Genomic DNA, 111,264 nt, shown 5'->3' on the forward strand with positions numbered 1-111,264 from the left:
GATTAACTTCACCGTTAGTCTAGTCCAGTTGTGGCAGATTCACCGCGAACTCAGCAACGAATTACAGCGCCGAGGAGAGCCTGTGACTGCCTTTTCTGCAGTTGCAATTATCAAGCTCCTGGTAATGCTACCCCTATCCCAAATTCTCTGTAACCTGGTGTTGATGTCAGCTTTGTTGGTACGTCGGATCGAATGGCGCGGCATTACCTATGAAATTAACGCGGCACAGCAAATTCAGTTAGTACAGTACAATCCGTACCGTCTGTTGGAACATCCTGTCAATTCCACCGTTTCCCTCTAAACCGTTCTGAAACAGCTTGTCTATTGTTTTGTTGCACTCGCTCTTAACTCGAATGAACAGACATTCCTTCTAAATTCCGCCGTATTTTTGATTATTATGCACATCACGATTCTAACGATTGGTTCTAGAGGAGATGTTCAACCCTATGTAGCGCTAGGGATGGGACTAAAAGCGGCTGGGCATGAGGTTTGTGTGGCCACCGAGGCTGACTATGAACCCTTTGTTACTGACTGTGGTTTACAATTTGCTCGGCTACCCGGCAACACGCGCGAGCGTCATGAAACCGAAGCCTGGAAGCACTACCTGACTAAGGAAGCGAATAACATCGTCAGCGCCATCTGGATTCGCCCATTTATGCCGAAGGAATCGAAACCTTGTTGCGGCTGTTGGCCCCCTTTGCGCCTCACTTGGCTGAAGAACTGTGGCATAGCCTAGGACATAGCGATTCCGTGCATCAGCAAGCTTGGCCGCAGGCTGATCCGTCTGCCTTGGTGGTGGATGAAATTGCGCTGGTGATTCAAATTATGGGGAAAACCCGCGGCACGATTCAGGTGCCCGCTCAGGCCGACAAGCAGATGCTGGAGCAGTATGCCCGCGAATCGGAATTAGCGCAGAAATACATTGCTGGTAAAGATATTAAAAAGGTGATTGTCGTGCCTGGTAAGTTGGTGAATTTTGTGGTGGAATGATGCCGGGAGGGTTGTCATGAAGCCACGTCAGGCCATCTATTTGCTGCTAGGGATCGGGTTGAGTATCAGCGGCTGCACTTCGTTGGGTTCGGCGAAGCAGTCCGCGACTTCAGACACTTCGCTGGCTGCCCCTGTGGAATCGCCAGTAGAATTGCTTGCGGAAAGTGCTGGTCCTAATTCTGTAACCGAAAAACTTCGCCCTGATACGCGCATCATGCCGATGACGATTGAAGGGGAAGTCGTTGAAATGGAACTGCGCCTGTTCGATCAGTCCGCGCTGCCGTTCACGACCTATGTACCGAAAAAGGATTTTCAGGACAAGGTCGATAGTTCCGATCAGGGTACGGTAGCTCAGTTTATTTTCAGTCCCGGCGGCAAAAAAGACGAGACTGCCTATGTGCAAATCTTCATGCCGTCTCGTCGCACCACTGTGGAAGAAATGCGCGAACTGCTGCTGAGCGAGAATGGCTTGTTGGCAACTAATAACTGGGAATTGGTCGATCGCACCGATATTGTCAGCTATGCTTGGGCCCGAGAAAAGCTAATCTATCAGCAGCGGGCTGACAAAACAGATTATTTTGGCTCAATTTACATCGGCGATTACCGAGGGCGTTCCTTCTATGCCTTGACCCACTATCCAGTCGAGTATGGAGATGGGTTTGAGCCGCGCTCGACGATTATGCTAGAGAACCTGCAATTTCGCGACGAACGCTCTTGATAATGCTCGCCTGAAGTGGTTGACATCTAGTAGACCATTCTCAATCCTTCTGAGTTGCAGCCGCTAGCTCAGCCACTTCCGATTCAGTCAACGACCAGCCGAGCGCTCCGGCGTTTTGCTCAACTTGGTTTGGGTTTTTTGCTCCCGGAATTGGGATCACGTTGCCTTGGGCAATCAACCAGTTCAAGGCCACCTGAGCGGGGGTGCGGCCATGCCGTTCCCCAATCGACTTCAGCAAGTTAATCACCGGCGCTAATTTTTCTAAACCATTGCGGCTGAAGCGCGGATCGAGCTTACGGGCACCGGTTGGCGGAGTGTAGGTTTCAGGCGTGTATTTGCCGGTCAGCAATCCTTGGGCCAGTGGGCTGTAGGCCAAAATCGTCACACCTAGCTCACGGGCGGTAGACAGAACCCCGTTTCGCTCAATTTGACGTGCTAGCAGGGAATACTGCACCTGATTTACCGCCAGAGGCACACCCCGATCGGCCAGCAACCGATGCGCCTGCCGCATTTGTTCGGCTGAATAGTTGCTCACCCCAACTGCTTGAATCCGACCCTGCTTCACTTCATCGGCTAGAGCGTTCATCAATGTGGTCTGTCCCATCAAGAAATCAAACGGCCAATGCACCTGGTAAAGCGTAACCGTAGGTAACTGTAATCGTTTCAGGCTAGCGGTGAGGGCATCGGCTACCGCATCGCCATTAAATCGCCAGGGCAGGGGAAAATACTTGGTGGCAATCGTAACTGGGCGATCGGTTTGCTGCATAAACTCGCCCAAGAGCCGCTCTGATTCGCCAAATCCATAAATTTCAGCCGTGTCAAAAAAAAGAATGCCCGAATTGAGAGCGGTTTTGAAGGCTGCTTGCAAATCGGTAGCATCGTATTCCTTACCGTAATTCCAGAACAGCTTGTCGCCCCATGCCCAGGTACCAATACCGAGGGGCGATACTGCAGGACCATTCAAACCAAGGGTTACTTCCATGCGCTTCTAATGACTTAATACAGCTTAATATTTAACATGTCTTAATATTTACCTTAGCGAATTCGAGAAAGTCATGCATCCGATTCGAGTGGGATTAGTGGGCACCGGCTATGCCGCCAAGGTGAGAGCCGAAAGTCTACAGGCCGATGCGCGCGCTCAGCTTGTAGCTGTGGCCGGTCATACAATCGACAAGGCTCGTTCGTTTAGCGAAGCCTATGCAGCCCAACCGGCAGCCTCCTGGATGGAACTAGTAAACCGAGCTGAGCTGGATCTGCTCGTAATTGCCACCATTAATCGCGATCACGGCCCGATTGCACGGGCAGCCTTACAGGCAGGCAAGCATGTGGTCGTCGAATATCCCCTCCTCGTCCTGGTCTTCCGCTGTTGCTGCCTGTTCCTTCGGTATTCACCGGCCCTCGATAATCTGGAGGCGGTGCATTCGCAGCATCAATATTTCGCGAACCGATGGCAGTAAACCTATCAGGATTACGCGGCGGGATCTTCGACGCCTCGTTACTTACCCTGTCAGGAACCCGTGGAGGAGGTTCGTCCATTGTGGCAATTGCCTTTTGACGAACATCCACATTCGGATCTTTCTGAGATTTTTCCTCTGGCGGTTTCTCCGGTTCAGGTTCCGGAGCCTCTTCTATCACCGGCGGAGCGACGAGCGTGTCCAAGCTCAAATCGCCATCGGCCATGTCGAAGTTCTTTCCATAGAGGCTGTATAGATAAGCTCCGACCATAATGGAGACCATTATCGCTAAAGTGGTCAGAAGATATCCGCCCCTCTTGGAGTCGATATCGGCATTACTTTTTGACTCGACCAGTTGATCTAACATTTCTAAATTCCTCCCTATTCCGGTGCCAAACTTGGGGCCAAGGGCTACGAAACCTTACTGATCTATTTGATGAACTCTGCAATTTCCCCGTTGTAACCGAACGGCCGTAACGGTTACGGTGAAGGATCACAGTTTTTCAGTCAACGAATTTTGAACCGTCGTTCATCAAGTGCGGGTTTGAACGGAATCCTGCCGGCAATCCAAACAAAAATCTCGTTCCCCTTTTTGAATTATGAACAAAAACGGAACTGCAAATTCTCTCTATTTAATTGACCAGCAACGTTAGAAAGTCTATTTATTCGTTCCCTAAAAGTCAAGAATAACTTTAAGACTTTGAGAGAATTTGCAAATTTTTACACTACCTCTTGTCCATTATCCTCGGAGGCAGTCAACGAGTAACCGGCCTTCGTGTGACTGAACGTCTGGACGCAGACGCAAGCTTGGTCGAGGTAACTTCTTTTGCTCCTATGTCTTTCATTTCTGCACGCCCGAGCTTACTTTGCCACCAGATAGCAATAGGGCTGGCAATTGCGATCGTCGAATATGTTCCGACGATTATTCCAACGAAAAGTGCAAGTGAAAAACTTCTTAATACCTCACCGCCGAAAAGCACAAGTGCCAAGACCGAAAGGAACGTGAGCCCATTGGTCACGACCGTACGGGACATTGTCTGATTGATCGAACGATTCGTAACGGTATAGAGGTCTTCATCGCGGTTGAGGACAGAATTTTCCCGTATTCGATCAAAAATAACGATGGTGTCGTTGACCGAAAACCCAACAAGCGTCAACATCGCCGCCAATACAGTAAGCCCGATCTCCCACTGAAAGATCGAAAAGAAGGCAAGCGTTACCAGGACATCGTGAAAGACGGCAACAACGGCACCGGCCGCATAGGTCCAGTCATAGCGATAAGCGATGAAAAGCAACATTCCGACAAGCCCAAGTAACGTAGCGATAACTGCCGCATCACGAAGTTGCTCGCCCGCGACCGGGCCGACCGAGTCAGTACCGACGATCTTATATGCTGCTTCAGCGTCCTGTTCGAGGGAAAGTGTCGGTTCAGCTTCCTTACCGAACGTATCTAGGGCAGACTTGACAGCTTGCCTCCCCTTATCAACCTGTGTCGCAGCGACTGCCGTCGGCTCCTCTTGACCTTCGACCGCTTGCGCCGGTCGCTCTTCGCCTTCAATGATAGGAATCTTTATCAGAACTTCGTCCGTCTTATCCGTTGAATCCTGAATGACTGATTCCGTGATCCCGCTGGAATTTAACGCAGACCGTATCGCATCTGCCGTTGGCTTCTCACGAAACTTTACGGTAAGCACCGAACCGCCCTTGAAATCAACGCCGAGATTGAACGGCTCCTGTCCGCTCATCTGTCGCCAACCAGCCGATACAAGCCCGGCAACGAGCATCGCCACTGAAACGAATATGAGGGGCCGTCGCCAGCCCATCCAATCAACCTTAAGGTCAGTAAAAAACTCAAACATTTATATTCACTACATCACCGGACGCCGCGCATTCGATGAACTCATTTCCTATATGCTGATCTTCTTCAATCCGGGGTTCCGCTCTAATATCCAAAGAAATATGGTTCGAGAAACAAATACCGCCGTGAAGAGATTAATAAGCAAAGCCAAAGTGAGCGTAATTGCAAACCCACGTATAGGCCCGGACCCAAACAAATAAAGAATAAGAGCCGAAATTATCGTCGTTACGTTGGTATCGACGATAGTAATGAACGCTCGGTCAAATCCTGTCAATACCGCCTTAGCAACATCCTGGCCGGCACGTAGCTCCTCGCGCATACGCTCAAAGATGAGAACATTCGCATCGACCGCCATTCCCACGCCAAGGATGAAACCAGCAATTCCTGGCAAGGTTAGCGTTGAATTCATCAGGATCAAGCCGGCAAGAGTTAATATTGGGGGGGGGGGGGGGGGGGGGGGGGGGGGGGGGGGGGGGGGGGGGGGGGGGGGGGGGGGGGGGGACGAGGTGGATTACTCAATTACCCAAACTGCGATCCAACTGAGTCAGCAGGGGATGGACATCAAGAAGACGTTCACCCAAGAAATTATTGCAATGCTGCGGGAGCAAGCCCGCCCAGAAGCGTTGGATCGCTTGAAGCGGACGCTGGTGTTAGGCGAAATTGCTAAAAAAGAATCGCTAGCTGTTGAGCCGGATGCGGTGCAGGCCAAGGTTGAGGAGCAGTTAGCCGAGTACCGTGAGCGGGGTATGGACGACGATATTGACCTTGAACGGCTGCGCGAAGCAGTTGAGGACGATCTGCTGCGGGAGAAGATATTTGCTTGGTTAGAGGAAAACAATACGATTGAGCTAGTTCCGGAAGGTTCACTGCAGCCAGCAGAACCGGAGGCAGAGGGCGCTGACGCGGCGGCGGTTGAAACCCCTACTGAGTCGTCTGCTCCTGAAACTAGTGAAGCTGCGGCCTCTGAGACAACTGTCGATGTGGAAGCTATTGATGTGGAAGCTGTGCCTGCTGAGTCAGCCCCTGAACCTACGACTCCATCTGAAGCTGTTGCAGCTCCTGCCGAAACTGCTGAAGCGCCAGAAACCGTTGAGCCATCCGAAGCTCCGGCTGAAAAGCCTGCTAAAGCTAAAACAGCAGCTAAAAAATCTAGCAAATCCACGGAATCGGCTAAGAAGTCTAGGACAAGTAAGCAGTCGTCTTGATCGGCTTTTCTGCGGTAAATGACGGCAGAGCAAGGGTATTACAGTCAAGGGAAGCAGATAAATTCCGCAGATTTTGTTGCATTCCCACCCGTACTAGTTTAGTTAGGGCATAATGACGGATAGGTGCCTTTGAAATGATTGCCGTAGATTGTTCGCCATCTTTGCTCTGGCTTTCAGCATCCACCTCAACTGCATCGGCAAATCTGAAGCTTTAATTTATGACAACTCCTCCATCCACTAATTCCCATTTCCCCGCAATCGGCTCGCCTACCTCGACTAGCCCCGCTGCTATCGGCGATGCAGTGGTTCCGATGGTGGTAGAGCAGTCTGGTCGGGGAGAGCGGGCCTTTGATATCTACTCTCGGCTGTTGCGGGAGCGGATTGTCTTTCTAGGAACTCCCATCGACGATGCCATCGCAGATTTAATCGTGGCTCAGCTGCTGTTTTTGGATGCAGAAGATCCGGAACGCGACATTCAACTCTACATTCAATCCCCAGGGTTGGCTTCTCGCACTTTTCAGACTGCCGGAATGGCAATTTACGACACAATGCAGCAGGTACGTCCTGATGTTGTAACAATTTGTTATGGTGCGGCGGCCGGGATGGCAGCTTTTATTTTGGCAGCAGGAGCGAAAGGAAAGCGTCTATCCCTACCTAGCTCAAGGATTATCCTGGATCAGCCCTTGGGTGGTGCTCAAGGTCAAGCCGTTGACATCGAGATTCAGGCGCGAGAAATTCTATACCATAAGCGCACGATTAATGAATTGTTGGCTTATCATACAGGACAGCCGATCGAAAAGATTGAAGCAGATACAGAACGCGACTTCGTCATGTCGGCAGAAGAGGCGAAAGCCTATGGGTTGATTGATCAGGTGGTTTCTCGCCAATATTTGCCCATGCCCGGTGAAACGATTACCGCAGTCAAGTAAGGGGAAACTATGTCTAAATATGACTCCCATCTCAAATGTTCATTCTGTGGTAAATCCCAGGAACAAGTCCGAAAGTTGATTGCTGGACCAGGAGTCTACATTTGTGATGAATGTGTTGACCTGTGCAATGAAATCTTAGATGAGGAGCTATTTGACTCTGGTGCATCAGTTCCCCAGCCTTCTGCTCGGCGAGAGCACGCCTCCGAGAAGCGGCCTGTACGTTCGTCTGGGTTTTCGATTAACCAGATTCCTAAACCGCGTGAGATTAAAAAGCATCTCGACGAGCATGTAATTGGGCAGGATGAGGCGAAGAAAATTCTCTCGGTAGCGGTCTACAACCACTACAAGCGTCTGAGCTACGCCCAAGCTAAAGGCACTGGTAAGCTAGAGGATACGGTCGAGCTACAAAAATCCAACATTCTGCTGATTGGACCAACCGGCTGCGGCAAAACTCTGCTGGCCCAAACGTTGGCTGAGATGCTGGATGTTCCCTTTGCAGTCGCTGATGCTACTACCCTCACCGAGGCGGGCTATGTCGGTGAAGATGTAGAAAATATCCTGCTGCGGTTGCTGCAAGTTGCTGATTTGGATGTAGAGGCAGCCCAGCGCGGCATTATCTACATTGACGAAATCGACAAAATTGCCCGCAAGAGTGAGAATCCTTCGATTACGCGAGATGTTTCCGGCGAGGGAGTACAGCAAGCTCTGCAGTTCGCTCCGCCCGAATTGTGAGCTCGAAAGATTAACGCTCAACTTAAACTCCCGGCTATTACTGCTTACAGCAATGATCGGTGCGATCTCTTCGGTGGCTTTTCTCAAGATGCAGTCGCCGAGGGCATCGATCCATCCTATTTCCTCGGCAAGCGGGATAAAGCGTTCGGGCGAAATGGAGCCAAGCTGTGGATGCTCCCAGCGGGCAAGCGATTCGATGCCGACAACCTGCATATCCGCAAGGCGATAGATCGGCTGATAAAGTACTTTCAGTTCGCCGCGGTGGATCGCGGAACGGAGGTCGGTCTCCAGCCGCAGGCTTTCCTTTGCCGCGGTATGCATCTTTGGATTGAAGATCTCGTGTCTGGCTTTGCCGGCCCTTTTTGCCTGATACATTGCTGTATCTGCATCCCGCATCACGTCTTCCGGAGTGTGATGTCCTTCATTCGCATTAAGGATACCGATGCTGGCGGAGCTGTAGATCTGATGTCCGTTCAGTTCGAACGGGATCTTGAATTTCGACTGTATCCGTTCAGCTATTCCGACTACTTCGGATTGGTCAAAGAAGCCCTCAACAAGGACCGTGAATTCATCACCACCAAGACGAGCGACTGTATCCGTCGGACGCATACAATCGCGAAGCCGTTCGGAGATCGCTACCAGCATCCGGTCTCCGAATAAATGCCCCAGACTGTCGTTCACATACTTGAATCGGTCAAGGTCGATGAAAAGAACACTTACTTTGTAATTAGGATCGGCAGCCGATCGGCTGATAGCCGCGGCAAGCTTCTCCATAAAGAACGAACGGTTCGGCAGCTCGGTCAATGGGTCGTGTGTGGCATCGTGATGCAGCTTCTCCTGTGCCAGCTTCTTCTCCGTGATGTTCTGAAGTTGGAATATCAAATTCGAATGTTCGGAGTTCGTCTCACCGACAAGCGAAACGCTCCACGAGACCCATACCATCCGTCCGGATTTATGCAGATAACGCTGTTCAAGCTGTTCATTGCGCGTGTGTCCGGTCAACAGAGCATTCACTTTCATCAGCGCCTGCGGAAGATCATCCGGATAGATCACTGACTGGAAATCGCTTTTTAGCATCTCCATCTCGCTATATCCGAGGATGTGGCAAAGCGCATGATTTACCTTTACCCATTGCCCCGTCGGAGAAACCAGACCTATACCTATTGGGGCATAGTTGAACGCGCTTCTGAAACGCTCTTCTGATTCCCTAAGTGCGGCTGACCTTTCCTCTATCTGACGTGCGTAATCTTCGGCCTTCTCTGCTTGAAGCACCGACATTTCAACGTTGGTCAGATACATCCGATAGGTCATATAGATAAGAATAAGGATCGGAAAGGCGAGAAGAGCAACACCAAAACCGATATAATCCACCAGCTGCACCAGCATCCCGGCCCCTATCGCCCCAATTATGTAAGTCAGAAACGACCAGAGATATTTTTTCTTCCAATTCTCCCTGAAACTGACTCCTTCGTTAAGTACGTCGTAATATCCGGCTAAGGCAGTATTGACCGAAAACTGGGTGAGGGCCATTAGACAAAGCACAAGCAGAAAATCCTGAAAATACGGTGGATAACCGTGAAGCTGCGGCTCTGAATAAAGCCCTAACGCAAATAAGACCAAATAAACGGCCGATGTCGAAATAACCAGCGCTGCCGTATTAAACAGGATAGTTCTGTATTTGTTGCAGAAACGCCAGGCCGAAGCAAATGTATCGGCGGCCGCAAGTATTATGGCCGCTTCACCACCGAACATAAGCAGCGTGAGATAAATAAAAATATCTGAAATAGCGATGTGAGCCTTGAAAGAAGGGATCCTAAGAAGAACGCGGGATGCGATCCCGACCGTGAAGATCGCCAATACGCCCGCTCTCCAGTCAAGCTGATGAATTGGTAATGTCGCAACCGCGTAGATCAGCAATAACGCTCCGGTAACCATTACAGCAGTAACGTATCTTTGGAGGCTCTGCTCGCTTCGTTCAGCTTGTACGTTTTTTGTTGCCATCTTGTGTGCGGGAAGATGGGAAAAGGCGGGTTAAGTTTAATGAAAAAGATGAGGATACTGAAAAAGGGAAAGGCTTTCCCAAAAAGGGATTATACAGCCTTTCCCCTGAAAATGGAACAAATATTATAGGAAGAGCGTTGTGCAGCTTCCCGTATTCCTAAGCCCCGCTTTCTCAAAGCTTCGGTGTGCGTGTTTGAATTCCTGATTGCTCAGCAGGCAGATGTGGCTTGCTCTTCCGAGCAGCCTTCTCGAAACCTCTGCCAGACACGCCGAACCTATGCCCTTTCCGCGATATTCGGGGGCAACATAGATGCCTTCAAGATATATCACATCGTTCGCTTCCGCGATGATATCGGCCTTGAAGACCAATTTCGATCCTTCAAGAGGGTTTAGCAGAAAAATTGGCGGAGAAAGAGGCGCTGCTGAAGGAGGTGCACCACCGGGTCAAAAACAATCTGCACATTATTGCTAATTTGCTGGATTTACAGTCAGACCGAATTCAAGAGCCACAGTTGCTGAGCTTATTTACAAATGCACAGACTCGAATTCACGCCATAGCTTTGATTCACGAGCAGCTTTATCAATCTGATTCCCTAGGACAAATCAATTTTGCTGACTACCTGCGCCGCCTGTTAGATAATATTAGGCTGGCTGCTGGTGATCCTACCCACCCAATTCAATCGAGCCTCACTGCCGAACCTGTGCTGCTCAACCTAGAAACAGCTGTGCCCTGCGGTCTCTTGATCAACGAACTGGTGACTAATGCGCTCAAACATGCCTTTCCAGAACAGCCCGGAGAAATTGCGATTATGCTATTTCAAGTGCAGGATACTATTCACATCGTGGTTCAGGATGACGGAGTTGGGTTACCAGCTAATTTGGATTGGCGTAATTCTGAGTCGTTGGGTCTCAAACTCGTGCAGATTCTAGCGCGGCAATTGCGGGCTAACCTCACAATCGATGGCAGTCACGGTGTCCGCGTTGAACTAGCGTTCAGTCCCTTGAGCTATAAACCTCGGTTCTAAGCTCGTTTCAACGAGTCTAACATTTAGCGAAAATCACATTCGCGGCTCATCACCAAGCGACCATCAGGCAATCGATACACCCCCTGTGGTTCCACAATCGGATCACCTGATTGCCAATTAGCCCCCTCACCCTCAACCGGTATTCCTCGCACTTCTCCAGTGGGATAGACCGAGGCCGCATCGTTGCCGGGTGCTGCTGGTAAGCCGCCGGTGCCAGTGATCAAAAACGTGCCACCCTGTTCCGTGCGGGCAATACAGCTATTGGCTAGGAGTTGGTCGGTGTTAATCGCTCTGGCAGGCAAGTCCGCTAAACTGTTCTGGATGAAGCTGACATCTGGGGCCGTTACCACTCCGGACCGTTCCCCACTGGCATTCACATCTACCCGATTGTTTCCATTGGTTTCTCCAGAGTTCAGCTCTGCCTGATAGCCTGCCCCAAAGAACACGTCAGTATTGAGGGTAATGTCGCCTCCTTGTCCAGTGGGGGCAGAGGCATCAATATCACTGTCATCAAAGGCGAGAATCGTATCAGCAGTGAGGATAATGTTGCCACCACTATTGCCACCACTATTGCCACCACTATTCCCGCCACTCTCAGCAACCTGAGTTCTGATGTCGCTGTCATTTTCTAAGCGAATATCGCTGGCACGAAGACGAATTGCTCCACCAAAGGCTTGAGCCGCATCGGTGAGGAGGATACTGTCGTTGGCAAGGAAGCTGTCCTCCACTGCGATCTCGATGTTCCCTGCATTGCCCCTGCCACTACTTCTGGCAGAAATCTCCGATTGATTCTGTAAGCGCAGATCCGTGGCGGTGAGGCGAATGAAACCAGCAGGATTATCTCCCGATACCTGGGCAGAAATCGTAGCCCGATCGTCTAGTTGTAGTTGATCTGCATTAACCCGAATGTTGCCGCTTGCACCTGTAGTGGCAATGGCCAGAATATCGCTGTTGCTGAGGCTAAATAATCCATCTGCCTCAATGTCAATATTTCCAGCATCGTTACTTCCTCGACTTTGGGCAGAGATCGTTCCTCGATTGCTGAGCCTGAGATCGGTGGTGTCTATTGCAATCGCTCCTCCTCTACCGCTAGAGTTGCGGGAAGTACTAGCAAAGATGCCACTGTTGCTGCCCGCTTGTTGGCCATCAATCAGTAAACGATCGCTAACAGTAAGGCTAATATCTCCGGCATCACTGTTGCTGGAGGTGCTGGTGAGCAGTTGGGAGCCTTGAGCTAGGGAAAGGATTGTAGCAAATACGTCCAGGGTGCCTGCCTCCCCTCGACCACGGGTACGGGCACTAATGCGAGAGCGATCGTCGAGATTCAGAGTTTGGGTGCGGATGCTAATGTTGCCCCCTCGTCCGTTTCCGGTGCGTCTGATATCGGTTGAGATGGCACTGCCATTAGTGAGGGAAACGCGATCGGCGATTCTGGTCTCGTCGCCGCGAATCGTAATAGCTCCGGCTCTGCCTGTTCCTGCACTACTAGCAGTGATCTGAGCATTGTTGAGTTGCAGTTGGTCGGCGGCAATGCGAATGTTGCTGGGGCTTGTGGCGATTGCTCCAGTATTGATTTCAGTGGAAATAGTACTGCGATTTAGGCGAATGCGATCGGCCTTTTGAATCAGAATGGAACCAGCATTGCCCTGACCGGAACTCGCAGCAGTAATAAAGGAGTTATCGCTTAGAAATAAATCTGAGACATCCAGAGTGATTTGTTGAGAATTTCCAATCGCATTCTGACTTACACTGCTAGTAAACCCTTTCCTAGTACCCCCTTGCAAGCTTTTGTCCTGTACTGAGGTTTGAGTGAAGGACAATTCCTGTTCAATCAACTCCAGGATGGCTTGGAAACCAGTAACAAAGCTTGCATCCGGCTTCAACCTGTTCGCTGTATGGGAGCGTGCGATCGCGCCTGTGTGGTGGCGTTTACTGCTCCCTACAAACTCACCTTTATTCTGAGTCAACTCTCCCCCTCCAATTCAGTCCCAGATCTGCTGGAATTTAGCCGTCAATATATCACTGCTTCAGATGGCAAAGCTCCCTACAAAGACCGCCCTGCGACCGTCAAACAGAACATTCATGCAGTTCTGCCGCCCTTGCCGAACCAACCTTAAAATCACCTAGGAGTCAATCATGCACAAAATTCCTGTCACCGTCGTCACAGGCTTTTTAGGAGCCGGAAAAACGACGCTGGTGCGTCATTTATTGCAGAACAATCAGGGTCGCCGCATTGCCGTGCTGGTGAATGAATTTGGTGAAGTTGGGATTGATGGCGAATTGTTGAAATCATGTCGGGTTTGTGACGATGATGAAGACCCCAATACGAATATCCTGGAACTGGCAAACGGCTGTTTGTGCTGCACGGTACAGGAAGAGTTTTTGCCAACCATGCAGGAGTTGTTAAAAAGACGCGATCGCCTCGACTGTATTCTGATTGAAACCTCTGGTTTAGCCCTGCCCAAGCCGTTAGTACAAGCCTTTCGTTGGCCTGAAATTCGCACTGGGGCAACCGTTGACGGCGTTGTGACTGTTGTGGATTGCGAAGCCCTTGCCAATGGTCGATTTGTGGGCAATCTAGATGCGCTGGAAGCTCAACGGCAAGCTGATGATAGCCTGGAGCATGAAACTCCGATTGAAGAACTGTTTGAAGATCAACTGGCGTGTGCCGATATGGTGTTGTTAACGAAGGTTGATCGGGTTGACTTAATAACTCAACATCGTATTCAGCAGTGGTTACAAAAAGAATTGCCAAATGGTGTCAAGATTGTGCCCTGCAAGCAGGGAGAAATTAGTCCCGATCTTTTGCTAGGGTTTAACGCAGCCGTTGAAGACAATCTCGACTCCCGTCCCAGCCATCATGATACGGAAGAGGAGCATGAACACGATGAAGACATTACTTCAATTCATGTCATTTTAGACGAAACATTTGACCCAGCGGAGTTGGTTAGTCGCTTGCAATCTTTGGTTCAGCAGTATGAGATTTATCGGATTAAGGGCTTTGTAGCGGTGCCCAATAAAGCCATGCGGTTGGTCATTCAAGGCGTTGGCAATCGATTTGATACCTTTTACGATCGCCCCTGGCAACCCAATGAACCGCATCAAACTCGATTGGTCTTTATTGGGCGATCGCTGAATTCAGAACAAGTTTTCTCTGCACTCTAAGAGAGTACTAATGCTCAGCCAGTTTAGCGCTATATGGAAAATCTCTTTTTGTGATTAGCTTTAACGAACTTTCTGGCGATGGACTATCACGGTTGAAAAAGGTAGTAAATCAAATAAATCTGATCCAGGTCGAAGCTTAAACTGCGGGAATTTTAACTGCCAATCTTTCCAGATTTGCAAATAACGCAATAGTTCATGACCCGCCTTTCGCGGTGGCAGTAACACTCCCGTCAAAATAGTGCGATCCAGACTAGCTTCAGCAAACCCAGCCACCTCAGACAAATTTGCTTTCGTCAAATTGGCTTGACTCAAATTTGCCTCAGTTAAACAACTCTGGTGCAAATTTGCCAGAATCAGAAATGCCTTTGTCAAGTTGGCTTGTGTTAAGTTAACAAAACTGAGATTGGCGTGAATTAAGAATGATCCGCTTAGATCAGCGCGATGCAAGTTCGCACCACTGAAATCAACGCTCATCAGGGAGGCACCACGCAAATCTGCACAGCTTAAATCAACGTCCTGCAAGTGGACATCTCTGAGATAAACACCGCGTAAATTGACTCCTCGAAAATCACGTTCTCCCCGTCGATAATGATCTAGAAGTTCGTCTGCTCTCATGTGGAATGGTTTGACCGGATTGCTTGTAGTTTTGCACTTCGGCATAATTTAACAGACCGCATCCGGCTTGACTATCCCGGCAAGGGGCATTTGAGGATTACAAAATGATTAAGGGTATCAATACTTTGAGTTGGGTCGCAATACTGTGTGGGATTTTGGGATTTGATGGAAGTCAGATTGCTACTGCTGCAAATGGTATGCTGCGCGATTCCGCCCAGGACAAATTTGCTTTACTCAATGACCATCAACAACTTGCGCTTCAGCCAACTCGTCCGACCGAAACACCCGATCAATGGGTAGAACTGGGACGGCGAGTACACGGTGGTTTTGGCTCCTACATCGCTCTTGGCATTCGTATCGGTTTGGATGCCATGCAACGTGCGTTGATTATAGTCCTCCCTCAAGCAAGAAACTTTCGTAAACCTGTATCAAGAACGACTTGCCAAAAGCCGCACACTACGATAGGCTCAGTAACCACAACTGAAAATTCCTCAACTGGAAGCGTTCCAAGAGAGTGCGGGAACACCCTCAAGGAACTAACCCCCAAACTGTAGAAGGCAGTCTGGTGGGCTAGAAGGCAGTTTAACACTCCACTGGCCACCTTAGCTTTGCTATGCAGACAAAAAGCGGGGTGGCTTCGGTTTTGGGACTTTCAATATCCCTAACCTCAGTGGAGTTTTAGACTGCCATGATCAATTCCTCATTGCTCAATCTTGATAGTTTCGACAATAGCGATCCGCGTATCTTCACCGTCCTTTTGATTGGCACCGAAGGGCAGATCACAACCTACATTCACCGCCAACATACCCTGGGTGTAACAGAAGCCGGAGCGTGGAGTAGACTGCTGCCAGTGCCCAACTGCCCCGGTAAATTTATGAGTATTCTGAATAGAACCATGCAGTGAACTGCGCAGATAATTTAGGGCAATCATCTCAATTGATCAGATATCAATCAGATATCAAATCGAAGGAGACGATTGCCCTCTATTTCAGCTCAATAGAAGCGATCTAGATTCTCTCTACCGAGGTCTGATTTTCTAGCGATAATCTGGCGTTTGAATATTCCGCAGTCGTGCTTCCGGACGCTTGAATCGATCCAACTGGGCTTCAAAAAACTTGCGGTTTGCCATCAAATGTTCGGGATTGGGATCATCGAGCGGATAGAGCAACGCCGTTCGCAGGGCTTGGATGACCGCAGAGGTAACGCAATACATTGAGCGCTGGAAACTGATTGCAAGCTGAATCAGCATGTCGTCTTCACCCCGGCAGTGCTGCTTATAGTATTCCACCAGATAGGGTGGCAAGAAGTGCAGCATGTCTTGGGCCAGCAGTGTAGGCGGAATTCCGGCTGTGCCAACCGGGAACTTATCGGCGTAAAGCACGCCATAGTGGAAGTCCTTCTGCTCGGCGGGAACCTGACCGGCTTGAGCATTGTAGGATTTGGTACCCCGGAACGGTGAAGTGCGGTAGAACACGGCTTCAACATAGGGCAGAGCGGCTTCGTAGAGCCACATAAAGCCCTTTGATTTGGGAATGATCTCGTAGCACTCGCCGTTGATGTAAACGTGATGGTAGATCGGACGACCCGCGATCGCGAAAATACCGTTAACCAAGAAATTCATGGCATCAGGAACGCTGGCGATCTTGCCTTCGTCATACAAGTCAGACATCTCGAAGAATACGGGGGCCATCACTTCCCAGAACAGTCCTAGATTGGCATAGTAGGACATCTGCCGCACTTGCTCCAGGAACATATCGGGAAATGCCTTGTATAAGCCCAGCATCAGCGGATTTCCCTTGAAGTAGGCTTTGATGGCGCGGTCAGCATTTTGCTTATATTCTTCGCTATCCAGATAGGCATCGAACTTGCCCATACCCATATCCCGACCATGCCACAGCATCGCCCGCATACATTCTTCGGCAAATTCCATGTTGATGCGGTCGTGGTACCAGTGGTGCAGCAGCTTGGGTAGCTTTTGCTTCAGCTCGCCTTTTTCCATGAACTCCAGCAGTTCTGGATGGGCGCTGCCGGTACCGCGCCAGATGCGGAGGTCAGCATTGTCGCCTGCATAGTGATTTTGCCGCTGCAAGTATTCGTCGGAAATGAAGTACTTGAAAAACGGCAGCGGATTCAGAAATACCTGCTCGGCAATGTAAAGCAGATCGCGCCAGTAGAAGTCCATTGGCACCGCATACGCCTTATACAGCCCAATGATCTGCATCAGGTTTTCGGGCGTGTCGGGTAACATGGCCCCACCTGCTTCCAAACGATGAATGATCTCGGCAAACTCGTGCGTTGAAGGCGGTAACTTAGTTGTGGAAGGAGGAATCAGAGTTGCAGTCATAGGTTTAGGTCTGGAGGTAAGAGTGAATTAGTTTAAAGTTGGCAATGCGGGCGTTGGCAATTCGGGATTTGCAGTTGCCTGTACGGCTACTTGCTCAACCTGTTCAATCGCCGGAGCCGCGGCCACCATCGCCGTAGAGCTTGCTTCACTCCAGCGCACCAACCAGTTTGGCTGCACGCCCAGGAAAATAATCAGGCCGGCTAAAATCAATGCCGGCAAGCGGTCTTCAAACAGCACTCTGGGATAGTAGGCCGTCGCGTTATCCAAGCGACCAAAGCAGGTGCGGTTGAGCAAAATCACAAAATAAACTGCTGTTAAACCTGTACCGACCACACCTACCAGCGTTTGAATCGGGAAGGTGCTGTAGCTGCCCTGGAAAATCAAGAATTCTGCCACGAATCCAGCCAGGCCAGGGATACCAGCGCTCGCCATTAACTTGACGGCGTTGGAGAGCAGATTCCACACCACTTGCTGTAGGCGGCCTGCATCGCCCATCACCTGCAGCAGTCGAGATGGGGAGGGGGTTGTGTCTCCCCCGGTGCTGACGGTAAAGTGCAGCTCAATTCGCTTGGCTTCTGCAGCCAGTCGCACAGTGTCCATAGCGGCTGCAATGGTGGAGCTGAGATCGACTGGGGATACATCAAGGCTGAGTTTGCCGCGCAAGATGCGGGAGACATCGAGCAAATCTTCGATGAGTTCAGCTTGTAGTTTGGCGTTGCGTTCAATGCTGGCTAGCGCTTCGGTCGTCTTTTCTGCATTCAGCTTGCGATTTCGTAGCAGTTTGACCCAGCCGAGAATTGGATTGAGGGGCGAGCGCAGTTCATGGGAGAGTACAGCAAGAAATTCATCTTTAATTCGATTGGCAGCTTGGGCCTCTTCGCGAGATGCTTCGGCAGCGGATCGGGTCTGCCGTTCCGCTGCATACAGTCGGGCATTTTCAACAGCGACCGAAGCCATTTGCGCTAGCTGCACTAGAATCACTTCATCGGTTTCGCTAAACTCTCCCTCATACTTATCGGAAAGCTGAATTAGGCCAATGTTTTGGCCCTCTCGTCCAACTAGGGGAGCTGCCAGCCAGCCGCGCATGGGAGGGTGATTGGCTACCGCTTGGCCGAACCCTTGCCAACGGGGATGGGCCTCTAGTTCAGCTTGGGTTAGCCGCATGGGTTGATTCAGATGACACACACAGGCGTAGATGCCGGAGCCGTCTGGTTTCTCGTCATAGCCTCGCCACTGGGCGTATTTGTCAGATAGGTAAATCGCAGTAATGGCCTGCGCCCAGTTCTGGTTCAAGGTCATGCTGGTGACCGATTGATGCGCTCCAATAATGGCAGCGGCCTGATCGGTAATCAGTTGCAGCACCTGCTCCACCGAAAGGGCAGAGTTAATCGTTAGGGCGGCGGTGGTTAGTCCCTGCAATTGGTTGATGTAGTGACGCTCACGAGTCAGCAGTTGTTCGCGTTCAAGTTCGGCTTGTTTGCGGTCGCTGATATCAATCAGCAAGCCATCCCACACCTTGCCATGCTCGGTTTCTTCCACACGAGATTTGCCCTGAATCCACTTGAGTTGGCCAGACGGGGTGATGATGCGGCCTTCCCACTGCCAGTCAGTTGAGTTGACTATAGCAGTGTTTACAGAGAATTGTAGCGACGGTAAATCCTCAGGATGAATCAGGGACCAGAGGGCATCCGCATCTTGCAGAATGGTTTCCGGTGCTAATTCGAACAGCTGACGAGAACCAGAACTGACATAGGTAAAGCTATCCTTACCCTTCAGGTTAGGAACATAGCGGTAGATCATCCCTGGCATATTTTTCACCAAGGTTTGATACTTGAATTCACTCTGGCGCAGCGCTTCTTCTGCTCGTTTGCGGTCGGTTGTATCTAGGGCAATTCCGGTCATGCGGATGGGACGGTGGTTAGCGTCATAGAAAGTTTGACCTATCGCCGTAATCCAGCGCTCTCCCTGGGTAGGGTGAAGAATCCGAAACTCGACGTTGAGATTGGTCTGGTGCTCTAAGGACTCACGGGCAGCGCGATCGGCATGAGCGCGATCTGGCTCTAGAATTGCTGCCAGCCAGTTTTCGTAGGAGGGTTGAGTAGTGGCCGAATCCAGACCATAGAGCTGGTAATATTCCTCGGACCAGGTCACTTGATTTGTGAGGACATCCCAGTCCCAAACGCCAGCTTTAGCAGCCTGTTGGGCAATCCGCAAGCGCTCCTCACCTTGGCGGAGGGCAGCCTCAGCTTGCTTGCGTTCGCTAATGTCGCTTACCAACGCCACAAATCCTTCTACCGTAGCTTGGCTGTCAAAGCGGGGAACATAGGTGGCTTGTACATAGCGCCTGCCGCCATCTTGATAGGGAACCTCACTCTCAAATGTCACTAGCTCACCGCTCAAAACCTGCTCCACATAGGGACGAAGCGTGCGATACGCCGATTCACCCAGCACCTCCCAGAGCGTCTTACCATAAACCGCGGCGGCAGATCGACCAAACCATTCTTCATAGGTGCGGTTATTGAAGCGGTAGCGCTGCTCCCGATCCACAAAGGAAATCAGAACCGGGACGGTATTGGTGACGACCCGGAGTTCTGCTTCGCGTTGCTGTAGGGACTGACGGATCTGGTCATTATGCAGGGCGGTAGCGGTAAAATCCGCCAGACTGATCATCACCTGCACATCTTCAGCATCAAATTGCCGCTGGGCATCGTGGGAGACAATCCAAATCACGCCTAGGGGTTCACCAACTGCCATTAATGGAATCGTCAGCCCCTCTACAATCTGGGGGTCGATAAATTGCAGCTCAGTAAAATGTCGTGCCGGATAGGCATGCAGCCAGAGAGCGGTAATTGAAGCGAAGCAGGACGATATTGATTACGGCTTTACCCAACTTGTGGCAGAGTTGATTGTTCTGGATCAGTGGGAGCAGTCGCCTTCGATTGAGCAACAGCCGGTGCTGATCGATGCGGTCACGATTAGGGATTTATGGCGTTTTGGCCGCTTAGAGCGTCAAGCCAAATCGATTACTGAGGATATTAACAGTTACCGAGTTCCAGAAGATTTGGAGATGGTGCTGCGAATTTTGATTGCTGTGTTTCGAGTCACGGAAACGAACATTGTCTTATTGGTTTAGCAGAGGTGCTAGTAAGGTATTTGCCCACGCCTGCTCTGCTTCAGATAAGGGCGGTTGGGGTGGCTGACTGTAATCAATCCGCAAGTCAAATCCAGCCCGGTCGTAAACGCCATCTAGCAGCAATTTCAGATCGATCTGTGGCTCAGCATCTCCCGGACGTAGCGGTAACGGAAACACCGGAATCGGCTGCTGAAGATTAAAGGCATAGAGTTGGGCGACTGGGCGTTCAGTACTACGGCTGACCAGAATTCGGTAATCTGTCTTGGTATCTAGGTCAACAAGCGGCATAGGTGTCCCGGCTCGCAACAAATCAATTTCAACCAGATGGGTGTAGCTTGCCAATACCTGATACCGCTTGCGCAGATAAGCCTCTCTTCCTTCTCCAGCACGTTTATTTTTGGGTGATAAAACCTCGATTGTTGTAATTACAGCTCCCGTTTTAAGTTCCCGAATTTCTAAATAACTTTCTCGTACTTCTTCCATCATCGGAACTTTTACTTGCAATGGCTTTTGGAATGGTAGTGTGGCAGTTGCCTCTAGCTTAGAAACCTGTGGTGAACTAGTAATTTTGGACAGTATGGAAACATCTGGAATACCAACCAAAATGCTTTCTTCGGGCGTACTGAAATAGGTTCGCTTTTCAATTGCCACATAGTAGCAAGGACGCAGCGGCACCGCCAAACTATCGGCAAGGGCAACCACAAGTCGGTTATGCACTTCCGACCACAAATCGGGATGCTCTAAATAGGGATTCATTCCTGGAAACGGTGATGGCATAGGAGTCTCCCAATTAGATCCTGAATGCATTGTAATACAATGTATTGCGACAATACCGCAAGTTCTTGTCTGCCGAATTACTCGGTTAGAATAGGCTCAAGCTTTCTGCCCTCGTGCCATGTCTGCTGCCTCTAATCTGGATTTTTCGAAATATTTACACTCGATCAAGACTCGCTACGAAATGAGAAGTCCAGTGTGTCGATTCCTCCAGAAAGTATCCAGCTCATTCTTGAAACTCTCTGTGAATTTTTACTAAATGCTGAAGATGCACAAATCCGAGCGAAAGCAGCAGAATCATTAGGGCGGTTAGGGCTGGAAGATGCAATCCCTATTCTTCGAGAAGCTATTGTGCGGTCAGCCCTGATGTCTGAATTTGATGCTCAATTAACGCTTGTACAATTGCGACAGAGAGTTGGATTAACTCAGCAAGATTTAGCCGATGCGATTGGAGTGACCCAGAAGACAATTTCAATATGGGAAAAGGGAAGTGTTGAACCTAAGCTGAGTCTACGTCAAACCAAAATCTTGATGGATGTGCTCAACTGCACCTTTGACGAACTGGTAGAGGCGACCCAACCCTGATCGTAGCAAAATCGGCTATCTATCCAAGAACCATCTGATACAACAGCAGCAGAATCATCCAACGCACTCTATCTCCAGTGTCCTGTGCAATCCAACCTCACCTATCCGCACATGACCAAACCCAACTCAGAACCGACCCACTTGCAGCGTCTCCCCCGCATTCGCGTGACAACTCACTGAAAGCGGAAGGTTGGCAACTAGAGACAGGTTACCGTGGGCATCTCGAATCCAGCCTTTGGCTTCTACGATAGGAGTGGATGCATTTGTCTGAGAATCGGGCGAATCGGGCAGCCGCAGGTCTTCTAAAATGTCGCTGTTGCTGACGGGTTCGTAGGGTGTAACTGAGAGGCCACTGCGTCCAGTGTTGAAAAAGCGTGCAACAGATTCACTCGTTTCGTTTCTGATGGATTCGCAGCCTTGAGCTACGGACCGAGCCGCCAGTGCGTCTGACGGGAGCTGGATTTCTGGCACTTCAATCGCTGGAAACTCGGTGATGACCACACCTGCAGCAGCATCAATTTCGTTGAGACCATTTCCAGCAATCGCTCGTCCCTGCACAAAGCCAATGATGTCTTCCGCCTCATTGCCCACCAAAATATTAATTTTACCGCCCTGTTCTAGTGGGCGTCGGGCAATGATATCGCTGTCGGCTCCAATCGGGGCTTCGATGCGTCGGACGTTAATCAGAATATTGCCGCCCCGCACCAGCGATTGGGTCTGAATCCGACTGCGGTTAGCGAATCAAACTCAATTGCTGCTGCATCTGAGACCATTGCTGCAGAAGACAGCAACCGATCACCTGAGCTAAAGCGCTCTTGGGCTACCCCAATCCGACGAGATCGCTCTGGAGCGATCAGCAACTGATCCGATACACCTTGTAGCCGACTGACTAGAGACTGGAAGCGAGTAAACCGACTGCGCAACTCCCGTAAAACTCGCTGCAACTGATCGTTTTGCAGCGCCAGACTGCTGCGGTTAATTCCCAACTCGCCCACCAGATTATTCATGCGCTCTAACCGTTCTGAATCAACCCGTACTGTGAGAGCGGAAGCGGATCGGGCCGATTGGATCGGGGTTAAGCGCCAGTTGGTGTTGGGTTGGGTTGCCTGATATGCCGAACGAGTGATAGATAACGTTGCCTCTTGCTGCTCAGTCAAGGTTGGCTGCGTCCAGTCAGGTGGACTGAATTCTAGATCAAACAAATTAGTATTGTATGCTGTATCAGCGATTTCGGATGCTAATAGTCTTTCCTCTTCCAGTGCTGCTTCGATGAGAGTATCTGCCTCGATCAAAGTATCTTCTAGACTCTCTTCGGCTGAGATCGGGATCTGAGCCTCTTCAGCTTCTTCTATAATTGACTCTAAAGCGGTTGGTAAATCGTCTTCTCCAATGTTTGTATCAGCCTCTACTGCCTCGTCAGTAACATCTAAACCTACTTGAGAGCCTTCTTGTTCCTCAAAGTCAAACAGCGATACTCCAAAAATATTTTCTAGTAACGGCAATGCTGTTTTGATAGTTTCTTCTATTATTTCTTCTTCTGTGTCGTCGTCTATTTCTTGATAAACCTCTTGATAAATCTCTTGGTCTACTTTTTGATCAGCCTCTTGCCCATAGACTGCTGGATCGAGTAATTCCGTTTCCTGTAGAGATGGGCTTAGAGAGGGTCGGAATGAGGGAGGAGTCGCAAACGGAGGATTGGCGTCAGGGTTAGCTGTAAATTCGGTTAAGGCAGCAGAAGGACCCATTCCCCCCATCCGATCGCCTGCGAGTACTGCCTGTCGGCTAGCTTCCAATTCATTCAGGGCAATCCGGGCGATTTCGAGGGCATGGTCAGGATAGTGGGCGAGGGCTTGCTGAATGGCTTGGACAACTGCGCCAAAATTGGGCAAATTCAATAGTTCAGCAAATCCAGCAAACACTTCTACCTGGACCTGAAGTTCACTGGCCAGATCATACGCCTCAGGATGGTTAACGATTTGAGCTAGCTGTTCCAATCCTTGGGCTACATCTACCTCAAAAATGGAAAATACCAGATCCACACCCATCTCGCTAGAACTGGGAATATAGCTGTCAGCTTGGGTGAGTGCATCGCCACAGTAGGACTCAATTTGACTGAAGACTGGTTCTGCGGCAGCTAGTGCTTGCCCGTGATCAAAAGAGCCAGTTGTGATCTGAGCAATCAACGGCAACCGTAAGCAGTCATACGCCTGGAGCAGCCAGTTTTCCAACTCCTGGTTGGCAGCTAATGTTTCGTTATAGAGTGCCTTAAAAATGTTTTCTAAACGATGGGCTAAGGTAGCAATTGTGTCTAATCCAACGCTGGCGGCACCTCCCTTCAGGGAATGGGCGGCTCGCATCAGGCTGTGAATTTTGGTGGTGCTATGGTCCTGGTGTAGGGTCAGTAACCCTGACTCAATCGCCTGTAATAGTTCAGGGGCCTCTTCAATAAAAAACTGATAGGCTTGATCACGAATGTCAGGGTTAATTGCCATAGCAGGTGATGAAGAACAATATACGACTTAGGCGAATACAGCACGTTTATCTAACGATGCAACGGAAATTCTGGCGTAGGCAGATATCCACTTAAATAATTCGGCTGCTTCGGGAGAAACCTTCGCTTTAGTAAATAGGATAATTGCAAACAGATTCCCTGTTGGTAACATGCCGCCAAATCCCAGTACGGATTTGATTTGATAGGGTAAGACAAACTCTGTTTGGGCCGGGATATGGTTACTTCCAGCCGCTTCCGGCACATAGAAGACATTGAACGTGGTTTTTTCTAGATCCATCAAGATTTCTGGATCGGGTTCTAGCAGCATGTTCACGTCCAGGCCAAACTGGTGAATCAACTGGGAAATCATCGGGGCACGGCTGATAAAGTCTCGGTCGATCAGAGGGATGGCCTTATGCCCCCTAGAGGTTTGGCGAGAGTTCCATTGCGGTTCATCACCAGCCGTTGCCATCAGTGTCAAACATTTAGTTGTAGACATGACGCTGCGACCACCAACAATGTCCCGTGCGGCTGCTCTCAGTTCCTCATTCAGCTCCATAAAGGGGCAGGTCATGAAAAAACGCACTAAGGCACAAGCTCGCTGTCCGGTTTGCCGATCTACTAGATTGTCATACAGATATTTGCAAGGGCTGTCCCAGATTCAAGCCTCTCCAAACGATTGGGTGCTGCTGTTGGCTTGCGATTTGCCCAACTTAAGTCCAGAGATTTTGCAGCAGTGGCTGAGCGAACTACCCTCTACTGCAACCACCACTATTGCCTGCTTGCCTCGGAATCCGGCGGGCTGGTGGGAGCCGCTATGTGGCTTTTACCGAGTGGGGTGTAGGGCCTCGCTAGCGGCCTATGTGCAAAATGGCGGACTTTCGTTCCAGCAATGGTTAGCCAATCAAGCGGTTGAAGCCTTACCCTTGACTGACTTTGAGATGCTGTTCAATTGCAATACACCAGAGGAGTTGCGGCAGGTGCGAGGCAATCTTGAGTGAGGGGCAAAAATGGGAGAGAGGCGAAAGCCAGGAGTGAGGAGCAATTTGATCAAATAACAGTCGATGGTGTAGCTTTTGATAGTAAGGTTTGTCTGTAATGCCTATGGGTAATGCCTATGAGTAGCCAATCAACTGTCAAAACTGTTTTTCTACTCGCCTTGATGGGGGGCTGGTTGATTGTAGGCGCATCGCTGATGTACCTGTTTCCGCTATTGGCGGATCTTTTGGTTTCCTCGGAACGTACTCACGTGTGGATGCAAACCCTTAGCCGCAGCGGTTATAACCCCATGCTAGCTTTTGTTGGAGGCGGCATCACCTTGGTCATTACCATTTTGGGTAACATCGTCTGGCACCAGCGATTTGAAGGCAAGCTTTAGGGCATGGCTCTACCTTTGCATGTGATGGGTCATGATTAGCAGGAATGTCAGCAATAGCCAATTTGCCTTCTACTAAGTACCTCGGCATAATTAAAAACCAGATTCAAAACCCTGCGCCGCCCGCGCAGGGTTTTGGGTTTTATGTTTAATTATGCTCACCTACTTAGAGTGGGGTAGCCAAAGCTACCTCACTTTCGTGTTGATTGTTAGCTTAAAATCTTGAGGATTAAACGTCGGCGCAGCCCTTGCCATACGTGCTACCAAAATTTTCTCCACATGCTAGAGGCAATCGGACTGTTTTCTGATGCAGTTTACTCTATTTGTTTTTGCACTGCTTTAGAAATGACGATTTTGTAGCTCATGATGATAGCTGCGATCGACTGGCAAGATAATCTTCTAAAGTCTGATATTCACTGGCCTCATACTCTGCACGGACAGCTTGAATTTCTGCAATCGTTTCGGTGAAATTTGTACTTTAACCGTTGCTGCCATTGTGTTCCTCCTCTGGTTTTTGCTTGAGTGCTTTACATTCTTTTGTGCTCATGCGCTCAGGCTCCTTAATTCGGTTGCTAATCCCCACGCTTGCTGACAATACTGCCGTGCTACCTTACCTAGAGCTTGATAGCGTCAGTTTAGCCAGATTAATTAGAAATTAATTAGAGATCGAGCAATTCTGAATCGATTCCTAGCGCCTCTAGTTGGCTTGGATCGAGCGTTCGCAATTTTTCTACCAACTGCTGTCGCTTCTGTTTCTCTGCTTCGGCGCGCTGTCGTTCTTGTTCGGCACGTTCGTCACCCGTGAGCAGCAAATTTCCTTGCCGATCCCACCAGCGCAACCAGGGTAGTTCCATATTTTGGTAGTGGCCCTGCCAGATGCCCAATTCTACTCCCATCGGCGGAATCAGATACCGTCCCTCAGCATTGGGCGTCATGCGTTGATAAGTATTGTCTAACAGGTGGTAAACCTCGACTTGCGCGTTTTCGGCCTCATAGATGGCATAGTAGGGCACGCGGATTGCCTGCTCATAGACCCAAAATTTACCGACTCGATTGGTCCCCTGGGCTGGGGGCGTCCGGTCACGTTCTTCCGAACCATCGCCAGAGACAAATTCAATCACAATCAAGGGAGCCACATACTCTTTCCAAAGCACATAGGAGCGACGAGGCTGTCCCTCTAGTGTGGGCGGTACATTCGGCACATAGAACCAATCTGGAGCTACGGCTCCGCGCTCAGGGGGATCGGTCAACCGCCAGTAGATGCCAGAATCTTGCCCGATGCAGAACTGACCGTCAGGATGGAGAGCCTGTAGCGTAGGATAGATCGAATCAGTCAGTAAGACACTTTCAGGGTGCTCTTGGAAATTCTTCACAAACGTTCCATCCGATTCTGGCAACTGGGTGTGATCGGGCAGAGTCAATCCAGGCGGCGAAACTGGCACGGTCGAAGTCATGATCTCACTCCAATTCGCTTGGCTCTATTCTTGGCTCTATTGTAGGTTGGTAGAAGGTTATTTCCTTCCCTTTCCTGCTTGAGTGACTATGCAAACCGAGTATGCCCAGCGTCGTGAACAGTTGATGGCCAAACTTGGCAAAGGCACCGCTATTTTTCGCAGTGCGCCAATGGCCGTGATGCACAATGATGTCGAGTACAACTTTCGGCGAATAATTTACCTACTCTATCCCCATTCCCCTACCTATCGATCGTTACCTAGCGCAGCCGATTGAAGGTGCGAGAGCCAGAAGGAGTGGTGACTGTGGTGGTACCGTTTTGAGTCGAGGTATTGTAGGTATTGCCGTTGATTATGGTTGTGTTCTCGCCGCTATAACCGGAGGTGGAATTGTAGCTGCCATAGCCGCGAGTCGTGCCTGTGTAACTGCTACCGTTTGGAGTGGTCACCGTTCCGCTACCGCTGTAAACGGCCTGCCCCCGGCCATTGCTCCGAAAGCCAAACTGACTGCTGCCGCTGCCGCCATGGCCGCCGGTAAAGGAACCCTGGGCGGCTCCCGTTTGGCCGCCTCTGGGGTTGGCAACTACCCTCGCATTGCCCGTAGCTGTACCGCCCCGTGGACCCGAAATGGTTCTAGCAGAAGCCGGTAGAGTTGTGGTCAAAAAAGCCAAGCCAACGGCTAGGGATAGGCCAACCTTGAATGAGTGAGTGAATTTCTGCATGATAGGACTCCTTGTTTTTAGATGAAATGAGTTGAGAACAATCCAATTCAGCGAATCCAAACAACCTAGCGAGCCTGCTGTTGCAACGATTGAGCGTTGACCTGTAGCTGTTGTTCTGGAGTTAGCGTTTGGGTGACTTGTGCTCGTGTGAATTGCAGTAGATTGCGTAACTCCAATTGCTTGGTGTAACCAAAATCGGCACACCCAGCATCACAGCGATCCAGCGTCGGTTCATTGCACTTCAGCTCCTGAATTGGTGGATGCTTCCTAATTTAGGAGCAGCACAGCCTTTGTTACTAGAGAACAACGTCCCGACCTAACTGGGACTTTGTCCCGATTGTGAACAGGACATCTGCCTCTAGTCATGAATGCGGTTCAAGCCGTACAGTGAAAGAAGATTTTGCTGGTTCCTCGTCAATTCCTTGTCAATTCCTCGCTGATTAACATGAGATTGCGCCAACTGTCCCGATCCTCTCCATTGCGATTATTACTCTGGTTGGAGTGGGTTTTGTTAGGCATTGTTATGGTGCTTATCCCCGTTTCACGGCTGGCTCATACCCATGGTTCAGTCGGGTTGAATGGGGTGGGGTTGCTGGTTTTTTCAGCGATGGGACTAGTCTTTCCAACTCGCCGCTGGCAAAAGCTGCTGTACACAATCATAGAGTTTGGCTTGCTGCTGCTGCTGGCTCTGGTCGGGCAGATTCCGCTATTCCAACTGTTGTTTTTAGTGCTGGTGATTCGCAATTGTGTGCTGTTTGACGGATACGCTCGCACAATCATTACCGTTCTCACTTTTGTAGCCTGCATCGTTTGTTTGCTCAATCGTCGGGCATTACCGTTTCGGGTTGCTCCGGATCAGTTAGGAGTGTTCTGGCTGGGTTCTCTGCTAATTTTCGGGCTGGTGATTTTGTTTCTACAATTGCTGGTTGATGCAGTGATCACAGAGCGCAAAAGTCGAGATGCTTTGGCCGAGGCGAATATTCGGTTACAGCAGTATGCAATGAAAGTAGAGGAATTGGCGACAATACAAGAGCGCAATCGGATCGCCCGCGATATTCATGATTCGTTGGGGCACTCTCTGACGGCATTTAACTTTCATTTGGAGGCGGCAATCCGGTTGCTCAAGGTGAAACCTAGCAAAGCCGAAGCTCTGTTACTGGAACTGAAACAACTGGGAGCGCAGGCATTGGCTGATGTGAGCCAGTCGGTTGCGGCCCTGCGCGCCGATCCGCTCGGAGGTAAGCCATTGGGTGCGGCGGTCGCCACCTTGGTGGATCATTTTCATCGCTCTACCGGCGTTTTACCTACGGTGCAAGTGAACCTGGATCAGCCCCTGTCCCATGCCTACAACCTCGCGATCTTTCGGGTCATCCAGGAAAGCCTAACAAACTGTTGCAAGTATGCCGATGCAACTGCCGTGAGTGTTATTGTGCAACCAGTTAACCAACAGATTCAGATTATTGTAGAAGATAACGGCAATGGGTTTGAATTGGAGAAGAATACTACCGGGTTTGGGCTGCAAGGCATGCAGGAACGGGTACAAGCCCTGGCTGGTGAGCTTAGAATCAGCACAGCGCCGGCGCGAGGATGCCGAGTTGAAGTATGGCTGCCGCTTGAGTGATGTTTTGAGTGACGTTTGGAGCGACGTTGCTCTATGATTCGGTTGCTGCTGGTCGATGATCAAAGCCTGATTCGGCGTGGGTTAAAAGCCCTGCTGGAAACAGATGCTGAATTTGCCGTGGTTGGAGAAGGTAGCAACGGGCGGGAAGCCGTGGAGTTGGTCGAGCAGTTGCAGCCGGATGTGGTGTTGATGGATGTGCAGATGCCGATTGTAGATGGGGTCGCCGGAACACGGGAAATTTGTCAACGGTTTCCGCAAACAAGTGGGCAGAAGTGCTGAGTGCTGATGCCTTTGCCGCCTTTGAAGAAGCTGGACTCGATGATGAGCAAAAACTGGCTCAGGTGGGGCATCGCTTCCGTGATACGGTACTGGCCCTAGGTGGCAGCCAACATCCAATGAAGGTGTTCACGGCGTTCCGAGGCCGGGAGCCAAATACGACGGCGTTGCTGCGGCATAATGGGCTAGCGGCATGAGCGACGGATCAAATAACTGTTTACTGTGGTAAAAAGCAAAAAGCTAAACAGCAAAAAGCTAAAAGTAGAAAAACAAGGGATGGCTGGCTGATTGTGGATATCCGTTCGACTGCATCGGATCGGTTGTCGTTGTCACCAACTCGAGTGGCAATTTTAGGAGTAGGTCAGTGGGGGGCAGCACTGGCAATGCTGGCTCGGAACCGAGGTCATCAGGTGCAGGTCTGGTCGCGTCGGGGAGAAACCACCTTGGAAGCGGCTTTGGCCTCAGCGGAGATCGTGATCTCGGCGATTTCCATGAAGGGTGTGCCCGAAACCGTCGAGCGGGTAAGAGCCTCGATGCTGCCGGATACGGCAATCTTGGTCAGCGCAACCAAAGGATTGGATCCGGCTACGCAGCTCACGGCCTCACCTATTTGGCAGGCCGCCTTTCCTAACCATCCGATTGTGGTTCTCTCCGGCCCCAACCTATCGGAGGAAATTCAGCAGGGCTTGCCTGCGGCCACGGTGGTTGCCAGCCACGATCAAGTCGCGGCGGAACGGGCTCAGGCAATTCTGTCTTCGGATCGGTTTCGGGTGTACACCAATACAGACCCGCTTGGTACCGAGATGGGCGGTACGCTAAAGAACGTGATTGCAATTGCTGCTGGTGTCTGTGATGGATTGCATCTAGGCACTAATGCCCGCTCTGGCTTGATTACCCGCGCCTTAGCCGAAATTATTCGTGTCGGTACCCATCTAGGAGCCAGGCCAGAAACCTTTTTTGGCTTGGCAGGTCTGGGTGATTTGCTGGCGACTTGTACCAGTCCGCTTAGCCGCAACTACCGGGTTGGCTATGGGTTGGCACAGGGTAAGCCCCTAGAGCAAATTCTCACCGAATTACAAAGTACGGCTGAAGGCGTCAGCACCACCAATGTGTTGATTGAATTGGCGGAGCGCAAAGGCATAGCGGTTCCTATCTCACGGCAGGTCTATTTGCTGCTCAATGGCAAAATTACGCCCAAACAGGCGGTAGAGGCTTTGATGGAGCGAGACCTCAAGGCCGAGATGTATGGATAATCTTCTATTCCAACTACTATGTCAAACTCAAATAAGGCTCCGCCTTAGAGAAAGACGAAGCCTAGCGTTCTGATATACCGCAGTTTGTCACACAAATTGAAAAAAGATTCATTTGTTAGGTCCAGCAATCTTGCTCGGATCTAGCAATCCTCAAGTGCCAAGACGCTAACTTGCAATCGCCTAACTTGCAATCGCCTTAGTAGTAGCAACCGCTCCGGCATGGACGATAGTACACCGGATAAGCGTAGTAGTGGCGCGGATAGTAGCAAGGACGAACAACCACCCGACGGCAGCAGCCACGACCATAGCCGTAGGCCGAAGCAGAGTTGGTTGTAGCATCGAGAGCAGTAACACCAGCGGTAACGCCTGCGGCAATCAAACCGGTAGTCACCACAGCCTTCAAGCTGCCGAGATTCAACTCTTTTGCTTCCGACTGTTCTAGGTTTTCTGCACCGTGGAGATAGGCAAGGGTTTCCATAGCTTTTCCTCAAAACAACTGATTCAACGATTTGATCAATACTCAACTCTCAATCAATTTTTTAGTTGATTCAGAATTGAGTTTGCTTGGTGCCTCATAGCGCCAATACAAGTCAATGCATTATGCAAATTCTCTGTAAAGTCCCTATAAGGACCAAGTGAATCCAGGCTTTAATTCCCGGATGCTTCTTTCGGGAAATAGAAGCTTGAATATGACGTAACCTGAAAGACAGAAGCCAATTGTCCCTGATGGTCAAAACTCTACCTAACAGTAAGCAGAACAACTGAATAACTCAAGACAGAACTTTTTCGCCGCACTTCCAGTGCCTCTATGGTTTTATCACCAAAGGCAGTCAAGTCAATATAGCGACCACACAACCATGAGCAGAATATAAATGCTCAAGTTGACTTATCTAACTGAGTTCAAAGGCTTCGCCCCGCCTATCGAAGACGAAGCCTTAAGAGGATCTGATATACCCGCATTAATTGAGGTTTGATCAGGCGAAAGACTCACTCGCCTGGGTAGAAGAATCTACCGTCGAACTGAACTAAATCGCCGTCCGAGACCTTCAAAGCTTTAAACTAAACTTCTCCAGTTTTCGGGTTGGGGTTTAGTAGTAGTAACCGCGATAGCAGGGACGATAGTAATCGGTTTCGGTGTCTTGCTCTCCGGCGTCGAACATGATTTCGTAGCGGCGGGTGGGGTCGATGCGGCGCAGAATTTGGCGATAGCCTTCTGCATCGGCATATTTGAGAAACCGGGCTACATCGACATGCTGCAAATTGGATGAAAGGCGCACGACGATCCATCGCCTAAGACGGTTGCCATAGGTCATAATTATTTTGTCTCTATTGCAAATTGGGACGTGAGCCAGTGCAAGGAGTTTGGTCGCTGCTACGCACTGGCTTCTCATTGTTCAGATGTTATCACACAGTTTAACCATGTACGTTAAAAGTCAAAGCATATTTGTGTGAAGTTTGACCAAGTATAGTCGCAGCAGTGTGAGATAGCAGGTTTATCGGACTTCTAAAATTGACGATTCGGTGGCGATTGCGGGAAATTATGGCTAGGCAGCGGATGACAAACAAACGCCTAGCAGAATTGATGGGAGTTCACCCTAATGCAATTTCGTCACTCAAGAATCAGGACAACATGCCTCGAATTGGAGGAGATACGCTTAACGCGCTCTGTAATCACTTAAGATGCACCCCCAGCGACTTGATTGAGTACAGCCCTGATCCAGCAGATGATGGAGCGTGAGAAAATCAGCATAGTTGCAGGTAGTAAAGTTATGCCAGCCGCAGTCATCCCACCATTCACTCAGCCGTTGACCGCAGAGCAGGTGATGCAAAAGATGTCCCGCGAAAGAATTGCAGGCTAACCTAGCCAAGTCCCTTCAGGACTCAACTTCAACCCACTAGTCCACTTCAAGTGGACTTTCTATCCTAGGCCGCATTTCAATCGCGGCTAATCGCGTTTCCGGTTCTGAGTCCCGCAAATAGAATTGCGGGCTAGAGCAGGAAGTCCACTCAAGTGGACTGATTCGGTCCATTATGGTTAAGGATTTCGGGTTCTATGGCGCGGAGTATAGTGCCAGAGGCGTGGTGGCTTTTCTGGTTTTGAACATAGGTGATTGCCTGATCAAGCTGCTTGCTGCCTAGCGAAAAGACGCCATATTCCCGTTGCCATGCGAATTGGCAGATCGGATAGCGCTGATTCATAAAGCGAGAACTACTGCCCTTAATTTGTCTGGCAAACTCTGCGACTGCCAATTTGGGCGGAATCGAAACCACTAAATGCACATGATCTGCAATTCCGCCAATCGCATACAGCCGACACTCCATAGACTCGCATTTAGATGTGATCCGACAGTACAATTCCGACTCACTGGCTTCTGAAATTAGCGGCAAACGATTATAGGTAGCCCAAACTAAATGGTAATAGGTTCTCCAAATAGACATGCCTCACCCTGCTACGCTGCCCTTTAGAGTGAACCAATTTTGTCTTTTCTTAACGTTGCTTTCATTTCCCCCATAAATACAATTGCAGGCTAACCTAGCCAAGTCCCTTCAGGACTCAACTTCAACTCACTAGTCCACTTCAAGTGGACTTTCTATCCTAGGCCGCATTTCAATCGCGGCTTCTTCAAGCGGACTTTCTATCCTAGGCCGCATTTCAATCGTTTCAAGTAGACTAGGTCGCATTTCAATCGCGGCGAGCTAATTGAATGATGCGGACAAAGCCGCTCAGACGTAGATATCCCAAATTCGTCAAGCAGTTAACGAACACCGCAATCGTTACTGAAAGACAATCATGCATCAAAGGGATTGATAATGGAAGCACTAGAATACTAGCGCTTGCAGCTCAGTCGTCCGCCAATCGCATATACAGCTCGTGATCGCGCCAAACTCCTTGAATTTGCAGATATTTTGGCGAATAACCAATCTTTTCAAAGCCACATTTTTCCAAAACCCGCCGAGATGCAACATTGTGCGGCATAATGCTGGCCTCTAGCCGATGCAAGCCCTGTTCTACAAAGCTAAAGTGAATCACCTTTTGTAAATTAGCAGTCATCACACCCCGATTCTGAAACTGCTGGTCGATCGAATAGCCCAAACGTCCGTTCTGAAAAAACTCCCGCTCAACGGCAGCTAGGGTAATCGTTCCAATCAACTGCACAGGATCTGCATCACAGAAAATGCCAAAGCGGTATTGCTCGCCCCAGCTATGCCGCCGAAAGTAGTTGCGCAGGCGCTGTTCCTGAAAGGCGGGTGTTGCATAGTCGGGTGGCATCAATGGCGACCAAGGGCGGTGAAATTCGGCATTGCGCTGGTGATAGTCAGCCAGCAGGATAGCATCTGCTAGGGTCAAGAGGCGGAGGGAAACCATGACTCATCCCTGCCTTTACCTTGGTCTACCCAGGGTTGTGATGTACAAAACCGCTTCATCTACTGGAATTCCCAGCACTTCATTCACTTCGTCGTCAAAGAAGCCCCCGATGCCGCTCACCCCTAAGCCCAAATGAATGGCTGCCAACCAGGCGAATTTGTAGCGTCTCTGCCACAAGACGAATTGAAGTTAGCGGAGTTTTCAGCTCGTGGGCTAGGTCCGAAGCCCATTGGTCCCGCTGTCGCATCAAAGCCATCACTTCCTGACGGTTTTCCAGAAAAACACCGACTTGGTTATCGGGTAATGGCAGACCGTAGCCTTGCAGGGTGATGGCAGGTTGCCGCGATAGATCGGATGGATCGGCACTGGTTGGATAAAACGTCCAGTTACTATGGCAAGGTTGGCCTGCATTCCGCGCTTGCTCGATCAAATCATCTAGCTCATAGGAGCGCACCAGCTCCAGAAGTAAACGCGGCTTTGGCCAAGTGGCCTCTGGCGAAATTCCCAAAATATTGCGAGCTTGCACGTTACACCAGAGCAGGCGATTTTCATCATCGACTTGGAGATAGCCGATGGGCGCAACTTGAAGGATTTGCTGCAACATCTCGAGCTGTTGCTGGAGTTGGAGTTGCTCTTTGCGGTGCTGGGAAACCGCGAGGGAAAGCTGAGATGTCAGCGGAAACGGTGAATAGTCAACGCTAGACTGTAGCTTACGCAACACTTTCTTGAGGCGGACATTCGAGCGGATTTGCTGCCACCCCAGCAGCAGTAGTCCGACCAGTAATCCAAGGAGAAAGTCTAGGACTGCCACAATGTCATTTGCGCTCGGATAAGGTTAGCCTAGGTGAGCAAAAGCCCTTGAAGAGAAGCAGTACACTTACCACCTTAGCTGAATCCTAGGATGTCTTAACCGAATCGGTAGCCAAAGCCTCTTACAGTCAGTAAATATTCTGGACGACTCGGGTCGAGTTCCAATTTTTCGCGCAGCCAGCGGATATGTACATCAACCGTTTTGCTGTCGCCCATAAAGTCGGGTCCCCAAATTCGTTCAATTAACTGTTCCCGCGACCAAACCCGACGCGGATGGGACATAAACAACTCTAGAATCCGAAACTCTTTAGGTGATAGGTTGACTTCTTCGCCGCGAATCGTGACACGACATTCCTGCGGATACAGCACAATCTCGTGAAATCGCAACGCCGATTCCTGGACCTGAAGCTGAGAACGTCGATGCCGCCGTAGCAACGCCCGACAACGAGCAATCAATTCCCGCATACCAAAGGGTTTGGTCAAGTAATCGTCTGCCCCCACCTCTAGGCCCACTACCCGATCCGTTTCAGTTCCCTTGGCGCTTAGCATCAGGATGGGAACATTGCTGCCTTCATGGCGGACTAGGCGACACAGATCCAACCCATTGACATAGGGCAGCATCAGGTCTAATATAACTAGATCAAACGTGATAGCTTCTGCCTGGCTTGGCTCACCAATCTTTGAAATGAATTCCAGCCCTTTGCGGCCATCCTCAGCAGTAAACACTTCGTAGCCTTCTTCAGCTAGTGCCAGCGCAATTGTTTCTCGAATTAGCTCTTCATCCTCAACAATTAAAACTCGCCCTAGCTTAACCTCCTGTTGGAATCGAGTTGCTTCTGGCGTGATTGCGAGTGGCATACAGCTCCTGTGCTTCAGTGCTTCTAGCTCATAGTAGCAGAACAGGGAATCCCTGCTGCTTGAAAAGAATATTAAGCCAGTTTTTTTAACTGTTGTTAATGATACGACTAGTCTACACAATTAACCCAACCATTAGTTCAGCTATTAGTTCAGCTATTAGTTCAACTTGGTGGTCCGACTAAACCTGGACTGACTGGTTATGCACTAGTTGACTGGTAGTTACTGACCGCAACTAGTTACTGGCCGCAACAGCGATCTACACCCAGGCTATTGAGCAACAAATCGCTGACGGCATTGGCAACGGCGAATTCGCTAAAAAAGCTTTTAGAAAAATCAAATGCCTGCATTTCAGTGACAATAGCAATCACGAGGGATCCCAGGTCATTTTCTCCCTCCATGCGTTGCCGAACGAAGACTTGGGCAGCTCTAGCAGCAATAGTTTGATTAATCGCTTCTGGAATAAATTCCTGGTCTAGCCACTGATGCAAAGCCGCCTGCAGCCATTCGCCCTCTTGTTGAGGGTTTTGAGCCGCCGGTAAAGTAATTGATTGAATCGGTTCTGCCATAGACGACACTCCGTCGGAAAAATATCAGAATCGAGTTCAAAGGGCTGAAGATGCAGGTCAGCTCAGCCACGAGTGAAATCATAGCAACTTAGCGAGATAGCGTCAGCCGTTGTTGCTATGGTAATCAGCATAAAACAGAGCACAGCCATTCGTGACTAGAAGTTTGTGACTAGAAATCAATACGACATTGAGGAAATCATTCGCGGCTACGCCCAGGGCTACTTCTTAATGGCGAATGAACCAGGAGCGGGTCTAGCCTGGTATTCCAGTCGGGAGCGGGCGCTCATTCCCCTGGACGATCCTTGGATCCCAACCTGCCGACAGTGCTGCTCGGCCATCTTATGACGGATACAGCTCAGTTTGGGGCAGAGCGGTTTTTAGCCGTTGGGAAGGGGTTTACGGTTCCCATGTCGTTATTAGCTCGCCCGTGTTTTGATTACGTGGCGTTGGGGCATGTGCATCGCCATCAAATTTTGGCAGAACAGCCGCTGGTAGTTTATCCGGGTAGTATCGAACGGGTGGATTTTAGCGAAGAGCAGGAAGAAAAAGGCTTTGTCCTGGTTGAGGTAGAACCGGGTCAGGCCACGCTAGAGTTTTGTCCGCTGCCGGTGCGTTCATTCCGAACAATTCGGGTCAATGTATCGGATGTAGAAGATCCTCAGGCAGCCCTGATCGCAGCCATCGAGGCCGAAGAGTTTACAGATGCGGTGGTGCGATTAATTTACCAGGTCCGACCAGACCAGCTCGACCAGATTGAGAGTCATTGTTTACACCAGTATCTCAGTGCTGCCCATACCTATACGATTCAGGCCGATTTAGTCAGCCAACTGGCTCGGCCTCGTTTACCAGAACTAGGAACCGGCCATGCGATTGATCCGGTCGATGCATTGAAAGCCTATCTCGATAACCAACCTCATTTAGCTGATATTGCAGCTGAAATGCTGAATACAGCTGCGGAACTTTTGGCAGGTGAGCCTTCGGAGTGGGCCAGCTCAGGCTCGGCAATCACTCCCCAACTAGCACCACTGAATGCGGCTACTAGTCTTGAGACGAGTACGGATGAGGCAGCTCAACTGCGTCTGTTGTGATACTGACTTTGCAGTTCTTGGAGTAATTAAATACGTACTTAAATACTTTGACTTGGTGTTGCGCCTTATACTCAAAATCCATCAGGTCAAGGTTGGCACGGAAATACTGATGGCGACTAGAGCAACTTCTGCTTTATCTGGCTTGCTTTATTTGGCATTTGGCTTGGCTGATTCGCTTAACCCACCCCAGGTCCAACTCGCTGACCTGGGCCTCGCAAAGCCTCGATGAACGCAACTCAATCAAGCATTTTGGGGTGTCGAATTAATTCCGCCTACGCCTGAATGGCTGCTGAAGGACCGCAATTACTCTCTAATTTAGGCTTACTCTCCAGGCTAGCGAGCCGCACCTAAATATGGGGTTAAATTATTATAAAGTTTTCATAAAGCTGCTTTTTGTAAATATTGCCCAAAAGTCTTATCTAGCAAGACTTTTAACCCTAAGTCTTAATGTGAAGATTATGTAAAGTTACGTCGTTTGTCCGTGATCCCGGATCCAATCTACAAAAACTTCATGCTACGCTGTTGCAGTTCCTTAGCCCGGAGTGAACACGTAACGAGTACGAGTTAAGCATTCTGTAGGAGTTTTGTTGATCCCGCTAATCAGTGGGTTTGATACAACTCCCCGCACTGCCGAGACTCCATAGGTTTTAGTCCGCTGCCAAGTTTGGCTTGTGAGGTTGGGTAGCGTTGCTGCCCGATCCCGGCGAAAGCCTATCTTCAGGTACTATTCACGATGGATGTATGAATCAAAAACTCTTAAGCGGTTTTACCGCAGCTTTGTTGGTTTCCACGCTGGGATTAGCACCTTCGGGATATGCTGACCAGCAGCAATCAACAGACGAACAATCAGGAGTAAGCGTTTCTGAATCAGGGTCTGCTGCTCAGGTCGCTTCCGCTTCGGCTCTTCGGGATTCCAGCTTGGAGAATCCTGAGAATGCGCAAGATCAGGTGCAAGCCGTTCAACCTCTTAGCCAAGCGTCTAATGGAATCAGTTCAGCGACTGCAATTCCTTCCCCTTCTGACGAGAAGGTTGGTGAAAAAGTTTCTACTCCGGCAGTTGCCCCAGCCGCTGCCCCCTCTGCCTCGAACTCAACTGCTGCTGAATCTAGCGATGGCCAATCCGTAGAGGTCGTCAAAGTTGGGGAATATCAATCCCAGGATGCCTCACGAGCTAATGCTACGGTTGCCACCATCCAACCCCATCCGTTACAAGGCCGTAATGCTGCTACGCTTTATGTCCGCAATATCCCTGTTTTAACGTTTCTGGGCGAAGCTGTAGGCCAATCTGCCTCTGGTGCAGAGGTTAATCAGCCGGCAAGCTCCTCTAGTGGTGCAGAGGTCAAGGTTGCCAGCACTCAGACCACCTCTGGTACAGCTGCCGCAATTCAAAACACGACGGTTGATCCCCTGACCAATTCGACTGCACCCATCACTGATGCCATTCCTGGTCATGTCAGCACCAATTCCACTGATTCTCGTGATCCGGTGTGGCGAGCAACCACGACGGCAGCTCGCTTAAACCAACTCTATCGAGACAATGTCAGCGCTGATGAGATTAAAATCTATTGGGATGCAGCTCGTCAGCAGTATGTGATCAAGGGACAAATGCCAGAATAGTTATCGCTGGCGAACTGTTCTGGTAGATCTGGGGTTAAATTCATGTTTGTTTGATTAGGAAGTTGAGTTTAGAGCTGAATCCAAAAACGAATTTCTTAAAGATTAACGTGGTTCTTCAACCGACCAAATTCGACGGAACGTTTGGGGATATTCAATCACGAGTCCATCACGGTCAACCAGGAGATCGACTGAAAAGTTTCGTGTCAGAGCTTCATAACGATAAATACCACCCTGGGAATTGATCTCCAAACAGGTGTAGCGTTGTGGCACAGCTCGGACCTGCATTTCTGGAACGGCAACATAAACCACAGTCAGATCGCAGGAGTCTCCGGGTTGCAAGGCCAACCGTCGAATAGCCAACGTATTGGTAAAGGGCGTTGCTGATAAATCGACATCAAGGCAACCCCCTAGTTTTGGAATCGGCTGATCGCTGTTTTGCCACCACTGTCCTTCTTTGTCTGAGCGAATGGTTAACCTTGTTCCACCTGCATTGAGCAATTCAATCTGCAAGTTGCGCACCTGCCAATCCTGATCGGTATCAATTTGATAGCGTGTTCTAAATGGTTTACCATCCTTTACTCCAACCACTACGCTATCAGCCATGATGCCATTCTGATTATTCTCGATATGTAGTTGTTCCATCCCTAAGTTGTTCCACTGCATCCACATCACGGTTCGATCCATTGCTTCTCTCCCTTGCTTGCATTCGAATCGACTGCTGCCTCTGATTCAATTGATTTGCTGAGGTATGAAACGATGAAGTATTCCGGTCATCTGTATCACGAAAACATGGGGAACATCAAGGGATGACCTCAACCGGAGTGCCGATTTTCACCATCTCGAATAGTTTGATCACATCTCGGTTATACATGCGAACGCAGCCGTGGGACGCGGGTCGCCCGACGGTTTCCTCATTGGGTGTGCCGTGAAAGCCGATGTAGTTAGTGCCATCGGTCCAGAAGCCAATCCAGCGGGCACCCAACGGATTATCGCGGCCCGGAGGCACCCGTTCGCCGGTAAAGGGATGCTCCCAAATCGGATCATGCAGCATTTGGATGACCTGATGCCGCCCCACGGGTGTTTCCCAGCCGTCGCGTCCAATCGCTACCGGAAAGCTGGTAGCAACCTGATTTTTTTGATAAACATACACGCGCCGCTCGTTTAGCCTAATTACCAGGCGGGTATTGACTCGCAGGTCAGGCGCAGGTAAAAACCGATCGGCATAGCCCAGCCCTGGCAGGGGAGGAACGGTAGTTGCTGCCAGCCGATTGGCTGCATCTAGGACATTCTGGGGAACAAAATTGGCCGTAGAAGCTGGAGCACTGCTGACTGGATGAACGGGTAGATGCGGTGAATTTTGAATTGTCGGCGTTGCAGGGAACGAATTGGGATCTGGTGGCGACGCATTAAGTGACTGTACTGGCAAAATTGACAGCACAGATGCGAAGCAGACTACACGGAGTCGGGCTGGGTGGAAGGAACGAAGAAGTTTAAGGCTCATACCGCCGCGTTTTTCAAGCCAAGCTCAAGACGACCTACGTAATAATTTAGCGTCTCTTGCGATTTTGCACCTAGTTGCGGCAGAAGAAGGGTCAGGCTACTGAGCGGCGGCTGGGACTGGCATGGTTGCTGTCGCGGCTGGAACATTGGGATCGCGATTCCAAATCACAACAAAGGTGGCAGTTCGATCAGTAGATTGAATGAGGTTGATAAAGCGAACGGTGCTGCCTTTGGTGACCTGATAGAGAGTTCCACCTCCATATTCACCAGCCTCGGTGAAGCTGAAGCCCTCAAATAGAGTTTGCAATTCCTGGTAAACAGCATCTGGTCGCTTGCGCGATGCCCACAAAATGTCATCAATTCCATCCACCCTGACAGGTTCTGTGTCATTGCTGTCGGCTGCTGCCAGGCTATCCGGTGTAAAAAATAGCTCTGGCTGCTGAAACAGATAATAAGGGATGCCGAGTCCAGCCGTTTCGTCGGCTCCAACACCACCGATGCTGCTTTGAAACTGTCCTAAAAAAGCCTGCAATTCCTGGTCTGCTTCGGGGGAAGGGCTAGCTTCGATGGCAGGCGTCGCGACGGGAGTAGGGGTGGCAGCCACGGTCGGTGTGGGCGTGGGAGACGGCGCTATGGGAGTTGGTGTGGGAACTGGAGGAGGAACTGGTGGACGGGCCACAACGGGTTTCTGCACTGGTGGTTTGGGCTGCGCTTTTGGGGTAGGTGTCGCCACTGGGGTAGGCGTTGGCTTGGGGGCAGGCCGGGTCAGGGACTTTAAGCTAGAAATTTGGACTTCTTCCTGTTCTGGCTCTTCTTCAGGTTCAGGGATGGATTCCGGTGCAGGTGGCAGAGGCATCGCCAGCAGCAATCAGTTTTGATGGGCGGCAATATGTCCTACGGAACATTCATTTCCGGCAACCGTCTCTATATCAACGGAAACACTTCGGTTGTAACCCGTATGGGCGATGGGATATTGACCACCGGCACGGATGGTCTTCGGATAATTTACGGACGTTCTGGCTGGGGCGGCGGTGGTGGCCCCGGATGGGGTGGTGGCAACCCGGGTTGGGGTGGCGGCCAGCAGGTCTCTCCGCCAAGCTGGGCTCGTGGAACATTCTACGGTATTGCACAGGACGGAACTCCGATAACGCTCACCATCGCAAGCAATGGAGCTGTTACGGCAAATATCGGTGGATCAATGTCTTATGGCTCTTTCATACGTGGGAATCAGTTGGCGATCGGTGGGAACGTCTCTAATGTGACACGTTTGTCGAATGGAATTCGAACAACGCTCGTCGGTGGTGGTGTCGTGATCGATTACCGCCGGCGCTGATCGCTCGAATCTACACTTCTACCTTTCAAGATGCGACACTCATTTTGGGTGTCGCATTCTTAATTTCGAGCTAGCTAAAAAGGCAACCTGCGGGCCGGCCAATAGTGTTACAGAATAAGGTGGTGCCGGAGGTCGGACTCGAACCGACATGGGCGTGAAGCCCGCTAGATTTTGAGTCTAGTGCGTATACCAATTTCGCCACTCCGGCCTGGAAAGGCGTGGAATTTACGATGATAAAGTTCGCGGGCGGCTACGTCAAGAAAGCCTAACGCACAAATATCCCGGGAACCGGCCGTTCACCGGCGGATCCAAATTGATGGGCTCTAAACGCCGAATCAGAACTTTGAATGTAATACCACACTTGGTCAGAACCGCGATAAACGGCAATGTCGCTACGCCCGTCGCCATCAAAGTCGGCCTGGAGAGGTTCATCGGTACCGAGCCCAAAGAATCCGTAACGAAGCCCCTCGGTCGATGTCATCAGGTACCAAATCCCTTCGCTTGGACGAAATACTACAAGATCGGTCTTTCCATCCCCGTCAAAGTCGCCGGGAATCGGGCGGTCGCCTGCAAGACCAAATTGTGATATCAGAAAGCCACCGCTCGACCTAGCGATATACCAAACGCCTGTCGAAGGTCGGAATACTGCAATGTCGTCCCTTCCATCGCCGTCGTAATCTCCTGTTACCGGTATGTCATCGGCTAAGCCGAACTGAGCAGCCGCAAACCCAAGCGAGCTTTGCAACAAGTACCAGACGCCCGTCGAAGGTCTGAAAAGTGCAATGTCTGCGCGGTTATCGCCATCATAGTCAGCAGGAAATGGTATATCTCCGGGCAGCCCGAAACTTACGTAATCGATATTGCCGTCGCTACTCCTTGAAATGAACCAGACACCCACCGATGGACGGAATACCGCTATATCCACCTTACCGTCACCGTCGAAATCCGCGACGGCTGGAATGTCGCCGACGCCGCCAAAGACAGCTTCGTAGAGCGTCCCGTCGGCAGATCTTAGCCCGCGGAAATCGGGACGTTGACCATCGTCATTCAAATCGAACACCGAAAGATCAGTTCTGCCATCGTTATCCAGATCGAACGGTGCGCGTGTCGGAACCGAGCTGCACGAGCAGGCGAACCCATCGGTTACTACCAGATCATCGATGTACTGGCCTTCTCTGAATGTTCCGATATCTGTACCAACTCTCCATCTTAGCTGAACCGTGTTGCCTGCAGTCTTTGCCGGCAGTCGTGCTTCAGTTGTAATGAATTCAGATGTTTGGTTCACACCGCTGCGTCCTGACCATCCCTGTCTGCCTGCAAGCGGATTGCTGCAGCACGAATCAATGACACCGTCATATCTGCCCGAGACGAAGCTCCCGCCTGCCGCCAGGATATCTTCCCATTGGCCACTTCCTATCTTGATCTCTAGTACAGAACCGTCATACAAACGGTTCCTTAGGAAAGTGGTCTCGAGTTCATACCAATTGCGAAACTTCACCCTCGCAATACCTGAGCTTATGGAAAAGGGGGGCGAAACCAATTCATTCACGCCCATTTGGATCGGTGCCGGAGAAAAAGCCGCGTTAGGGGCCGATTCACTTCGGTTGGATGAGCCACGCCATAGTTGATGATTGGCCGTTGTAGAGGTCGTCCAACCTGCGGGAAGAGATGGTGCCGCGACCGAGTCAAAGTTCTCTTGGAACGAAATGATCTGAGCGCCTGCCGTCAGTGGTATTTCGATGATGTTGAGCTCATTCCCCAGCTCGCGAATACGAAACCGCAGTTGAATGTTCGAACCGCACGGTGTGTTCGGAGAGACAAGGAAGCTGAGCGGTCGATAGATCGGGGGCTTACCAACCGGCAGGCTTCCATAGTGAGCCAGTTCCCCGGAGCTCACTATCCGGCCACCGCTAACGACCTTCCAAGAATGATGGCCAGCAGACCGAGCAGAAACGGAAAGATCCCACAAAACCAGAAGATCAGTGTCGGGAAAATAAGACACAACCCAAAGATGCCCGACACCATCGAGATGATCCCAAGGGTCGGGCTTGGGCTGGACATTCTTTGAGGATACTGATTCAAACGATTAGCACCTATCGCCAGCTATCTGCCCTGTACTCGAAGGGCTACCGCGTTACTGGATACCCTGCATCACCCCGGCAAATACTCCGGTGAAAAGATAAAGAACAAGGATCACAGTTCCGATGATGAAACTTAGGAACCCGAGAACGATACCGATAGTCGCCATTCCGGCTCCGCCATAATTGGCCGGATCGTTATTAGCCTTGCTTCGAGCCATGAATCCTGTGATGATCGCGGCAAGTCCGACGATATACCAGGTACAGCAAACAAGGCTAAGAATACCTAAGACCAACGAGATTATACTCAACGTACTGCTCGGCCCGGCGGCCGATGCAGCGGGATTCTGACCAAAATTTTGTGGATTTTGCATACTTGATTCCTGTGCTGCCGGCGGCGTCCATTCAGCCTGGGCAAGCGGTTCTTTGGCCTGTGGGGCCGAGTGCTCAAAGGGGTTATAGGCCGCTTCCGGCTTTGCCGGTTCAGAAATTTCTGGCTCTGCCGACGATTGAGAAAACGGCGAAGGAGGTTCTGCCTGCGAAAATGGAGACGGAGGCTCTGCTTCTGCGACCGAAGCAGATATAGGTTCTGGTTCCGAGGGACCAAAATCAGGGGCCTTTACGCCCTGCTGCCCGGCATCGCCAAATGGTGATGGTATTGGCGGCGACGTTTGAATGAACTTATCCTCTGCTAATGGCTCCACCTCTGCCGCGGGAGTATCGGAGATCGGCGGAACATCGATAACCTGTTCGTTGGCCGCATCGGCTTTCGCCATTTCCGCACGAAGCTCTGCTTCTGAGACAACTTGAGTCTTCCCGGAATCAAATGCTTCCGGGATCTCAAGCACCGGCTCTTCGATCTTTTCTGCCGGCTCTTCCTGGGTTGAAAGCGAGGACATTGCTGCGGCAATATCCGACGGGCTTGCAACCATTGTCTTGAATGGGTCCACCTCTTCGGCCGGGGCGGCATCTACTAGCGGAGTGCCATCCAGCTGGCAGAATTTAAGTACGTCGTCGAATGTCTTGTCGCACGTAGGGCAGCGCTTCATTGTGTTTGATCCTTAAAAAGAAACTTTCGGAATGGCAGACAGTCGGAAGCAAGAGAACTGAGCCCTTACTGCCGCCCCCTAACCGCAATTGCTTTCCCTTTATACCCTTAGCCTTAAACTAATTCAAGTTTGCTGAAGAAATATGCGATCTCTATCGCAGCATTCTCGTCCGAATCCGAACCGTGAACGGCATTCTCCCCGATAGACGTGGCAAAATCTTTCCGGATCGTGTTCTCAGCAGCCTCTGCCGGATTTGTTGCCCCCATCAATTCGCGCCAAGCCGGCACAGCATTCTCCTTTTCCAGCACCATCACGACACACGGTCCGGACGACATAAAGTCGCATAGCTCATCAAAGAACCCTTTCGCCGCATGAACAGCATAAAAGCCCTCCGCCTGTTTCCGCGTCTGATGAATAAGCTTCATACCGCGTATCTTGAATCCCGCGCCAAGAATGCGCGAGATTATCTGTCCCTGTTTACCCGCCCGAACCGCATCGGGCTTGATTATTCCAAATGTTAAATTGCTCATTATCTTGATCGAATTATTGATCCTAGATAAAAACGGATCAAACTCACTAACTTATTTGCTTATTTGTTGTATGACTTACAGATCTCGAAGGCAAACTTTCTCAAGCGGCAGCCTTTGATCCAAGAACTTCCCCAACTGCCTGGCCGATGTCCGCCGGCGACTGAACGACCCGGATGCCGGCGGCCTCAAGTGCTTTCATCTTTTCAGCCGCGGTGCCCTTTCCGCCTGAGATGATCGCGCCGGCGTGACCCATTCGGCGTCCCGGAGGCGCCGTTTGGCCTGCGATAAATGCGACGATGGGTTTTGTTACGTTGTCTTTGGCATATGCAGCTGCATCCTCTTCGGCAGTCCCGCCGATCTCTCCGATCATTACGATAGCGTCCGTCTCATCGTCTTGCTGGAACAACCCGAGCGCGTCTGTATGTGTTGTTCCGATGATCGGATCGCCGCCAATGCCGATAGCGGTCGATTGTCCAAGCCCAAGTGCGGTAAGCTGCCCTACCGCCTCGTAAGTTAGCGTGCCGGAACGCGATACAACACCGATGCGCCCTTCTTTGTGAATATGACCGGGCATAATGCCGATCTTGCATTTCCCGGGCGAGATTATTCCCGGGCAATTCGGGCCGATCATTCTTGTGGGTCGCCAAAAAACGGTGGTGCCAGCATTATGCCTTCGGGCCGGATGGCACGATTCAACCTGCGGATTCCGAAGAGTCGATGCAGCAAGGTTGTACGCTAGAGCTATCCGAATTGCAGGTATGGGATCAGGACTGGCATAGCCTTTGTTTTGAAACCTTTGGTCCGCCCGAAACGTTGGAGCAGGTACTGACAACCGCAGTGCAACATGTGTGCCATGAGATCGGGCTGCCGGTTCTGAAGGCGCGTGATTCGTTTGGCTATCCTACTTGGCTGCATCGAGTCTGGCAGAACCAGCCATAATGGGCAGCAGGATTTATCGTCATTTCGAGCCGAGTAGGCAAGCTTATTGTCCAGTATCTTGTCCAGTATCTTGTCCCGCGTTCAGCACTTGGGCCGCTGTTAGCGCCAGCTCAGGAAAATGGGGCGAACAGATGGAATCGCCATCTCGGAAGCTGCCAACTTCGATATAGGTGCTGTTTTGCAGTTCTAGAACCGTGACCGTATGCTGCTGCGGATCAACTAGCCAATATTCGGGAATGCCTCGATCTTGGTACTGTGCTCGTTTGGCGATGTAGTCCCGCTCGTACTGTAATTCACCGGGACTGACGACTTCCACAACTAAAAGCGGCGGAGCCATTGACAGACGAATTGTGTTGCGGCGAGCTAACTGCTGGATATGCTCTTCACGGATAATTGTCAGGTCGGGATAACGGTTTTTGGGTTCTCCCCGCACTTCTAGTTCTAGCCCATGCCCTCGTACTCTCAAATGTCCCAGTAGTAGAGCGAACTGTAGAAATAGAAAGCCAGCAATCCCAACGTTTTCTCCTGATTCGGGTGGCACTTCAATCAACTCTCCATTGAATAACTCATACAGATAATCGGTCCCATCATCGTAGGTGAGGTATTCTTCAAAGCTTTGAAAGCGGGGTTTGGTCTGGAGCATGATCGGCTTCTCCTAGTTAGGTGGAATGAGGGGATTAGCAGTTTGCTGGAGTCAACACCTGCTGAGCCGTCAGCGTCAGGTCAGGAAAATTCGGTGAAGTAATGCGGTCTTGGCCTCGAAAGGTGCCGACTTCACGATAGGTACCGTTCTGGAGTTCTAACAGGGTAATGATTTGCTGCGCTGGATCGATTAGCCAATATTCCAGCACGCCCAAGGCTTGATACTGTTCCCGTTTGCGCTCATAGTCACGCATACGGTTAGCATCACCCGGACTCACGACTTCGGCAATCAGCAGCGGTGGTGGCATCTCACGAGTGATGGTCAGGCGCTTTTGAGTCAGGGGAAGGTGTTCGGGTCGCAGAATCACCAGATCGGGAAACCGAGTTCTGGCGTCACTCGGTTGCAGCACCGGCACTTCTACTTCACAGGTGTGGGGATAAACCAGATTAAACGGAATGCCAGCATTGACTAACAGCAGAAATAAATAATTGGCGATCGCAATGTTTGGTCTTGATTCTGGCGGCAATTCGCGTAGCTCCCCATCCACATATTCAAACTGACCGGCGGGCAGATCAGCACTGGCATCGAGGCTGAGGTACTCCTCAAAGGTCATTTTTAAAGCGTTGTTGGGCGCTTGAGTCATCGTTTTACCTCTCAGCGTTGCCTTTCTAACTGCCGCTAATCTTCCAGGTTGTAGTGCTGGATTAGTTCTCTTGTATCATCATCTTCTAAAAATCGATCGATTGCAGTTCCTACAACTTTGTTCATTGACGTTTCCTTGACGCCTGCAATCCGCTTCAACAGACTGTAGACCTCCTGAGACACGGTAACTCTAATTTCCTTTTGATCTGCTTTTCGAGGACTCATGCCGCACTCTAATCAGAATGTGGCTATTTTGCCCTATGATGAAATTTAGGTGAGGCTTATGCCGCACTTTAATATTTGTACTATTAAGGTGACTTCAATGGTTGTTCTTTCCGACGATGAAGTAGCGCTGCTCAAGTCAATTTTGATTGCTTTACGCGGCATCAAAACACGTGATATTGACAGAGCAATTGTGATTTTGAGCAAAAAATCACAATCGTTGGATTAGGCGAAGCAGCATCAGTAATAGTGTTGAATTCTGACTGCTATGGCAACGGATGAAACGGATAGGACACTCATCAGATCGCTGCCCCCCGAACGGATGAGCTTGGGAATCTGAAACTGTCCTAACCGTTCTGACTACGGCTATAAAAGTAAGGTTAGAAAATTTCGCCAAATTGCTATATGAGAACTGCGGTGTGGATCAAGATCTGGTAGGGTTTTAGGACACTGTTGTTCTATACCCATAATCTAGGATGAGCGTAGCGTCATTAAAAGGTCGAGACCTGCTCAGCATGGCGGATCTGAGTGCCGCAGAAATTCATGAGCTGTTGGAACTGGCCGCCGAAACTGTTCGCTATCGAATGTCACTTTTATAAAGCTAACAAGTTTCAAGCGAACCAGTTCCAAACAAATCAGTTTTGATTTTGGTGAACTAACAAAATTCCAAATGCTGGCGGCTGATGGCGATCAAACAGCTTACCATTGAGTGCGGTGCCAGCCAGGTGCTGCTACAGGCTCTGGATTGTTTTCGGGTTGAGACTGAGCTTCTAGCATTACCAAGATGTAGGATTCGATGTCTAGATCGAGCCAGCGGCCACGCAGATGGATAATAGTAGCTGGCGGTAAGAAAACCGTATCTTCAATAATGACACCCTGATCAGGAAATAGCTCTCGGCTTTCTAACACGGCTTCAACAATGCGGTGAATTGGCTGGGGAAATTGGTCTACTGGCGAGGGCAGGTTTGCCTCATCTAAATCGATGGCTAAAAGCTGCTGACAGATCTGCTGCGCATCGCTGTTGGCTAGAATTAGAGCACCTTCTACATTTAAGATCAAAATGCCCATTGGTAAACCTTCCAGCCCGTCCTCATGCATCATGCTCTATACCTCTTTGTGGTGCTAATTGCGATATCTTTTGCCGTATCGCCTTGTTTCGTTGCCGTTTTCTCAATGCGTTCCCACCGTCTAAATAATGGCAACAGACAAAGACGTTTATGTACACCCTGATATTTATTGAAGCTTGACTTAATTTTCCAGTCTGTTTAACTTTAGTTATTCAATTCATGATTTACCCATTCACTGGCATCCCGTTTGGCATGGATGCTTTTAATGTGTTTTTTAACCGTATCTTCGGCAATATGCAGCTCAGCCGCAATTGCTTTATAAGAATAGCCAGCTCGTTTCAGCAACCAGACTTGAGTTTCTCGGTCAGTCAAGCCGTACTTGCGAGCTTCTGCTCTAGCGCGATGCTCAGCCGATTGGTGCTGATCTTCCAACGTCACAAACAGATGGGGCTGATCACCATAACCGAATGCTAACCACCAAGCGCGAATCCGGATCACGCCAGCCTCATCGATTTTGATTTCGTCTTCGATGAGTTTGAGCTGGTCTTCGATTAGCGTTTGGCAACAGCGCCAAATTTGTTGCGGCACTTTAGATAAGGTTTGCGTCAGTTGATGGGTTAACTGATGGCAAATCTGGCTGGCATTGGTGTTGGAAACCACTAGCTCTCCTGTATCGGTGAGAATCATGGCACCATCAATCTGGCTTTCGACTAGGACTTGAAAGAGTTGGCTAGGGGACAATAAGGTTGAAGGTTTCGCAGTCGATCTGCGATCAGGATAGGTTACAGTGTTCATCATTTTGGGGGCTGTAAATGAACTTGACACTGCCTCAGAAGGCGAATCTATTTAAATCAAGCAATCAAGTTGATTTCGTTTTAGCTTTCCTCACACCATGATCCAATTAGTTCGATTTAATCAGTTCACCAACAAAGGCGGTTGCTGCATAAAATTGCATCATCTGCATAAAACAGTCAGGATTGAGTCGTAGATGCCGTGGATACTGATATAAGCCACTACAGTTACAGAGGGGGGAATTTCGGTAGATTTCTACGCCGATTGGCTGAGTTCACCCTCTGTGCGACCCGTTCCAAAACGGTAAAACTAAACTACAGTCGATTTACGCACTAATCCAGGTTTCTTCTGCTGGGGGAGATTACTTTTCAAGTCTTGCAAGAATTGAATGTAATTGTCTGTCTGTTTCCGTAATCATCTTCTCCGCGCTTGAGGTTAGGGAATCAGGACAATTTAATTGAGAAAGAGAGCTTAGGATGGATAGATGGGCAAATGGGAGCCTGGAGAATTTCATCAAAAATCTGATCAAAGAAGTAGGGCTTAGGGTTCGACCCGCACTAATGTTCCTACTTTGATCAGTTCATACATTTTGACAATGTCCTCGTTGCGCATGCGGACGCAGCCATGCGAGGCAGCTCGACCAATCGAGGCAACGTTGGGCGTACCGTGGAAGCCAATCACGCCGTTCGACATTTCGGCAAACCCAATCCAGCGCAACCCTAGGGACCCATCGATGCCAGGTGGTTCAATTTCGCCAGTCCAGGGGCTTTGCCAAGCCGGATTGACGATCATCTCGAATACCTTAAATTCGCCGGTCGGAGTCGGAAATTCTGGCCGTCCAATTGCTACCGGATAGCTGGCAATTACTTTCTGACCTTGATAGACATAGACTTTGCGCTGTCCCAATCTCAGCACCACATATACGGTCTGGGCCTGTGGCTCATAGCGAGAAAAGTCACCCAATCCAGGCAGAGTAGGAATCACCAGGTCAGGAGCCAGACTGCGCGGCTGAGGGGCTGACGGCAATGCAGGTGCAGACGGCGATTCTGATAGCGGGGGTTGACTATAAGCTGGGGGAGATAGGCCGGTTAATGCGGTCAATACAGCCCTAAAAGTTCTCCGATCGCTGGGAGTGAATTTGCCACAAAATCCCAAGCTCTACGATGTCTCCCTTGCTCTCTGGAAAACCCAGCTTGCCCTGGCCGGAAAACCGATTGATACGCTGCTGAATTTACCGCAGATGACGAATCCCAGGAAGCTGGCCGCTATGCGAATCTTGGCGAGTGTGATGTCTGCGGCCTATGTTTGCTCACCCAATTTGTTTGTTTTGATAGCACTGAAAATTCTTAATCTGTCGCTGCAATACGGCAATATTGATCTCTCGGCCTATGCTTACGCTACCTATGGGCAAATTCTCTGTGGTGTAGTTGGTGATATTCCCAAAGGCTATCAGTTTGGTCAGTTGGCGTTAAATCTGATGACCAAGCTAAACGCCAAGAAGCTGAAGGCGCGAGTACTGCTGGTTGTCCATGACTACATCACTCACTGGCAGAGCCATGTCAAAGAAACGCTATCCCCCTTTCTAGAAGCCTATCAGAGCGGTTTGGAAACTGGCGATCTAGAATTTGCCACCCGATCCGCGATGGTCTATTCCTATCATTCCTATTTTTTAGGACGCGAGCTGAGCCAGTTAGAGCAAGAGTTGCGCAACTACACAACCATCATCCGCGAGCTGAAACAGGCCAAATACATTGCGATGAACGAGCGGTACCGCCAGATAGTCTTAAATCTGCTCGGTCGCTCACCAGATCCCTGCCGTTTGGTTGGCGAAGCGTATAACGAAGATATTTTTCTGCCCCTGCATCTGCAAGCTAATGACCGTAACGCTATCTTTAATGTTTATTTTCACAAGGCAATTCTCTGCTATTTATTTCAGTCCTATGCGTTGGCAGCAGAAAACGTAACCCAGGCGAGGCAGCATTTGGATAGTGTCTCTGGACTGTTGATTGTAGTATTATTTCACTTCTATGATTCCTTGATTAGCCTGGCAATATTCCCGCAGGCATTCCAGATCGAACAGAAGCAAATTTTGCATCAGGTGAATGCAAATCAACGCAAACTGAAGCAGTGGGCCAGTTATGCCCCAATGAACCATCTACATAAATTCTATCTGGTGGAAGCAGAACGCTACCGAATTTTGGGTCAAGTTGTGGCCGCCTTGGATGCCTATGATCGAGCCATTGCCCTGGCAGTCGAGCATGGCTATGTTAACGAAGCAGCCCTTGCCAACGAACTGGCGGCTCGGTTTTGTTTGGAGCAAGGCAAAACTCGCTTAGCCCAAACCTATTTGGCCGATGCCTACTATAACTATGCACGCTGGGGTGCCCAAGCCAAAGTTCGGGATTTGGAACAGCGTTATCCTCAGTTGGCGGCCCTCTTCAACCAACCTGCGAGGCAAGCCGGCCATCAGCCAGCGCATCAACCAGCCAACCCACCGGCTGCTAACCTGACTGCTCCTGGCTTCGATGCAGGCACCAGCAGTTGGAGTTCCACGACCACTATCACAGCAACGCGGCTCGATATTTCGGAAGTGCTCGATCTGACCACCGTTCTGCAAGCCTCCCAAGCCCTCTCCAGCGAAATTCGGCTAGAGCGATTGCTGGCCACCTTGATGCAAGTTGCAATTGAAAATGCCGGAGCCGAGAAAGGCGTTTTGCTGTTGCCCGATGGTGACCGCTGGTTGATCCGAGCCAAAGTCACTCAAAACCGCAGTCATCCCCAAACATTACAAATCGATTCCCTGTATCGCTCGCTGCCAACCGAGTCGAGTCAAGATGTGCCGATGTCGCTAGTCCACTATGTAGCGCGGACCCGCCTGACGTTAACCATTGAAGATGCATCGCGAGAAGCTACCGCCGATCCCTACATCCAGCAGCAACAGCCCAAGTCGATGCTTTGTATGCCGATTCTGCGGCAGGGCAACTTGACGGGTATTCTCTACCTGGAAAACAACCTCACTAGCGGAGCCTTCACCCGTGACCGTCTAAATGTGCTGAATCTGTTGATGGCTCAAGCCGCCATTTCATTGGAAAACGCCCGTCTCTACGAACAGTTAGAAGATTACTCCAGCACTCTAGAAGCGCGGATCGAAATGCGAACCCAGGAACTAGAGGCCGCCCGTCGCAATGCCGAAGTGGCCAACCGGGCCAAAAGCGAATTTCTCGCCAATATGAGCCACGAACTGCGTACACCCCTCAACGCCATTTTGGGATTTGCCCAGCTGATGGTGCGGGATACCTCCCTTAGCCCAACCCAGCGAGAAAATCTGGAAATCATCAACCTCAGCGGTGCTCACCTGCTCAACCTGATCAATGACGTGCTGGAATTCTCCAAAATCGAAGCAGGCCGGGTCACGCTTTCAGAAGCCCCCTTTGATCTGCTGAATTCGATCGCGACCAACGTCACGCACATTGCGATCACGGCAAGCAGGACCATTAAGGCTGCAATCACACAGGGCGCCATCGGTCGCTCTCTTTCAGGAATGGACGGCGGTGGGAGAGCCAGGACGCGAGGAAGCGATCGGCTTTTCCTCCGATGGGTTGCGCTTCATGCGTACCACGTTCCATATCCCGCAGCAGATCCAGCCCACAACGACGTAGTACGGACAGTCCCAAGCGCCGAGAGCGGTGCAGAGTGCAAAGGAGAGGATGAAGTCGGTAATGCTCCACAGGAACACACCGACGCCAATCGGACCACACAGCGTGCCCAAGGCGAAGCCGACAAGCGGGGTGCGCTTGACGCCCTTCCACAGCAGCATGGCCAATACTGTCTCACGGTCGAATGTCATGGTGAAACTCCAGCAAAATGCGGCGGGTAGCCGTAAGGTGTTGAGGATTACTCTCGTTCCAACTCAGGGGTGTCACGGTCGCGCTCCGACTCTGGCGTCGTCGCCTGTCGCTCACGCGACTTCGCGAGATACGCATCTAGTGCACTCTGACCCGGTTCGTCCCTGCCTCGCTCTGGCTCCGCGTTTCCACGCAGGCCGTCGGCGACTTGTCCGGGTGTTTTCGTGCCGATCATTCCGTACTCGGGATGCTGGGCCGCCGTTCCGGCTCCGTAAAAGACGGAGCCCAGTTCGTGAAGGCCCTGCCGGAAGTACGCACCGAGCACTTCCATGCTCCGCTTGCGGTCGTCCGGCGAAAAGAAGGGGAGATTCAGTTTCATGGGGTGTCACTCCTTGAAAGATCAACGACCGCCGTTCATCTGACGGAACCGATCCGCCAGGGCTTGCTGTTCGATCATCGCGTCGTTCATTTCCAGGGCTCGGGCGCGTTCCACGGAGTCGATGACGGCGTGCGTCATGCCCAGAGCAAAGGCGGCGACCATCAGGTAGCTGCCGAGGGGCTGACTGAGCGGCATCATCAGGACGCCGACCGCGAACACCAAGAGAGGCTCCAAGCCCGCCTTGATGCGGCTCTCCGGCATTCGCTTGAAGATCCGTGCCAAACGGGGCCAGCCGTTGTACCTCGTATGCACATGCTCACCGCGTGCGAGCATCCGGAATGTTTCGATGCGAGCTCGCAACTGAAAGGCGATGAAGAGGAGCCAAAACACGCAGATACCGGCAGGGCTCTCCTGGGGCCAGAACAACGCCCACATCGGCACCAGAAGCAGGGCGACGACCGAGGGCATCCCGAAGTAGTTGGAGCCGAACTTCGTTCGCAGAAACACTTCCACGGGACTCGCCACCGCGTTGGCGAGGAATACCAGAATGTTCGCCGCCTTCTTGGCGTCCTGAATCGGAGTCCATCCTGCCTGCTGCTCTTGCTGTTGCTGATTCATTGCTGTCTCCTTGATTGCGCAGAGTGACCGCCCGCGTAACGCACGCGTTCGTCCGCACCGCGTTGTTCGCTGTCTCACCTGCGTTGAGGAATCGCTGTCCGACACCACGTGCGGTCGTTAGGGAACCGACGGCCGCCTTGATACACGATCACCTCCGTAAACCAGTGCGGAGGCCCACCTTTTGCCAATCCGTTCAGTTCGCCTGCCTGAAGCTCAAACTCGAACGACTCAGAGAAGCCCGCGGAGCCGCCGCTCGACTCGCCCCAGAGCGGCGCCAGCCAGTCACCGCCCCGCGTGGCGTTGCTATTCATGAAGAGCTGTCGTGACCTGCCCACGAGCTCCTGGACGTAGTTGATGGTCTTGATGTCGGTCTGCTGGTGGAAGATCTGTGTCTGAAGATTTCCGAGCAGAGAGTGCACCCTTGCCTCCGACTGAGATCCGAAGGCTTCGAGGTAGGTCGAGATCGACTGTGTCGCATACACGACCGCGGTGTGAGAACTGCGAGCAGTCGTCTGGAACGCTTGGTCCGCATCCACGATCAGAAGGTGACACTCATCGCACACGATGAATGTCGGTCGGGCGTTGCGGTTGATGTCACGCCGACCGTGGCATCGCTGCGTGCAGTACTTCAGGACCACCTGAATCAACTGACCGATGTCCCGATAGACCAGCACCGGGAAGTCCACGATGACAACCGAACCGTTGTAGAGGGACTCGGGGGAGAAGTTCGGATTCGGAGCCGACACCATGTCACGCACCGCGCCGCGACTGAGTGCATCGGTTGCCGAGGTGAGCGTGCTCTCAACCGTCGATCGCGTCCGAGAGTTGAGTCCAGCCCACTCCTCCATGAAGAACACGATGGCGAGGTCAAAATCAGCTCGCTGCGAATCGTTCATCTTCGCGCTGCCGGCTGAGCGAAGACACTGGAAGAAGAACGAATCCCGTTGCCAAGATTCGCTGAGAGCTTCTTTGGTCTAATTCTGCTAGCAGCTGTTGTTCGCTAGAGCCAGCTATCCGCATCAGGGCCACCAGCAATACGACAAGTACTAGCCCAATCAACCAAGGTGCCCAGACGAAGCCAGCCACCACCAACCCAAACGCTGCCATAACCGCAACTGAAATAATTAGCAGTATGACCAGATCGACCATTGCCCTAAGCTCTCAAAACGAAATGGTTACAACAGGTATCATTACAGCCATGTTTGTGACTTGGACTGTAGTGACTAACAGTGACTAACCTAACAGTGACTAACAGTGACTCAACACGGTGATCCAATAAGTAGTGAAAACATGCGAGGACATGCATAGAATCATACCGAGATTTTACGGAGTCAGCAGGGGGACGCTGGGTTTATGTCTACAAGTCTTAACTTTTGTAGCAGCCTTTTCAGCTACCTATGGATAGAAAAAGGTTGATAAACCGAGCCAAGACGCTAAATGGGTCAATTTTAATCGCCCCAATGGCAGATTGACGCTAACCGATGACAGTGTTACATTGCAAAAGCATGAGGATGCCAGCGTGCAAACCAACCTTCTTACTTCCAGATTTGACTTGTTCATTATGTTGGTTTGCAGTGCTAGTTTGTAGAGTCAGCCTAATCTGGTCACAAGATTGTAGTGGTGCCATCTAATGCAGTGACCAGAGCGGAGGAACCACTTTATAAGGGGCGCATTTTGCAACTGTGAGTCCTTTTTGGCTCACTTTGTTAAAGGGGTACCTCTCAGCCCTAGCCCGTCAGCTAACTCCGTCGGCGGTGAGGGGAGACTGAAGAGACAGAATTTTAATCGCCTGCTCTCGTCAGTATCTCCAATTGGTTGAGTGTAGTGTTTATTGCACTTGTTGTTAACTTTGGGGAGATTTCGTCATGAGATTGTTGGGCCGGTGGCATCGTCGGGAACGCCGCTCAAAATGCTTAAGATATCGTTCATGTCTCGGTTAGATCAGAATTGGATAGCCGAATAAAACTTAAAGAAACGGCTGGATAGCCTTAATTTATGGTTGCTGGGGCAGCAGGTTCAGTTTGGGATTCTGAGCCATACTAGAGATGAACCGCCATTTGCTCATGCCAAATTGTTTCAGCAACACCTGTAAACAGGATCCCCCCTCTAGGATTCCGCTAATGGTCAAGGATGGTCAGTTAGGATGGCGCTGGTAAAGCAGCTAGCTCTAAATAATGCTGGCTTCAGGAATTTGAGTGGTCTTAGCAGAAACATTCAACCCGCTGTTTTACCCATAAATCTTCTTAAACAAGCGACCTCCTCCGGCTTTTCAATTTGCAGTAGCCTATCTTCCAAGCCGTGTTATGCGAGTCTGTGGCTGAACAATTCTGTTCGCGAACCACTGCAATCTACCTTTGCTTGATTCCTCACCTTCGTAAGTGTTATGAACATCAAACCCATGCTGTTGCGTCTGCAAAACGCGCTCGGTCAGGATAATCTGAGTGAGCAAATGCTGCTCTATCCTGGCTTAAACTTGGACAAGTCGTCTGAAATCAACGGCAATTTTGTAATTGGCTACAACGGTTCTCCCAACAGCCAGACGGCGCTGGATTTCATTTTATGGATGGCATACCAGACTCGGCTCGCTACGCAAAAGCAGGTTACTGTCCATGTCGTTTACGTGATTGATTGCTATAACTCGCTAGAGAATACTATTCCAAAGGCACCCCTAGATCGCTTGGATTTACAAGAAGCGGCCAATTGTCACCTTCCTAGTGCTGAACGGTTTGGTTTTCAGTGCGATACAGGCACCCTCTCGCGGCCAAGTGGAACGCAAGTCGTAGAACGGCAGTCCTCCACCGCATCTTTAGCCAATATGCTAGAGCAGGTAGATCGGATTCTTTGGCAGGCCCGCTGCCTGTCGGATGAATGGCGCGGCTCTCTCGAAGCCCATCTCCGATTTGGTGCAGTTGCCACCGAACTGCAACAAGTGGTAGAAGCCCAAGCTGCTGATCTGTTGTTTGTCGGCTGTAGTGATATCACCCATCCCCTGGTGCAACAGCTAGTCCCCTGCTCGTCTTGCCCTATTTTAGGCATCCCAACCGAGCTAGAAGCGGTTTAGGATGGTTCAAAGTTTGGACGATGGCGAAGCTTCTCAACCTAGAGCCATTTTTCTAAAGCTGTCGTCCTAACAAGCGTTGGCGCACGCCTTCCGCAATTTTCTGCCCCAGGTATTCTGGAATCAAATTTTCGTTAGGACCTAGCAGGTAGAGAATCAGTCGGGTCCTGCCGCGCCAAACCAGCAAGTTGGCATTCACGATCAGCAAATCCTCCTGCCAAATCGCATACATGACTTTGTAGAACAGCCCCGGCTGGTTGTCGGCCTCAATAATCTCCTGAATCTCTCTGCGAATTTGAGCAGATGCAAACTTTTGCAGCGCTAAATTCAACAGACCGATTCGCCAGCACCATTTTTCAGCACATTTATGGCAAATAGAATCCAAGATGGCAGCAGATTTACGAGTCGCTTGGCTTTTTCCCTCGCTCAGGTTAGGGAACTACTGGCATCCGGTGCTCAGTGAGTTCACCAAGACCTATCCTCAAACGATTGTATATACCGGAGACTGGCCTGGTTTCTCTCCTGGGTTTGAAGGTGCCTTTACGGTTGAAACTGTCGGTAGAATGCAGTTTATGGATCTAACCCAATCGAAAACAGGATATGGTCAGGGATTCATTAAGGTTTCACCAGCAATTGTGGGTAGACTGCTGCGCTTCAAACCGGACGTGATCTTCACCAGCGGTTTTTGCCTCTGGTCTATTTTGTCGCTTTTGTTTAAGCCTGTGGGAGGCTGGCGGGTCGTAATTGTCTATGATGGCAGCTCACCAGGGGTCGATTATTAGGATTCGCCAATTCGTACCCTTTTGCGGCGACTGATGAGGCGGGTTACCGATGCGTTTGTCACCAACAGTCTTGCCGGCAAAGACTACCTGATGCAAACACTGGGGGTCGCCCCGCAAGCTATTTTCGCTCGCCCCTATCAAGTTCCCGATGTAGCTGCGTTGCTAAAGCAGAGTGAACAGGTCAAATCCGATTCTCAACCGTTTCAATGTCCGATTTTTCTGTTTGCAGGACAGTTAATCCCGCGTAAAGGATTGCATCAACTGCTAGAAGCTTGCAGAGTGTTGCGCGATCGTGGCTACCACAACTACACCTTGCTGGTGGCCGGAGAAGGTCCCCAACGTCAAGCATTACAAGAGTTCTGCAGGGCTGAGAATCTAGACGCTTATGTGTATTGGTTGGGCTGGGTTAGCTACGGGCAACTAGGAGCTTATTTCCAAAGCGCAGATGTCTTTATTCTGCCAACTCTGGAAGATGTCTGGGGTATGGTGGTGCTAGAAGCGATGGCATTTGGCAAGCCCATTCTTTGCTCTCAGCGAGCAGGGGCGTCCGAAATGGTGCTAGACGGGGAGAATGGCCACCTGTTTGAGCCTGACAACCCTGAAGACATAGCAGATGCGATGGCACGTTTGATTGACACACCGGAGCAGATTATGGAGATGGGGCAGCGATCGCAGCAGCTCATTGCCCATCATACTCCAGGCGACGCAGCTCAATTTCTGACTAAAGTCACCCACATGGTTGCGGAGGTCAGACTATGAGTTTGACAGCGTTGAATGACGACATTTCTGCAGTGCAACAGGACAGGTCACTGAAGGTGCTCCTTTCAGCCTACGCTTGTGAGCCAAATCGCGGTTCCGAACCAGGAGTGGGCTGGAATATGGCTCGAGAAATTGCTCAGTATCATCAAGTTTGGGTGTTGGTTTCCCATACACATCGCGATGCCATCGAAGCTGAACTGAATCAACGCCCTATCCCCAACTTGCACATTGTCTACCTTGATCCTTTCGGTTGGGTATATGACTGGTCGCAAGAAGGCAAACGCGCCCAGTGGGATGTACATCTTCACTATTATCTCTGGCAAATTAAGGCCTATTTAGTGGCTAGACGCCTCCATCAAACCATTGGTTTTGATCTGGTGCATCATGTCACCTATGTTAAATATTCCAGCCCCAGTTTTCTGTCGCTACTGCCCATCCCCTTTTTCTGGGGTCCGGTGGGGGGCGGTGAATCTAGCCCCAGGCGTTTTTGGGAGGGACTGAGCCTGCGAGCCAAAGTTTATGAGACGCTGCGGGAGGCATCTCGACGATTGGGCGAGCTGGATCCCTTTGTTCATCTTACGGCCCGTCGCAGTTGCATTGCCTGGGCAACTACAGAAGAGACCGCCAAACGATTGCATCGTATAGGCGCTCAGCAGGTCCAGGTTCTTTCGCAGGTTGGACTCAACGAAGCAGAAATTTCAGTGCTGACTGATTATGCGTCCTCGGAATCACTACCCATTCGGTTTATCAGCATTGGTAGACTCCTACATTGGAAAGGCTTTCACCTGGGGTTACAAGCGTTTGCCCAGGCCAATTTGCCTATTGAGGCAGAGTACTGGATTGTGGGCGAAGGACCAGAAAACCAGCCGCTTCAGGAATTAGCCCAGACGCTGGGAGTGGCCCATCAAGTTAAGTTTTGGAACCGATTACCGCGAGCCGAAACGCTTCAGCATCTGGGAACCTGTTTGGCGCTAGTTCATCCTAGCCTGCACGATTCAGGAGGCTTAGTTTGCCTGGAAGCGATGGCAGCGGGATGTCCAGTCATTTGTCTGGATTTGGGAGGTCCTAGCGTACAGGTAACGGCTGATACCAAGTTTGAGCAGCAAATTGGCTGCAAATCTATGATTGGATGACAATTAGCTCTCGCCTTGCGAGGAGCCAGGTAGCAGTTGCAAAGTAGCAGTTGCAAAGTAGCAGTTGCAAAGTAGCAGTTGCGAACAAAATTCTTGTAATCAAACACCGCCTGAGCAGAGCAACAGGCGGTGATAAACGGTGAAGACAGCGTGTTGAAAAAATTTTTTAGAAGCAAACCTTTCACAGGCTGAGTTTCTAAAACGGCCTCTGCTGCACGAGTTGACGGCGAACCGGAACAACTAGACTGCTTGCCTTTCGTCGTCGAGGTTCAGGACTCATAACAAATCCTGCAATTCCTCCAGCGGCCAAAATGTAAATAGGGTTAATCATGGCGTTCATAATACAGTCCACCATGTAGAGGACTACCATGATTGCCAGAACAGCAACTGGAGCAATTTGGGGATGGGTCCAGAGTCGCGCCGGACAACGAGACCAAAATAATGCTACAACGGGCGCTAGCATGGAGGTAAAGATGCTAACTAGGCCAACCGTACCGTTTTCTCCAAAGGCAAGAATCCACAAGCTATCCTGAATTGCTAGCTGATCAACAGTTCCCGGAATGATGACCCGCGAGCGGTTAAATCCACCCCAGCCAAACAATAGTCTTTCCCGCGCGTGATCGGCCAGTAGTTCTTCGTTATTGAATCTAAATTCCAAGGATTGAACCCGCTCTGGCGGAAAGATTTGTGACAAATAGGAAACTAACTGATCAGTGAAGTAGGTATCGGTTTCCGCATTGATATAGAGATAGGCTGCCATTGCTGCAATTAACAAGAAGACGGGTAAGGCAGTGCGAAATTGTTTGCCAATATAGAGCAACACTATTCCCAGCAGCAGCAGCGTCAAAGCACCGATCGATCGAACTAGTACAAAGGTTAAAAATAATCCAGCTATCCAGCCACCCATTGGAATATTCCAAAGGCGTTTGATGGTATTGGTTTGCCACAGCCATAGGCCAATCAGGGTCGCTGCCATCATAAAAGCTCCGACGGCTAGACCATGCTGCATAAACACAATCGGTCGATAACCACCTAAGCGAATGACTTGGGTAAAATCCTGTACCGTGTAACCGCCGTAAACAATCCGGTGAAGTTGAGGGCTAAGCCGCGATTCGAGGATACACAGCGGCATGTACACTAGCCCACCAATGAAAATTCCAATTGCTAACTGGCGCAATCCCAATAAACTGTTTAGATAAATTCGGCCTAAAAAATAGGGCGCGCCCCAAGTTACCGTGCGATCCAAAGCTTGGGCTAAACCATCATAGACACCCAGATCGTTGGTAACCGACGACATATAGGGGCAAAGGCACCAAATCAGCATGGGTACATCCAGCCAGCCAAACCGGAAGGAACGGAATCGCCCCACGTCAAAAATGAAAGTTGCCAGCAAAATTCCATAGCAGGTAGCGGAGGTTTTGGTGTAGTCAGGGATGCCTGTGAGGGGTAGGGCCGCTTGAGGCAAAAACATCCAGGCGAATAGAAAACTGATGACAACAGCCTGTCGGGCAGGTAGCCGCGAAAATAAGTAAAGAACGACGGGAATCCAGCCCAACATAACCAATGGAACAAGCAGGTTGGGACTGGCCATGGGATTGCCGGGAAAAATGAAACTCATAGCTGCAAAGTTCAATAAACTAAATGGCGGTGGCGGATCTACCCGGATCAACTAGTATGCTGAATGCACCTGCAATGGCTTCAATGCGGCCAGAATGCTCGATTTATCGAATGCTTAGATCGAATGCTTAGACCAAGTCTTGAATCAAATTTTTGTGACGCGAGCGTCTAACTATTTGACACAGTGCCGCCTCAAATAAATGAGTTGCATCATCCCAGGTATAACTTGTTGCGCGCTGATGGGCAACCTGCGACATGATTCGCCACTCCCGGTCGGTCATCCGGCAAATCCGTTCGATTGCTTGTGCCATATGCATTGGGTCTTCTGGCCTAACTAAAATGCCAGCTCCTTGCTGCAACAATTCGGGGGCAGCTCCAGCCGGGGTGCCGATTACCGGTGTCCGACAGGCCATCGCTTCTAAAATGGGCAAACCAAATCCCTCAATAGTGCTGCCAAACAGCCACGCATCACACTGGGCATAGATCTCTCTCAGTTTGGCTTGGGGAGGTCGGATAACATATTTGACTCCTTTAGGTAGCGGCATCTGACGCGAAGGCTGGCTGACGCCAAACGCCACAAGCTGCAGTTCTGGCACGACCTGCGCCGCCAAGGAGAACGCCTGTAAACTCATGGCACTGCCTTTCCAGGTTGCTCTTGAGTACATCAAACCAACCGTAGGCACGGGCTGCTTGCCACTCCAGCGCTTTGGCTTTGATCTGGTTTTGGGTGGCAAATTGTTTCAAGGCATCTTCGGCGGTTTTACGATTGGTAATGTCGTACAGGACGCCGCAGAACACGATTTCATTGTTCTGGGTTTTGGTTGGTAGGGATTCGCCGCGCCACCAGCGGACTTCTCCATCGGGTTTGATCAACCGCCCTTCGTAAACCCAGGGGATAAGCTGTTCGCCAGACTCAGCAATTGCTTGAAGATAGGAGTCGCGGTCGTCTGGGTGCTGGCAGTTGACAAAGGAATTCATGTCCTGCATGATTTCGGCTGCCGTAATGCCGCTGATGTCATAAAACCGCTCGCTCATGTAGTCTACCGCCCACTGGCCGTTGCGGTTGCAGAACTGGAAAATCGCTCCTGGCATGGTAGCGGCAATCGTTCGGAAGCGGGCTTCACTTTCGGCTAGGGCCGTTTCGGCAGCTTTGCGGTCACCAATTTCTCGCCAAACCGTATAAAGAGTCGGGCGTCCTTCTAGCTCAATCACCGTCAGCACCACTTCGACCCAAAAATCTTCGCCATCGGCGCGGCGGTGCATCCACTCAAACCGCTGGCTGCCTTTTGCAAAGGCGGTGGCAATCATCTCGTTGGCTTTTTCGAAGGAGGGACGACCATCGGGCTGAACGTCCGGCGACAGCACCGAAGGGTGGAGCTGCAAGACCTGCTCTTTACTCGTGCAACGCAACATTTCGATCGCGGCTTTGTTGCAGTCGATAAACACTTCGCCATCGAGTAACAAAATCGCATCGGCAGAGCGCTCGAACAATTCTCGAAATCGACTTTCTGAAGCTTGCAAGGCTTCTACAGCGACCTTGCGCTCGGTAATGTCGATCAGCACTCCGTCCCAGAGAATTGAACCGTCGGCTTGGCGAGTTGGGCGAGCAATGGTCTGTAACCATTTCAGCTTGCCAGAGGCGGTGAGGATGCGATATTCCTGCTGAAACGGAGCCAGGGTCATGGCCGACTGGTACATCCGCTCCTGCACAATTGCCTCGTCGTCTGGATGGATAGACTGGAACGGCTGCTGATCTAATTGAGAGGCCAGTAGCTCATAGATGTGACGGTAGCCTTCTGAGATATAGGGAAAGGAAACCACACCGTCGGGACTGAGCTTGCATTGAAAAATCACCCCCGGAATGTTGGAGGCTAGTCGCTGGAATTGGGCTTGGCTTTCCAGTAGTGCTTGAGTCCGGTCTTCAACTCGGGTTTCCAAATCATCATTGAGCTGCTTCAGAATCGCTTCCATCTGCTTGCGCTGGCTAATGTCCATCAACTGACCGCTCCAGAGAATGGCCTGATTCGGCTGGCGGACTGGCCGAGACGCGCCCTGTATCCATCTGATTTTCCCGGATGGCAAGATAAAGCGCCCTTCCCACTGCCACGGTTCTAGAGATTGGGCCGAAAGGGCAACGGAGTGATCAAAGCGGGGCCGATCCTCTGGGTGAATGATCTCGATCAGTCGGTTGGCGTTTTCCTGAATGGCTTCGGGTGTGAGTTCAAACAGGTCGCGGCAACCTGAACTAACGAAGGTAAAACTAAGTGAGCCGTCGGCAGCCATTTGAAACTGGTAGATCATCCCCGGTACGCTATCGGCTAGTTGACGAAACCAGGCTTCGTTGCGCATGGGCAAGTCTAATTCGGGTTTGCGCTGGGCTGGAAGATCGAATTCTTGCATTATCAAGCGGTTCCAAACGGTCAAAGTTTTATGCAGTGAACTTCTCTGTGATAGCAAAGCAGCTTCGAGTAAGTGCCAAAATTCGAGCTGAAGTGATGGAGCTAAGGTCGATGCTGGAAATATGATTCAGCTAATTTATATTCAGCTAATTTATATTCAGCCAGAAATTTGAAGGGTTATCAGCTAAATTTTTCTTGCTGCCTAGTGTGCCCATAGGGCTGCACTACTGATCAAAGCTAACAGGTGTGGAGCGAGCTGTAGGAGATGTCAGGTTGGAATACTGACGTGTTGACTGGCGAAGCACCAGAAAAATTAGACTTTTTAGACTTTAGAGAATTCGGATTAGGCGTAGTAAGCTAGGGGCGTCTACCACGTTTACAGGAACGGCAGGAATTTCAAAGCCATGCAGCCTGATACGGACCAACTCCTCAGTACCATCCAGTCATTGATCACCGCCGAGATGGGTTGGCAGCTCAGCTTTCCTGACCACGAAGATGGAGGCGAACTGGAACCGTTTATCTGGAATGCTGGCGAGCAAGGTGAATTGACGCCGCTGAATTTGGTGCGCTCGGAGGGCTGGTTGCAGGCAATGGCACCAACTGCCGTGCTCGATTCCTGGCTGGCTCTCGAACGCTCAGGCTCGGTGAATGGTGTTTTCTGAGCTGAAAAAAGTTCAGGGTATCAGCTTGGGTGGCGGAGGCTTGCAGATTCTCTCCACGATTCTAGTGACGACGTTAGTATCGCTGGGGGTTGGCTGGGTCACGTCACCGGCACAGGGCATTTTCTTGGGCGCAATTCTGTCCCTTTCTTCCACGGCAGTCGTGCTGAAATGTCTGATGGAGCGCAACGAGACAGGAACCTCCCACGGGCGCGTCATGCTGGGGATTCTAGTAGTGCAGGATCTGGCTCTGGGACTGATGCTGGCGGTTTTACCGGCGCTCGATCGGCCCTCGGAAGAAATTGGTGTCGCGGTTGGGATCGCTTTGTTAAAAACTGGCCTGCTGGCGGTTGGAGCAGTGGTTGCTGGGATCTGGATTATTCCCCGCTTGTTGCAGCTATTAGCCCGAACCGAGAGCCGCGAGCTGTTTTTGTTGGGCGTGGTAGCGCTGTGTTTAGGAATTGCCCTGCTGACGGAATATCTGGGCCTCTCAATTGAGATGGGGGCGTTTATCGCCGGATTGATGATTTCGGAGGTAGAGTACGCCGACCAGACCCTGACCTACGTGGAGCCAATCCGCGATATTTTCGCCAGCCTATTTTTTGCCGCCGTGGGCATGTTGATCGATCCGGTCTTCATCTGGAACAACTTGGAGCTGATTCTGGGTTTGGTGGCCCTGGTATTTGTCGGCAAGTTTTTGATTGTGATGCCCTTGGTGCGGGCATTTCGCTATTCGTTCAAGACCTCGCTGATTGTCGGTTTGGGTCTGGCCCAAATTGGAGAATTTTCCTTTGTGTTAGCCAGTAAGGGACAGGCACTGGGCTTGGTATCGCGCCGCGTTTATTTGCTGATTTTGGGAACGACTGCCGTTACTCTGGTCGTGACTCCGTTTGTGCTGCGAATTGTGCCGAAGCTGACGGATTGGGCCGAAGATGTCCCCTGGCTGAAGCGTCTGCTAGATGGCAGCGAAGACCCGATCGAAGTGGCCGAGGATTTGCCGACTCAAAATCACATCGTCGTCTGTGGCTACGGGCGGGTGGGACGCAACATTGTGCGCCTGCTGCAAGCCTACAAACAACCCGTGATCGTGATTGATCAGTCCGAGCAGAGTATCCAAGAGTTACGCGAGGCCAATATTCCTTACATCTATGGCAATGCGGCTAGTCTGCATGTGCTGGAATCTGCTGGCGTCGATCAAGCCCGTGGTCTAGCGATTGCCCTGCCCGATCCGATGAGTACGCGCCTTTGTCTGAAGCGTGCCCTAGAGCTAGCGCCTGATATTGACGCTGTGGTTAGAGCCACTCAGGATAAGGATCTGGAATTGCTGTATCAGTTGGGAGCACGGGAAGTGGTGCAGCCGGAGTTTGAGGCCAGTATTGAGTTGTCGGCCCATCTACTCACAGGACTGGGAGTGCCGCTACCGGTCATTCAGCGTGAGGTGCAACAGTTGCGCGGGTCTCGCTATCAAGAATTCCGACCCGAACGGTTGCCGGAGCAAGTGTCGCGGGAGTTGAAGGTGGCCGCCCAAGACATGAACAGCAAATGGTACAACTTGCCTGAAGGTTCGCCACTTGTAGGCATGACGCTAGAAGAGACTGATCTGCGTCGCTTGACCGGCGTCAGCTTGATGGCGATTGAACGCCAAACCGGCGAAGAGATTGACTATCCTGATACCCAAACCCAGTTGGAAGAAGGCGATCGGTTGCTGGTGGTGGGCGAACCCGACGAGTTAGCGGCCTTCAGTGAACTGGCTAAAGGGGAAGCCGCCGTTCCGGGTGAAAATGCCTCCTGTCAGTGGCTGCTGGTACCCAATGATAGTCCTGTGGTGGGCAAAACCCTAGCCGAACTCCACATTCGTCGTCAATTTGGCGTACTGGTGCAGGCGATTCGGCGAGAAGGCAAGTTTATTAGCTTCCCTAGGGGGTCGAGCGATCTACAGGCAGGCGATCGACTGTTGCTCTGCGGCAATTTCCATGCCCTCAACCAAGCCAGTCGTTGGATTGCGCCCAGTTCTGAGTTTTCTGAGCAGGCGGCGGTAGCATCAGGTTTACCGATTTCCCTCAGCCCTCCTACCCTGAATGAGCCAATCCCAGAGCAAGCCTTGTAGCAGGCAGCTTTGGAGTCATTGCCATTGCTTTCACTGAGACGTTTACGGCTTGTCACTCCTATTTTTGGTTATGCTGACAAACAAAAATCATTCTGAAGTAAACTTTTGTGGTTGATATAGAGGCCGTAGAATAGCGCCATATTGATTTGGCTAAGGGTGATATGCGGTGGGAATTTGGTAGACGAAGTCAGAATGTAGAAGACCGACGCGGTAGACGAGTAGCGGGTCCGGTCGTGGGAGGCAAAAGCGTTCATGGGTCAAAGGCGTTCCCACCAGCTTCACTTCACAGCGCGACCGAATATCTGGAACAATCCGTTCTAGTGCTTGCCACATTACTTCAGCTCGCTGTTGCTTTTGTTCAGCATAGGCAACGCTGCGCCGATCCAATTTTTGCCACAAATCATAGGGTTCGTTACCAGGAGTGTAAACATGAATCACATGTTTACCAGATGGAGCTAGGGATGGATCGAGAATTGACGGAATCGAGACCAGCACCACATTCTGAGGAGCCGTAATGCCTTGGCTCCAATCATTCACCACAATGTAGTGACAAGCCAAATCGGGCAGCCCTGCTGCATCAATGCCCAAATGCAGATGCATAAAGCTATCGCAATCAGGTGTGGCTTGGCGTTGGCGACGAAACGAGTCAGGAATGGCTTCGGCTGGTATCAGCTTCAGAGTATCCCAAACAGAGACATTAGAAACTACCGCTTGCCGTGCCCGCAAAATTTCCCCATTGCGCAACTGTACTCCAACCGCACGTTGACGTTCAACTACAATTTGCTCTACATGGGCATTCAGCAACAGGGTGCCACCATGCCGCTTTAATCCTCGCACTAGGGCATTCACCAATCCCGCACTTCCACCCACCGGATAATCTAATGCAACCTGGGGACGGTACCAGTCAGCAAACATAAACGCTACCTCTGCGGCACTGGTGTCACTCGCCGGCAAACCAGAAAGCAAAAAGCAAAGTAGATTTAGCCAATTTAAGATAAATGGATCAGTAATTTTGTTGTCTATGATTTTAGTAAAGGCTCCGGTTAATTTCGCCATCTGCGGCGCATGACGAACTAGAGCTGGCGCAAACTGCCCTACGGTGCGGACGGCCTGCCAATCCCAGCGGAGAGCCGCAGGTGGAAGGGCAATGGCGGCAGCTTGGAGTGGTTCCATGATCTGCTGCAAATTTCGCCATTCGCTCACAGCCTGCCCGCCTCGCAGTCGCTGTAAAACGTCACAGAACTGATCGGCTCCTACAGAGGTATCAAAATCTCCTTCGGGCAGCCGGCAGCCCCAAGTCTCATAGGTAAGACAGGGCACTTCTTCTCCAATGGCGTCTAACACCTGCCGCAGCGGATTAGGAGACGGACTGGACAATCCAGAATAGAGCGACGGCCCTGAATCAAACTTAAAGCCATTCCGTTCGAAGCCGTGGGCTGCACCGCCCGCAATCGAATGACTTTCGCAAACGGTGACTTTGAAGCCATACTGGGCCAACAGAGCCGCACAGCTCAAGCCACCAATGCCGCTACCAATTACAATCACATCTGTTTGCATCGTTCCTGCCTAACCCTGCACTGAATGGGTTATAGCATGGTTGAGGACTAGGCGGATTGGTCATTGGTTGTTTGGCTAATTAACCTTACTTAGGCTTTGACAAACTTTTGTTCTGTATTCATCCGAACGAATTGCTTCCCATAATGTAATTGTGGCTGGTTCTGGTTCGGTGGCTAATTCTTGTTTCAGCAGCTTACAGCAGCGGTCATATTGCTGCAATGCCTCGGTGCGTCGTCCTCGCTGTGTCAGAATTCGCATCAAACACCGATGGGCAACTTCATTCCAAGGTTCGAGCTGAAGCTGTCGCTGCACATGTTGCTGTGCCTTATGATACTCCTGCTGCTGTTCGTAGTAGGTAACGAGTTTTACATAGATATTAATCACTAGATCATGCAAACGTTGACGGGTCAGAGCTGCCCAAATTTCAAAGGTTTCATTGTCTGGAAGATGAACCTGTTCAAGAAATGGTCCACGATACAAGGCAACCGCTTGTTCTAATCCAGAAACGCTTTCGGGACAAAGGTCACTAGCTGGTTGAGAATGATGCAGATACCTATCAATCAACTGAGTAAAGATAGTAACATCTAGGCTATGATCTGCTACCGGATTAAACTGAATCGTGTTGCGGGTAGTGAGAAACAACGGGGAGTGATCCGCAATATCTTCTAACATCTGGCGCAGCATAGACAACGCTTTACGAAGATTGCTGCGAGCTTTTGACTCACACTGATCGGCCCATAGCAGTGTAGCTAGCCGATCGCGATGATGCGGATGATTAGACTCAGTCGCTAGATAGGCCAACAGCGCCCGCACCTTCTCGTAGGGAAACGTGACGATTGGTTGTTGATTCAGCGTCACCTGCATCGGTCCCAGCAATCCCAATCTCAAACGAGTCATGATGTGTCTCCTAGGGGCTAGTGGAGTATACGGAGGGTTTAGGTGGGGGGATCTAAGAACTGGTGCCTATCCAGCTCTCTTCGAGAGGTTCCATCAGGAAGCTATTTAATTTTCAAATTTAAAGTTAAACGATTAGCCTGGGGCGGTTGGCCGTTCTTTGAGCGTGCGGTCGCTTCGGTGAAGAATCTAAGCCCGAATATGTTCACGCTGATCGCGATCGGTACGGGAGCCGCATTGATATACAGCCTTGCGACACTATTCGTTCCCGGGCTTTTCCCTGACACGCTGCGGGACGCCCATTCCGGCATCATTCCCGCTTATTTCGAGGCCGCTGCCGTCATTACAACACTGGTTTTGTTGGGTCAGATGTTAGAGCTCAAGGCACGTTCGCAGACTTCGTCCGCTATCAAAGAACTGCTGCGGCTTGCCCCTGAGACCGCGACGGTGGTTTTCGACGACGGTTCGGAAGAGGTGATCGACCTGCGACACGTGATGGCTGGCCAGACGCTTCGCATAAAGGCGAATGAAAAGGTGCCGACCGATGGCGAGATCATCGACGGCGAGACCTCTATCGACGAATCAATGGTAACGGGCGAATCGATGCCCGTCACCAAACGCACAGGTGCAAAGGTGATCGGCGGAACCCTGAACGGCAACCGCAGCTTCCTGATGCGTGTGGAGAAGGTCGGAAAAGAAACGCTGCTTGCACAGATCGTAAAGATGGTCGGCGAAGCGCAGCGTTCGCGAGCTCCGATACAGCGTCTCGCGGATGCCGTCTCGGCATATTTTGTACCTACCGTAATTGTGGTTGCGATCGTAGCCTTTGTCGTCTGGCTGATCTTCGGTAGCCTGACCTATGCAATAGTTGCCGCGGTCTCCGTGTTGATAATCGCATGCCCCTGCGCCCTCGGCCTCGCAACTCCGATGTCTATAATGGTCGGAACCGGAGTCGGTGCAAAGAACGGCGTCCTCATCAAAAAAGCCGAAGCCCTCGAACTTTTAGAAACCGTTGACACAATTGTTGTCGATAAAACAGGAACTCTGACCGAAGGAAAACCAAGGGTTGAAGCCGTAATTACTTTTGACCCATCCGAAAACTCAGAGAGCAATGTGCTTGCTCTAGCAGCATCTGTAGAGAAACACAGCGAACATCCTCTCGCAGATGCGATTGTCCAAGAAGCATTACGACGAAAAGTTGAAATATTTCGAGTGGCAGATTTCCGCTCCATAACCGGTGTTGGCGTCGCTGGACTTATTAACGGCAAGGATATAAGGATAACCGGTGGACACCGATATTCGGATGAAGATGAAGTCCTTTCTAAACTTCCCACAATCAGAGTCGATGCGGCTAGAATTCTAATGTTCGACGAACGAATTCGACCGGACGTTTCACTTTCGATTGTCTCCCAAGACGGTCAAGTAATCGGTGCAATTACGGTCGCCGACGCAATCAAACCTTCTTCCAAAGCCGCCATCGACGAACTTCACCGAAAGGGCATCGAGGTCGTAATGATGACCGGAGATAATCAGGCGACGGCTGACGCAGTCGCAAGCGAGCTTGGTATTGACAAGGTTTTTGCCGAAGTGATGCCCGAAGACAAGGCTGCAAAGGTAAAAGAGCTGCAAGCTATGGGTAAGCGTGTGGCCATGGCGGGCGACGGCGTAAACGACGCTCCGGCTTTGGCACAGGCTGATGTAGGAATTGCGTTCGCTTCGGGTACAGATGTAGCGATCGAATCTTCGGACATCACGCTGCTTCGGCCTGATCTCGACGGCATTCTGAAAGCTCGAAACCTAAGCCGAAACACGATGAAGAACATACGCCAAAATCTCTTCTTCGCCTTCGCCTACAACCTCATCGGTGTGCCGATCGCTGCCGGCGTTCTGTTCCCCATCTTCGGCGTGCTTCTGTCGCCCATGATCGCGAGTGCCGCAATGACGTTTAGCTCCGTTTCTGTGATCGCAAATGCGCTTAGGTTGCGAAAGGTGAATTTTTAGTTATTTGCAACAACCTTTCCTCACGATAGATCCCACAACAGTTCATTTCTGTTCCTGTCACTCATCAATTCCGTGTATCGGATCGGCTATGTTAAATTCAAACTGATGAGCAAGTTAGCACTAGCGGTCCATGGCGGGGCTGGAACGATACTTAGATCACAAATGACGCCGGAGCTTGAACGCGAATATAGGAGTGGCCTGGAAGCTGCTCTCCAAGCTGGATGGAGGATCCTGGAAGCGGATGGGTCGGCCTTGGATGCTGTGGAGGCGGCCGTAGTCTCGCTTGAGGATTTTCCGTTGTTTAACGCCGGTCGCGGTTCGGTATTCACATCTGAGGGGAAGAATGAAATGGATGCGGCGATAATGGATGGGCGTTCGTTAAAGGCAGGAGCTGTGGCCTTTGTTCGCAATATCAGAAATCCGGTCAAGCTTGCTCGATCAGTAATGGAGAAAACCGAGCATGTTTTACTTGCCGGCGAGGGCGCGAATGCGTTCCCACCGCTTCAGACAAATTGCGCAGGTTAGCTGATGCTTCAGCCGCATTGGCCGAGAGGGTTTCTAAATTGGCAAGAAATTCGCCCTCTTCAATAGTAGGGGCGAGGGCGCTCACGATCGATTGCACGCTGCCTACGGTTTGATTGAGGCTGTCTAACGTACTGACCAAGGAGGTGCGATTCTCGGCAATTAGGCCCTGTAGCTCCTGCGCGGTGAAGCCGAACTGTCCGGCCGTTGTCCCGATTTGCTGAGCTGCTTGACCCACCGAATCGGCAGAGCGTTGGGCCGAATTGGATAAGGTTCCTAGTTCACTACGCACCGTTTTCGACAGCACGGTCACTTCTCCAGCCAGGGTATCGACTCCTTCGGCAGCGGCAGCAAAGTTCCTGGTCAGGGTTTGGACATTGCCGAAAAATTCTGGACTGGAAAACAGGTTGGTGAAGCGAATCACCGAGCCAATCAGTTCCGTTAGCGTCACGCTGTTGGTACCCTGTAGATAGCTGCCGTCGCAGATAATCAGCTGCTCGTTACAGTCCCTGGAAAGGGGATTGCCAGTGGCGGAAGCATCTGCGAGTTGGGCATTGGGTGTGATGTCAATAAAGGTTTCACCCACCAAGCCCGACTGTTTGGCTTCGATTGTGACATTGCGAGGAATAATGACGGTAGCTGGCTGAACCCGGATATCTACTTCGGCATAGTTGGCGCTGACGCGAATTGCAGAAATTTTGCCAGTTACTACTCCGCGGTAGCGTACAGGAGCACCGACCTGCATTCCTTCAGCATTGGGAAAGCGGATCGTCGCCTGATAGCTGCGTCTGCCGGGGCTAAAACCTCGCAACCACAGGAAGAGACCGCCAAAAACAACCAAGCCTAACAAAATTAGTAGACCAACAGAGCCTTCGCGAATGGTTCTCGCTCGCATGACGCTTCCTCACAGGGTTTGCGGATTGAGACGACGGTTTACCCAGGTTGATCAGCTGATGCGCACCAGCTTAGGGCAAGTCATCCAGCAACTTGAATTGGACCTTCGGTTTGACCGCTAAAGAATTGTCGCACCATTGGGTGATCGGTGGTATCGATCTGATCAACCGTTCCTTCCCACTGGATCTTCCCATGATAGATAAAGACAACTCGCTGTGCAGTCCGCCGAATGGTACTGTCCTGGTGCGTCACAATCACGTAGGTACTGCAGCCACCTTGACAGTGAAGGGAGCAAATTAGATCTTCAATCACGGTTGAGGCAATTGGATCCAGGCCGGCAGTGGGTTCGTCGTATAGGATCACTTCCGGATTGCTAGCCGGATTTTCCGGATTTTCCATGATCGCACGGGCAAAGCTAACCCGCTTGCGCATACCGCCGGAAAGGGCAGCTGGGTAGAGATTGCTAATACCGGGTAAGCCCACCATCTCTAATTTTTGCTCCACCAATTCTCGGATTTTGCGGCGCGGCAGTCGGGTGTGCTGATAGAGCGAGAAACCAATATTTTCATCAACTGTAAGTGAGTCGAATAAGGCCGTATTTTGAAACACCATGGTGATGCCAATCGGGTCTTTGTTGTCTTCGACCAAGCCTTCGCGGCGCTGTCCCTGCACATAAATCTCACCAGCATCAGGGGTTTCTAGGCCAGAAATCACTCTGAGTGTAGTTGACTTACCAGTACCGGATGGACCGATGATGGCAAGAGCGTCCCCTCGATAGATCGTTAAATCGATTTGATCCAAGATGACACGATTGTCATATGCCTTGGTGACGCCTTTTAGCTCAATCAGTGGTTCAGCCATACCAGCCCTAATCGCTTCATCCAAAATTTGGCTAACATTCCGTTCTGCCAGTCTAGTCAAATTCGTTGCCGATCAGGTTTAAATTCAGTCATCAGCAAACTAACTTTATTACCAATTTATGGAAGAGTTGCTAAAGTTACTCAGGGATGCCATCTTAGGTTCGATTGCTTTGCGTTGATGATTTATTTGATTGTAGGGCGCTGAGTTTAGCCCCGGCAGCACGGCTGGGCCGTAGTTCTCTCTTTTCCGCCTACTCCTATGTCAATTGGTCTTCTTAAACAGGCGTTTCAAGTTCTAAAGCAAGAATCGCGCTATCGGACTCCAGCTCGGATTAATCAATGGTTCAAGTGGCTAGCTCCTGGATTGTTAGTCAAACGCTGGCTGTTGATTAGTGCAGCTGGTGTCGTGTTTGTGGCGCTGGGGTTGGCTATTTGGTCGAACCTAACGCCGATTTACTACATTAGTGAATTTACACGGGATTTCCTCCGCACCATTACCCGATTAATTCCGAGCTATATCAGTGGCCCCATCGTCGTGATTAGCGGCATTTTGCTGATTCTCCAGCTTCTTCCCCACTCACGCCTAGATAGACAAAGGCCCGGTCGCGAGTGCGAAATTGGCCGCTAAAGGGCTGCATTTGCGTCCTGGGGTCGTCAGCCTGGCTAAACCGATCTCTAGCTTTATCTAGCGTTAGCTCAAAGGATTTACCGTAGGGAGCCGGTGCGGTTAGCGTATAGGCCATGCGGCGTCCAGCCCAGCTAATTTTTCCTGGCAGCGGTGGATTGATCTGGAGATTTTGCTCAACGCTCTCGTGCTCCATCGGACGGTTGAAGGCCAGAATAAAGGCGGTATCTTCTGCCCCAACCTGTCGGTCTTGCCAACTAAATGAGCGCACTTTGGCCGCAGTTCGATCTCCCTTCAGCAGCAAGCCACCAATTAACAAACTCAAAATTAGGATCAGCACAATTGCTGTCCGGTCTAAGGGCTGAAAAAATCGAGATTTGGGAGTTGCAGTCAGATTCGCCATAGATCGATTACGAGGAGGAATAGCAGGGGAGTTAGAAAAATTTTGAGGTTTGGGCCTGCACAATACCGGATTATTTGCTTGACTTGCATTCGCTTAGTTAGACCGAAACGATCAACCGTATTGGATTTGACTAGCCTAGTTCAATCCAGAAGATTCAGAAAATCTAATCCAGAAAATCAATTACAGAATAGTACTCTGCATCAGGTGAATAGCTTTATGAATTTTGCCAATTTTTTGCCAACTTTGGCACTGCATCAGAAGCGGAGGTTCGCCTAGTTTTCGCTGTTGGGAATGCCTTCAAATACTGGACAGTAGCCATCTAGACTGACTCTAAACCCAAACATCGGCGAGGCTTGATTCCAGCAGCGTTGACCCCGACAGTGGATGCAATTTTGGCAGCATTCTACATTGGTGGGCATGGGTGCTTCGGCACTTTGGCTCAGCAGTTCGCGTTGGCTGATGCCGCGTAACACTAGCTCTTCACCTTGCCAGCGGGCTTCTACTAGACCCGTATCTGCAATCTCCTGCCAGCGTGGATCGGTCACAATCGCATTTGGCAAGCTAATCAGTACTGCCGTATCCATTTCAATAATTTCGCCTTCATAGCGAGCTTCGGGGGCAGCGGGCTGAAGGAAGGTTTCCCCAATTGGTAAGGCGACCTGTGCTCCCAGCGAGGGAGTATGCAGATGGTAGCGATTTTGCAGTTCCTCTAGGCTGGTGAGGTCATTCAAATAAGCCGAAGAGCCGTGGATAAATACCACATGTTGCGGACGCAGGTTGTGAATCAGTTGGGTTGTGCCAGCGCCATCGCAGTGGTCGCTGAGCAGGTAATTTTCAACCGTAAAGCGTCCTGCCTGAATTTGGGCTTGCAGCGCTGGCGTAGACTCTAGCATCTGCATCACCGCTCGTTCGACAGAACCTAATCGACCAGGTTGCTGCGGTAGCAATAAAAGCCACGACGTGGTATCAGAACAACAGTATTGGCTGAGGTCCGCATCTTGGTTCGTAAGCACAATTGAGGCAGAATTACCCAACTGGCTAGAGACCTCAGCAGGTGTGAGACTAGCGAATCGCCGGACTCGGGGGCGAATTCGTTCATCCCAAAACAATGGCTGGTGGCGAGCAAAATTCTGCACCGCGCTAGGAAAATGGGACAGCATCGAAAGGTAGATGTCACACCCCGAGGCAACTGTCCCATCTACCCAGATGTCCAAATCTCGTCCGGTGAAATGGTGATGGCTGCGTAGCAACATTAACAGCTCCTGCCCCAGCCCTAGGGTCGGCGTGGGTAGCAGCACCGATTGCCCCTCAGCAATGGCGCGGTAGATGCGCTCGGCGAGCAGATTTTCCTGCTGGCGGCGGTGAGAGAAGCGAGCCGTACCATAGCTGCCTTCTACAATCAGCACATCGGGTTTCAAACCCCGTAGGTCTTCCAGTGGCAGCCCATCCACCAATCGAGAATTGGACAGCAGAAAATCACCTGTGTAGAACACGGTATAGGCGCGTTTTTTGGTGGTGTAGGTTAGGAGCAGGGCCGCAGCCCCTGGTAGATGACCGGCCGGAATCAGCTCAGCACTAAGACCCTCTCGAAATTCCACCGGTGAACGCCAGGGCAACGCTTGGCAAAACTGGGGGACTTTAGCTTCCTTGGGCCAGTTGAGCGGCAGCAGTTCAGTCGTAACCTCGCTGGCATAGATTGGCAATTGAGGAAAGGCATAATGAAGCGACAGCAGGCCCTTTGCGTGATCTGGGTGGGCATGGGTACACAAGACTAAATCAGCCGGCAAGGGTGCATCCCGCTCAGCCAAGAGAGGTGCAATATTTTCTAAGCCACAATCTAGCAGAATCCGATGGGGTCCCATGCGCAGGAGCAGACAAATCTTGGCCATCACCACCGAACACCCGGTCGTTACCAGCACCGCTGGCAATTCCGTCATCGCCTAAACCACCGCGAATCAAGTCGTTGCCATTGCCCGTCGTAATCCGGTCGTTGCCGTCGCCGCCACTAATGTCGTTGAGACCATTACCGGCATTGATAATGTCATCTCCAAGACCACCATTGATCACATCGTTACCAGCACCAGTCGTGATCCGGTCGTTGCCATCGCCACCGTCGATGTTGTTGTTGCCACCTTGGTCGTTAATGACATCATTTCCTGCACCAGCGCGAATCGTGTCGTTGCCTAGGCCGGTTGAAATCGAGTCGTTGCCATCTCCAGCCTCAATCGAGTTATTGCCACCGTTCAGATCACGAATGACATCATTTCCCCCGTTGCCAATGATTACATCATCGAATTGAGTTCCTATCAAGGTATCATTGCCAATTGTACCGATGATAGTTCTACCTGTAGGCATAAAAGATTCTCCTTTATCTACCTGCTAATGTTCAGAACAAGTGGTTTTACATCTACAAAGATGCAAACGAGCGAATTACCTCAACAACATCAGGAGAGACTCTTTAACCAAGGATGAATCGACAACACTTGGTCAAAGAATCGTACTCGCTGGGTAGCTAGTTATGAGATGATTTTTGATTTTGGTATATGCAGCCGGAAATGTATCGACAGCCACCAACTTATTGTTCTACCTAGCTGCTGAGCGGTCCGGAAAAAAATTGACGCGATCAATTTTTTTTGTAAATTGTCTTTGCTTATGCCTGAAAAGCTTACATACCACTACTTCTATCTAACGGCAAGCGGTTAAATACGTAAACATTCTAATATTTGCTTATTGTGAATTGATGCAAAGATAGAAGATGCAAAACCGTACGATTACGCTGGTAGTTTTCTCGGAATAATCAAAGTTGATTACAAGTTACATGAAAGCACTAATGTAACAACTGCATTTGGTATGGCAATTGCATCCGTATATATCCCATTGACGTAGCCTTGAATCTAGATCGAAATCAGATCTAGATTGGCTACGCGAACCGTATTAATCCAATTTGATATCAATTAATCCACTCACTTTTGCCATCACCATCCCCAGGTTCCAGCACCACCCTTAAACGGTCCTACAATGTCGCTGGTAATCCAACCGCCATAGAAGTCTCCAGGTTGGGACTGTACGAGTTCCCCATTTACATAGCAAGCTTGCATACGGCTGGGATAAACCGCAACATAGTTTTTGATGCCGATAAAATCTGGCGTCGGGTTGGGATAAAACCAAGCAGCATTCTCGGCCTGCTGATCGCCAATCTGGATGGTGTAGTAGGCGGCCTGGCCCTTCCATTCACAAAACGTTGAGCGGGTAGTGCGATGAAAATACTCCAGGCGAATATCGTCCGGTGGGATGTAGTACGACGGCGGATGGCTCGTTTCCAGGACTCGTTTGGCTCGTCGCGTATCGGCAATAATTACCTCGTTGAACACTACCTGAATATGCTTCGAGGAATCTTCTAACCGAGGCGGCCGCGGATAATCCCATACCGATTCCTGCCCAGGACCGGGGGTAATTCGTTCACGCACAGCATACTCCTTGCTTTACAACCGACTTTTACTAACTAGGGCAGTTCAACCAAAGCACTTTCACATTAGAAAGTAAAAAGCTATCCATCTACCCATCTACTTACTCCTATGCCTATCCACTGCTCCCGTCAGATCAGCGATCGCCCCTGACCACTTGACTCTAGCGCATTAATTTGCTGGTTCAGCTCTCGAATCCGCCGTGACAGCAACCGAATAATGTTGACAGCGACACCAGGAGTTTCTTCTATTGCCTCATAGAGTTGCTGTTGGGTCAGCATCAAGCATTCACAGGGATCTAGGGATGTTACGGAAGCAGAACGGGGCTCGGCATCCAAAACAGCCATTTCGCCAAAACAGTCTTCTTTCTTCAGTTTTACCAGCTCGCGGTCGCCGATGTGAACCCGGACTTGTCCCGAGGCCAGAATATAGAGCGAGCGACCTTCGTCTCCCTGTTTCACAATCGTATGTTTTGCTGGAAACGATAATTCTTCCATGGTGGCGGCCAATCGCACTAGAAAATCGTCGCGCAGTTCTTCGAAGATGGGCACTTTTTGAATCAACAATAGCCGCTGAACGCTAGTGAGCATAGCAAGGAGAGGACTTTAAATCAGCTCTAAGTCAGAATCGAAATTGGCAAGAATTCGTTGTGTGGCCTGAGGGCGAGGTTTTGGGTTAGGAGGTGGTTCAAGTCCCAATTCTGCCATCATTTGGCTAACTTGAGCGAAGACGAGCGGGTCTGGGTCGTTGTATAGTGCCGGGACTATCGCCTCGCTAGCAACCTGAGTGAATTGCTGATGCTGTTACGCCAACTCACCGAACAGGTGGATGATACACTGATGGCCGTTAGCAGTGAAGCGATGAGCAGCAGCCTCACGGTCTATGACTACGTGAAAACCGCCGCCAAAAAGACTCCGGGCTTAAAAGCAATTGCCGAACAGCTTGGCAGTTTATTCAAAGCGATCAAAACTAAACCTGCGAAGTCTGCCGCTGAACCTGCTAATACGCCGCTTAAACAGGCGAGTTAGGCGGTCGATGGGCTGAGGATGCGGCATGTATCTTGGAGAATCAGGCTTGAACTTCAGCAGTTCGGAGTTGTAGCTGGAAGCATCGCCTTTCAATCTCTGAGAGTCACGGTTGCACTTCAACCCATCACGGTTGAATGGTGGAGTCACGATTGCCAAGTTCAACCCATCGCGTTTGATTGTCAAAGATTCAGGCTTGAACCTTCGCGGATGCCGCTGGATTAACTTGAGGTGTGCGGCTAGGAAAACGAGAATGTTACAACTCTGTTGATGAAAACCGCCCTGTGATTGGCTCATACTCATCTTCTAGCAACCAATTCTGAGCTTCATCGTAGCTGGCGCTGGTGTAAATAATTTGATATTCCTCAGCCGGATCGTAGATTGAGCAATTGCCGGATGGTTCGTTGAGCAGGAGCAAAACGTAAGGGGGCGAAAGCATTGGATCGATCCAAACTTCGGCAAAGCTCCAGTTAGGGCTAGCCGGGTTGGGTGCGGGGGATGGTGTGGTATCGGTTTTCTGCATCGATTTTACTAGCTCGCTCTTGTGGCTAACCATCGCTGCAACGATTGCTGACTTTCGCCGCTTTGCCGACCTGCTAATAGTCCTTCAACGCCGATATGTTCGTCTAAATCTGGCCACTCGATTGCATAGCCATCTCCAAGCAACTGCCAGTTTTGGCGTTCCTGCGGCGAGGCGTGGGTTAGTCGTGGATACCAGAATAGAGGAGTTGCCAAACTGCGACCGTCGATTAAGTCTACAATCAGTTTTTCATCTGTGACTGTCACGCTTGTGGCAAGGGGTTCTGTTTCAAGTACCAAAGTAGTCATGCCAAGCCTCCAATAATATTGATTTATGTTCCTCCACCAGTCGGGCGATTTCATTGAGTTCGTGATCTTTGAAGCCACGATTCTTAGCTAGAGCAATCGGATCGAGCCAGAATTTAGCTATTTGTCGATCGTGCTTAACGTGGATGTGAGCAGGTTCGCCCCGATCTGAGCTAAAGAAGATAAAACTATAGGGTCCAACCTGAAGAACCGTAGGCATTTGCGTACGTTGTATCTAAATCAACTATACAAGCAGAACGTGTAAACTTCAATCTAACAGTGGATCAATCGTATTCTCTTGGCTCTCAATATAATCTCCCCTTACGTTCACACTTTTATCTCCAGCAACAACATCGCCAAACTGACCGCCATAGATGTTGGTTACGGAAGCAGCACAATCCTTGGCAGAATCCTTTGGTAAAGCCATTTGCTCGATCTCGTAGTTGTAGAAGCGACAATGTGCCGTTTGAACGTTCAGGTTCAGATCGAAATCTGCAAACTGCTCGAAAAAATCAAAATCCTCTGGAACCTGTCATTGGCTCTGCCTTGCTGCCTGTCCTCGATCCAGCACATCGGTGGGCATAGCTTCTGCATTGCTGCTGCACAGACCGATCGTTACAAACTGCTGCTAAATATGCTCGAAACTCACTGCCCAACTCATCCATACTGCCAGCAGAGACAGACGACACATCCATCATAACTGCCGATATAACGATGCACCCAGATTGCCGTTGCTTCAAACACCAAGCGATTCAATAGAATGAGCATAGGTCTATTCTCAGCCTGTCATGATTAAAACCCCGGCCCAACGCTTGACCATTCCTCCGCTAGAAAACGGTGATCGGTTGAACCGCTATGAATTCGAGCGACGCTATACTGCAATGCCCAACCTCAAAAAAGCCGAATTAATTGAAGGAATTGTCTACATGCCTGCCGCGTTAAGGTTTAGAAGCCACAGTCAACCTCATGGCTGGATGATTGGCTGGTTATTTACCTACGCAACGGCGACTCCTGGCGTGGTATTGGGCGACAATCCAACCGTGCGGCTTGACCTAGATAACGAACCACAGCCTGATGCTGTTTTGCTGATCGACCCAGCAGTCGGAGGACAAGCCCGATTGAGTGACGATGACTATATCGAAGGGGCACCAGAACTGATTGTGGAAATTGCCGCTAGCAGTGCAGCGATTGACCTGCATGCCAAAAAACAAGCGTACCGTCGCAATGGGGTGCAGGAGTATATGGTTTGGCAAGTTCTGAAAATCAAGATCGGCGTTTCCGTCGAAGTTTTCAGGTTTTGCAGGTTACTCATCCTCTCTTGTTGGAGATAAACGATGCCGATTGCTGTAGGAATGATTGAGACGCGGGGATTTCCCGCTGTGGTGGAAGCGGCAGATGCGATGGTGAAGGCGGCGCGGGTGACGTTGGTGGGCTACGAGAAAATTGGTAGCGGTCGCGTTACGGTGATTGTCCGGGGCGATGTCTCGGAAGTGCAGGCATCGGTTGCGGCTGGTATCGACAACGTTAAGCGTGTGAATGGCGGACAGGTGCTGTCTACTCACATCATTGCCCGTCCCCATGAGAACCTGGAGTATGTACTGCCGATTCGGTACACCGAGGCGGTGGAAGCGTTCCGGGAGAGCGTCAGCGGTATTCGTCCGATTAGCCGCTCCTAAGCGCTGGCCCAACGCTAATGCAAATTGCTAAGGTTTGTGGCACCGTTGTCAGCACGCAAAAGGAATCTAGTCTCACGGGAGTCAAGTTTCTGCTGGTGCAGTTCCTCGATTCGGAAGGCCAGTTGTTACCCGCTTACGAAGTCGCTGCCGATAGTGTGGGGGCTGGAATTGATGAGTGGGTTTTGGTCAGCCGTGGCAGTGCTGCCCGTCAAATTCAAGGAGGCGAGACTCGCCCAATTGATGCGCTGGTTGTCGGCATTATTGATACGGTAAGTGTTGAGAATCGACGGCTCTACAGTAAGCGGGACCAAGACCGGTAGGTAAAGTTTTGAGTTCTGAGTTTTGAGTTTTGAATTCACTGTGTTGATTCGTGCTCAAAATTTGGAACTTAGAACTGCTTCCGAGGTGAGTCTAGGGTTAAGGTTTATGGTGTTGATTGGCTGCATAATTAGGTGACGCTTTCCTCGCGATTTTGACCGCTTGGTCATTACGGTTGGCAGGGGGTAATTGGCGAAATTGGCAGTAATAATTTGGAATAATTTGGGTTTGATGGGCGGTATCTTGCACTGATACCCCTGTACAAGCACTCATGTACAAACATGGTTTGAGCGTTCGGTGTTGATTTCCGGTGTGTTGATTACATGTCAACGGCTGGCTTCGCTGCTGTTTAAGGCAAGAGAGAACTGATATGGTAGTCCGTGGTGCTGCTGCTCCGACGCCTGGGTCGAAGAGTCTGGCTCAACCTCAGATTGATGAGACTGCCCATGTACATTCCTTCTCGAATCTGATTGGGGATGTCAAGGTAGGTGCAAACGTTTTAATTGCTCCGGGGACTTCCATTCGGGCAGATGAAGGGAGTCCTTTTTACATTGGAGCCGGTAGCAAGATCCAGGATGGGGTTGTCATTCATGGCTTGGAACAGGGCCGGGTCGTTGGAGATGACCAAAAGCACTATTCGGTCTGGGTTGGCGAAGATACCTGCCTCACCCACATGGTGCTGATCCACGGTCCTGCCTATGTAGGTAACAACTGTTTTATTGGCTTTCGCTCAACGGTATTTAATGCCCGGGTTGGCGATGGTTGCATTGTGATGATGCATGCCCTGATCCAGGATGTGGCGGTTCCACCGGGTAAGTTTGTACCTTCGGGTGCCGTGATCACCTCTCAGCAACAAGCAGACCGCTTGCCCGATGTGCAGGACAATGACCGACGCTTTGCCGCCTATATGGTGGGTCTCAACGACGCGATGCAAGCTGGATATCACAGTGCCGATCAGATCAGCCGCATCATGCCCATTCGCCAGCAGTTAGAGCGAAGCTTCCACGGCGATCCGGCGGCTGAGTCCTCCGCTCGTCTTTCCGATCCTTCTAGTCCTTCTAGTTCTACTTCTAGTTCTATGCAAAACACTCGTCTAGCTCCGGAAATAGTCGATTACGTGCGCCAACTCCTATCTCAGGGGTTAAGCGTTGGAGTGGAATACGCTGACAAGCGCCGCTTCCAAACCAGCTCCTGGCATAGCTGCGGCTCAATTCAGTCCAATCGTGATTCGGATGTGCTGAATGCGCTAGAGCAATGTGTCGCTGAGCATAGCGGCGAATATGTCCGCGTTTTTGGCATTGATCCTAGAGCCAAACGGCGTGTTTCAGAAGTAATTGTGCAGCGTCCAGACGGTTCGGGAATGCGAGGAGCAACCGCACCCAAGGCAGATCCGGCTAGCTATAGCTCCTCTAGCTATGGTTCCTCCAGCTACAGCGCTCCCAGCTCCCAACCCTCCTACGGCGGCAGCTACAGTGGTTCCTCGCAGCTCAGCCCTGATGTGATCGAAAAAGTACATCAGTTCATCAATCAAGGCTTCAAGATTGGCACCGAACATGCCGATGCTCGCCGCTTCCAAACCAGCTCCTGGCAAAGCTGCTCGCCAACTCTGAAACGAATCATTAAAAACAGAACAGTGGGCTGAAAATCTGTTAGATAATTCCTCAATCCATTATCAACCCATGAATCAGGGATTTCGCCCATGTCCAGACGCTGGTTTGTGCCCATTGCTGCTGCCATTGCTGCGCTAACATTCCTGCTTACGTTTACAGTGCATCCGGTTAAAAGTCAAAGTAATGCTCTTTGGCAAGTTTATGAAATGAGCTTGAAGTCGGCCAAATACGTAGACCTGACCCATGCGTTTAGTCCTACAATTCCCGTCTGGCAAGGTTTTAGCAAAGCGACCTTTAAGCCCGCAGTGGCCGGAGCCGACATTCCAAATTATGTCAAAGTCGGCGAAGAGTATACTTACGGTACCCACGGCTTCATTGCCACAGCCTACGAGCTGCCTACAGACCAGTACGGTACCCAACTTGACCCACCAGCCCACTGGGAGGAATACGGCGCGACGATCAGCGATTTGCCTGCGACCTTTGCAGTCAGGCCGCTTGTCGTGATCGACATTCACGAAAAAGTCGCGCAAGATCCGGGCTACCACGCCACGGTTGACGACATCAAAGCCTGGGAAGCGAAACATGGCACGATTCCAGAGGGTGCTGTGGTCATGATCCGCTCAGATTGGTACAAAAAGTGGTTCACGGAAACCGCTCGATTCAACCAAAAACCATTTCCGGGCGTAAAGCTAGATGCGCTGCAATTTTTGCACCTGGAACGCCAGATTTTGTTTCACGGCCACGAGCCGCTCGATACAGACACCACGCCCACTCTGGAAGGCGAAGCTTGGCTGCTGCACAATCACTACACCCAAGCCGAAGGCGTGGCTAATCTGGATCAAGTTCCAGAAGCAGGTGCACTAGTGTCGATTGGTTTTGCCAAACCGGAGGGCGGGACCGGCGGCTACGCTCGCTATATCGCAATTTGCCCGCCTGACTGGCAGTACGGCGTCTCTGTCTTGGAAGCACCGGGCGCACCTCTGCCGAAACAGCCTCATCCCCTGCGGCGCGATGCCAATGGTGTGCTGAAGCCAACGCCATAGCTGCTTTACCCGTTACCTGGACTTCAACAATCAGCTGCTCACCTTTATGCATGAGGGTTTAGACTGGAAATCCCGCCTAATCACCAGTTGAATTTCCATACTGAGAATTGCTGGGGTTTGCTTGAGACTCTTGTAAGTACAATCGGTTGTAGGTTACAATTTGAAACTGTACTGCAAAGGTACTGGAAATCCTTAAACTTCGATAGGTTTACTGTACATTGAGTGCCGTACAGCCTCTGCTGGTGTAGCTCAGTTGGTAGAGCAGCTGATTTGTAATCAGCCGGTCGCAGGTTCGAATCCTGTCACCAGCTTCTTAGAAGAATCAATCGTTTTTCGCTCATGGCGAGTCTTGTCGCGTTCTGGCATGAAGTTTTGAACTTGTTTGCCAGGGTTTTTACCGGCGGTAATTCCGTGAGTCGTCGAAGCGTTCCCAGTGTGTGGAGGTTATATGCCATGCGGTAGTATTGGACAACTCCACGATACTCCGCTTGGTATTGGGACATGACGCTGTAACCTGATGCATGGGGTTTCATGTTTAGGATGTGGTAATTCTCATGAAACCCTGCCCTGTCTTCTTTTGCAAGTTTTGTCCCGTACTGAGGACAGGGAGTTGCAATCTATTCGAGTTGCAACCTATTCTGGGTAATACTTTGTTCGACTAAGCCCTATTCAAGGTGTTGAGAGATCTGAGTACAAGATTGGACTATGGTTGGAGGCAAATTAAATCTTTGTGCGGATTTGCGATCACTCCCCAAACATTCGCTTGGAGCGATGCAAAAGTACTTCGATTCTTCTCTCCTCTCTTTGTCTAATTCACATTAGGCGTAATATTAAACTTTGCTCAAATGCTACCTTTTCAGACCTAACTCTGTGTTACCGTTGCTCAGAGAATTGATCTGCAAGTAAGGAAATTGCTATGAGTTACCGGATGAACCGTCGCGCCTACGTCGAAACCTTTGGGCCAACGGTGGGTGATCGGGTGCGTCTTGCCGATACAAATTTGATTATTGAAGTCGAGCAGGACTATACCACCTATGGCGATGAGGTCAAGTTTGGTGGCGGTAAGGTAATTCGGGACGGCATGGGGCAATCTCCCATCAGTAATGCCGAAAGTGCGGTAGATGCGGTAATCACCAACGCGCTGATTCTTGACTGGTGGGGCATTGTCAAAGCGGATGTTGGCATTAAGGATGGTAAAATTCATGCGATTGGCAAAGCGGGTAATCCCTATATTCAGGACAATATCAACATCGTGATTGGTCCCGGTACCGAAGCCATTGCTGGAGAAGGCAGAATTGCAGAACTAGCAAGCACTACTAGGTTGCGGTAGTCCCCTTGGAGCCGTGACCTGAGCGATAGCAATAGGGCGTCGCCTGTCGCCACTGGCAGGCCGCTGGCGTGATCCACAAAGCTGTTTACCAGAACAATGTGCATAAGAGATACATGACAAATGCATGACAAAAGTTTACCTGTCGATTGTTGACAATCTACAAAATTGCCCATAGAGTTTTAGCAGTAGAGAGCAGGTGGCAGTCATGAGCCAGAAACTAGAATTAGCTTTGCCGTCTTTGCCGAAAGAATCAACGCCCGATGAACAGTCTTTGCGGATGCAGCTGGCTGCGGCCTATCGGTTAGTTGATAAATTCGGCATGTCGGATCTGGTGGATACCCACATTTCGGTGCGCTTGCCCGGAACCGAGGGGCATTTTTTGCTCAATCCTTATGGGCTGCTGTTTCACGAGATTACTGCCTCAAGCTTGGTAAGAATTGATTTGCAAGGAAACCGGGTTGATCCAGGTAATCAGTCTGTGAACCCTGCCGGGTTTGTGATTCACAGTGCAGTATATGCGGCGCAAGCCGATGCGGTTTGTGTGCTGCATACCCATTCCCCCTATGCGATGGCTGTTTCAGCGTTGGAATGCGGACTGCTGCCTATTTCTCAGATAGCGCTCCAGTTTTATGATCGGGTAGCTTATCACGATTATGAAGGAGTATCGTTGGAGTTAGAAGAACGAGAACGTCTGAAGACCGATTTGGGTAATCGCAAAGTGATGCTGATGCGCAATCATGGATTATTAACCGTAGGACGTACCGTTGCGGAAGCGTTTTATCGAGCCTACTATATGGAGAAAGCTTGCGAAACTCAGATCTTAGCCCAGTCAACAGGCAGTAAACTGATTTACCCACCCGTTGATATCTGTGAAAAATCGGCTGTTCAGCAAGAGTTTGATAATCTCGGCCAGCTTCAATGGAACGCTCTGTTGCGAATGCTCGACCGTGAAGATCCGTCCTACCGGGAGTAATTCTGTCGTGACTCCGTCGTGTAATGATTACAGTAGTCCTTTGTAGGATCTGAACGGGGTGCAGGGGTGGAACCCCTGCGTGGGGGCGCTGCCCCCACGCCCCTGTTCACAACCAATTTGTGAACGCTGTAGGCCGCAAATGTTTGTGATTAATTCATGAGAAAACCAGCTTCTAGTCCGATTAATCCCCGTAGTTTAGATGTTCAGGCTGCTGATGTATTGCGGGAGCAAATTCTGTCGGGCCGCTTTCCCCCCGGCTCGCGGTTGCTGGAGATTGAGCTATCAGAGCAACTCAATTTGAGTCGGGGCACAATTCGTTCTGCCCTGCAACAATTGACCTATGAGGGATTGGTCGTGCAGTATCCCTATCGCGGCTGCACGGTTTGTGGCTTGAGTTCTCAGGATGCCTGGGAGTTGTACACGCTGCGGCAAGCGCTAGAAAGTTTGGCAGCTCGATTGGCCGCAGAGGCAATCACACCTACTCAGATAGAACTGTTGGAAGCGGCCTTGCAGCAAATCATGCAGTCAGCCAAACAAGGAAGCTGGAGCGAAGTGGCCGACGCAGATTTTGCGCTGCACCAAACAATTATTCAGTGCTCTGGACATCGGCGCTTGCAACAGCAGTACAAGTTTGTGGAACAGCAAATTCGCCTGTATATCATCTCTTCTAATGCGCTGCATCTCAATCTGGATGAAATTGCTGAGGAGCATCAACGGCTCGTTCAAGCCATTACGTCAGGTGATGCTGATTTGGCCGAGCAAATTGCTAAGGAACATAGTATTGATGGCCCACTATTGATTGAGCATTTACAAAAACTAGAAAGTCAAAAATCAACCTGAGTTGATAATCCTGAAATAGATTCGTTACTTCAGTGAATCAGAACTAGAGGAGATAAGAAATGCTCGACTTTGAACGTTATGAAGCTCTGACGTTTGATTGCTATGGCACACTGGTAGATTGGGAAACTGGCATGTTGGGCGCATTGAAGCCACTGCTTGCTCAGCATGGAGTTGAATTAGACGATGATGCGATTTTAGATCTGTTTGCTGAATTTGAAGCCGAGCTGGAGCAAGGAGAGTACAAACCCTACCGGCAGGTCTTGGAGCAGGTGGTACAAAAATTTGGCGAGCGGTTTGGCTTCTCGCCCTCGGAGGCCGAAAAAAGCGCGTTGCCCAATTCGATCCAGCAGTGGCTGCCGTTCTCGGATACGGTTGATGCATTGAAAGCGCTGAAGCAGAAATACAAGCTAGTAATTCTCTCGAATGTAGACGATGATTTGTTTGCCGACACGGCTAAACACTTGCAGGTACCGTTTGATGATGTCCGCTAAACTGACCTTGCAGCAGGTACGAAGCTATCTCAAAACGCATGTCAAGCATCTGCAATATCGAAACTTCAAAAAGCTGGGATTGCCGATTGGCTCTGGCATGGTGGAAAGTGCTTGCAAATGGCTTATCGTTCAACGGTTTAAGGGAACCGGGATGCGCTGGAGCGAAACGGGCTTCGACCATTTGCTCTGTTTGCGCCTAGCTTGGGTCAATCATCGCTTTGACTCCCTGTTCGCTAAATACCCTCTCACTCCCACCCTCTACTCCCCCAACCATTAGATACGCCCCTTGGAGACCGCCTTGGCATTGTACGGCAAACGGTTTTCCATTGAGCCGATGTTTCGAGACTTCAAATCGGGAGGGTATGACCTTGAGGCATGTCATGCCAGTGCTCAACGACTTTCGGCATTGTTAGTGCTGTAGGGCTTCGCCCCGCCGTAGGCGTAAGCGATGGCTTACACAACCACGATTGAACGAGGCGTCAAGATGCGGCGCAAGCAGGTGGGGCGGTATGTTGCACGAGTCAAAGAACTTCATCGACCTCAGCAGCGTCACAGTTGTTTTTGGATTGGGTTGTATGGGCAGTTGTGGATTGAGGCGATGGATGTTTGGTCAGAGTGGGCAGAACAGTTAATGCAACTCAAGCCGCAGAAACGTGCTTTCTTCCGACGAGGTCTACATGCCATGAGCTTGATTTGCTCTACCTTCTAGCTTCGCTGTCACCCCATGAGCGATTCTGGTCAAGTTACAGCAATCCTTTTTGATTTCTGAACGGGGTGCAGGGGTTTCACCCCTGCGTGGGGACTTTGCTCCCACCCCCCTTATTCACAACCTATGTGTGAACGCTGTAGTTATTAATAAAGTCAGAAGCTTGATTGATAAAATCTCTGTCGTTAGATGCGGAATAGCTTCCTACAACGCCAATATTAATATTCCGTCTTTGTCTTCCTCCATGTTGAAAGTGATCCCAGGCAGTCATTCTAAATTCAGCATTAGGTATATTCCAAAGCTCGCTCATCTGCAAACTGTCAGTTTCAGACCAAACGCAACAATCTGCATTGCCGTTAACAAGAATGACATAAGGACGAGGTGCTGATTGAGCCTGAACCTGATCTACAGATAATTTACCTATTCCTGGCGGATTGATGACTAGAAGCAAACTTGTAGAAATGCGCTGAGAGAGAATAGAGCATTACGGCGAATTTTCATGAGAGTGAGATTGTAGGGCTGTAATTTCCTTGTCTAAAGATAAGCACCCTATAGAAGATTTCGGCTATATGTAGGTGATTTCCGGTCGAACGCCAAGCAGATATTTTTAGGTAACTCAGTATGGTGCAAATTTGGCTTTGGATTGGTGTGGCTAGTATGGCTCTAGGCAGCTGATTTTCGGTTTTGGTGCTCATAATGCTAAGAGCGAACGTGGCGAATTTTATACATCCTCAACTTCTTTATTTGCTTGATCGCCGCAGGGCTTTATTTGGCAATGGCGCTAGGATTAGGCTTCCGCGTGATTTACGACCGGCCCACCTTTTGGGTCCGCTATCTCACTTGGTTTTTCTCGACGCCGCTGTTGCTGCTAGATCTGGGCTTTCTAGGACGCACGAGTCTACCGATCACCGGCAGCTTGATTGGGGCAAACGCCTACATGATGGCAACCGGCTTTGTTGCTGCCATCACGCCCAAACCGATGAATTACATTTGGTATATTGTGAGCTGCGGCGCTTTTCTGGCAACCCTGTATCTGCTGGTGCAGCCCTACCGAGTCGAAGCCGAACAAAAACATCCCCGCTCCAGACGGGTATTCAAGAAATTGCTGACGGTTCATGTAGTGCTGTGGACACTGTATCCGGTGGTATGGATTCTAGCCAGCACTGGCTTCAACATCCTCAGTCAGGGCTATGAAACCATGGGCTACACCCTGCTTGATATTGCCTCGAAAGTCGGATTTGGCTTTCTGTCGCTCAACTCGCTGCGCCAGCTCGAACAAGCCAACGAAGCACCCGCGCGGTTATACCAATCAAGCAGCGTTGTATAAACCTAGGTCCAGTACAGAATCTTAGCGTTGGGCAAGCGGCGAGCGATCTGCTGCTCAAAGTAGCGCTTCAGTGTCTTCATCGTGTTGCCGTCATAGACATACTTGATGCCACCAAACTTATTGCGCTTGATTACGCGGCCCTGTTCATCGAGGTCGAGTTGGCTATTGGGATACCAGGATTGCAGCACCTGCTTGGAACCGGGCGTAAAGCGGTGAGAAATCAGCTCAATTGTCAGATCACAGTCAAAATCGAGTGCAGCGCTAATCTGGTCAAAGAGCTGGTCGTAATGCTCTCTCAGTCCCTCTGGCTAACGGATATGGCCCACCATCATTTAGCCCTGGCAATTATCTTTATCATTGCTGGGCACATGTACCGCACCAACTTCGGCATTGGTCACAACATCCGCGAGATGCTTGACTCCAAAGCCGGACTGTTTGGCGGCAGAAGCGAAGGCCAGTTTAATTTGCCGCATCATGGCCTCTACGACACCTACAACAACTCGCTGCATTTTCAGTTAGGCATTCACCTAGCTGCTCTGGGTGTAGCGACCTCCTTGGTGGCACAGCATATGTACTCGATGCCACCCTATGTGTTCATGGGGCAGGACTTCACGACTCAGGCTGCTCTCTATACCCATCACCAGTACATTGCTGGCTTTTTGATGGTGGGAGCCTTTGCTCATGGTGCCATTTTCTGGGTTCGCGACTACGACCCGGTGCAAAATCAGGGCAACGTGTTGGATCGGGTGATCAAGCACAAAGAGGCTATTATTTCCCACTTGAGCTGGGTATCGCTGTTTTTGGGATTCCACACGCTGGGTCTCTATGTCCACAATGACGTAGTGAATGCCTTTGGCACACCAGAAAAACAAATCCTGATCGAGCCAGTGTTTGCCCAGTTTATTCAGGCAGCCCACGGTAAGCTGCTCTATGGTTTTGATACCTTGCTCTCAAATCCGGACAGCATTGCCTCGACCGCTTGGCCCAACCACGGCAACGTCTGGCTACCGGGCTGGCTGGATGCGATCAACAGCGGTACCAATTCCCTATTCCTCACCATTGGACCGGGAGACTTTTTGGTGCACCACGCAATTGCGCTAGGACTGCACACGACTACGTTAATTTGCGTCAAAGGTGCCCTCGATGCTCGTGGCAGCAAGCTGTTTCCTGACAAAAAGGACTTTGGCTTCACCTTTCCTTGCGATGGTCCTGGACGGGGCGGCACCTGCCAAACCGCTGCCTGGGAACAGTCCTTCTTCCTTGCTACTTTCTGGATGCTCAACACCATTGCTTGGGTCACCTTCTACTGGCACTGGAAGCACCTGGGGATTTGGCAAGGCAACATAGCTCAGTTTAACGAAGGATCTACCTACCTGATGGGCTGGCTGCGAGATTATCTCTGGCTCTACTCCGCTCCGGTGATCAATGGTTACAACCCGTTTGGGATGAACAACTTGGCGGTTTGGGACTGGATGTTCTTGTTTGGTCACTTGGTTTGGGCCACGGGTTTCATGTTCCTGATTGCTTGGCGGGGCTATTGGCAAGAGCTAATTGAAACGCTGGTATGGGCGCATGAACGCACGCCGCTCGCTAATTTAGTGCGCTGGAAAGATAAACCGGTAGCGCTGTCCATCGTTCAAGGCTGGCTAGTGGGGCTAACCCACTTTACGGTGGGCTACATTCTCACCTATGCGGCCTTCCTCCTAGCATCAACCGCAGGACGATTTGCCTCCTGAGTCTGATGTCTCAAATTTGAGTTAGCTGAAGTTGAATGGGTGTGGAGAAGTCTCTCTGCACCTTTTTTTGCATCTCCAATCGTTGCTCTGGCTGAAATAGGGCGCAATCAGGCATGACATCAAATCCAACCAACTAAATGACCATAATTAACCATAATTAACAAGGAGTACTGCCGCTTCAGAAATTGTGGCTCATCAACCGGATTGGATATGACGTCTCTCACTCGACCCACCCTCCTGAACAAACTGCGGCAGCCTAGCTCGTGGGACATCATCGTGATTGGCGGTGGTGCGACTGGATTGGGAACTGCGGTGGAAGCTGCCAGTCGCGGTTATAGAACCTTACTATTGGAAAAATTTGATTTTGCCAAGGGCACTTCTAGCCGTTCTACGAAGCTAGTGCATGGGGGTGTACGCTATCTGGCTCAGGGCAACCTGCCGCTAGTGCAGGAAGCGCTGTACGAACGAGGAGTGCTACGGCGGAATGCCCCCCATCTCGTCAAAGACTTAACCTTTGTGGTGCCGGCATATACCTGGTGGTCGCAGCTCTTCTATGGGGCTGGCTTGAAGCTGTATGATTTTCTGGCCGGACGGCTCAGCCTCGGCCCCAGTCGCTGGCTCAATGCCGAAGCCACTCTGAAACAGTTGCCAACCCTCAAGCAGGACGGTCTGCGCGGTGGCATACTCTACCACGATGGTCAATTTGATGATGCGCGCTTAGCCATCACCCTGCTGCGAACACTGCTAGATCTGGGCGGCCTTGCCCTCAATTATGCTCCCGTGATCGGCTTCAGCAAAACCGCAGGGCAGATTACCGGCGTGCAGGTACAGGATGCTGAAACCGGCGAAACCTTGGTGCTGAAGGGAAATGTTGTCGTGAATGCTACAGGAGAGGGGTGTGGCGTGGTGGTGGTGAAGCGGCTCTCGGATGCTCTGGCAGCGGGCGATCGGATTTGGGCCTTGATTCGCGGTTCTGCGGTGAATCAGGACGGACGCAGCAGTGGTTTGACGGTTCCCAATGGTCCGGCTCAGCAGGCGGTGATTCGGCAGGCGCTCGCTAATGCTGGTATTGCAGCTTCAGAAGTCGGTTATATTGAGGCGCATGGCACCGGCACGGCCTTGGGCGATCCAATCGAATTGTTGGCGTTGGGGGAAGTATTCAAGCCATCGGATAGCAATCGAGCGAATAAACCGCTGTTGATCGGTTCGGTGAAAACCAATCTGGGGCACCTGGAAGCGGCGGCTGGCATTGCGGGATTGATCAAAGTGGCGTTATCTCTGCATTATCGAGAAATTCCGCCCCATCTGCATTTTCAGCAGCCTAACCCTCATGTGCCCTGGGAACGATTACCGCTACAGGTGCCGACTGTGCCAACTTCCTGGCCCTCGGATGTTTCTCCAATTGCGGGTGTAAGTTCCTTTGGCTTTAGCGGTACCAATGCCCATGTGGTGCTCTCGGCAGTGGAGACTAGCAATCCTGATGTAGTTTCTTGGCCCTGGCTGGATCAGCCTCCTTACAGCCTGACCCTCTCTGCCAAAACGCCTGCTGCCCTGCAAGCACTCACCCATCGATACTATGAGTATTTGCGGCAAAATCCCACTCTTGATTTCGCAGAAATATGTTACCAGGTCAAGACTGGACGATCGCTGTTTGCCGAACAACTGACTGTAACAGCCAGCTCTACCGCAGAAGCGATTGAACAGTTGGGAACTGTTATAGCAAGCGGTGCAAACCTCCCTATTTATGGAGGATTGAGGCAGGAAAAAGCTTACCAACTCAAATTTACAAGCTCGTCTCACGAGAATTCTCAAGTAGTTAATCCTAAGCGTCTACAGCCACTACTGCTACCCACCTATCCATTTCAGCGACAGTGTTACTGGGTGGATATTGAGGAGCATAAAAATTCATTTGTGAATCGACCGACTAGTCATTTAGGAATTCATCCCCTGCTTGGACAAAAACTGCATCTATCTCGTTCACCAGAAATTTACTTTTCCCATCGTCTCAGCCAAACCGAACCATTATTTCTGGCGCAGCATCGCGTATTGGGTGCATCCATTCTCCCGGCATCGGGTTATATTGAGATGGCATTGGCGGCGGGGAAACAGGTTCTACAGTCCGATTGCTTGAAACTAGTGAATTTGTCGATTCAGCAGCCCATCACGCTGACAGAAGCAGAGTTGGTCATTCAGGTTGTACTTAGTCCTCAGCCGGATGGTGTTTATCAGTTCGAGGTGTTGAGTCAACGAGGTGACGCTAATTGGCAACTGCACGCTACGGGTTCCATCAGTCAGGCTGAATCATTTGCTAGTGAAATGTCACAGTTAGAGTGTCCCCAACCCATTGACCTGGCCAATTACTACCAGACCCTACAAACTTATGGAATTGAATATGGCGAGCTATTTCAGGCGATTCAGCAACTCTGGCGCGGCGACCGACAGGCACGAGGGCAGATTCGGCTTGCTGCTCAGTTAGACCCATCCCCCTATCAGTGTCATCCGGTTCTACTCGATGCCGCCTTTCAGGTCATTGGTGCTGCTCTGCCTAATGTAGATTCCCACTCTCTCTACTTACCCATTGGCTGTGATCAGTTAACGCTCTACAAACGGCCAGAACGCACGGTTTGGACCCATGTGAGGCTGGATATTCCAGACAACGTAACAGAACAGTCTATAAAACAAATAACAGTCGATCTACAGATTACGGATACTGACGGTGAACTCATCGCTACAATTGCAGGATTACATCTCCGCCCAGCGCAAAAATCAATCAGTCTTCCAACTGCTGATCGCTGGCAGGATTGGCTGTATCAAATCAACTGGCAGGCGCAACCTTTACCAAACTTACCCACCCCGACCGACCTTTATGATTATCTGCTGCCACAGTTGTCAGAATGGTTGCTTCAGCCCGACGTAATTGTATATCCGCAGGTATTAGCGGCACTAGAGCGGCTGAGTATTACTTACATTCGTCAGGCTCTTCAACAATTAGGCTGGACATCAATTCAGCACCTGACAGCCACTAAGGACCAGCAACTCGGTATCGCCCCCCAATATCAGCGGTTGCTGCATCGCTTGGTTGAGATTCTGCATCAGGCGGAACAGTTAGAGCAATCCCAATCTGATTGGAACCTAACCAATGTTGAAGCCTTCGACCTTGATACTCAGGTTGCTCAACTCCAGCAGCATTACCCCACAGCTACGGCTGAATTGACCCTGCTGCATTTCACAATCAATTTGTGAATGCTGTAGATTCTTCACCTTTAGAGGAGATAGCCTCTAGCGCCCAATTTCCACCCTACTTGTTGCTGAACCCTTGGACAAGCTGCCAATCTCGCAACTATGATATCGAGCGATTTGCGCTAGCGGCCCGTGAGCTGAGTCGGCAAACTGGCTGGCCTGTGGTTGTGACTGGCGTGGAAAAAGACCGTTTGCAGGTCCCATCGCTGCTGGCCAGACTGGGCAATGATGCGCTGGATCTGGTTGGTGCTACTAGTTTAGCCGAACTTGTAGCTTTGGTAGCCCATGCCCGAATCGTATTAACCAACAACACCTCTACCATGCACATTGCCGATGCTACTGGCACACCTAGCGTAATTTTATTTGCTGGCACTGAATTGGAATCGCAGTGGAAACCTCGCTATAGCCCAAATCGTGTATTGCGACGTTCAACAGTTTGTAGTCCTTGCTACCAGTTTCAATGTCTTTATCAATTGCAATGTTTAGACATCCCTCCTGAGACAGTAATTACTGCCGGATTGGAACTTTTGCAACCTGTTGATCTCCAATACATGTCGTTGTCATGACGAATCATTTCTCCGGTATTGATTGATTTCTGAGTTAAGGCAGATCATTGTCTCGTTCTTGAGGGTGAGGATTAAAGGTTGGTTGCTTCCCTATAGTTGAAGTGCAAGTATGGAGGACAATAATTATGTCGAACGTCCAAGATGCCATTGTAAATGCCAAAGATAAACTGCCTAATGTAACCCCAACTCCTCCTGGATTTCATCCTGAAGCCAGTGTGCATGAGCTGAAGTCGCGGTTGCTCTGGGGCGAGCCGGGCCTGTCGATTATCGATGTCCGTGACCACGATGTTTACAACCAGTGCCGGATTCGCGGTGCAATGAACATGCCGATGGATCGGCTACCTGGCGGTGCGGAGTTCAGTCTACAAAAAGATCGGGATATCTATGTGTATGGTGCTAGTGCCGAAGACACCTCACAGGCAGTCCGGATGCTGCGGGAAGCGGGTTTCCGCCGAGTTGCTGAACTGAAGGGTGGACTGGACGCTTGGCGTGAGATCGACGGTCCGCTAGAAGGTGTGGATTCTATGGATGATCCTGGCCCCGATGCCTACAATGTCTTTGCTCGCTTGCAGGCATTCAACGAAGAGAAAGCCAAAGAAAAGCGGATGAAATAAGTCATCTATCCAGGTAGCGCACTGAGAATCGAGCATCGGTGCGCTATTTCTTAAATGATTGAATCCTTTTATTATGGTTCGTGTTGCCTTTGTTGCTGGTACCTATCAATCACAGCACTGTGGTGTCGCTCATTACACTGCTCATTTACGTCAGGTATTATCTGCACGAGGCATAGAATCGCTGATTCTCACAACCCGTGAGGCTGCAAATCAACTAACCGATCCGACGGTACAGGGCGCAGTGAATTGCTGGCACCTGTCTGAGCTGCTGGCACTGGCGCAGGCGATTATAGAGTCAAAGGTTGACTGTTTGCATATTCAACATGCAGCTGGCACCTACGGCTTTGATCGAGCCATTTTTTTACTGCCGCTGCTGCTGCGGCTCCGGGGCTGGCGTCTGCCAATTGTGACCACTGTGCACGAGTATGGCTGGTGGGAGTGGCGTCCGGCCTATTTACCGTCCCCGTTGCTGGAATGGCTCAAAACCTGGGGGCAACGGCGCGGCTGGTGGGATCGGGAAGATGGTTTTCTGCTCACCTACAGCGATGCGATTATTACGACAAATCAGCAAGCCGAGCAGATTATCTATCAACGCTTGCCTCACTTGAAGTCCGTCACTCACCGAATTCCAATTGCTGCAAACGTGGAAACCGCACTGCTAGATCGCAGCACCGCACGTCAGATGGTGCAGCAAGCTTATGGCTGGTTCGGTGAAGTGGCGATTATTGCCTTTTTCAGCTTTTTGCATCCGGTTAAGGGCTTGGAAACTTTATTACCCGCCTTTCAGCAAGTTGTGGCCGCCTATCCTCAAGCCCGACTATTGCTGATCGGAGGCGTCGAAAGCTTAGCGTTGCCAGGAGCACAGGCCGACCGCTATTGGGAGCAACTAAAGGCGCTAGTGGCGGAACTGGGTCTGACTGAAGTTGTGCAAATGACGGGATATTCAGACCAGGTTTCTGTGTACCTCAGGGCTGCCGATCTGGGCGTTTTACCATTTCATGCGGGCATTACCCTCAAAAGTGGTTCTCTGTTGGCGATGATGGCGCATGGCTTGCCAATTGTAGCTACCCGCTCTAATCCACCTGACCCCGATCTGACCGACAAGTCGCTGCTGAAACTGGTGAGTCCCCGTGATGCAGTTTTAATCAACACGGCCAGAGGCTCGATTGTCGATCCGATTGCCCTATATCGTGCTCTTAGCGAGGGCAAGATTGCGGCGGCGGCGATTGATGTTACCGAGCCAGAGCCGATTCCGTCCGATAGTCCTTTGTTGACACTAGAAAACCTGATCATCACGCCCCACATTGCCAGTGCCAGCCGCCAGACGCGCACCAAAATGGCGACGATGGCCATCGAAAATCTAGTTGCCGGGCTCCAGGGCAACCGGTTGCCCCACTGCGTCAATCCTGAAGTTTATTCGTAAATTATCCATGAGGTGTTGCCGATGGAACTTGCCGAACGAATGAGTCGCTTAGGAACCGAATCTGCCTTTGATGTATTTGCTAAGGCAAAACAGCTAGAGGCGCAGGGCCGTTCGATTATTCACCTCGAAATCGGCCAGCCCGACTTTCCGACGCCCTTTCCCATCTGTGAAGCTGCCTTTCGGGCCATGAAGGATGGCTACACGGGTTACACTCCAGCCGCGGGATTGCCGGAACTGCGGGAAGCGATCGCTGAATACATTACCCTCAGCCGTGGAGTTGTCGTTGATCCGAGTGACGTGGTGGTGACCCCTGGAGCCAAACCAATTATTTTCTTCACGCTGATGGCCCTGGTGAATGCTGGCGATGAAGTGATCTATCCCGATCCGGGTTTTCCAATTTATGAATCGGTGATTCGGTTTGTGGGAGCCAAAGGCGTGCCGCTGCCGCTGCGGGAAGATGTGGGCTTTCGGTTTCACCTCGATGATTTGTGCCAAGCCGTATCGGACCGGACCCGCTTGCTGATTCTCAATTCGCCCCAAAATCCGACCGGCGGTTTGTTAGCGGCAGAAGATCTGGCTGCAATTGCCGAACTGGCCGAGCGCCACGATTTCTATATTTTGTCTGATGAAATTTACTCGCGCATTCTCTATGAGGGTAACCACCACAGTCCGATTCAGTTTCCGGGCATGAAGGACCGCACAATTCTGCTCGATGGTCATTCCAAGACCTATGCCATGACTGGCTGGCGACTCGGCTACGGCATTCTGCCCAAACCGTTGGTTGAGGCGATTGTGCGATTGATGATCAATTCCAACTCCTGCACCTGCGCCTTTACCCAAATCGCGGGCATTGCGGCGTTGAGAGAAGCTCAGGACTTTGTCGATCAAATGGTGGCCGAATTCCAGCGGCGGCGGGATGTGGTCGTGGCGGGTTTAAACGCAATTCCCGGTATACATTGCTTCAAACCGGCAGGTGCTTTCTATGCCTTCCCCAATGTCCAGCAGTTGCCGCTCAATTGTAATGCCCTGGCCGATTATTTGCTGGAAGAGGTGGGCGTCTCGGTGCTAGCAGGTACAGCTTTTGGTAAATATGGCGATGGATACCTGAGAATTTCCTACGCAAACTCGTTAGAGAATATCTATGAAGCATTAGAGCGAATGCAGGTGGCGGTTTCTAAATTACTTTGAGTTTCTATAGGTGCGTTCTATGCTAGCGAAACTAGATGGCATTGATTCGATGCAGGCATTGCTACATCTGTTGCGCTTACCCGTGGCGATTGTAGCCGGTATGGCAGGTTGGGCTACGGTTTACGCCCTTGATAAAACCCTGCCGCTGTATGATTATTTGCTGACGGCTGCGGTGCTGGGTTTAATGTTTTCTGCCGCCTGTGTGATCAATGATTATTGGGACGTGGAAAAAGACCGCATCGATCACCCGGAACGCCCACTGCCATCGGGTAACCTATCGTTGCCACAGGCTTGGTGGCTGGCGGTTGGTCTGTTTGGGCTGGCGGTGTTAGCTGCTATTCCGCTAGGGATTTATCCGCTCCTGCTCGTGCTTGTGAGTATCGCCCTGCTATGGAACTACTCCCATATTCTGCTTGTTAACGGTATCCTCGGTAATTTGGTTGTCGCTGCAATTGTATCCGCCTTGATCTTTCTAGGCAGTTTAGTGGTTGGTCAACCCTTTGCCATGCTGTATCCGACTGGATTCCTGTTCTGCTATACCTTAGCTAAAGAGCTGATCTGGGATGTGCACGATGCAGAAGGTGATCGCAGTCAAGGCGTGGTTACTGTCGCCAATCGCTGGGGAGCCAACACGGCCTTTTCCATTGCTTGGGGGCTAGTCGTGCTGCTAATTATCTCTATCCCGATTGCACTCTTCTATCTGCCGATGGTGCATCCCCTGGTCTTCAGTGGTTTTGCCTCTATTACCATGCTGTGTCTGGGCATCGCATTCGTGCAGTATCAACAGCAGCGGAGTGACCATGCCTACCAGCGCCTGATTGCTTGGGAACGGCTGAGTATGTTATTTGGTGTTCAATGCGGCAGTTGCTTGCGGCTGAGTTTGAAGCCATTGCATCGCAGTGGGCACCGAATGAACTGTTTGCGAAGGAATCGTTTGTGAATCAATAATTTGTGAAGGAACCGCTTGTGAAGGAACAGACTGCGGTGGCAGGGAAGGATAAATTGCTTGTCGCTGTATCTTGGCGGCCTCCAGCGTAGCCCGATGATTGATTCGCAACAGAGGAGTGTTCGCCGTTTTAATAGGAGCTACAGCGGTGATAGGATCAAAACTAGAATCTGTTGAGGAATGCCTCGAATCAGGAATAGAATTAGACTCTGAAATTGAACTAGAATTGGATTGAGGATGAGCTAAATCAGTTCTCGCAGATTTAGACGAAATTACTGATGCAGGCGAGAGCATGACATTCGGTAGACTTGCTGATTCCATTGAACTGAAACGTGATACTCTAAGCGGTGTACCTGATACCGATGATAAGGATTGGGTAGGCGAAAATGGCGCTGGAGAGACTTGAGTGTATGAGAGTGGAGGCAACGAAGATCGAGCAGGCGTTTGAATCTCAGCATCAACATCAACCGATCGCTGAATCCTATCTCCAACATCACTGCTAACATTATCTCTAATATCGCTTTTAATTGGACGAGCAGTATTATCAGAAGCAGCCGTCAATCGAATCGTTTGAATCTCTGAGTGGTCACTTTGCCCGATCTGACGAGAATCTGTAGAAGCATAATTCAGCTTTTGCGGAGTGACAGGAGCAGTAGACAAAATTGCATTGGCTTGATTGTCTTGAGGTGCTACTGTTTCTATGTCGTTTGTTTCTATGCCGTTTGTTTTTATACCTTTTGCCTGTATGCTTTTGTTCCCTACAAGGTTTCTTTCCTGATTTCCTTCCTGATTTCTTCCTGAATTTTCTATTTGGTTTTCTGCTAAGGATCGCAAACGATAATGCTTGCTATTCGCTTGGCTGCCAATTTCCGGATCTGTCTCTCGAATCGCATACCTCATTACTAGATCATCAGCGGATTCTGTGCGTTGCCGCTGAAACCGGGCAGCACTAGTCGGTAAACCAGTAGGCAACAGTCCAGAGCTGTAGCGTGACTGCATCTGTTCGGGTAATTCCAATCGCCGCATCAAGCGAGATAAGGTGGCTTGGGTAGCAGGATAGTGAGAATGGGGCAAGTCAGTACGAATTACCCCAGGTGAGCTATGCAATCGGCGCTGTAATCGTCTGACCAAAGCAGTTGGAGGTGGCTCCTGAGTGGGGGAGTCTGCGGATGGGGCAGCGGATGAGGCAATTGGGGATTCCATGAATAGTTTTAACTTCAGTGCTGTTTAGCTTATTTGAGTGCTCAATCGCTGATTGATTTTGGCGATCTCTTCAACCCAGCGGCGGCGTTCCTGATGTTCCATCTGCAAAATCGATTCATAGCTCCAATGCAAGTGATAACCGAGATAGGCTACCTCCTCATGCAGATGATCAAGGGGGTAGCCTAAAATTCCCCCGCCAGATCCAGCTCCACGGCAAAGCTTTGTTGACAGTGGGGACAGGTGACGGGTAATGAGCGCACACCATTGCCGTTGATGCGATTGTAGAGGTCTTGTAGATAGGCCAGATCCGAGGCAAACAATCCTTCAATGACTTTGGGGTTGATTGCTTCTACCGTTCCCAGACGCACAATCACACGCGACAGCAAAATCACAATTAAATAGGCAGAATTAGACTGCACGCGCGGATCTTTTAACGGCAGGATTTCATCGGCGGTGGTAGCCAACCGCATTGTGCCTTCTCGATGTAAGGTGCCGGTCGCATCGATATAGCCCGTGGGTAAGGTGAATTCGTACTCGGTTTGGATCATGACGTTGATCATGGCTTACACTCGCTCGATCCGCTCACAGCTCACCGTGAGACTATCAATGGACACATCATTCCCTTTAGCACTCAAATCAGGGGCATCATACTTGCTGGGCCAAGCGTTGAAAAAATTCCAGCGCACTTTTTCCTGTCCCAAGTCATCGAGCAAAATGATAGAACCATTTTTACGCTGAATTTGTCCATTGACGGCAGCGAGATGCCAGTCGTACAGTTCTCGCGAATCCGTTACGCCCCATTTCAGCATGATATCGGGATAGCTGACTTTACCCGGCAGTTTGCGTACTGTGGTCGGGTCACCTCCTTCTCGATATTCCACCACTTCAATGCTGGAACCAAACCCACTGCACTCTGAAAAACCCGCCTGCACAATTCCATCAATTTCTACCAGAAACCGATGATTGCGATAGGGATCAACCCGTTTTCCTGTTGCCATAGCACTCTCCCTGGATTAAATTGTGAAATTATTATAAAGCTAGTGTCAGTGCTGGCAGCCCATTGGGAATTGAATATGCCTTCCGGGTTGGGCAGCATGGTTTTGTCAAGCTGAAGCAACCCATCGACCCAGTGGGCAGGTTTGGCTATTTTTTTCTGCCTCATGTTCAAGTACAGTTACAGGAACTGCGTGGTGCATGGTTGACGAATGTTGATAGTGATGTCCTCTGGTCTCGTCACAGTATTGAAGCTGGCCTGCAGCAATTAAAGGCACTGGGATTCACGACGATTTATCCGGTTGTATGGCAACGAGGATTTACGCTCTATCCTAGTACGGTTGCGGAGTCATTTACGGGTGCTTGTGTCTCTCCCGATCCTCATTTTGCCAACCGCGATATGCTGGCTGAACTGGTGGACGCTGCCAAAACCTGTGGATTGCGAGTTGTTCCCTGGTTTGAGTACGGCTTAGCCATTCCGGCTAACTCACCGCTGCACCATCGACAAGCACACCTGCTGACGCTGGATCAACGTGGCGAACCGATTCGGATTAACCATATAACCGGGCAGCCCGATGTTCACGTCTGGCTCAATCCTTGCCGAGTAGAAGTGCAGCAATTCATGGTTGATTTAATTGCCGATGTGGCGGCTCGCTATGCGGTTGATGGAGTGCAGTTGGATGATCATTTTTGTTTCCCGGTGGAGCTAGGCTACGACTCATTTACGCAGGAATTGTACAAAACAGAAACGGGTAGGGTCATGCCTCAGGATATGTCTAATTCACAGCGGCTAAGATGGTTGGCTGACAAGATGACGCATCTGTTAACGCAGATTTATAGCGCCGTTAAATCCAAATCTGACTGTCGGATCTCCCTGTCACCCAATCCGCTGGTGTTTTCCAAAGCTAACTATGCCCTAGACTGGCGGAGCTGGGAACGGCAGGGCTTAATCGAGGAACTGGTGCTGCAAGTGTATCGCGATAACATGACCAGCTTTATTAGCGAAATCAGCAAAGCCGAGGTTATGGATGCCCAAAATCATATTCCAACCGCCGTTGGGATCCTCACGGGTTTGAGAACTAGATCAGTCAGTACTGGCCTTGTAGAGCAGCAGTTGCAAGAAGTCCGCCGCCGCAATTTTGCCGGAGTCTCCTGCTTTTTCTACGAAACTCTATTCCACGAGCAACTCTCTCCATCGCCAGTAGCGCGGAGTATGACCGATTTGCAGCGATTGTTTGTGGCATAGTCAGGAGTCAGGAGAAAAAAACAGCATACTTGCCTAGGAAAAATGGCGATCGCCTATCCCACAACGTGTTGAATTGTTTAGTAACTAATGAGTGCCAACGGGTTGATCTTCGGGTCGCTCTTCGGAGGAATGGTGGAAGGATTGACGAACAAGCAGGAGGGTGCGTGTCACCTTCTTGAGAGAATAATCAGTTACAACTGTTGCTTGAGATAAGCACAACGATGAGCCAATACTTTGGGAACATGCTCCCGCTTCCACCTCGCTCCAGAAATTTGCAAACGACGATCAATCTGCTTAACGGTTGATTCAACCGCTCCAGACCCATAGAGCTTCGCTCCGCCGAAGGCGTACGAGCAAATCCCCTCCGCCCTGAGTCAAGGCTGCTTCAGCATCACCGACCAAACAGGAGGTTGCAACCAATTGAATTAACTCTCTTGACTCAATAGTAAAAAGTGAATAGAACATCTAGTTAAACATCGCTTAACTAGATGTTTAACTGAATATCTATTAAATATAACCAATTTATGTATTTTGGCTTTCATCGATTTCTTAACCGATGTGAGCAAGTTCCCTTTGCAAATTCTTAACGTTGCTGTGAAATTCTAGATGGCGGCGGTGCATCTTGACGATTATTTGTAGCAATCAGATCTGGAGTAAGGAGTTCTGAAAACGTTTCATTTAGCGTAATTAGCAGGAACCTGCTTTAAGGATTTTCCAAGTTTGGTTAATCGCGTTTGTGCCTCCAACTGCATTTTCGTAGTTGGAAGGTTTTCTGCGTCAATTCATCAACCGATTCGATTCCTGAGCAGAACACTGATTCACAAAGTTTCCTTTTCGAGGTTTTATGACCACAGGTAATCACGTTATTTTCATCCACCCAGATGGCACTAGCCCATCCCACTATGGCGCTGCCCGCTTTGTTAGCCAAGGACCCGACGGTAGATTGAACTGGGATAAACTCTCGAATGCGGGGGTTTACCTGGGCCATATGCTAGACCAGTTGGGCGGCACCTCCAATGCGGGTGCTGTTACCCATGCCACTGGAACTAAAGTCTATGCTGAGTCCTTTGGTTTGAAGAATGACAATTCTCCGGTTGTGTCGCGGTCGGGGAAGGTCGGAAATCGGCTCTGGTGACAGGCTGGTCTGATAAATACTCGGCTGCGTTGGGGAAGCGGGCTTCAGGCCGACGACCTAAATCGAGCACCACCTCCACCAATTTGTCCCGTTGGGGATGGTGTTGCAATACCTGGCGAATCGGGCCAGGAAGGATATCTAGGAGTTGGGGTAGGTCGTCGGTAATCTGGAAGGTTTCGGAGTCTTGGGCAAGCGAGCGTGGTGGAGAAGGTGGATTGGAAGGCTGATGGTTGGGCTGTTCAGGAAGATTGTTGCCGCTGAATATCATGGATAGTTCGAGAGTACAAAGGCTGTAAAACGGTTTGTCAATAAAGCTAATGGGTAGAGCTGGCTTGAATCTGATTCAAAAAATGGGAAGGCTGACTACTGAAAGGGTCGATAGCCAGAGGTTTGATGCTTAGCTGCATGGGAATCTCCTCGATAGGGTTGTGGAAGGAATCGTTGTAGAACTTGTCGAAATCGGCGCAGGGGACCGTTGGGGTTGCAATTGTTTTAGCTCAGATACAAACCGATGAGCATAATCAATGGCCTGCCACAGTAGATCTGGATAGTTTTCCAGCCGGAGCGGGATGCCAGCGTCTGGTTCTAAATTAGCTGTGCTGCGGTGTTCCAGCGCCTCTAGAACCGGCGCAAGCAGCGAACGCGCATAGCTGCCATAGGCGACTCCAGCAATGTAGGATGATTGCTCGGCGGTCTGTTTCGTTAGCCCAAGCGCCTGCAACTTCGATACAGTCTGGCGATTGGTGCCGCCGGCAAGCTGAACAAACCCTGGTAGTTTCGCTGCTAGCACTTTGCGGCCTAGCTTTACCGCTGCTTTGGTTGCACCTTCGCCAATATCTCCACTCATCGGTCTGCCGTCGGTCTGCCAGATCAAGGCACAGGGCAGGGGGGCGATCAGGTCATGAAGTGACCAGAGATAGTCAATCAAGCCGTCGTCATCGGGACAGCTAATCGCAACTAGCTTTAATTGCGGTACATAGGGGGCAATGGCCTGCCATAGGCGACTAAAATCAGCCAGTCGGCCTACCTGGGTGTGAATTTCAACTGCATCGACTCCGGCCAGCACCAAGGGAGCAACTGCTGTAGGTGTGAACACATAAGAGCGGGCAGTAATTTGATCAATCGGACAAATGGTTAAACAGCGCCCACAACCATAACAGACACTATCCACAACTCCTGAAAATCCATCTAAGGGCCGCTCAAACACAATGGCTTGAACTGGGCAGACCTGCTCACACGGACGAGGGCAACTCGGAGGGCAAAGGGCTGGTTCTAATTGCGCTTTGCGAAAATGGGGATCTTCCCCATCATTCAGGCTGACCATCAGCCAAGGCAGTCCCTCAACTCAATAGCCTAGCGATCGAGCAGCGGTGGCAAGATCAGCAACTACCCTCAATGCCTCCTGAACAGCGGCAACTACGGCTGGATCGGCTGCAACATCAATACAGTCAGCCCCAGCTAAAGCGTAAGCCAGCGTTAAGCTCCTCACAGCAGGAAGATTCTGGAAACTCGCGCCGCAAATCAGCTTGAACCAAGAACCTTCCCTTAAAGATCGTAAGGGACGATACAAGTTAGTCACCCTTACTATACTAAAAGGTTATACAGAAAAAGGCGAGTGCCTTGGACTAGCCTACTATGGAACCTGAAACTAGGATGTATCGCGGTTAGCGTTGCTTGACAGCAATTTGATGGAAGCGTAATCCAAAGCAGCGATGTCAGCGCTTAGGCAGCCACCAAGAAGTCAGCCAAAGGTTTCCAACTGAACTCGCGTCCGCCGCCCATCTCAACCACGACTTTAATTCGAGGCTCCTGCTGGGGCAAGCTCACCAAAAACTGAAGCTCCTGCTGTGACAGAACTGTACCTTCCAGCATCCAGATTGCTAACCCTTTTGCTTCGGGCGGTAGCTGTTCCAATTGATAAGTAGCGGCTGGAGGCAAAAAGTAGCGATAGCCAACAGCGCCTTCTCGTTCGGTCGTCTTCTTGCCCAGATGGGGCGGACGGACTCCATGTACCCCTAATAGGTAAGCTGACAGATCCCCCAACCCTCTAGCTGTAATGTGGAGAATTTCATAGCCAGCCGCTCGTAAACGACGCTGATACCGCCCCTCGTGCCCACCTTCGAGGGGCACGTACAGTCCCAATGCGCCCGTCGCTTCTAAGCTGCGAATAAAGGGCTTACCAGTCGTAATCAATGCCATAGGTTTCTCGCCTTGAGGGTAAATCTGGACTTCCCGATAATTATTAGGACCACAAGTCTTGATTGTAGTGGGCGCGTAGGCACGATTCAAGTCGAATCTGGTTGAATTCGGTCGTTGTCAGAGCCTTCAAGCCAGCGAACAGCAACTCGCCACTCGCCTTTGCCAATCGTCGGTTTTACGAGGGCTATTGACTCAGCTCTCGCCCTTGGTGCGTCCGGTAATCGAAAGACGCTGGTTGGCGCGGCAAAAGCATTTGCGGTTTGGGCTGAAGCCAGTGGTCCTAGGGAATGATTACACTGCCTACTCTTCACACTCGAGCTGAGCAAGTTCGCAAAAATCGGCTCAGCATTGTGTCTATGCTGTATATCCTGGTCATCCCCGTAGTTCTACTGGTTCTGCGAGCAGCGACTCTATCTTATTCCTCTGCCCAGTTTTCGGGGTATATCATTATTGGTCAGAACAGAAGCGCAAACTCTGCCATCAAAATCTCAAATCGATACGCCAAACCCCAAGCTATAGCGGACAGCAACGAAGGCAGCTAAAATTACCATCAGTAACAGAGTTGAAAGTATATCTTGACGAACGCCGCCTAGCCCTTCTCGCCACAGGCCATAATTAACCACGAAGTAATAGAACAAATCATTCAGGGCAACTCCAACCACCGCACCTGGTAAACCAAACAACGCATAGCCAATGAAAATTCCGACGGCAGTGCAGAGAAAGCGACTCAGATTGGCAGCAGCTGTATACTGAGGTTTGCCGATGGCAAATAAAGCCGGTTCATTTGTATTGCACAACAAGCGGGGCCAGATACCGATAGCCAAGATGGGTAACATCCATGCCGCTTGAACATAGCGCTGATCATACAACGTCTTGATAATCAGATCCCCAAAGGCCGCCAAACCTGCTACACTGGCCGCCAATCCAATTAATACCCATCTGCGTGCTTTCAACAACTTGGCGCGAATTTCAAACCGGGGCAGATCAGCAATTTTAGCGACAGCGGGCATGATCACCTTACCGCTGACTGCCATAGTGACAGCGCGGGGTATATCGGCAAATGTGAGCGCAATCCCATAGATACCAAGCAGTTCTAGCGTTAACAGTTTTCCCAGGATCAGGCGGTCGGCTTGCTCGGCCAGAAATGTCATGGCAGTAGAAAGGAAAATCCACACGCCAAATGTCAGAATTTCTTTGACAATGACTCGATTCCAGGTAAAAGTATTGAGCTTCCAATGATTGAGACGATAGCTCCAAATAATCTGGAAAATAGATGCGGCTAAGCCCCCAACCGCTAAGGCCCAAACCGTAGGGCTAAACCACGCCCATGTAATCATCACCACTGAAGCAATTACCTGTCCAGTTAATTCATAGATTGCGAGCTGTTTGATCGCGAGGTGACGGTTGAGCGTAAAAAGAGACGAGCTGTTGAATCCAGAAATCACCGTATTTAAGCCAAGCACCGGAATTAGCCACAGCAATCGTGGTTCGTTATAGGCTTGCGCTACAGGATAGGCCAACAACAGACAGCCCAACCAAATCGCTCCACCTCGAATTACTTGAATCGTCCATGCCGTGTTCAGAAAAACCGGCTCATCGCCTCGCTTACTTTGAATCACACTGACTCCAAGCCCAACATCTGAAAACAGATGCAAGCCTGTGATAAAAACCTGCCCCAACGTCACCAAACCAAACAATTCTGGAACTAGCAACCGAGTCAGGATCAAATTGTTACCAAAGCGGATAATTTGGCTAGCACCATAGCTCAGAACAGTCCAGACGGTTCCCCGAATCGCCAGCTTTTTGATTGAAGATTGGGATGATTGGGATGATGACATAGTTTAAATGAAAACTCCACACCATAGTTTCTATAATCGTGCTGTCAATTATCCTTTTGCAATAAATTGTCTGAAGCAACTGCCGGTGTCGTCTCCCCACTCCCAATTAGCGACAATTCCGACTCGATGGATTGCCAAACGAGATGTATTGGGATAAACATCAGTCAGGGCACGATACAGAACGGGTTCATCGTTCACAAAGGCAGTATAATGAATTCCATCGAACACAACTCGAAAAATACAGGGAACACCCCAGTGAATCCGACTGCCAATGTTGGTCCAAACGGCGTCGTATAGATCCTCAAATCCGCGAATCACGAAGAAAGACGAGATGGATGCGCCTTCATAGTCGTCGTTGAGCCAGTTGTTGAGGATGATGTAATTCTTTTCGTCCTGCCAGAAGATTAAGCCAGCCCGACCCTCTTCACCCTGTCCTCGTTTAGTTCCAGGCGGAGTGATTTCAACTTGCACATCCGCCAGATCCGGGCGGGGCCAGACAACTGTGTAGGCCGTCCGATCTGGATTCGGTGATTGTACACTCGCCTGTACTTTAGCCATATTATTGCCAATACATTCGATCACCCCCTGACCCATCTGTTTTAGCAGTCAATCTTTATACAACCCGCTCAACAACCGAGATCGTAACGGGCCCCCAGCCGACGCCGACCGTTGAAACACCGTTAACACCAGCCGCTCTTCGGGCTCAACTTCTGGCATCGGGCGAAGCAACACTCGTAAAGGCTGAGTGGGGGAAGGGCAATGTCGCAGCAAGTGAGAACATTTCCGGAGACGTCGTTTGGAGTGACGATAAGCAGGTAGGGTATATGCGCCTTCGCGGCCTGCCTGTCAATGACAAGAGCAAAGAGCAATATCAATTGTGGATCTTCGAAGACGGTAAGCTTGAACCCCACCCGAAGGATGGGGGCGTATTCGATGTGAATGCGGAAGGCGAGGTGATCATACCTATCGACGCGAAACTTGCTACGAACCAACCAAAGGCCTTTGCTATCACTATCGAGAAGCCCGGCGGTGTTGTCGTGTCCGACCGAAAACGGATAGCCGGACTTGCGGTTGTGAAACCGTCTGCCTAATAGCCTCGTATAACCAACTACAAGCGGGTCAGACCAATGCCCGGTCTCGTTTTGGGGTCGAGCGGGCTGACTTTATCTATTTTTCGTGTTCAATAGGAGATCAAGATGCGATTAAGGAAACTTCTTCCTGGAGTTTTGGGAGTTTTGGGAGTTTTGGCGGTTGCTGTAGCATTGGCTGCCATGGTTCCCGCACAGCGTGCGGATAGGCTTCCGCAGATCCGTGTCGAGGAGTACACACTGAAGAATGGGCTGCGTGTTCTGCTTCACCAAGATCGTTCTACACCGATCGTTGCCGTTGGGGTTTGGTATCACGTTGGTGCCAAGAATGAGGTTGAAGGCAGGACCGGATTTGCACATCTTTTCGAGCATATGATGTTTCAGGGCTCAAAGAATTACGATGCGGACTATTTCACCCCGCTTCAGGAGGCCGGTGCTTCAATAAACGGAACTACCAACCAAGACCGGACCTGGTATTTCCAGACCGTTCCATCCAATTTCCTCGAGCTCGCTCTGTTTATGGAAGCTGACCGGCTCGGAAACCTACTTCCGGCGATGACGCAAGAAAAGCTTGATAATCAGCGGGACGTAGTCAAGAACGAGAGAAGACAGCGGGTTGATAATCAGCCCTACGGAACCGCCTTTGAACGCATCGGCGAGTTAATGTATCCCAAACCGCATCCCTACAATTGGTCAACTATTGGATCGCTCGAAGATCTTCAGGCCGCTTCAATGGACGATGTCCAATCTTTCTTCCGGCAATATTACGTTCCAAATAACGCGATCCTTGTGATCTCAGGAGATTTTGAAGATCGGCAGGCGCGTGCCCTCGTTGAGAAACACTTTGGCCCGATACCCGCAGGCGGAAAGATCGCCCGGCCAAACCCTGCTCAGCCGAAGTTGGAGAAGGAGATACGGACCACCGTTGAAGATAGCGTCCCGCTCGCTCGCCGCTATTTTGTCTGGCATGGGGTGAGGGCTTACTCTCCTGATGAACCCGCACTTGACGTTCTCAGCAATATTCTCTCGAGCGGACGCACCTCAAGGCTGCAGAGCAATCTTCTTTACGGAAAAGAGCTTGTTCAACAGGTCTTCGCAAACAGCGGCACTAACGAAATAGCCGGACTTTTTCAAATACAGGCAACTGCCCGGCCCGGCAAGTCGCTTGATGACATCGAAAAAGAGATAGATGCGGAGATAGAACGTATCAAGAATGAGCCGCCTTCCGCGGAAGAGTTATCAAGAGCACTTAATCTCATAGAATCGCAGAGTATTTTTGGTCTGCAAACCG

At 50.5% G+C, this 111,264-nt stretch carries 126 protein-coding genes, 2 tRNA genes, 7 pseudogenes and 1 riboswitch (2 of these 136 only partly in view); of the genes and pseudogenes, 65 read left to right on the forward strand and 70 right to left on the reverse strand.

The window, feature by feature from the left end; translation table 11 throughout:
- From JVX88_RS20390 to JVX88_RS20405, 4 genes are all read left to right on the forward strand, one after another.
- A protein-coding gene (locus tag JVX88_RS20390) for a glycosyltransferase (RefSeq protein ID WP_211619970.1) crosses the window boundary here: on the forward strand, positions 1-301 show its final stretch. The gene continues 962 nt to the left of window position 1, outside the view; 301 of the gene's 1,263 nt are visible here — the last part of the coding sequence; its start codon lies beyond the left edge, outside the window; its stop codon occupies positions 299-301.
- 96 nt (positions 302-397) lie between these two features.
- Positions 398-736 carry a glycosyltransferase gene (locus tag JVX88_RS40850; protein ID WP_211619971.1) on the forward strand — a complete coding sequence of 113 codons (339 nt, stop codon included), beginning with the start codon at positions 398-400 and terminating at the stop codon, positions 734-736.
- Positions 709-990, forward strand: coding sequence for a class I tRNA ligase family protein (locus tag JVX88_RS20400; RefSeq protein ID WP_317134396.1), 282 nt, complete (start codon positions 709-711; stop codon positions 988-990). The genes JVX88_RS40850 and JVX88_RS20400 overlap by 28 nt, the downstream gene beginning before the upstream one ends.
- A gap of 16 nt (positions 991-1,006) precedes the next feature.
- Positions 1,007-1,708 carry a hypothetical protein gene (locus JVX88_RS20405; protein ID WP_211619972.1) on the forward strand — a complete coding sequence of 234 codons (702 nt, stop codon included), beginning with the start codon at positions 1,007-1,009 and terminating at the stop codon, positions 1,706-1,708.
- 40 nt (positions 1,709-1,748) lie between these two features.
- Here JVX88_RS20405 and JVX88_RS20410 read toward each other — a convergent pair whose 3' ends face one another.
- Positions 1,749-2,690 carry an aldo/keto reductase gene (locus JVX88_RS20410; RefSeq protein ID WP_211619973.1) on the reverse strand — a complete coding sequence of 314 codons (942 nt, stop codon included), beginning with the start codon at positions 2,688-2,690 and terminating at the stop codon, positions 1,749-1,751.
- A gap of 73 nt (positions 2,691-2,763) precedes the next feature.
- Here JVX88_RS20410 and JVX88_RS20415 point away from each other — a divergent pair, with 73 nt between their 5' ends.
- Entirely contained in the window at positions 2,764-3,165 is a 402-nt protein-coding gene (locus tag JVX88_RS20415) for a Gfo/Idh/MocA family protein (RefSeq protein ID WP_263975187.1), read from the forward strand.
- A gap of 752 nt (positions 3,166-3,917) precedes the next feature.
- Here the strand turns inward: JVX88_RS20415 and secF are convergent.
- Entirely contained in the window at positions 3,918-5,021 is a 1,104-nt protein-coding gene (secF, locus tag JVX88_RS20420) for a protein translocase subunit SecF (protein ID WP_211619974.1), read from the reverse strand.
- Positions 5,022-5,069: 48 nt separating this feature from the next.
- Positions 5,070-5,456, reverse strand: a complete 387-nt coding sequence (locus tag JVX88_RS20425; protein ID WP_263975612.1) for an MMPL family transporter — start codon at positions 5,454-5,456, stop codon at positions 5,070-5,072.
- Between the two features lie 70 nt (positions 5,457-5,526).
- On the opposite strand from JVX88_RS20425, the gene JVX88_RS20430 reads away from it, so the two are divergent.
- From JVX88_RS20430 to JVX88_RS38730, 3 genes and pseudogenes are all read left to right on the forward strand, one after another.
- Positions 5,527-6,225 (forward strand): hypothetical protein, encoded by a 699-nt coding sequence (locus tag JVX88_RS20430; protein ID WP_211619976.1) that lies wholly within the window; start codon positions 5,527-5,529, stop codon positions 6,223-6,225.
- Positions 6,226-6,527: 302 nt separating this feature from the next.
- On the forward strand, positions 6,528-7,154 hold the full coding sequence (gene clpP, locus JVX88_RS20435) for an ATP-dependent Clp endopeptidase proteolytic subunit ClpP (RefSeq protein WP_317134663.1): 627 nt from the start codon (positions 6,528-6,530) through the stop codon (positions 7,152-7,154).
- A gap of 9 nt (positions 7,155-7,163) precedes the next feature.
- Positions 7,164-7,862: pseudogene (locus JVX88_RS38730) on the forward strand (ClpX C4-type zinc finger protein); the annotation flags it as partial.
- Between the two features lie 36 nt (positions 7,863-7,898).
- On the opposite strand, the pseudogene JVX88_RS42075 reads toward JVX88_RS38730, so the two are convergent.
- Together JVX88_RS42075 and JVX88_RS20445 are read right to left on the reverse strand one after the other, a co-directional pair.
- Positions 7,899-9,887, reverse strand: a pseudogene (locus JVX88_RS42075) (diguanylate cyclase domain-containing protein); the annotation flags it as partial.
- Between the two features lie 123 nt (positions 9,888-10,010).
- Positions 10,011-10,256 (reverse strand): GNAT family N-acetyltransferase, encoded by a 246-nt coding sequence (locus tag JVX88_RS20445; RefSeq protein WP_211619979.1) that lies wholly within the window; start codon positions 10,254-10,256, stop codon positions 10,011-10,013.
- 32 nt (positions 10,257-10,288) lie between these two features.
- On the opposite strand from JVX88_RS20445, the gene JVX88_RS20450 reads away from it, so the two are divergent.
- Positions 10,289-10,912 (forward strand): sensor histidine kinase, encoded by a 624-nt coding sequence (locus tag JVX88_RS20450; protein ID WP_211619980.1) that lies wholly within the window; start codon positions 10,289-10,291, stop codon positions 10,910-10,912.
- 23 nt (positions 10,913-10,935) lie between these two features.
- Here the strand turns inward: JVX88_RS20450 and JVX88_RS20455 are convergent, their stop codons facing one another.
- The gene (locus JVX88_RS20455) at positions 10,936-12,696 is read right to left on the reverse strand and encodes an S-layer family protein (protein WP_211619981.1); all 1,761 of its coding nucleotides are present in this window, start codon (positions 12,694-12,696) and stop codon (positions 10,936-10,938) included.
- Between the two features lie 21 nt (positions 12,697-12,717).
- On the opposite strand from JVX88_RS20455, the gene JVX88_RS20460 reads away from it, so the two are divergent.
- Both JVX88_RS20460 and cobW read left to right on the forward strand, forming a co-directional pair.
- Positions 12,718-13,029, forward strand: a complete 312-nt coding sequence (locus JVX88_RS20460) for a DUF1636 domain-containing protein (RefSeq protein ID WP_211619982.1) — start codon at positions 12,718-12,720, stop codon at positions 13,027-13,029.
- Positions 13,030-13,048: 19 nt separating this feature from the next.
- Entirely contained in the window at positions 13,049-14,077 is a 1,029-nt protein-coding gene (gene cobW, locus JVX88_RS20465) for a cobalamin biosynthesis protein CobW (RefSeq protein ID WP_211619983.1), read from the forward strand.
- A 60-nt stretch (positions 14,078-14,137) separates the two neighbouring features.
- Here the strand turns inward: cobW and JVX88_RS20470 are convergent, their stop codons facing one another.
- Entirely contained in the window at positions 14,138-14,692 is a 555-nt protein-coding gene (locus tag JVX88_RS20470) for a pentapeptide repeat-containing protein (RefSeq protein WP_211619984.1), read from the reverse strand.
- Positions 14,693-14,796: 104 nt separating this feature from the next.
- On the opposite strand from JVX88_RS20470, the gene JVX88_RS20475 reads away from it, so the two are divergent.
- Both JVX88_RS20475 and JVX88_RS20480 read left to right on the forward strand, forming a co-directional pair.
- The gene (locus JVX88_RS20475; protein ID WP_211619985.1) at positions 14,797-15,246 is read left to right on the forward strand and encodes a hypothetical protein; all 450 of its coding nucleotides are present in this window, start codon (positions 14,797-14,799) and stop codon (positions 15,244-15,246) included.
- 134 nt (positions 15,247-15,380) lie between these two features.
- Positions 15,381-15,596, forward strand: coding sequence for a hypothetical protein (locus JVX88_RS20480; protein WP_211619986.1), 216 nt, complete (start codon positions 15,381-15,383; stop codon positions 15,594-15,596).
- 132 nt (positions 15,597-15,728) lie between these two features.
- Here the strand turns inward: JVX88_RS20480 and JVX88_RS20485 are convergent, their stop codons facing one another.
- Entirely contained in the window at positions 15,729-17,036 is a 1,308-nt protein-coding gene (locus JVX88_RS20485; protein ID WP_211619987.1) for a CO2 hydration protein, read from the reverse strand.
- A 27-nt stretch (positions 17,037-17,063) separates the two neighbouring features.
- Positions 17,064-19,790 (reverse strand): PAS domain-containing protein, encoded by a 2,727-nt coding sequence (locus tag JVX88_RS20490; protein WP_211619988.1) that lies wholly within the window; start codon positions 19,788-19,790, stop codon positions 17,064-17,066.
- Positions 19,791-19,929: 139 nt separating this feature from the next.
- Here JVX88_RS20490 and JVX88_RS20495 point away from each other — a divergent pair, with 139 nt between their 5' ends.
- Positions 19,930-20,169: a hypothetical protein gene (locus tag JVX88_RS20495; RefSeq protein ID WP_211619989.1), complete on the forward strand. Its 240-nt coding sequence runs from the start codon at positions 19,930-19,932 to the stop codon at positions 20,167-20,169.
- On the opposite strand, the gene JVX88_RS20500 is transcribed toward JVX88_RS20495, so the two are convergent.
- Positions 20,158-20,946, reverse strand: coding sequence for a DUF4058 family protein (locus tag JVX88_RS20500; RefSeq protein WP_211619990.1), 789 nt, complete (start codon positions 20,944-20,946; stop codon positions 20,158-20,160). The two genes, JVX88_RS20495 and JVX88_RS20500, sit on opposite strands and share 12 nt — an antisense overlap.
- Positions 20,947-21,141: 195 nt before the next feature.
- Between JVX88_RS20500 and JVX88_RS20505 the strand changes: the two genes are divergently transcribed.
- The gene (locus JVX88_RS20505) at positions 21,142-21,528 is read left to right on the forward strand and encodes a helix-turn-helix domain-containing protein (RefSeq protein ID WP_211619991.1); all 387 of its coding nucleotides are present in this window, start codon (positions 21,142-21,144) and stop codon (positions 21,526-21,528) included.
- A gap of 126 nt (positions 21,529-21,654) precedes the next feature.
- On the opposite strand, the gene JVX88_RS20510 is transcribed toward JVX88_RS20505, so the two are convergent.
- From JVX88_RS20510 to JVX88_RS20520, 3 genes are read right to left on the reverse strand one after another with little or no spacing between them, the layout of a single operon-like run.
- Positions 21,655-22,233: a hypothetical protein gene (locus JVX88_RS20510; RefSeq protein WP_211619992.1), complete on the reverse strand. Its 579-nt coding sequence runs from the start codon at positions 22,231-22,233 to the stop codon at positions 21,655-21,657.
- Positions 22,212-24,020, reverse strand: a complete 1,809-nt coding sequence (locus JVX88_RS20515) for an Hpt domain-containing protein (protein WP_211619993.1) — start codon at positions 24,018-24,020, stop codon at positions 22,212-22,214. Before JVX88_RS20515 ends, JVX88_RS20510 begins: the two co-directional genes overlap by 22 nt.
- Positions 24,021-24,047: 27 nt before the next feature.
- The gene (locus JVX88_RS20520) at positions 24,048-24,593 is read right to left on the reverse strand and encodes a hypothetical protein (protein ID WP_211619994.1); all 546 of its coding nucleotides are present in this window, start codon (positions 24,591-24,593) and stop codon (positions 24,048-24,050) included.
- Here JVX88_RS20520 and JVX88_RS20525 point away from each other — a divergent pair.
- On the forward strand, positions 24,592-25,020 hold the full coding sequence (locus JVX88_RS20525) for an NTP transferase domain-containing protein (protein ID WP_211619995.1): 429 nt from the start codon (positions 24,592-24,594) through the stop codon (positions 25,018-25,020). The two genes, JVX88_RS20520 and JVX88_RS20525, sit on opposite strands and share 2 nt — an antisense overlap.
- A 116-nt stretch (positions 25,021-25,136) precedes the next feature.
- Positions 25,137-25,397 (forward strand): hypothetical protein, encoded by a 261-nt coding sequence (locus JVX88_RS20530; protein WP_211619996.1) that lies wholly within the window; start codon positions 25,137-25,139, stop codon positions 25,395-25,397.
- A 656-nt stretch (positions 25,398-26,053) separates the two neighbouring features.
- Here the strand turns inward: JVX88_RS20530 and JVX88_RS20535 are convergent.
- The gene (locus JVX88_RS20535) at positions 26,054-26,848 is read right to left on the reverse strand and encodes a Uma2 family endonuclease (protein ID WP_211619997.1); all 795 of its coding nucleotides are present in this window, start codon (positions 26,846-26,848) and stop codon (positions 26,054-26,056) included.
- A gap of 88 nt (positions 26,849-26,936) precedes the next feature.
- Between JVX88_RS20535 and JVX88_RS20540 the strand changes: the two genes are divergently transcribed.
- On the forward strand, positions 26,937-27,122 hold the full coding sequence (locus tag JVX88_RS20540) for an aminopeptidase P N-terminal domain-containing protein (RefSeq protein ID WP_263975188.1): 186 nt from the start codon (positions 26,937-26,939) through the stop codon (positions 27,120-27,122).
- On the opposite strand, the gene JVX88_RS20545 is transcribed toward JVX88_RS20540, so the two are convergent.
- Positions 27,106-27,567 (reverse strand): hypothetical protein, encoded by a 462-nt coding sequence (locus JVX88_RS20545; protein WP_211619998.1) that lies wholly within the window; start codon positions 27,565-27,567, stop codon positions 27,106-27,108. The two genes, JVX88_RS20540 and JVX88_RS20545, sit on opposite strands and share 17 nt — an antisense overlap.
- 523 nt (positions 27,568-28,090) lie before the next feature.
- Here JVX88_RS20545 and JVX88_RS20550 point away from each other — a divergent pair.
- The 4 genes from JVX88_RS20550 to JVX88_RS20565 all read left to right on the forward strand — a co-directional run bounded on the left by JVX88_RS20550 (position 28,091) and on the right by JVX88_RS20565 (position 30,717).
- Positions 28,091-29,188, forward strand: coding sequence for a sensor histidine kinase (locus tag JVX88_RS20550; protein WP_211619999.1), 1,098 nt, complete (start codon positions 28,091-28,093; stop codon positions 29,186-29,188).
- 33 nt (positions 29,189-29,221) lie between these two features.
- Positions 29,222-29,467, forward strand: a complete 246-nt coding sequence (locus JVX88_RS20555; protein WP_211620000.1) for a response regulator transcription factor — start codon at positions 29,222-29,224, stop codon at positions 29,465-29,467.
- Positions 29,461-29,661 carry a M3 family metallopeptidase gene (locus tag JVX88_RS20560; RefSeq protein WP_263975189.1) on the forward strand — a complete coding sequence of 67 codons (201 nt, stop codon included), beginning with the start codon at positions 29,461-29,463 and terminating at the stop codon, positions 29,659-29,661. Before JVX88_RS20555 ends, JVX88_RS20560 begins: the two co-directional genes overlap by 7 nt.
- A gap of 129 nt (positions 29,662-29,790) precedes the next feature.
- On the forward strand, positions 29,791-30,717 hold the full coding sequence (locus JVX88_RS20565; protein ID WP_211620001.1) for an NAD(P)H-dependent glycerol-3-phosphate dehydrogenase: 927 nt from the start codon (positions 29,791-29,793) through the stop codon (positions 30,715-30,717).
- Positions 30,718-30,913: 196 nt separating this feature from the next.
- Here JVX88_RS20565 and JVX88_RS20570 read toward each other — a convergent pair whose 3' ends face one another.
- Together JVX88_RS20570 and JVX88_RS20575 are read right to left on the reverse strand one after the other, a co-directional pair.
- A complete protein-coding gene (locus tag JVX88_RS20570; RefSeq protein ID WP_036004279.1) occupies positions 30,914-31,195 on the reverse strand; it encodes a hypothetical protein in 282 nt (93 codons plus the stop codon).
- Positions 31,196-31,805: 610 nt separating this feature from the next.
- Positions 31,806-32,030 carry a hypothetical protein gene (locus tag JVX88_RS20575; protein WP_211620002.1) on the reverse strand — a complete coding sequence of 75 codons (225 nt, stop codon included), beginning with the start codon at positions 32,028-32,030 and terminating at the stop codon, positions 31,806-31,808.
- Between the two features lie 215 nt (positions 32,031-32,245).
- On the opposite strand from JVX88_RS20575, the gene JVX88_RS20580 reads away from it, so the two are divergent.
- Complete coding sequence (locus JVX88_RS20580; RefSeq protein WP_263975614.1) at positions 32,246-32,455, forward strand: helix-turn-helix domain-containing protein; 210 nt, start codon at positions 32,246-32,248, stop codon at positions 32,453-32,455.
- A gap of 269 nt (positions 32,456-32,724) precedes the next feature.
- Here the strand turns inward: JVX88_RS20580 and tnpA are convergent, their stop codons facing one another.
- The 6 genes from tnpA to JVX88_RS20610 all read right to left on the reverse strand — a co-directional run bounded on the left by tnpA (position 32,725) and on the right by JVX88_RS20610 (position 36,318).
- The gene (tnpA, locus tag JVX88_RS20585) at positions 32,725-33,156 is read right to left on the reverse strand and encodes an IS200/IS605 family transposase (RefSeq protein ID WP_211620004.1); all 432 of its coding nucleotides are present in this window, start codon (positions 33,154-33,156) and stop codon (positions 32,725-32,727) included.
- Between the two features lie 403 nt (positions 33,157-33,559).
- Complete coding sequence (locus JVX88_RS20590) at positions 33,560-34,084, reverse strand: GNAT family N-acetyltransferase (protein ID WP_211620005.1); 525 nt, start codon at positions 34,082-34,084, stop codon at positions 33,560-33,562.
- A gap of 15 nt (positions 34,085-34,099) precedes the next feature.
- The gene (locus JVX88_RS20595; RefSeq protein ID WP_317134397.1) at positions 34,100-34,204 is read right to left on the reverse strand and encodes a hypothetical protein; all 105 of its coding nucleotides are present in this window, start codon (positions 34,202-34,204) and stop codon (positions 34,100-34,102) included.
- Entirely contained in the window at positions 34,179-34,895 is a 717-nt protein-coding gene (locus JVX88_RS42080; protein WP_211620006.1) for a histidine kinase dimerization/phospho-acceptor domain-containing protein, read from the reverse strand. Before JVX88_RS42080 ends, JVX88_RS20595 begins: the two co-directional genes overlap by 26 nt.
- Positions 34,896-34,990: 95 nt before the next feature.
- On the reverse strand, positions 34,991-35,752 hold the full coding sequence (locus JVX88_RS20605; protein WP_211620007.1) for a response regulator transcription factor: 762 nt from the start codon (positions 35,750-35,752) through the stop codon (positions 34,991-34,993).
- A gap of 236 nt (positions 35,753-35,988) precedes the next feature.
- Complete coding sequence (locus JVX88_RS20610; RefSeq protein WP_036005243.1) at positions 35,989-36,318, reverse strand: hypothetical protein; 330 nt, start codon at positions 36,316-36,318, stop codon at positions 35,989-35,991.
- 165 nt (positions 36,319-36,483) lie between these two features.
- Here JVX88_RS20610 and JVX88_RS20615 point away from each other — a divergent pair, with 165 nt between their 5' ends.
- The 3 genes from JVX88_RS20615 to JVX88_RS20625 all read left to right on the forward strand — a co-directional run bounded on the left by JVX88_RS20615 (position 36,484) and on the right by JVX88_RS20625 (position 39,023).
- Positions 36,484-36,663, forward strand: a complete 180-nt coding sequence (locus tag JVX88_RS20615; protein ID WP_211620008.1) for a hypothetical protein — start codon at positions 36,484-36,486, stop codon at positions 36,661-36,663.
- Positions 36,660-37,406 (forward strand): exonuclease SbcCD subunit D, encoded by a 747-nt coding sequence (locus tag JVX88_RS20620; protein ID WP_211620009.1) that lies wholly within the window; start codon positions 36,660-36,662, stop codon positions 37,404-37,406. The genes JVX88_RS20615 and JVX88_RS20620 overlap by 4 nt, the downstream gene beginning before the upstream one ends.
- A gap of 741 nt (positions 37,407-38,147) precedes the next feature.
- A complete protein-coding gene (locus JVX88_RS20625) occupies positions 38,148-39,023 on the forward strand; it encodes a hypothetical protein (protein ID WP_211629096.1) in 876 nt (291 codons plus the stop codon).
- A gap of 102 nt (positions 39,024-39,125) precedes the next feature.
- Here JVX88_RS20625 and JVX88_RS20630 read toward each other — a convergent pair whose 3' ends face one another.
- From JVX88_RS20630 to JVX88_RS20640, 3 genes are all read right to left on the reverse strand, one after another.
- Positions 39,126-39,707 carry a putative glycolipid-binding domain-containing protein gene (locus JVX88_RS20630; RefSeq protein WP_211620010.1) on the reverse strand — a complete coding sequence of 194 codons (582 nt, stop codon included), beginning with the start codon at positions 39,705-39,707 and terminating at the stop codon, positions 39,126-39,128.
- Positions 39,708-39,822: 115 nt separating this feature from the next.
- On the reverse strand, positions 39,823-40,524 hold the full coding sequence (locus JVX88_RS43165) for a L,D-transpeptidase (RefSeq protein ID WP_211620011.1): 702 nt from the start codon (positions 40,522-40,524) through the stop codon (positions 39,823-39,825).
- Positions 40,525-40,620: 96 nt separating this feature from the next.
- On the reverse strand, positions 40,621-41,379 hold the full coding sequence (locus JVX88_RS20640; protein ID WP_211620012.1) for a hypothetical protein: 759 nt from the start codon (positions 41,377-41,379) through the stop codon (positions 40,621-40,623).
- 33 nt (positions 41,380-41,412) lie between these two features.
- On the opposite strand from JVX88_RS20640, the gene JVX88_RS20645 reads away from it, so the two are divergent.
- On the forward strand, positions 41,413-41,856 hold the full coding sequence (locus tag JVX88_RS20645; RefSeq protein WP_211620013.1) for a hypothetical protein: 444 nt from the start codon (positions 41,413-41,415) through the stop codon (positions 41,854-41,856).
- 120 nt (positions 41,857-41,976) lie between these two features.
- Here JVX88_RS20645 and JVX88_RS20650 read toward each other — a convergent pair.
- The 5 genes and pseudogenes from JVX88_RS20650 to JVX88_RS20670 all read right to left on the reverse strand — a co-directional run.
- Positions 41,977-42,064, reverse strand: a tRNA-Leu gene (locus tag JVX88_RS20650).
- 57 nt (positions 42,065-42,121) lie between these two features.
- The gene (locus tag JVX88_RS20655) at positions 42,122-43,858 is read right to left on the reverse strand and encodes an FG-GAP repeat domain-containing protein (protein ID WP_211620014.1); all 1,737 of its coding nucleotides are present in this window, start codon (positions 43,856-43,858) and stop codon (positions 42,122-42,124) included.
- Between the two features lie 132 nt (positions 43,859-43,990).
- Positions 43,991-44,983 carry a DUF4190 domain-containing protein gene (locus JVX88_RS20660; RefSeq protein ID WP_211620015.1) on the reverse strand — a complete coding sequence of 331 codons (993 nt, stop codon included), beginning with the start codon at positions 44,981-44,983 and terminating at the stop codon, positions 43,991-43,993.
- A 113-nt stretch (positions 44,984-45,096) separates the two neighbouring features.
- Entirely contained in the window at positions 45,097-45,513 is a 417-nt protein-coding gene (ndk, locus tag JVX88_RS20665; RefSeq protein WP_211620016.1) for a nucleoside-diphosphate kinase, read from the reverse strand.
- Between the two features lie 100 nt (positions 45,514-45,613).
- A pseudogene (locus JVX88_RS20670) lies at positions 45,614-46,144 on the reverse strand (succinate--CoA ligase subunit alpha); the annotation flags it as partial.
- A gap of 2 nt (positions 46,145-46,146) precedes the next feature.
- Here JVX88_RS20670 and JVX88_RS20675 point away from each other — a divergent pair.
- A complete protein-coding gene (locus JVX88_RS20675; RefSeq protein ID WP_211620018.1) occupies positions 46,147-46,452 on the forward strand; it encodes a hypothetical protein in 306 nt (101 codons plus the stop codon).
- A gap of 43 nt (positions 46,453-46,495) precedes the next feature.
- On the opposite strand, the gene JVX88_RS20680 is transcribed toward JVX88_RS20675, so the two are convergent.
- From JVX88_RS20680 to JVX88_RS20690, 3 genes are read right to left on the reverse strand one after another with little or no spacing between them, the layout of a single operon-like run.
- Positions 46,496-47,095, reverse strand: coding sequence for a Uma2 family endonuclease (locus tag JVX88_RS20680; RefSeq protein ID WP_211620019.1), 600 nt, complete (start codon positions 47,093-47,095; stop codon positions 46,496-46,498).
- 34 nt (positions 47,096-47,129) lie between these two features.
- Positions 47,130-47,738 carry a Uma2 family endonuclease gene (locus tag JVX88_RS20685; protein WP_211620020.1) on the reverse strand — a complete coding sequence of 203 codons (609 nt, stop codon included), beginning with the start codon at positions 47,736-47,738 and terminating at the stop codon, positions 47,130-47,132.
- 35 nt (positions 47,739-47,773) lie between these two features.
- Positions 47,774-47,962, reverse strand: coding sequence for a hypothetical protein (locus JVX88_RS20690; RefSeq protein ID WP_211620021.1), 189 nt, complete (start codon positions 47,960-47,962; stop codon positions 47,774-47,776).
- 58 nt (positions 47,963-48,020) lie between these two features.
- On the opposite strand from JVX88_RS20690, the gene JVX88_RS20695 reads away from it, so the two are divergent.
- Complete coding sequence (locus tag JVX88_RS20695) at positions 48,021-48,188, forward strand: hypothetical protein (RefSeq protein WP_211620022.1); 168 nt, start codon at positions 48,021-48,023, stop codon at positions 48,186-48,188.
- 247 nt (positions 48,189-48,435) lie between these two features.
- Entirely contained in the window at positions 48,436-48,558 is a 123-nt protein-coding gene (locus tag JVX88_RS40855; protein WP_263975190.1) for a hypothetical protein, read from the forward strand.
- Positions 48,559-48,658: 100 nt separating this feature from the next.
- Here the strand turns inward: JVX88_RS40855 and JVX88_RS20700 are convergent, their stop codons facing one another.
- The 3 genes from JVX88_RS20700 to JVX88_RS20710 form a co-directional block, all read right to left on the reverse strand.
- The gene (locus JVX88_RS20700; RefSeq protein WP_211620023.1) at positions 48,659-49,060 is read right to left on the reverse strand and encodes a hypothetical protein; all 402 of its coding nucleotides are present in this window, start codon (positions 49,058-49,060) and stop codon (positions 48,659-48,661) included.
- Between the two features lie 170 nt (positions 49,061-49,230).
- Entirely contained in the window at positions 49,231-49,824 is a 594-nt protein-coding gene (locus tag JVX88_RS20705; protein ID WP_211620024.1) for a helix-turn-helix transcriptional regulator, read from the reverse strand.
- A gap of 534 nt (positions 49,825-50,358) precedes the next feature.
- Positions 50,359-50,844, reverse strand: coding sequence for a L,D-transpeptidase (locus JVX88_RS20710; protein ID WP_225931129.1), 486 nt, complete (start codon positions 50,842-50,844; stop codon positions 50,359-50,361).
- Positions 50,845-50,956: 112 nt separating this feature from the next.
- On the opposite strand from JVX88_RS20710, the gene JVX88_RS42090 reads away from it, so the two are divergent.
- On the forward strand, positions 50,957-53,695 hold the full coding sequence (locus JVX88_RS42090; RefSeq protein ID WP_211620025.1) for a GAF domain-containing protein: 2,739 nt from the start codon (positions 50,957-50,959) through the stop codon (positions 53,693-53,695).
- Positions 53,696-53,712: 17 nt separating this feature from the next.
- Here the strand turns inward: JVX88_RS42090 and JVX88_RS20720 are convergent, their stop codons facing one another.
- The 4 genes from JVX88_RS20720 to JVX88_RS20735 form a co-directional block, all read right to left on the reverse strand.
- Positions 53,713-53,988, reverse strand: a complete 276-nt coding sequence (locus JVX88_RS20720) for a hypothetical protein (protein WP_211620026.1) — start codon at positions 53,986-53,988, stop codon at positions 53,713-53,715.
- 75 nt (positions 53,989-54,063) lie between these two features.
- Positions 54,064-54,660: a hypothetical protein gene (locus tag JVX88_RS20725; RefSeq protein WP_211620027.1), complete on the reverse strand. Its 597-nt coding sequence runs from the start codon at positions 54,658-54,660 to the stop codon at positions 54,064-54,066.
- A gap of 74 nt (positions 54,661-54,734) precedes the next feature.
- Complete coding sequence (locus tag JVX88_RS20730) at positions 54,735-55,556, reverse strand: TraM recognition domain-containing protein (protein ID WP_211620028.1); 822 nt, start codon at positions 55,554-55,556, stop codon at positions 54,735-54,737.
- Positions 55,534-55,809 carry a hypothetical protein gene (locus tag JVX88_RS20735; protein ID WP_211620029.1) on the reverse strand — a complete coding sequence of 92 codons (276 nt, stop codon included), beginning with the start codon at positions 55,807-55,809 and terminating at the stop codon, positions 55,534-55,536. The genes JVX88_RS20730 and JVX88_RS20735 overlap by 23 nt, the downstream gene beginning before the upstream one ends.
- Positions 55,810-56,242: 433 nt before the next feature.
- Positions 56,243-56,429: riboswitch (cyclic di-AMP (ydaO/yuaA leader) on the forward strand.
- Between the two features lie 614 nt (positions 56,430-57,043).
- Between JVX88_RS20735 and JVX88_RS20740 the strand changes: the two genes are divergently transcribed.
- Positions 57,044-57,721, forward strand: a complete 678-nt coding sequence (locus JVX88_RS20740; protein WP_225931130.1) for a universal stress protein — start codon at positions 57,044-57,046, stop codon at positions 57,719-57,721.
- Positions 57,722-57,773: 52 nt separating this feature from the next.
- On the opposite strand, the gene JVX88_RS20745 is transcribed toward JVX88_RS20740, so the two are convergent.
- Positions 57,774-58,049, reverse strand: coding sequence for a hypothetical protein (locus tag JVX88_RS20745; protein ID WP_317134398.1), 276 nt, complete (start codon positions 58,047-58,049; stop codon positions 57,774-57,776).
- Positions 58,050-58,104: 55 nt separating this feature from the next.
- On the opposite strand from JVX88_RS20745, the gene JVX88_RS40860 reads away from it, so the two are divergent.
- The 3 genes from JVX88_RS40860 to JVX88_RS20760 are packed head-to-tail and all read left to right on the forward strand — an operon-like array spanning position 58,105 to position 60,392.
- Complete coding sequence (locus JVX88_RS40860; RefSeq protein WP_211620030.1) at positions 58,105-58,500, forward strand: hypothetical protein; 396 nt, start codon at positions 58,105-58,107, stop codon at positions 58,498-58,500.
- Between the two features lie 33 nt (positions 58,501-58,533).
- Positions 58,534-59,259 (forward strand): glycosyltransferase family 4 protein, encoded by a 726-nt coding sequence (locus JVX88_RS40865; protein WP_211620031.1) that lies wholly within the window; start codon positions 58,534-58,536, stop codon positions 59,257-59,259.
- Positions 59,256-60,392 carry a glycosyltransferase gene (locus JVX88_RS20760; RefSeq protein WP_263975191.1) on the forward strand — a complete coding sequence of 379 codons (1,137 nt, stop codon included), beginning with the start codon at positions 59,256-59,258 and terminating at the stop codon, positions 60,390-60,392. Before JVX88_RS40865 ends, JVX88_RS20760 begins: the two co-directional genes overlap by 4 nt.
- A gap of 196 nt (positions 60,393-60,588) precedes the next feature.
- Here the strand turns inward: JVX88_RS20760 and JVX88_RS20765 are convergent, their stop codons facing one another.
- From JVX88_RS20765 to JVX88_RS20775, 3 genes are all read right to left on the reverse strand, one after another.
- Positions 60,589-62,010, reverse strand: coding sequence for an O-antigen ligase domain-containing protein (locus JVX88_RS20765; protein ID WP_211620032.1), 1,422 nt, complete (start codon positions 62,008-62,010; stop codon positions 60,589-60,591).
- Positions 62,011-62,137: 127 nt separating this feature from the next.
- Complete coding sequence (locus tag JVX88_RS20770) at positions 62,138-62,641, reverse strand: glycosyltransferase (protein WP_211620033.1); 504 nt, start codon at positions 62,639-62,641, stop codon at positions 62,138-62,140.
- On the reverse strand, positions 62,541-64,409 hold the full coding sequence (locus tag JVX88_RS20775; protein ID WP_211620034.1) for a PAS domain S-box protein: 1,869 nt from the start codon (positions 64,407-64,409) through the stop codon (positions 62,541-62,543). The genes JVX88_RS20770 and JVX88_RS20775 overlap by 101 nt, the downstream gene beginning before the upstream one ends.
- Before the next feature lie 403 nt (positions 64,410-64,812).
- Between JVX88_RS20775 and JVX88_RS20780 the strand changes: the two genes are divergently transcribed.
- Both JVX88_RS20780 and JVX88_RS20785 read left to right on the forward strand, forming a co-directional pair.
- Positions 64,813-65,070 carry a hypothetical protein gene (locus JVX88_RS20780; protein WP_211620035.1) on the forward strand — a complete coding sequence of 86 codons (258 nt, stop codon included), beginning with the start codon at positions 64,813-64,815 and terminating at the stop codon, positions 65,068-65,070.
- A complete protein-coding gene (locus JVX88_RS20785; protein ID WP_211620036.1) occupies positions 65,057-67,174 on the forward strand; it encodes a cation:proton antiporter in 2,118 nt (705 codons plus the stop codon). Before JVX88_RS20780 ends, JVX88_RS20785 begins: the two co-directional genes overlap by 14 nt.
- A gap of 150 nt (positions 67,175-67,324) precedes the next feature.
- On the opposite strand, the gene JVX88_RS20790 is transcribed toward JVX88_RS20785, so the two are convergent.
- Positions 67,325-68,731, reverse strand: coding sequence for a phytoene desaturase family protein (locus tag JVX88_RS20790; protein ID WP_211620037.1), 1,407 nt, complete (start codon positions 68,729-68,731; stop codon positions 67,325-67,327).
- 75 nt (positions 68,732-68,806) lie between these two features.
- Positions 68,807-69,628, reverse strand: coding sequence for a BTAD domain-containing putative transcriptional regulator (locus JVX88_RS20795; protein ID WP_211620038.1), 822 nt, complete (start codon positions 69,626-69,628; stop codon positions 68,807-68,809).
- 177 nt (positions 69,629-69,805) lie between these two features.
- Between JVX88_RS20795 and JVX88_RS20800 the strand changes: the two genes are divergently transcribed.
- Entirely contained in the window at positions 69,806-71,626 is a 1,821-nt protein-coding gene (locus JVX88_RS20800; protein WP_211620039.1) for a copper-translocating P-type ATPase, read from the forward strand.
- A gap of 105 nt (positions 71,627-71,731) precedes the next feature.
- Positions 71,732-72,151, forward strand: a complete 420-nt coding sequence (locus tag JVX88_RS20805) for an isoaspartyl peptidase/L-asparaginase (RefSeq protein WP_211620040.1) — start codon at positions 71,732-71,734, stop codon at positions 72,149-72,151.
- Here JVX88_RS20805 and JVX88_RS20810 read toward each other — a convergent pair.
- The 7 genes from JVX88_RS20810 to JVX88_RS20840 form a co-directional block, all read right to left on the reverse strand.
- Entirely contained in the window at positions 72,051-73,043 is a 993-nt protein-coding gene (locus JVX88_RS20810) for an MlaD family protein (protein ID WP_211620041.1), read from the reverse strand. The two genes, JVX88_RS20805 and JVX88_RS20810, sit on opposite strands and share 101 nt — an antisense overlap.
- 80 nt (positions 73,044-73,123) lie before the next feature.
- A complete protein-coding gene (locus tag JVX88_RS20815) occupies positions 73,124-73,963 on the reverse strand; it encodes an ABC transporter ATP-binding protein (protein WP_316431073.1) in 840 nt (279 codons plus the stop codon).
- A gap of 478 nt (positions 73,964-74,441) precedes the next feature.
- Positions 74,442-74,930: a hypothetical protein gene (locus JVX88_RS20820; protein WP_211620042.1), complete on the reverse strand. Its 489-nt coding sequence runs from the start codon at positions 74,928-74,930 to the stop codon at positions 74,442-74,444.
- A gap of 272 nt (positions 74,931-75,202) precedes the next feature.
- Positions 75,203-76,819, reverse strand: coding sequence for an MBL fold metallo-hydrolase (locus JVX88_RS20825; protein ID WP_225931657.1), 1,617 nt, complete (start codon positions 76,817-76,819; stop codon positions 75,203-75,205).
- Positions 76,731-77,285, reverse strand: a complete 555-nt coding sequence (locus JVX88_RS20830; RefSeq protein WP_211628794.1) for a calcium-binding protein — start codon at positions 77,283-77,285, stop codon at positions 76,731-76,733. The genes JVX88_RS20825 and JVX88_RS20830 overlap by 89 nt, the downstream gene beginning before the upstream one ends.
- A 620-nt stretch (positions 77,286-77,905) precedes the next feature.
- The gene (locus JVX88_RS20835; protein ID WP_211620043.1) at positions 77,906-78,397 is read right to left on the reverse strand and encodes a DUF427 domain-containing protein; all 492 of its coding nucleotides are present in this window, start codon (positions 78,395-78,397) and stop codon (positions 77,906-77,908) included.
- Between the two features lie 128 nt (positions 78,398-78,525).
- Complete coding sequence (locus JVX88_RS20840; protein ID WP_211620044.1) at positions 78,526-78,984, reverse strand: cyclic nucleotide-binding domain-containing protein; 459 nt, start codon at positions 78,982-78,984, stop codon at positions 78,526-78,528.
- 207 nt (positions 78,985-79,191) lie between these two features.
- Here JVX88_RS20840 and JVX88_RS20845 point away from each other — a divergent pair, with 207 nt between their 5' ends.
- The gene (locus JVX88_RS20845) at positions 79,192-79,422 is read left to right on the forward strand and encodes a hypothetical protein (protein ID WP_211620045.1); all 231 of its coding nucleotides are present in this window, start codon (positions 79,192-79,194) and stop codon (positions 79,420-79,422) included.
- 253 nt (positions 79,423-79,675) lie between these two features.
- On the opposite strand, the gene JVX88_RS20850 is transcribed toward JVX88_RS20845, so the two are convergent.
- From JVX88_RS20850 to JVX88_RS20865, 4 genes are read right to left on the reverse strand one after another with little or no spacing between them, the layout of a single operon-like run.
- A complete protein-coding gene (locus tag JVX88_RS20850) occupies positions 79,676-79,942 on the reverse strand; it encodes a hypothetical protein (protein WP_211620046.1) in 267 nt (88 codons plus the stop codon).
- Positions 79,943-79,950: 8 nt separating this feature from the next.
- Complete coding sequence (locus JVX88_RS20855) at positions 79,951-80,247, reverse strand: DUF2442 domain-containing protein (RefSeq protein ID WP_211620047.1); 297 nt, start codon at positions 80,245-80,247, stop codon at positions 79,951-79,953.
- Positions 80,228-80,464, reverse strand: a complete 237-nt coding sequence (locus JVX88_RS20860) for a DUF4160 domain-containing protein (protein ID WP_211620048.1) — start codon at positions 80,462-80,464, stop codon at positions 80,228-80,230. Before JVX88_RS20860 ends, JVX88_RS20855 begins: the two co-directional genes overlap by 20 nt.
- A 48-nt stretch (positions 80,465-80,512) precedes the next feature.
- On the reverse strand, positions 80,513-80,671 hold the full coding sequence (locus JVX88_RS20865; protein ID WP_211620049.1) for a hypothetical protein: 159 nt from the start codon (positions 80,669-80,671) through the stop codon (positions 80,513-80,515).
- 361 nt (positions 80,672-81,032) lie between these two features.
- Between JVX88_RS20865 and JVX88_RS20870 the strand changes: the two genes are divergently transcribed.
- The 6 genes from JVX88_RS20870 (at position 81,033) to JVX88_RS20895 (ending at position 85,202) form a co-directional block, all read left to right on the forward strand.
- Complete coding sequence (locus tag JVX88_RS20870) at positions 81,033-81,575, forward strand: Uma2 family endonuclease (RefSeq protein ID WP_211620050.1); 543 nt, start codon at positions 81,033-81,035, stop codon at positions 81,573-81,575.
- Positions 81,576-81,578: 3 nt separating this feature from the next.
- The gene (locus tag JVX88_RS20875; RefSeq protein WP_211620051.1) at positions 81,579-81,920 is read left to right on the forward strand and encodes a carbon dioxide-concentrating mechanism protein CcmK; all 342 of its coding nucleotides are present in this window, start codon (positions 81,579-81,581) and stop codon (positions 81,918-81,920) included.
- A gap of 17 nt (positions 81,921-81,937) precedes the next feature.
- The gene (locus JVX88_RS20880) at positions 81,938-82,240 is read left to right on the forward strand and encodes a EutN/CcmL family microcompartment protein (protein WP_211620052.1); all 303 of its coding nucleotides are present in this window, start codon (positions 81,938-81,940) and stop codon (positions 82,238-82,240) included.
- Between the two features lie 368 nt (positions 82,241-82,608).
- Entirely contained in the window at positions 82,609-83,880 is a 1,272-nt protein-coding gene (locus JVX88_RS20885) for a ribulose bisphosphate carboxylase small subunit (protein ID WP_211620053.1), read from the forward strand.
- A gap of 57 nt (positions 83,881-83,937) precedes the next feature.
- A complete protein-coding gene (locus JVX88_RS20890; RefSeq protein WP_211620054.1) occupies positions 83,938-84,891 on the forward strand; it encodes a cyclase family protein in 954 nt (317 codons plus the stop codon).
- 238 nt (positions 84,892-85,129) lie between these two features.
- Positions 85,130-85,202, forward strand: a tRNA-Thr gene (locus JVX88_RS20895).
- Here the strand turns inward: JVX88_RS20895 and JVX88_RS20900 are convergent.
- A complete protein-coding gene (locus tag JVX88_RS20900) occupies positions 85,194-85,394 on the reverse strand; it encodes a group II intron reverse transcriptase/maturase (protein WP_211620055.1) in 201 nt (66 codons plus the stop codon). The two genes, JVX88_RS20895 and JVX88_RS20900, sit on opposite strands and share 9 nt — an antisense overlap.
- A 413-nt stretch (positions 85,395-85,807) precedes the next feature.
- On the opposite strand from JVX88_RS20900, the pseudogene ureC reads away from it, so the two are divergent.
- From ureC to JVX88_RS20930, 7 genes and pseudogenes are all read left to right on the forward strand, one after another.
- Positions 85,808-86,188, forward strand: a pseudogene (gene ureC, locus JVX88_RS20905) (urease subunit alpha); the annotation flags it as partial.
- Positions 86,189-86,426: 238 nt separating this feature from the next.
- The gene (locus JVX88_RS20910; RefSeq protein WP_211620056.1) at positions 86,427-87,194 is read left to right on the forward strand and encodes a class II aldolase/adducin family protein; all 768 of its coding nucleotides are present in this window, start codon (positions 86,427-86,429) and stop codon (positions 87,192-87,194) included.
- Between the two features lie 156 nt (positions 87,195-87,350).
- Positions 87,351-88,034 carry a GntR family transcriptional regulator gene (locus JVX88_RS20915; RefSeq protein WP_211620057.1) on the forward strand — a complete coding sequence of 228 codons (684 nt, stop codon included), beginning with the start codon at positions 87,351-87,353 and terminating at the stop codon, positions 88,032-88,034.
- A gap of 59 nt (positions 88,035-88,093) precedes the next feature.
- Entirely contained in the window at positions 88,094-88,525 is a 432-nt protein-coding gene (locus JVX88_RS20920; protein ID WP_211620058.1) for an HAD family hydrolase, read from the forward strand.
- A gap of 4 nt (positions 88,526-88,529) precedes the next feature.
- Positions 88,530-88,802: pseudogene (locus tag JVX88_RS20925) on the forward strand (ISKra4 family transposase); the annotation flags it as partial.
- Between the two features lie 21 nt (positions 88,803-88,823).
- Complete coding sequence (locus JVX88_RS40870) at positions 88,824-88,946, forward strand: hypothetical protein (protein WP_263975192.1); 123 nt, start codon at positions 88,824-88,826, stop codon at positions 88,944-88,946.
- Positions 88,947-88,973: 27 nt separating this feature from the next.
- On the forward strand, positions 88,974-89,234 hold the full coding sequence (locus tag JVX88_RS20930) for a hypothetical protein (protein ID WP_211620059.1): 261 nt from the start codon (positions 88,974-88,976) through the stop codon (positions 89,232-89,234).
- Between the two features lie 121 nt (positions 89,235-89,355).
- On the opposite strand, the gene JVX88_RS20935 is transcribed toward JVX88_RS20930, so the two are convergent.
- Positions 89,356-89,682, reverse strand: a complete 327-nt coding sequence (locus tag JVX88_RS20935; protein WP_211620060.1) for a hypothetical protein — start codon at positions 89,680-89,682, stop codon at positions 89,356-89,358.
- 267 nt (positions 89,683-89,949) lie between these two features.
- Here JVX88_RS20935 and JVX88_RS20940 point away from each other — a divergent pair, with 267 nt between their 5' ends.
- Entirely contained in the window at positions 89,950-90,558 is a 609-nt protein-coding gene (locus JVX88_RS20940) for a microbial rhodopsin family protein (RefSeq protein ID WP_317134664.1), read from the forward strand.
- A gap of 2 nt (positions 90,559-90,560) precedes the next feature.
- On the opposite strand, the gene JVX88_RS44265 is transcribed toward JVX88_RS20940, so the two are convergent.
- Entirely contained in the window at positions 90,561-90,857 is a 297-nt protein-coding gene (locus JVX88_RS44265) for a spore photoproduct lyase family protein (RefSeq protein WP_410503796.1), read from the reverse strand.
- Between JVX88_RS44265 and psaB the strand changes: the two are divergent.
- From psaB to JVX88_RS20980, 7 genes and pseudogenes are all read left to right on the forward strand, one after another.
- Positions 90,852-92,294: pseudogene (gene psaB, locus JVX88_RS20950) on the forward strand (photosystem I core protein PsaB); the annotation flags it as partial. The gene JVX88_RS44265 and the pseudogene psaB sit on opposite strands and share 6 nt — an antisense overlap.
- Before the next feature lie 210 nt (positions 92,295-92,504).
- Complete coding sequence (locus JVX88_RS42105) at positions 92,505-95,537, forward strand: FAD-dependent oxidoreductase (RefSeq protein WP_211620062.1); 3,033 nt, start codon at positions 92,505-92,507, stop codon at positions 95,535-95,537.
- On the forward strand, positions 95,534-96,100 hold the full coding sequence (locus JVX88_RS20960; RefSeq protein WP_211620063.1) for a glycosyltransferase family 9 protein: 567 nt from the start codon (positions 95,534-95,536) through the stop codon (positions 96,098-96,100). Before JVX88_RS42105 ends, JVX88_RS20960 begins: the two co-directional genes overlap by 4 nt.
- A 125-nt stretch (positions 96,101-96,225) precedes the next feature.
- Complete coding sequence (locus JVX88_RS20965) at positions 96,226-96,714, forward strand: rhodanese-like domain-containing protein (RefSeq protein ID WP_211620064.1); 489 nt, start codon at positions 96,226-96,228, stop codon at positions 96,712-96,714.
- Positions 96,715-96,787: 73 nt separating this feature from the next.
- The gene (locus JVX88_RS20970) at positions 96,788-98,137 is read left to right on the forward strand and encodes an NAD(P)-dependent oxidoreductase (protein ID WP_211620065.1); all 1,350 of its coding nucleotides are present in this window, start codon (positions 96,788-96,790) and stop codon (positions 98,135-98,137) included.
- A gap of 21 nt (positions 98,138-98,158) precedes the next feature.
- Positions 98,159-99,325 (forward strand): pyridoxal phosphate-dependent aminotransferase, encoded by a 1,167-nt coding sequence (locus JVX88_RS20975; RefSeq protein ID WP_211620066.1) that lies wholly within the window; start codon positions 98,159-98,161, stop codon positions 99,323-99,325.
- 19 nt (positions 99,326-99,344) lie between these two features.
- Complete coding sequence (locus tag JVX88_RS20980; RefSeq protein ID WP_211620067.1) at positions 99,345-100,265, forward strand: geranylgeranylglycerol-phosphate geranylgeranyltransferase; 921 nt, start codon at positions 99,345-99,347, stop codon at positions 100,263-100,265.
- Here the strand turns inward: JVX88_RS20980 and JVX88_RS20985 are convergent.
- The 4 genes from JVX88_RS20985 to JVX88_RS20995 form a co-directional block, all read right to left on the reverse strand.
- Complete coding sequence (locus tag JVX88_RS20985) at positions 100,167-101,288, reverse strand: hypothetical protein (protein ID WP_211620068.1); 1,122 nt, start codon at positions 101,286-101,288, stop codon at positions 100,167-100,169. The genes JVX88_RS20980 and JVX88_RS20985 overlap by 99 nt on opposite strands.
- 210 nt (positions 101,289-101,498) lie before the next feature.
- Entirely contained in the window at positions 101,499-101,726 is a 228-nt protein-coding gene (locus JVX88_RS42110) for a DUF6760 family protein (RefSeq protein WP_315875352.1), read from the reverse strand.
- Positions 101,657-102,034, reverse strand: a complete 378-nt coding sequence (locus tag JVX88_RS20990) for a phage tail assembly protein (RefSeq protein ID WP_263975193.1) — start codon at positions 102,032-102,034, stop codon at positions 101,657-101,659. The genes JVX88_RS42110 and JVX88_RS20990 overlap by 70 nt, the downstream gene beginning before the upstream one ends.
- Before the next feature lie 3 nt (positions 102,035-102,037).
- Positions 102,038-102,472, reverse strand: a complete 435-nt coding sequence (locus tag JVX88_RS20995) for a phage tail protein (RefSeq protein ID WP_036005403.1) — start codon at positions 102,470-102,472, stop codon at positions 102,038-102,040.
- 62 nt (positions 102,473-102,534) lie between these two features.
- Between JVX88_RS20995 and JVX88_RS21000 the strand changes: the two genes are divergently transcribed.
- Entirely contained in the window at positions 102,535-103,713 is a 1,179-nt protein-coding gene (locus JVX88_RS21000) for a glycoside hydrolase family 10 protein (RefSeq protein WP_225931132.1), read from the forward strand.
- Positions 103,714-103,904: 191 nt separating this feature from the next.
- Here JVX88_RS21000 and JVX88_RS21005 read toward each other — a convergent pair.
- Positions 103,905-104,078: pseudogene (locus JVX88_RS21005) on the reverse strand (ISKra4 family transposase); the annotation flags it as partial.
- Positions 104,079-104,557: 479 nt separating this feature from the next.
- Here JVX88_RS21005 and JVX88_RS21010 point away from each other — a divergent pair.
- Positions 104,558-104,848, forward strand: coding sequence for a hypothetical protein (locus tag JVX88_RS21010; protein ID WP_263975698.1), 291 nt, complete (start codon positions 104,558-104,560; stop codon positions 104,846-104,848).
- 397 nt (positions 104,849-105,245) lie between these two features.
- On the opposite strand, the gene JVX88_RS21015 is transcribed toward JVX88_RS21010, so the two are convergent.
- From JVX88_RS21015 to JVX88_RS21030, 4 genes are all read right to left on the reverse strand, one after another.
- Positions 105,246-106,172: an LdpA C-terminal domain-containing domain gene (locus tag JVX88_RS21015; RefSeq protein WP_263975194.1), complete on the reverse strand. Its 927-nt coding sequence runs from the start codon at positions 106,170-106,172 to the stop codon at positions 105,246-105,248.
- 398 nt (positions 106,173-106,570) lie between these two features.
- The gene (ndhN, locus tag JVX88_RS21020) at positions 106,571-107,047 is read right to left on the reverse strand and encodes an NAD(P)H-quinone oxidoreductase subunit N (RefSeq protein ID WP_211620069.1); all 477 of its coding nucleotides are present in this window, start codon (positions 107,045-107,047) and stop codon (positions 106,571-106,573) included.
- A 488-nt stretch (positions 107,048-107,535) separates the two neighbouring features.
- Positions 107,536-108,885: an oligosaccharide flippase family protein gene (locus JVX88_RS21025; RefSeq protein ID WP_211620070.1), complete on the reverse strand. Its 1,350-nt coding sequence runs from the start codon at positions 108,883-108,885 to the stop codon at positions 107,536-107,538.
- A 48-nt stretch (positions 108,886-108,933) separates the two neighbouring features.
- A complete protein-coding gene (locus JVX88_RS21030) occupies positions 108,934-109,443 on the reverse strand; it encodes a hypothetical protein (RefSeq protein ID WP_211620071.1) in 510 nt (169 codons plus the stop codon).
- A gap of 80 nt (positions 109,444-109,523) precedes the next feature.
- Here JVX88_RS21030 and JVX88_RS21035 point away from each other — a divergent pair, with 80 nt between their 5' ends.
- Together JVX88_RS21035 and JVX88_RS21040 are read left to right on the forward strand one after the other, a co-directional pair.
- Positions 109,524-109,976 (forward strand): anti-sigma factor, encoded by a 453-nt coding sequence (locus JVX88_RS21035; RefSeq protein WP_225931661.1) that lies wholly within the window; start codon positions 109,524-109,526, stop codon positions 109,974-109,976.
- Positions 109,977-110,081: 105 nt separating this feature from the next.
- A protein-coding gene (locus JVX88_RS21040; RefSeq protein WP_211620072.1) for a M16 family metallopeptidase crosses the window boundary here: on the forward strand, positions 110,082-111,264 show its 5' portion. Its footprint extends 623 nt past the window's final position; only the first 1,183 of its 1,806 coding nucleotides appear in the window; its start codon is at positions 110,082-110,084; its stop codon lies off the right edge, out of view.

The sequence above is a fragment of the Leptolyngbya sp. 7M genome (genome assembly GCF_018128485.1).

Excerpts from the sequence above, each read along its gene's own strand:
- JVX88_RS20630 (WP_211620010.1), bottom strand. The coding sequence starts at position 39,707 with ATGGATCGAACCGTGATGTGGATGCAGTGGAACAACTTAGGGATGGAA.
- JVX88_RS20690 (WP_211620021.1), bottom strand. The coding sequence starts at position 47,962 with ATGAGTCCTCGAAAAGCAGATCAAAAGGAAATTAGAGTTACCGTGTCT.
- JVX88_RS20620 (WP_211620009.1), top strand. The coding sequence starts at position 36,660 with ATGACGGATACAGCTCAGTTTGGGGCAGAGCGGTTTTTAGCCGTTGGG.
- JVX88_RS20730 (WP_211620028.1), bottom strand. The coding sequence starts at position 55,556 with ATGAACGATTCGCAGCGAGCTGATTTTGACCTCGCCATCGTGTTCTTC.
- JVX88_RS20410 (WP_211619973.1), bottom strand. The coding sequence starts at position 2,690 with ATGGAAGTAACCCTTGGTTTGAATGGTCCTGCAGTATCGCCCCTCGGT.
- JVX88_RS20965 (WP_211620064.1), top strand. The coding sequence starts at position 96,226 with ATGTCGAACGTCCAAGATGCCATTGTAAATGCCAAAGATAAACTGCCT.
- JVX88_RS20995 (WP_036005403.1), bottom strand. The coding sequence starts at position 102,472 with ATGGCAACAGGAAAACGGGTTGATCCCTATCGCAATCATCGGTTTCTG.
- tnpA (WP_211620004.1), bottom strand. The coding sequence starts at position 33,156 with ATGTCTATTTGGAGAACCTATTACCATTTAGTTTGGGCTACCTATAAT.
- JVX88_RS20915 (WP_211620057.1), top strand. The coding sequence starts at position 87,351 with ATGAGAAAACCAGCTTCTAGTCCGATTAATCCCCGTAGTTTAGATGTT.
- JVX88_RS20405 (WP_211619972.1), top strand. The coding sequence starts at position 1,007 with ATGAAGCCACGTCAGGCCATCTATTTGCTGCTAGGGATCGGGTTGAGT.
- JVX88_RS20515 (WP_211619993.1), bottom strand. The coding sequence starts at position 24,020 with ATGGCAATTAACCCTGACATTCGTGATCAAGCCTATCAGTTTTTTATT.
- JVX88_RS20980 (WP_211620067.1), top strand. The coding sequence starts at position 99,345 with ATGCTAGCGAAACTAGATGGCATTGATTCGATGCAGGCATTGCTACAT.
- JVX88_RS20850 (WP_211620046.1), bottom strand. The coding sequence starts at position 79,942 with ATGCAGAAAACCGATACCACACCATCCCCCGCACCCAACCCGGCTAGC.
- JVX88_RS20575 (WP_211620002.1), bottom strand. The coding sequence starts at position 32,030 with ATGACCTATGGCAACCGTCTTAGGCGATGGATCGTCGTGCGCCTTTCA.
- JVX88_RS20875 (WP_211620051.1), top strand. The coding sequence starts at position 81,579 with ATGCCGATTGCTGTAGGAATGATTGAGACGCGGGGATTTCCCGCTGTG.
- cobW (WP_211619983.1), top strand. The coding sequence starts at position 13,049 with ATGCACAAAATTCCTGTCACCGTCGTCACAGGCTTTTTAGGAGCCGGA.
- JVX88_RS20475 (WP_211619985.1), top strand. The coding sequence starts at position 14,797 with ATGATTAAGGGTATCAATACTTTGAGTTGGGTCGCAATACTGTGTGGG.
- JVX88_RS40850 (WP_211619971.1), top strand. The coding sequence starts at position 398 with ATGCACATCACGATTCTAACGATTGGTTCTAGAGGAGATGTTCAACCC.
- JVX88_RS20855 (WP_211620047.1), bottom strand. The coding sequence starts at position 80,247 with ATGACTACTTTGGTACTTGAAACAGAACCCCTTGCCACAAGCGTGACA.
- JVX88_RS20725 (WP_211620027.1), bottom strand. The coding sequence starts at position 54,660 with ATGAATCAGCAACAGCAAGAGCAGCAGGCAGGATGGACTCCGATTCAG.
- JVX88_RS20545 (WP_211619998.1), bottom strand. The coding sequence starts at position 27,567 with ATGCAGAAATTCACTCACTCATTCAAGGTTGGCCTATCCCTAGCCGTT.
- JVX88_RS20535 (WP_211619997.1), bottom strand. The coding sequence starts at position 26,848 with ATGACTTCGACCGTGCCAGTTTCGCCGCCTGGATTGACTCTGCCCGAT.
- JVX88_RS20740 (WP_225931130.1), top strand. The coding sequence starts at position 57,044 with ATGAACATCAAACCCATGCTGTTGCGTCTGCAAAACGCGCTCGGTCAG.
- JVX88_RS20790 (WP_211620037.1), bottom strand. The coding sequence starts at position 68,731 with ATGCAAACAGATGTGATTGTAATTGGTAGCGGCATTGGTGGCTTGAGC.
- JVX88_RS20765 (WP_211620032.1), bottom strand. The coding sequence starts at position 62,010 with ATGAGTTTCATTTTTCCCGGCAATCCCATGGCCAGTCCCAACCTGCTT.
- JVX88_RS20930 (WP_211620059.1), top strand. The coding sequence starts at position 88,974 with ATGGCTTACACAACCACGATTGAACGAGGCGTCAAGATGCGGCGCAAG.
- JVX88_RS20795 (WP_211620038.1), bottom strand. The coding sequence starts at position 69,628 with ATGACTCGTTTGAGATTGGGATTGCTGGGACCGATGCAGGTGACGCTG.
- JVX88_RS20735 (WP_211620029.1), bottom strand. The coding sequence starts at position 55,809 with ATGGTCGATCTGGTCATACTGCTAATTATTTCAGTTGCGGTTATGGCA.
- JVX88_RS20975 (WP_211620066.1), top strand. The coding sequence starts at position 98,159 with ATGGAACTTGCCGAACGAATGAGTCGCTTAGGAACCGAATCTGCCTTT.
- JVX88_RS20480 (WP_211619986.1), top strand. The coding sequence starts at position 15,381 with ATGATCAATTCCTCATTGCTCAATCTTGATAGTTTCGACAATAGCGAT.
- JVX88_RS20775 (WP_211620034.1), bottom strand. The coding sequence starts at position 64,409 with ATGCAAGAATTCGATCTTCCAGCCCAGCGCAAACCCGAATTAGACTTG.
- ndk (WP_211620016.1), bottom strand. The coding sequence starts at position 45,513 with ATGAGCAATTTAACATTTGGAATAATCAAGCCCGATGCGGTTCGGGCG.
- JVX88_RS20610 (WP_036005243.1), bottom strand. The coding sequence starts at position 36,318 with ATGGCAGAACCGATTCAATCAATTACTTTACCGGCGGCTCAAAACCCT.
- JVX88_RS40855 (WP_263975190.1), top strand. The coding sequence starts at position 48,436 with ATGAGCGTAGCGTCATTAAAAGGTCGAGACCTGCTCAGCATGGCGGAT.
- JVX88_RS20705 (WP_211620024.1), bottom strand. The coding sequence starts at position 49,824 with ATGATGAACACTGTAACCTATCCTGATCGCAGATCGACTGCGAAACCT.
- JVX88_RS21030 (WP_211620071.1), bottom strand. The coding sequence starts at position 109,443 with ATGGCTAAAGTACAGGCGAGTGTACAATCACCGAATCCAGATCGGACG.
- JVX88_RS21010 (WP_263975698.1), top strand. The coding sequence starts at position 104,558 with ATGACCACAGGTAATCACGTTATTTTCATCCACCCAGATGGCACTAGC.
- JVX88_RS20880 (WP_211620052.1), top strand. The coding sequence starts at position 81,938 with ATGCAAATTGCTAAGGTTTGTGGCACCGTTGTCAGCACGCAAAAGGAA.
- JVX88_RS20500 (WP_211619990.1), bottom strand. The coding sequence starts at position 20,946 with ATGCCATCACCGTTTCCAGGAATGAATCCCTATTTAGAGCATCCCGAT.
- JVX88_RS20590 (WP_211620005.1), bottom strand. The coding sequence starts at position 34,084 with ATGGTTTCCCTCCGCCTCTTGACCCTAGCAGATGCTATCCTGCTGGCT.
- secF (WP_211619974.1), bottom strand. The coding sequence starts at position 5,021 with ATGTTTGAGTTTTTTACTGACCTTAAGGTTGATTGGATGGGCTGGCGA.
- JVX88_RS20825 (WP_225931657.1), bottom strand. The coding sequence starts at position 76,819 with ATGGCCAAGATTTGTCTGCTCCTGCGCATGGGACCCCATCGGATTCTG.
- JVX88_RS20530 (WP_211619996.1), top strand. The coding sequence starts at position 25,137 with ATGAGTAGCCAATCAACTGTCAAAACTGTTTTTCTACTCGCCTTGATG.
- JVX88_RS20885 (WP_211620053.1), top strand. The coding sequence starts at position 82,609 with ATGGTAGTCCGTGGTGCTGCTGCTCCGACGCCTGGGTCGAAGAGTCTG.
- JVX88_RS20840 (WP_211620044.1), bottom strand. The coding sequence starts at position 78,984 with ATGCTCACTAGCGTTCAGCGGCTATTGTTGATTCAAAAAGTGCCCATC.
- JVX88_RS20865 (WP_211620049.1), bottom strand. The coding sequence starts at position 80,671 with ATGGCTTTACCAAAGGATTCTGCCAAGGATTGTGCTGCTTCCGTAACC.
- JVX88_RS20645 (WP_211620013.1), top strand. The coding sequence starts at position 41,413 with ATGTCCTACGGAACATTCATTTCCGGCAACCGTCTCTATATCAACGGA.
- JVX88_RS40860 (WP_211620030.1), top strand. The coding sequence starts at position 58,105 with ATGGCAGCAGATTTACGAGTCGCTTGGCTTTTTCCCTCGCTCAGGTTA.
- JVX88_RS20570 (WP_036004279.1), bottom strand. The coding sequence starts at position 31,195 with ATGGAAACCCTTGCCTATCTCCACGGTGCAGAAAACCTAGAACAGTCG.
- JVX88_RS20695 (WP_211620022.1), top strand. The coding sequence starts at position 48,021 with ATGCCGCACTTTAATATTTGTACTATTAAGGTGACTTCAATGGTTGTT.
- JVX88_RS20805 (WP_211620040.1), top strand. The coding sequence starts at position 71,732 with ATGAGCAAGTTAGCACTAGCGGTCCATGGCGGGGCTGGAACGATACTT.
- JVX88_RS20415 (WP_263975187.1), top strand. The coding sequence starts at position 2,764 with ATGCATCCGATTCGAGTGGGATTAGTGGGCACCGGCTATGCCGCCAAG.
- JVX88_RS20770 (WP_211620033.1), bottom strand. The coding sequence starts at position 62,641 with ATGAGTTTACAGGCGTTCTCCTTGGCGGCGCAGGTCGTGCCAGAACTG.
- JVX88_RS20810 (WP_211620041.1), bottom strand. The coding sequence starts at position 73,043 with ATGCGAGCGAGAACCATTCGCGAAGGCTCTGTTGGTCTACTAATTTTG.
- JVX88_RS20555 (WP_211620000.1), top strand. The coding sequence starts at position 29,222 with ATGATTCGGTTGCTGCTGGTCGATGATCAAAGCCTGATTCGGCGTGGG.
- JVX88_RS21015 (WP_263975194.1), bottom strand. The coding sequence starts at position 106,172 with ATGGTCAGCCTGAATGATGGGGAAGATCCCCATTTTCGCAAAGCGCAA.
- JVX88_RS40865 (WP_211620031.1), top strand. The coding sequence starts at position 58,534 with ATGAGGCGGGTTACCGATGCGTTTGTCACCAACAGTCTTGCCGGCAAA.
- JVX88_RS42105 (WP_211620062.1), top strand. The coding sequence starts at position 92,505 with ATGACGTCTCTCACTCGACCCACCCTCCTGAACAAACTGCGGCAGCCT.
- JVX88_RS20830 (WP_211628794.1), bottom strand. The coding sequence starts at position 77,285 with ATGCCTACAGGTAGAACTATCATCGGTACAATTGGCAATGATACCTTG.
- JVX88_RS20485 (WP_211619987.1), bottom strand. The coding sequence starts at position 17,036 with ATGACTGCAACTCTGATTCCTCCTTCCACAACTAAGTTACCGCCTTCA.
- JVX88_RS43165 (WP_211620011.1), bottom strand. The coding sequence starts at position 40,524 with ATGAGCCTTAAACTTCTTCGTTCCTTCCACCCAGCCCGACTCCGTGTA.
- JVX88_RS20785 (WP_211620036.1), top strand. The coding sequence starts at position 65,057 with ATGGTGTTTTCTGAGCTGAAAAAAGTTCAGGGTATCAGCTTGGGTGGC.
- JVX88_RS20490 (WP_211619988.1), bottom strand. The coding sequence starts at position 19,790 with ATGGCAGTTGGTGAACCCCTAGGCGTGATTTGGATTGTCTCCCACGAT.
- JVX88_RS20910 (WP_211620056.1), top strand. The coding sequence starts at position 86,427 with ATGAGCCAGAAACTAGAATTAGCTTTGCCGTCTTTGCCGAAAGAATCA.
- JVX88_RS20550 (WP_211619999.1), top strand. The coding sequence starts at position 28,091 with ATGGTGCTTATCCCCGTTTCACGGCTGGCTCATACCCATGGTTCAGTC.
- JVX88_RS20870 (WP_211620050.1), top strand. The coding sequence starts at position 81,033 with ATGATTAAAACCCCGGCCCAACGCTTGACCATTCCTCCGCTAGAAAAC.
- JVX88_RS20470 (WP_211619984.1), bottom strand. The coding sequence starts at position 14,692 with ATGAGAGCAGACGAACTTCTAGATCATTATCGACGGGGAGAACGTGAT.
- JVX88_RS20700 (WP_211620023.1), bottom strand. The coding sequence starts at position 49,060 with ATGATGCATGAGGACGGGCTGGAAGGTTTACCAATGGGCATTTTGATC.
- JVX88_RS20900 (WP_211620055.1), bottom strand. The coding sequence starts at position 85,394 with ATGTCCCAATACCAAGCGGAGTATCGTGGAGTTGTCCAATACTACCGC.
- JVX88_RS20605 (WP_211620007.1), bottom strand. The coding sequence starts at position 35,752 with ATGCCACTCGCAATCACGCCAGAAGCAACTCGATTCCAACAGGAGGTT.
- JVX88_RS20520 (WP_211619994.1), bottom strand. The coding sequence starts at position 24,593 with ATGACCTGCCCCTTTATGGAGCTGAATGAGGAACTGAGAGCAGCCGCA.
- JVX88_RS20525 (WP_211619995.1), top strand. The coding sequence starts at position 24,592 with ATGAAAAAACGCACTAAGGCACAAGCTCGCTGTCCGGTTTGCCGATCT.
- JVX88_RS20625 (WP_211629096.1), top strand. The coding sequence starts at position 38,148 with ATGAATCAAAAACTCTTAAGCGGTTTTACCGCAGCTTTGTTGGTTTCC.
- JVX88_RS20970 (WP_211620065.1), top strand. The coding sequence starts at position 96,788 with ATGGTTCGTGTTGCCTTTGTTGCTGGTACCTATCAATCACAGCACTGT.
- JVX88_RS20685 (WP_211620020.1), bottom strand. The coding sequence starts at position 47,738 with ATGACTCAAGCGCCCAACAACGCTTTAAAAATGACCTTTGAGGAGTAC.
- JVX88_RS20820 (WP_211620042.1), bottom strand. The coding sequence starts at position 74,930 with ATGGCGAATCTGACTGCAACTCCCAAATCTCGATTTTTTCAGCCCTTA.
- JVX88_RS20845 (WP_211620045.1), top strand. The coding sequence starts at position 79,192 with ATGCTGTTACGCCAACTCACCGAACAGGTGGATGATACACTGATGGCC.
- JVX88_RS20780 (WP_211620035.1), top strand. The coding sequence starts at position 64,813 with ATGCAGCCTGATACGGACCAACTCCTCAGTACCATCCAGTCATTGATC.
- JVX88_RS20640 (WP_211620012.1), bottom strand. The coding sequence starts at position 41,379 with ATGCCTCTGCCACCTGCACCGGAATCCATCCCTGAACCTGAAGAAGAG.
- JVX88_RS20890 (WP_211620054.1), top strand. The coding sequence starts at position 83,938 with ATGTCCAGACGCTGGTTTGTGCCCATTGCTGCTGCCATTGCTGCGCTA.
- JVX88_RS20920 (WP_211620058.1), top strand. The coding sequence starts at position 88,094 with ATGCTCGACTTTGAACGTTATGAAGCTCTGACGTTTGATTGCTATGGC.
- ndhN (WP_211620069.1), bottom strand. The coding sequence starts at position 107,047 with ATGGCATTGATTACGACTGGTAAGCCCTTTATTCGCAGCTTAGAAGCG.
- JVX88_RS20540 (WP_263975188.1), top strand. The coding sequence starts at position 26,937 with ATGCAAACCGAGTATGCCCAGCGTCGTGAACAGTTGATGGCCAAACTT.
- JVX88_RS20660 (WP_211620015.1), bottom strand. The coding sequence starts at position 44,983 with ATGAAGCGCTGCCCTACGTGCGACAAGACATTCGACGACGTACTTAAA.
- JVX88_RS20990 (WP_263975193.1), bottom strand. The coding sequence starts at position 102,034 with ATGATCAACGTCATGATCCAAACCGAGTACGAATTCACCTTACCCACG.
- JVX88_RS20860 (WP_211620048.1), bottom strand. The coding sequence starts at position 80,464 with ATGCCTACGGTTCTTCAGGTTGGACCCTATAGTTTTATCTTCTTTAGC.
- JVX88_RS20760 (WP_263975191.1), top strand. The coding sequence starts at position 59,256 with ATGAGTTTGACAGCGTTGAATGACGACATTTCTGCAGTGCAACAGGAC.
- JVX88_RS20680 (WP_211620019.1), bottom strand. The coding sequence starts at position 47,095 with ATGCTCCAGACCAAACCCCGCTTTCAAAGCTTTGAAGAATACCTCACC.
- JVX88_RS21025 (WP_211620070.1), bottom strand. The coding sequence starts at position 108,885 with ATGTCATCATCCCAATCATCCCAATCTTCAATCAAAAAGCTGGCGATT.